The 115,343-nt window shown below is 61.2% G+C and carries 83 protein-coding genes and 2 pseudogenes (1 of these 85 only partly in view); 50 read left to right on the top strand and 35 right to left on the bottom strand.

What is annotated here, in order from left to right:
* Positions 1-852 carry the 5' portion of a diguanylate cyclase gene (locus BLW22_RS12370; protein ID WP_065948789.1) on the bottom strand. 207 nt of this gene lie to the left of the window's left edge, so only the first 852 of its 1,059 coding nucleotides appear in the window; its start codon is at positions 850-852; its stop codon lies beyond the left edge, outside the window.
* An 85-nt stretch (positions 853-937) separates the two neighbouring features.
* Positions 938-1,570 carry a LysE family translocator gene (locus BLW22_RS12365; RefSeq protein WP_074846515.1) on the bottom strand — a complete coding sequence of 211 codons (633 nt, stop codon included), beginning with the start codon at positions 1,568-1,570 and terminating at the stop codon, positions 938-940.
* 124 nt (positions 1,571-1,694) lie between these two features.
* Between BLW22_RS12365 and BLW22_RS12360 the strand changes: the two genes are divergently transcribed.
* From BLW22_RS12360 to BLW22_RS12350, 3 genes are all read left to right on the top strand, one after another.
* Complete coding sequence (locus tag BLW22_RS12360) at positions 1,695-3,107, top strand: aminotransferase-like domain-containing protein (protein ID WP_074846512.1); 1,413 nt, start codon at positions 1,695-1,697, stop codon at positions 3,105-3,107.
* Between the two features lie 234 nt (positions 3,108-3,341).
* Positions 3,342-4,592, top strand: coding sequence for a ribonucleotide-diphosphate reductase subunit beta (locus BLW22_RS12355; RefSeq protein ID WP_046067981.1), 1,251 nt, complete (start codon positions 3,342-3,344; stop codon positions 4,590-4,592).
* Between the two features lie 53 nt (positions 4,593-4,645).
* Positions 4,646-5,137: a DUF1289 domain-containing protein gene (locus BLW22_RS12350; RefSeq protein WP_065948623.1), complete on the top strand. Its 492-nt coding sequence runs from the start codon at positions 4,646-4,648 to the stop codon at positions 5,135-5,137.
* Positions 5,138-5,272: 135 nt separating this feature from the next.
* Here BLW22_RS12350 and mdeB read toward each other — a convergent pair whose 3' ends face one another.
* Complete coding sequence (gene mdeB, locus BLW22_RS12345; protein ID WP_074846507.1) at positions 5,273-7,951, bottom strand: alpha-ketoglutarate dehydrogenase; 2,679 nt, start codon at positions 7,949-7,951, stop codon at positions 5,273-5,275.
* 191 nt (positions 7,952-8,142) lie between these two features.
* Here mdeB and BLW22_RS12340 point away from each other — a divergent pair, with 191 nt between their 5' ends.
* The 3 genes from BLW22_RS12340 to BLW22_RS12330 all read left to right on the top strand — a co-directional run bounded on the left by BLW22_RS12340 (position 8,143) and on the right by BLW22_RS12330 (position 11,609).
* A complete protein-coding gene (locus BLW22_RS12340; protein ID WP_074846504.1) occupies positions 8,143-9,069 on the top strand; it encodes a class I SAM-dependent methyltransferase in 927 nt (308 codons plus the stop codon).
* Between the two features lie 148 nt (positions 9,070-9,217).
* Positions 9,218-9,934 carry a phosphatidylcholine synthase gene (pcsA, locus tag BLW22_RS12335; protein WP_027606368.1) on the top strand — a complete coding sequence of 239 codons (717 nt, stop codon included), beginning with the start codon at positions 9,218-9,220 and terminating at the stop codon, positions 9,932-9,934.
* A gap of 895 nt (positions 9,935-10,829) precedes the next feature.
* A complete protein-coding gene (locus BLW22_RS12330) occupies positions 10,830-11,609 on the top strand; it encodes a TSUP family transporter (RefSeq protein WP_065927824.1) in 780 nt (259 codons plus the stop codon).
* Here BLW22_RS12330 and nudC read toward each other — a convergent pair.
* A complete protein-coding gene (nudC, locus tag BLW22_RS12325) occupies positions 11,577-12,410 on the bottom strand; it encodes an NAD(+) diphosphatase (protein ID WP_065927825.1) in 834 nt (277 codons plus the stop codon). The two genes, BLW22_RS12330 and nudC, sit on opposite strands and share 33 nt — an antisense overlap.
* A 5-nt stretch (positions 12,411-12,415) precedes the next feature.
* On the bottom strand, positions 12,416-13,228 hold the full coding sequence (locus BLW22_RS12320; RefSeq protein ID WP_074846500.1) for a crotonase/enoyl-CoA hydratase family protein: 813 nt from the start codon (positions 13,226-13,228) through the stop codon (positions 12,416-12,418).
* Between the two features lie 185 nt (positions 13,229-13,413).
* Between BLW22_RS12320 and BLW22_RS12315 the strand changes: the two genes are divergently transcribed.
* The 3 genes from BLW22_RS12315 to BLW22_RS12305 all read left to right on the top strand — a co-directional run bounded on the left by BLW22_RS12315 (position 13,414) and on the right by BLW22_RS12305 (position 15,737).
* On the top strand, positions 13,414-13,968 hold the full coding sequence (locus BLW22_RS12315; protein ID WP_074846497.1) for a UPF0149 family protein: 555 nt from the start codon (positions 13,414-13,416) through the stop codon (positions 13,966-13,968).
* 90 nt (positions 13,969-14,058) lie between these two features.
* Positions 14,059-15,315 (top strand): 3-phosphoshikimate 1-carboxyvinyltransferase, encoded by a 1,257-nt coding sequence (gene aroA, locus BLW22_RS12310; RefSeq protein ID WP_074846494.1) that lies wholly within the window; start codon positions 14,059-14,061, stop codon positions 15,313-15,315.
* Positions 15,316-15,347: 32 nt separating this feature from the next.
* Positions 15,348-15,737: a hypothetical protein gene (locus tag BLW22_RS12305; protein WP_074846491.1), complete on the top strand. Its 390-nt coding sequence runs from the start codon at positions 15,348-15,350 to the stop codon at positions 15,735-15,737.
* 1 nt (position 15,738) lies between these two features.
* Here the strand turns inward: BLW22_RS12305 and BLW22_RS12300 are convergent, their stop codons facing one another.
* On the bottom strand, positions 15,739-16,338 hold the full coding sequence (locus BLW22_RS12300) for an NAD(P)H-dependent oxidoreductase (protein WP_074846488.1): 600 nt from the start codon (positions 16,336-16,338) through the stop codon (positions 15,739-15,741).
* A 72-nt stretch (positions 16,339-16,410) separates the two neighbouring features.
* Here BLW22_RS12300 and BLW22_RS12295 point away from each other — a divergent pair, with 72 nt between their 5' ends.
* A complete protein-coding gene (locus tag BLW22_RS12295) occupies positions 16,411-17,004 on the top strand; it encodes a TetR/AcrR family transcriptional regulator (RefSeq protein ID WP_074846485.1) in 594 nt (197 codons plus the stop codon).
* 197 nt (positions 17,005-17,201) lie between these two features.
* On the opposite strand, the gene BLW22_RS12290 is transcribed toward BLW22_RS12295, so the two are convergent.
* Positions 17,202-17,867 carry a GNAT family N-acetyltransferase gene (locus BLW22_RS12290; RefSeq protein ID WP_065927831.1) on the bottom strand — a complete coding sequence of 222 codons (666 nt, stop codon included), beginning with the start codon at positions 17,865-17,867 and terminating at the stop codon, positions 17,202-17,204.
* A 56-nt stretch (positions 17,868-17,923) separates the two neighbouring features.
* Positions 17,924-18,808, bottom strand: a complete 885-nt coding sequence (locus tag BLW22_RS12285; RefSeq protein WP_065927832.1) for a LysR family transcriptional regulator — start codon at positions 18,806-18,808, stop codon at positions 17,924-17,926.
* A 113-nt stretch (positions 18,809-18,921) separates the two neighbouring features.
* Between BLW22_RS12285 and BLW22_RS12280 the strand changes: the two genes are divergently transcribed.
* The 3 genes from BLW22_RS12280 to BLW22_RS12270 all read left to right on the top strand — a co-directional run bounded on the left by BLW22_RS12280 (position 18,922) and on the right by BLW22_RS12270 (position 23,417).
* On the top strand, positions 18,922-20,130 hold the full coding sequence (locus tag BLW22_RS12280; protein ID WP_074846482.1) for an MFS transporter: 1,209 nt from the start codon (positions 18,922-18,924) through the stop codon (positions 20,128-20,130).
* Between the two features lie 81 nt (positions 20,131-20,211).
* Positions 20,212-21,063 carry a CAP domain-containing protein gene (locus tag BLW22_RS12275; protein ID WP_065927834.1) on the top strand — a complete coding sequence of 284 codons (852 nt, stop codon included), beginning with the start codon at positions 20,212-20,214 and terminating at the stop codon, positions 21,061-21,063.
* Between the two features lie 170 nt (positions 21,064-21,233).
* Positions 21,234-23,417, top strand: a complete 2,184-nt coding sequence (locus BLW22_RS12270) for a GAF domain-containing protein (RefSeq protein WP_065948631.1) — start codon at positions 21,234-21,236, stop codon at positions 23,415-23,417.
* A gap of 8 nt (positions 23,418-23,425) precedes the next feature.
* Here BLW22_RS12270 and BLW22_RS12265 read toward each other — a convergent pair.
* From BLW22_RS12265 to BLW22_RS12250, 4 genes and pseudogenes are all read right to left on the bottom strand, one after another.
* Positions 23,426-24,591, bottom strand: a pseudogene (locus tag BLW22_RS12265) (GGDEF domain-containing protein).
* Between the two features lie 51 nt (positions 24,592-24,642).
* The gene (gene glgB / locus BLW22_RS12260) at positions 24,643-26,880 is read right to left on the bottom strand and encodes a 1,4-alpha-glucan branching protein GlgB (protein ID WP_065927837.1); all 2,238 of its coding nucleotides are present in this window, start codon (positions 26,878-26,880) and stop codon (positions 24,643-24,645) included.
* Positions 26,877-30,224: a maltose alpha-D-glucosyltransferase gene (gene treS / locus BLW22_RS12255; RefSeq protein ID WP_065948634.1), complete on the bottom strand. Its 3,348-nt coding sequence runs from the start codon at positions 30,222-30,224 to the stop codon at positions 26,877-26,879. The genes glgB and treS overlap by 4 nt, the downstream gene beginning before the upstream one ends.
* 94 nt (positions 30,225-30,318) lie before the next feature.
* Complete coding sequence (locus BLW22_RS12250) at positions 30,319-32,307, bottom strand: alpha-1,4-glucan--maltose-1-phosphate maltosyltransferase (protein ID WP_065948635.1); 1,989 nt, start codon at positions 32,305-32,307, stop codon at positions 30,319-30,321.
* A 204-nt stretch (positions 32,308-32,511) separates the two neighbouring features.
* Between BLW22_RS12250 and BLW22_RS34985 the strand changes: the two genes are divergently transcribed.
* Together BLW22_RS34985 and BLW22_RS12245 are read left to right on the top strand one after the other, a co-directional pair.
* Complete coding sequence (locus BLW22_RS34985) at positions 32,512-32,679, top strand: hypothetical protein (RefSeq protein WP_162844262.1); 168 nt, start codon at positions 32,512-32,514, stop codon at positions 32,677-32,679.
* A gap of 182 nt (positions 32,680-32,861) precedes the next feature.
* Positions 32,862-33,470 carry a hypothetical protein gene (locus tag BLW22_RS12245; RefSeq protein ID WP_065927840.1) on the top strand — a complete coding sequence of 203 codons (609 nt, stop codon included), beginning with the start codon at positions 32,862-32,864 and terminating at the stop codon, positions 33,468-33,470.
* A 1-nt stretch (position 33,471) separates the two neighbouring features.
* On the opposite strand, the gene BLW22_RS12240 is transcribed toward BLW22_RS12245, so the two are convergent.
* On the bottom strand, positions 33,472-33,969 hold the full coding sequence (locus BLW22_RS12240) for an MgtC/SapB family protein (RefSeq protein WP_065927841.1): 498 nt from the start codon (positions 33,967-33,969) through the stop codon (positions 33,472-33,474).
* Between the two features lie 118 nt (positions 33,970-34,087).
* On the opposite strand from BLW22_RS12240, the gene BLW22_RS12235 reads away from it, so the two are divergent.
* The 3 genes from BLW22_RS12235 to mapR all read left to right on the top strand — a co-directional run bounded on the left by BLW22_RS12235 (position 34,088) and on the right by mapR (position 37,408).
* Positions 34,088-34,327: a DUF3203 family protein gene (locus BLW22_RS12235; protein WP_027606388.1), complete on the top strand. Its 240-nt coding sequence runs from the start codon at positions 34,088-34,090 to the stop codon at positions 34,325-34,327.
* A 184-nt stretch (positions 34,328-34,511) separates the two neighbouring features.
* On the top strand, positions 34,512-35,921 hold the full coding sequence (gene ccoG, locus BLW22_RS12230; RefSeq protein ID WP_065941279.1) for a cytochrome c oxidase accessory protein CcoG: 1,410 nt from the start codon (positions 34,512-34,514) through the stop codon (positions 35,919-35,921).
* Positions 35,922-35,998: 77 nt separating this feature from the next.
* Positions 35,999-37,408 carry a GntR family transcriptional regulator MpaR gene (gene mapR, locus BLW22_RS12225; protein WP_065927972.1) on the top strand — a complete coding sequence of 470 codons (1,410 nt, stop codon included), beginning with the start codon at positions 35,999-36,001 and terminating at the stop codon, positions 37,406-37,408.
* 324 nt (positions 37,409-37,732) lie between these two features.
* Here mapR and BLW22_RS12220 read toward each other — a convergent pair whose 3' ends face one another.
* The 7 genes from BLW22_RS12220 to tpx form a co-directional block, all read right to left on the bottom strand.
* A complete protein-coding gene (locus BLW22_RS12220; RefSeq protein WP_065927843.1) occupies positions 37,733-38,479 on the bottom strand; it encodes an SDR family oxidoreductase in 747 nt (248 codons plus the stop codon).
* Positions 38,480-38,533: 54 nt separating this feature from the next.
* Complete coding sequence (locus BLW22_RS12215) at positions 38,534-40,630, bottom strand: putative bifunctional diguanylate cyclase/phosphodiesterase (protein WP_074846479.1); 2,097 nt, start codon at positions 40,628-40,630, stop codon at positions 38,534-38,536.
* A 181-nt stretch (positions 40,631-40,811) separates the two neighbouring features.
* On the bottom strand, positions 40,812-42,377 hold the full coding sequence (locus BLW22_RS12210; protein ID WP_074846476.1) for an efflux transporter outer membrane subunit: 1,566 nt from the start codon (positions 42,375-42,377) through the stop codon (positions 40,812-40,814).
* Entirely contained in the window at positions 42,374-45,481 is a 3,108-nt protein-coding gene (locus tag BLW22_RS12205; RefSeq protein WP_065927845.1) for an efflux RND transporter permease subunit, read from the bottom strand. Before BLW22_RS12205 ends, BLW22_RS12210 begins: the two co-directional genes overlap by 4 nt.
* Positions 45,478-48,579: an MdtB/MuxB family multidrug efflux RND transporter permease subunit gene (locus BLW22_RS12200; RefSeq protein ID WP_065927846.1), complete on the bottom strand. Its 3,102-nt coding sequence runs from the start codon at positions 48,577-48,579 to the stop codon at positions 45,478-45,480. The genes BLW22_RS12205 and BLW22_RS12200 overlap by 4 nt, the downstream gene beginning before the upstream one ends.
* Positions 48,576-49,874 (bottom strand): MdtA/MuxA family multidrug efflux RND transporter periplasmic adaptor subunit, encoded by a 1,299-nt coding sequence (locus BLW22_RS12195; protein WP_074846473.1) that lies wholly within the window; start codon positions 49,872-49,874, stop codon positions 48,576-48,578. The genes BLW22_RS12200 and BLW22_RS12195 overlap by 4 nt, the downstream gene beginning before the upstream one ends.
* 240 nt (positions 49,875-50,114) lie before the next feature.
* Positions 50,115-50,615: a thiol peroxidase gene (gene tpx, locus BLW22_RS12190; RefSeq protein WP_065927848.1), complete on the bottom strand. Its 501-nt coding sequence runs from the start codon at positions 50,613-50,615 to the stop codon at positions 50,115-50,117.
* 159 nt (positions 50,616-50,774) lie between these two features.
* Here tpx and BLW22_RS12185 point away from each other — a divergent pair, with 159 nt between their 5' ends.
* The 12 genes from BLW22_RS12185 (at position 50,775) to BLW22_RS12130 (ending at position 75,401) form a co-directional block, all read left to right on the top strand.
* Positions 50,775-52,064, top strand: coding sequence for a glycosyltransferase (locus BLW22_RS12185; protein WP_074846470.1), 1,290 nt, complete (start codon positions 50,775-50,777; stop codon positions 52,062-52,064).
* A 72-nt stretch (positions 52,065-52,136) separates the two neighbouring features.
* Positions 52,137-53,042, top strand: a complete 906-nt coding sequence (locus BLW22_RS12180) for an AraC family transcriptional regulator (protein WP_027606399.1) — start codon at positions 52,137-52,139, stop codon at positions 53,040-53,042.
* A 149-nt stretch (positions 53,043-53,191) separates the two neighbouring features.
* Entirely contained in the window at positions 53,192-59,749 is a 6,558-nt protein-coding gene (locus BLW22_RS12175; RefSeq protein ID WP_143045123.1) for a hypothetical protein, read from the top strand.
* Positions 59,750-59,956: 207 nt separating this feature from the next.
* A complete protein-coding gene (locus tag BLW22_RS12170) occupies positions 59,957-66,349 on the top strand; it encodes a hypothetical protein (protein ID WP_074846467.1) in 6,393 nt (2,130 codons plus the stop codon).
* Between the two features lie 274 nt (positions 66,350-66,623).
* Entirely contained in the window at positions 66,624-67,934 is a 1,311-nt protein-coding gene (locus BLW22_RS12165) for an ABC transporter substrate-binding protein (RefSeq protein WP_027606401.1), read from the top strand.
* A gap of 134 nt (positions 67,935-68,068) precedes the next feature.
* Positions 68,069-68,959, top strand: coding sequence for a carbohydrate ABC transporter permease (locus BLW22_RS12160; protein ID WP_051429369.1), 891 nt, complete (start codon positions 68,069-68,071; stop codon positions 68,957-68,959).
* A 10-nt stretch (positions 68,960-68,969) separates the two neighbouring features.
* Positions 68,970-69,800 carry a carbohydrate ABC transporter permease gene (locus BLW22_RS12155; protein WP_027606403.1) on the top strand — a complete coding sequence of 277 codons (831 nt, stop codon included), beginning with the start codon at positions 68,970-68,972 and terminating at the stop codon, positions 69,798-69,800.
* Between the two features lie 37 nt (positions 69,801-69,837).
* Positions 69,838-70,941 (top strand): ABC transporter ATP-binding protein, encoded by a 1,104-nt coding sequence (locus BLW22_RS12150; RefSeq protein ID WP_065927852.1) that lies wholly within the window; start codon positions 69,838-69,840, stop codon positions 70,939-70,941.
* Positions 70,942-70,959: 18 nt separating this feature from the next.
* Positions 70,960-72,441, top strand: a complete 1,482-nt coding sequence (locus tag BLW22_RS12145) for a mannitol dehydrogenase family protein (RefSeq protein ID WP_065948642.1) — start codon at positions 70,960-70,962, stop codon at positions 72,439-72,441.
* 173 nt (positions 72,442-72,614) lie between these two features.
* A complete protein-coding gene (gene xylB / locus BLW22_RS12140) occupies positions 72,615-74,096 on the top strand; it encodes a xylulokinase (protein ID WP_074846464.1) in 1,482 nt (493 codons plus the stop codon).
* A gap of 12 nt (positions 74,097-74,108) precedes the next feature.
* Positions 74,109-75,047, top strand: a complete 939-nt coding sequence (locus BLW22_RS12135) for a carbohydrate kinase family protein (protein ID WP_065927855.1) — start codon at positions 74,109-74,111, stop codon at positions 75,045-75,047.
* An 84-nt stretch (positions 75,048-75,131) separates the two neighbouring features.
* Positions 75,132-75,401: a DUF2790 domain-containing protein gene (locus BLW22_RS12130; protein ID WP_027606408.1), complete on the top strand. Its 270-nt coding sequence runs from the start codon at positions 75,132-75,134 to the stop codon at positions 75,399-75,401.
* Positions 75,402-75,462: 61 nt separating this feature from the next.
* Here BLW22_RS12130 and BLW22_RS12125 read toward each other — a convergent pair whose 3' ends face one another.
* Together BLW22_RS12125 and ilvA are read right to left on the bottom strand one after the other, a co-directional pair.
* Positions 75,463-75,732, bottom strand: coding sequence for a DUF1652 domain-containing protein (locus tag BLW22_RS12125; RefSeq protein WP_027606409.1), 270 nt, complete (start codon positions 75,730-75,732; stop codon positions 75,463-75,465).
* A 232-nt stretch (positions 75,733-75,964) separates the two neighbouring features.
* Positions 75,965-76,987 (bottom strand): threonine ammonia-lyase, biosynthetic, encoded by a 1,023-nt coding sequence (gene ilvA, locus BLW22_RS12120; protein WP_074846461.1) that lies wholly within the window; start codon positions 76,985-76,987, stop codon positions 75,965-75,967.
* A 249-nt stretch (positions 76,988-77,236) separates the two neighbouring features.
* Here ilvA and BLW22_RS12115 point away from each other — a divergent pair, with 249 nt between their 5' ends.
* The gene (locus tag BLW22_RS12115) at positions 77,237-77,437 is read left to right on the top strand and encodes a ParD-like family protein (RefSeq protein ID WP_027606410.1); all 201 of its coding nucleotides are present in this window, start codon (positions 77,237-77,239) and stop codon (positions 77,435-77,437) included.
* The gene (gene map / locus BLW22_RS12110; protein ID WP_065927856.1) at positions 77,437-78,192 is read left to right on the top strand and encodes a type I methionyl aminopeptidase; all 756 of its coding nucleotides are present in this window, start codon (positions 77,437-77,439) and stop codon (positions 78,190-78,192) included. Before BLW22_RS12115 ends, map begins: the two co-directional genes overlap by 1 nt.
* Positions 78,193-78,529: 337 nt before the next feature.
* Here map and BLW22_RS12105 read toward each other — a convergent pair whose 3' ends face one another.
* Positions 78,530-80,116 carry a RimK family protein gene (locus BLW22_RS12105; RefSeq protein ID WP_065927857.1) on the bottom strand — a complete coding sequence of 529 codons (1,587 nt, stop codon included), beginning with the start codon at positions 80,114-80,116 and terminating at the stop codon, positions 78,530-78,532.
* A 94-nt stretch (positions 80,117-80,210) separates the two neighbouring features.
* Here BLW22_RS12105 and BLW22_RS12100 point away from each other — a divergent pair.
* Positions 80,211-80,660 (top strand): annotated as a pseudogene (locus BLW22_RS12100) (GNAT family N-acetyltransferase); the annotation flags it as partial.
* Here BLW22_RS12100 and sfnG read toward each other — a convergent pair.
* A complete protein-coding gene (gene sfnG, locus BLW22_RS12095) occupies positions 80,656-81,741 on the bottom strand; it encodes a dimethylsulfone monooxygenase SfnG (protein WP_074846458.1) in 1,086 nt (361 codons plus the stop codon). The pseudogene BLW22_RS12100 and the gene sfnG overlap by 5 nt on opposite strands.
* 267 nt (positions 81,742-82,008) lie before the next feature.
* Between sfnG and BLW22_RS12090 the strand changes: the two genes are divergently transcribed.
* Positions 82,009-83,247, top strand: a complete 1,239-nt coding sequence (locus tag BLW22_RS12090; RefSeq protein WP_074846456.1) for an acyl-CoA dehydrogenase family protein — start codon at positions 82,009-82,011, stop codon at positions 83,245-83,247.
* A 151-nt stretch (positions 83,248-83,398) separates the two neighbouring features.
* On the opposite strand, the gene BLW22_RS12085 is transcribed toward BLW22_RS12090, so the two are convergent.
* From BLW22_RS12085 to BLW22_RS12070, 4 genes are all read right to left on the bottom strand, one after another.
* A complete protein-coding gene (locus tag BLW22_RS12085) occupies positions 83,399-84,184 on the bottom strand; it encodes a sulfite exporter TauE/SafE family protein (protein WP_027606416.1) in 786 nt (261 codons plus the stop codon).
* 91 nt (positions 84,185-84,275) lie between these two features.
* Entirely contained in the window at positions 84,276-85,046 is a 771-nt protein-coding gene (locus tag BLW22_RS12080; protein WP_065927861.1) for a class I SAM-dependent methyltransferase, read from the bottom strand.
* Positions 85,047-85,104: 58 nt separating this feature from the next.
* Complete coding sequence (locus BLW22_RS12075) at positions 85,105-86,409, bottom strand: ATP-binding protein (protein ID WP_065927862.1); 1,305 nt, start codon at positions 86,407-86,409, stop codon at positions 85,105-85,107.
* A gap of 3 nt (positions 86,410-86,412) precedes the next feature.
* The gene (locus BLW22_RS12070) at positions 86,413-87,114 is read right to left on the bottom strand and encodes a response regulator (RefSeq protein WP_027606419.1); all 702 of its coding nucleotides are present in this window, start codon (positions 87,112-87,114) and stop codon (positions 86,413-86,415) included.
* Between the two features lie 171 nt (positions 87,115-87,285).
* Between BLW22_RS12070 and BLW22_RS12065 the strand changes: the two genes are divergently transcribed.
* From BLW22_RS12065 to BLW22_RS12035, 7 genes are all read left to right on the top strand, one after another.
* Complete coding sequence (locus BLW22_RS12065) at positions 87,286-88,443, top strand: efflux RND transporter periplasmic adaptor subunit (protein ID WP_065948647.1); 1,158 nt, start codon at positions 87,286-87,288, stop codon at positions 88,441-88,443.
* 12 nt (positions 88,444-88,455) lie between these two features.
* Complete coding sequence (locus BLW22_RS12060) at positions 88,456-91,545, top strand: efflux RND transporter permease subunit (RefSeq protein ID WP_074846453.1); 3,090 nt, start codon at positions 88,456-88,458, stop codon at positions 91,543-91,545.
* A 91-nt stretch (positions 91,546-91,636) separates the two neighbouring features.
* Positions 91,637-92,278: a DUF1345 domain-containing protein gene (locus BLW22_RS12055; protein WP_074846450.1), complete on the top strand. Its 642-nt coding sequence runs from the start codon at positions 91,637-91,639 to the stop codon at positions 92,276-92,278.
* Between the two features lie 72 nt (positions 92,279-92,350).
* Positions 92,351-93,190, top strand: coding sequence for an AraC family transcriptional regulator (locus tag BLW22_RS12050; protein WP_065927865.1), 840 nt, complete (start codon positions 92,351-92,353; stop codon positions 93,188-93,190).
* Positions 93,191-93,244: 54 nt separating this feature from the next.
* On the top strand, positions 93,245-93,850 hold the full coding sequence (locus BLW22_RS12045) for a LysE family translocator (RefSeq protein WP_065948649.1): 606 nt from the start codon (positions 93,245-93,247) through the stop codon (positions 93,848-93,850).
* A gap of 118 nt (positions 93,851-93,968) precedes the next feature.
* On the top strand, positions 93,969-94,790 hold the full coding sequence (locus tag BLW22_RS12040) for a hypothetical protein (protein WP_141691322.1): 822 nt from the start codon (positions 93,969-93,971) through the stop codon (positions 94,788-94,790).
* 48 nt (positions 94,791-94,838) lie between these two features.
* The gene (locus tag BLW22_RS12035) at positions 94,839-95,288 is read left to right on the top strand and encodes a hypothetical protein (protein ID WP_074846447.1); all 450 of its coding nucleotides are present in this window, start codon (positions 94,839-94,841) and stop codon (positions 95,286-95,288) included.
* A 62-nt stretch (positions 95,289-95,350) separates the two neighbouring features.
* Here BLW22_RS12035 and BLW22_RS12030 read toward each other — a convergent pair whose 3' ends face one another.
* The 3 genes from BLW22_RS12030 to BLW22_RS12020 form a co-directional block, all read right to left on the bottom strand.
* Positions 95,351-97,561, bottom strand: coding sequence for an autotransporter outer membrane beta-barrel domain-containing protein (locus BLW22_RS12030; protein ID WP_143045169.1), 2,211 nt, complete (start codon positions 97,559-97,561; stop codon positions 95,351-95,353).
* A 263-nt stretch (positions 97,562-97,824) separates the two neighbouring features.
* Positions 97,825-99,810 (bottom strand): hypothetical protein, encoded by a 1,986-nt coding sequence (locus BLW22_RS12025; RefSeq protein WP_074846444.1) that lies wholly within the window; start codon positions 99,808-99,810, stop codon positions 97,825-97,827.
* Between the two features lie 144 nt (positions 99,811-99,954).
* Entirely contained in the window at positions 99,955-101,907 is a 1,953-nt protein-coding gene (locus BLW22_RS12020; protein WP_074846443.1) for a hypothetical protein, read from the bottom strand.
* Between the two features lie 244 nt (positions 101,908-102,151).
* Between BLW22_RS12020 and BLW22_RS12015 the strand changes: the two genes are divergently transcribed.
* From BLW22_RS12015 to BLW22_RS11995, 5 genes are all read left to right on the top strand, one after another.
* Positions 102,152-103,171 (top strand): LacI family DNA-binding transcriptional regulator, encoded by a 1,020-nt coding sequence (locus BLW22_RS12015; RefSeq protein WP_074846441.1) that lies wholly within the window; start codon positions 102,152-102,154, stop codon positions 103,169-103,171.
* 144 nt (positions 103,172-103,315) lie between these two features.
* Positions 103,316-104,098 carry a sugar phosphate isomerase/epimerase family protein gene (locus BLW22_RS12010; RefSeq protein WP_027606430.1) on the top strand — a complete coding sequence of 261 codons (783 nt, stop codon included), beginning with the start codon at positions 103,316-103,318 and terminating at the stop codon, positions 104,096-104,098.
* Positions 104,091-105,032 carry a sugar kinase gene (locus tag BLW22_RS12005; protein ID WP_065927873.1) on the top strand — a complete coding sequence of 314 codons (942 nt, stop codon included), beginning with the start codon at positions 104,091-104,093 and terminating at the stop codon, positions 105,030-105,032. The genes BLW22_RS12010 and BLW22_RS12005 overlap by 8 nt, the downstream gene beginning before the upstream one ends.
* A gap of 45 nt (positions 105,033-105,077) precedes the next feature.
* Positions 105,078-106,376 carry an MFS transporter gene (locus BLW22_RS12000; protein WP_065927874.1) on the top strand — a complete coding sequence of 433 codons (1,299 nt, stop codon included), beginning with the start codon at positions 105,078-105,080 and terminating at the stop codon, positions 106,374-106,376.
* Positions 106,373-107,350 (top strand): NAD(P)-dependent oxidoreductase, encoded by a 978-nt coding sequence (locus BLW22_RS11995; protein ID WP_065948654.1) that lies wholly within the window; start codon positions 106,373-106,375, stop codon positions 107,348-107,350. The genes BLW22_RS12000 and BLW22_RS11995 overlap by 4 nt, the downstream gene beginning before the upstream one ends.
* 70 nt (positions 107,351-107,420) lie before the next feature.
* On the opposite strand, the gene BLW22_RS11990 is transcribed toward BLW22_RS11995, so the two are convergent.
* Positions 107,421-109,046: a methyl-accepting chemotaxis protein gene (locus tag BLW22_RS11990; RefSeq protein ID WP_027606434.1), complete on the bottom strand. Its 1,626-nt coding sequence runs from the start codon at positions 109,044-109,046 to the stop codon at positions 107,421-107,423.
* A gap of 234 nt (positions 109,047-109,280) precedes the next feature.
* On the opposite strand from BLW22_RS11990, the gene BLW22_RS11985 reads away from it, so the two are divergent.
* Both BLW22_RS11985 and BLW22_RS11980 read left to right on the top strand, forming a co-directional pair.
* Positions 109,281-110,708 (top strand): nucleobase:cation symporter-2 family protein, encoded by a 1,428-nt coding sequence (locus tag BLW22_RS11985; RefSeq protein WP_074846438.1) that lies wholly within the window; start codon positions 109,281-109,283, stop codon positions 110,706-110,708.
* Positions 110,709-110,721: 13 nt separating this feature from the next.
* Complete coding sequence (locus tag BLW22_RS11980) at positions 110,722-111,183, top strand: LEA/WHy family protein (RefSeq protein ID WP_065927877.1); 462 nt, start codon at positions 110,722-110,724, stop codon at positions 111,181-111,183.
* 301 nt (positions 111,184-111,484) lie between these two features.
* Here the strand turns inward: BLW22_RS11980 and BLW22_RS11975 are convergent, their stop codons facing one another.
* Positions 111,485-112,411, bottom strand: coding sequence for a carbon-nitrogen hydrolase family protein (locus tag BLW22_RS11975; RefSeq protein WP_065927878.1), 927 nt, complete (start codon positions 112,409-112,411; stop codon positions 111,485-111,487).
* A gap of 90 nt (positions 112,412-112,501) precedes the next feature.
* Between BLW22_RS11975 and BLW22_RS11970 the strand changes: the two genes are divergently transcribed.
* Positions 112,502-113,422, top strand: a complete 921-nt coding sequence (locus tag BLW22_RS11970; RefSeq protein ID WP_065948656.1) for a LysR family transcriptional regulator — start codon at positions 112,502-112,504, stop codon at positions 113,420-113,422.
* Here the strand turns inward: BLW22_RS11970 and BLW22_RS11965 are convergent.
* Positions 113,394-113,648 carry a hypothetical protein gene (locus BLW22_RS11965; RefSeq protein ID WP_065927880.1) on the bottom strand — a complete coding sequence of 85 codons (255 nt, stop codon included), beginning with the start codon at positions 113,646-113,648 and terminating at the stop codon, positions 113,394-113,396. The two genes, BLW22_RS11970 and BLW22_RS11965, sit on opposite strands and share 29 nt — an antisense overlap.
* 165 nt (positions 113,649-113,813) lie before the next feature.
* On the opposite strand from BLW22_RS11965, the gene BLW22_RS11960 reads away from it, so the two are divergent.
* On the top strand, positions 113,814-114,134 hold the full coding sequence (locus BLW22_RS11960) for an ElaB/YgaM/YqjD family protein (protein WP_032887039.1): 321 nt from the start codon (positions 113,814-113,816) through the stop codon (positions 114,132-114,134).
* 155 nt (positions 114,135-114,289) lie between these two features.
* Here BLW22_RS11960 and BLW22_RS11955 read toward each other — a convergent pair whose 3' ends face one another.
* On the bottom strand, positions 114,290-115,324 hold the full coding sequence (locus tag BLW22_RS11955) for an Ldh family oxidoreductase (protein ID WP_074846434.1): 1,035 nt from the start codon (positions 115,322-115,324) through the stop codon (positions 114,290-114,292).
* Positions 115,325-115,343 lie beyond the last annotated feature (19 nt).

Genomic DNA, 115,343 nt, shown 5'->3' with positions numbered 1-115,343 from the left:
ATCCATCACTTCCGTGGCACGGTTGAGCGGCATGCCCGGTAGGATCACGCAGAATTCATCGCCGCCGTAGCGCCCGGCCAGGTCGGTGGCGCGCAGGTTCTGGCGCAGCACTTTACTGAGTTGGCGCAGCACGATGTCGCCGGTGACGTGGCCATAGGTGTCGTTGATAAGCTTGAAATGGTCGATGTCGATCAACGCAATCGCGGCCCCTTGCTGTTCGCGGCGGCAACGTTGGAACTCGATCTCCAGATGGTCTTTCCAGGCGCCATGGTTGAGCAGGCCGGTCAGGCTGTCGGTGCGACTCAGCGCCAGCAATTCGCGTTTGTGCCGGGCCAGGGTCACCGCCTGGCGGTAACAGATCCAACCCAGCGCCAGCGGGTACAGCATCAGAATCGGCAGGCAGGCATAGAGCTGGACCGGGGTGGTCGTGGCGATAAAGGCCGGCGTGAATATCAACAGCGACGTGCCGATGCCCAGCGCCTGCGCCGCCCACCCCGCCAGCATGAAGCGCGGACCGCCGATGGCGACGTTGTTCATGGTCATCATCGACAGGGTCGTCACACCGGGCAGCGGGTTGAAATGCATGGCCGCGACCCAGAAACCGCCGCAAAACGAATCGAACAGCAAATTGCGCCGCTCACTGCGCAGCGTATGGGTAGCACGCAACGAGCGCTGAAAGGCCACGACCGGCCAGACAAATGCATTGATCACCATCCAGGCCCACACCCATGGCGCCGGATCCAGCGGATACATGCCAAACACTACGCACACAAAACCGAGCGTCAGCCCTAAGGTGCGGGATTTATACAAACGGGTAGCGAGCGGAAATCCTTTTCCTCCGACGGCAGGCATGGAGGGCTGTAATCCTGGATGAATGCCTGGAGTCTATCAGGGCGCCAGCAATTCGCCACTACTGCTCATTCCCCATCCAAACCATTCAGTGGGGAAAACCGCGGGCCAGCATCAACGCCACACCCAGCAACAGCACCGCAGTAATCCGCTGCAACAGCACACGGCGCCTGGGGTTTTCCAGCACGTGCTTGATGCGTTGGCCGAAGTAGCAATACAGGCAACCGCTGGCAAATTGCAGCACCAGGAAGGTCGCCCCGAGGATGGCGATATCCACCGCCGAACGTTGCTCCCCTGCCCCGGCGAACTGTGGGAATACAGCGCTGAACATGATGAGGGTCTTGGGGTTGGAGAACCCGGTCAGCAAACCCTTGCCGAACAAGCGGCGTGCGCCCTCTACTCCAGCGGCCTTATCCATGGCGGCACCGCTGCTGGTCCATTGTTTGTAGGCCAGGTAAAGGATGTAGACCACGCCGATTATCTGGATGCTCTGGGTGATGGCGAGATTGCCCTTGATCAGTGCCGAAAAGCCCACGGCAAAGATCAGGATCGAAATCAGGTACGACACACTGGCGCCGAATTGGGCCGGCAGCGAACTGCGCAGGCCGTCCTTTAAGCCCAAGCTCAACAGCAGCAGGGTCATGGGGCCAGGGCTGAAGGTCATGGTGGCGCAAAACAGCAGGAAGTAGAGAAACGAAGAGAGCGTCAATGCGCTGGTCATGGCCTTGGACCCAGGGTGAGAAGGCCTGCAGTGTAGGCAAGCGCCGTTGCACAAGGCAGGTAAAGTCAGGCCTAATCCGGCCAAACTTCACCGGTAAAAGCACCGGCAAACACAAGGACAGTTTATGTTTGTATCCGCCATCGCGTTCGTGGACGGCACACCCAAGGTGCAGCAGATCGTCGAGGCGTTCAGCCAGCGCATCGAGAGCGGCGAATGGGCGCCCGGCAGCAAGTTGCCGTCGGTGCGGGAGTTGACCCAGACCCTGGGCGTCAGCAAGTTCACCCTCAACGAAGCCCTGGACCGCCTGCGCGGGCGCAACCTGCTGACCTCCAGGCAGGGGCGTGGCTACTTCGTGGCGATGGACAGCACGCGTCCGGTCTCGGTGGCGTGGGTCGACCTGCTGCCCCAGGACCTGCTCAGCGTGCTGCGTCGCCCGCTGGTCACCGCCGGCGGCGAGCTGCGCCCCGGCGGCGGCCACCTGCCGGAAGCCTGGCTGGACGCCGAGGGCATCCGCCAGGCCATGCGCAGCGTGGTGCGCACGCCGTCGTTGCGCATCGCCGGGCTGGGCACGCCCGCCGGGCTGCTGCCCTTGCGCCTGGCCCTGCAACAGAAGCTGCACGCCGACGGTTTGTCGGTCCCGGTGGAACAAATCATCACCACCCCCAACACCCTGCAGGGCCTGGACATGCTCATGCGCCTGCTCGCCAGGCCCGGCGACACGGTGCTGCTGGACGCACCGTGCTATTTCAACTTCCACGCCAACCTGGCGCTGCACGGCGTCAAGGTGGTGACCATCCAACGCCGCCCCGACGGTTTCGATTTCACCGCCCTCGAACAACTGCTGGCCGAACACCGTCCGAGCCTGTACCTGACCACCAGCGTGCTGCATAACCCGACCGGCCACTCCTTCAGCCCCAGCCAGGCGTTTCGCCTGTTGCAACTGACCCAGCAGTACCACTGCCATATCGTCGAGGACGATCTTTACGGCGACCTGCACCCCAACCCGCCGCCACGCCTGGCCACCCTCGCCGGGCTGGACCAGGTCACCTACCTGTCGGGTTTCTCGAAGATCCTCAGTGCCAACACCCGCGTCAGCTTCGTGGTGGCCGCGCCGCAACTGGCCGCCAACCTGACCAATATGAAGTTGATGAGCGGCGGCGTGACCTCGGAACTGTTCGAGCAGATCGTCTACCGCATGCTCAGCGAAGGCAGCTACGCCAAGCACCGCAAGCGCATGGTCCAACGCCTGATGGAAGCCGGCGGGCGCGTGGAGCAATGGCTGCGGCGCTGCGGGTGCGAGTTGCCGATGGCCTATGAGGGCGGGATGTTTATCTGGGCACGCCTGCCAGCGGGTGTGAACGGCGAATGGTTGGCCCAGGAAGCGTTGAAACGCAGCCTGGTACTGGCGCCGGGCGCGCTCTTCGGCTACGACCCGGCCCATCGCGATTCGATGCGTTTCAACGTGGCCCACAGTGATGAGCCACGGGTGCAGCAGGTGTTTGAAGCGCTGTTACTCGAGGCTGCGGGCGGGTCCTGAACGACAGCGGCGGTTCTGCCACCCCCTGCGACGTTCGATCCTTTCTTGTTCGTTGACCCATTCTGTTACACACCATATAGTGTGCCAACAAACAGAACAGACCACTACATAGTGTGCAGCATCGGTAATCACCGACCACACTCTGCGCAGTATTTCAATGCCTGGCAGCCTGCAGATCGTATTTTTTTGGACGGGTTCACATGCCGTCAAAACAGAACAGAAGGGAGTATTTCAATGCTGAGTTGGGATGAAGTCGACAACGAGGACACCGGTGCAGCCGTGATCAAAGGCGCCAACGCCGGCCACGCCAGCGAAGCCAACATGGACCGCCTCGACGGTGCCGGTGCCGCTGCCGCCATCGAAGCACGCGCCGTCACCGCCAGTGACTCCGCCGCCATCGTGCGCGCCAAGGCCGCCTTGGACAAACTCGACGTCGCCGAAGGCCTCGCCGAACTCGAAGGCGCCTCCGCCCGCGTCGCCGTTGACGAAAAGCGCATGATCAACTGCCGCGCCGACCTCAACCAACTCGTGCCCTTCAAGTACGACTGGGCCTGGCAGAAGTACCTCGACGGCTGCGCCAACCACTGGATGCCGCAAGAGGTCAACATGACCGCCGACATCGCCCTGTGGAAAAACCCCGAAGGCCTGACCGACGACGAACGCCGCATCGTCATGCGCAACCTCGGCTTCTTCTCCACCGCCGACTCCCTGGTCGCCAATAACTTGGTCCTGGCCGTGTACCGCCTGATCACCAACCCGGAGTGCCGCCAGTACATCCTGCGCCAGGCCTTCGAAGAAGCGATCCACACCCACGCCTACCAGTACTGCATCGAATCGTTGGCCATGGATGAAGGCGAGATCTTCAACATGTACCACGAGATTCCATCGGTGGCTAAGAAGGCAGCCTGGGGCCTGAAATACACCCGCTCGATCTCCGATCCGAAGTTCGAAACCGGCACCGTCGACACCGACAAGGAACTGCTGCGCAACCTGGTCGCCTACTACTGCGTGCTGGAAGGCATCTTCTTCTACTGCGGCTTCACCCAGATTTTGTCCATGGGCCGCCGCAACAAAATGACCGGCGTGGCCGAGCAGTTCCAGTACATCCTGCGCGATGAGTCGATGCACCTGAACTTCGGTATCGACGTGATCAACCAGATCAAGATCGAAAACCCACACCTGTGGGATGCCGAGATGAAGGAAGAAGCGACCCAGATGATCCTGCAGGGGACTCAGCTGGAGATTGAATATGCGCGGGATACCATGCCGCGCGGGGTGCTCGGTATGAACGCCGCGATGATGGAAGACTATTTGAAGTTCATCGCTAACCGTCGCCTGTCGCAGATTGGCTTGAAGGAAGAGTATCCGGGGACGACTAACCCGTTCCCGTGGATGAGTGAAATCATGGATTTGAAGAAAGAGAAAAACTTCTTCGAAACCCGTGTGATCGAGTATCAGACCGGCGGTGCGCTGAGCTGGGATTGATTAAAAAACGGCCCCTTTCTGGGGCCGTGTTGTTTCACTTGTCGATATTTTTTATGCCCAATCAAACCATCAAGACCCCCTGCGTCGGCCTGTGCTCCACCGTTTACGGGGACCTGGTCTGCCGAGGCTGCAAGCGTTATCACCATGAAGTGATCCAGTGGAATGGCTACAACGCCGAGGAAAAGCAGGCGGTATGGCTGCGCCTTGAGCAGTTGCTGGTGCAGGTGATGGCCAGCAAACTGGAAGTGTTCGACCCGCAGCGCCTGCGCCAGCAACTGGAAGACCGCAAGATTCGCTTTATGCCGCACCAGTCGCCGTATTGCTGGGCGTACCAGCTGATTGCCCGGGGCGCGCGGGTGATTTCCAGGCTGGACGCCTATGGGTTGGCGTTGTTGCCGGAGTTTCGCGAACGCAGCCTGGCGGATTTGCGCGATGCCATTGACCGGGAGTTTTTCCTGCTGTCCGAGGCGCATTACGAGCGGTATATCGCCCCGGGGTTTATACGCGAAGTGTTCGGTCAGCCCCTCATCGCCAGCAGCATGTGACCGTCGTAGCAGCTGCCGAGCTGCCAGCGAGGCTGCGTCAGGCGCGCTGCCGATTCAAGCTCGAGTCGCGGCCTACGCAGCCTCGCCGGGGCTCGACAGCTACGGATTTACGCGGTGTTGTATCTACGGGGGGAATCAGCAGGTCCAGGAAGCTGCGCGATCCACCTGCAAGCCATACCGCTCAATCGCCTGGTGGCACACCTGCCGCTCAAGACTGCCCTGCTCCACCAACGCGGTAAGCGCCGCCAGCACGATGTGATGCCGATCCACCTCAAAGAAATCCCGCAGCGCCGCCCGTGTATCACTGCGACCGAACCCGTCGGTGCCGAGCACGGTGTAGCTGGAGTCAAGATAGGACGCAATCATCTGCGGTACTGCGCGTACGTAGTCGGACACGGCAACCACTGGCGCACCTGCCGGCAAGCAGTCATTCAGGTGACTGACGCGCTTGCCGGCCTGCGGATGCAGGCGGTTCCAGCGTTCCACTTCCCGCGCCTCCCGTGCCAGTTCGCTGAAACTGGTGACGCTGTACACCTCGCTCGCCACGTGCCAATCCTCAGCCAGTAACCGCGCGGCGGCCTGGGCTTCACGCAGCAAGGTGCCCGAACCGAGCAGGCGTACCCGGGCGTCGGCGGCGCCTTCCAGGCGATACAGGCCCTTGATGACCGCCGCCTCCACGCCTGCGGGCAGGCTTGGCTGCGGGTAGTTTTCGTTCATCAGGGTCACGTAGTAGAACTCGTCCACATCCTGTTCCAGCATCTGGCGCATGCCGTGGTCGAGGATCACCGCAAATTCCCCGGCAAACGCCGGATCGTAGGCGCGGCAGTTGGGCACGGTGGCGGCGGTGAGGTGGCTGCTGCCGTCCTGGTGCTGCAAGCCCTCACCGCCGAGTGTGGTCCGCCCGGCCGTGGCACCGAGCAGGAAGCCACGGGCGCGCTGGTCGGCGGCGGCCCAGATCAGGTCGCCGACGCGCTGGAAGCCGAACATCGAGTAATAGATGTAGAACGGCAGCATGCGCAGGCCGTGCACCGAGTAACTGGTGGCCGCCGCGACCCAGGAACTGATGGCACTGGCCTCGCTGATGCCTTCTTCAAGAATCTGCCCGTCGGTGGCTTCGCGGTAGCTGAGGATCGAGCCGATGTCTTCCGGCTCATAACGCTGGCCGACACTGGAATAGATGCCGATCTGCTTGAACAGGTTGGCCATGCCGAAAGTGCGCGCCTCATCCGCCACGATGGGCACGATGCGCGGCCCGAGCGCCTTGTCCTTGAGCAGGTTGGTCAGCATGCGCACGAAGGCCATGGTGGTGGACATTTCCTTGCCGTCGGCCGCCGTGGCGAAACCGGCGTAACCGCTCACGGGCGGGACGTTCACCGGTGCCGCGGCCTGGCTACGGCTGGGCACATAACCGCCCAAGGCCGTGCGCCGCTGATGCAGGTAGCGCAACTCGAGGCTGTCATCCGTGGGTTTGAAGAAGCTCAGCGACTCGGCCTGTTCATCGCTCAGCGGCAACTGGAAACGGTTGCGGAAAGCGAGCAGCGCGTCGCGATCGAGCTTTTTCTGCTGGTGAGTGGTCATCTTGCCCTGCCCGGCCTCGCCCATGCCGAAGCCTTTTTTGGTCTGGGCCAGGATCACCGTGGGCTTGCCCTTGACCCGGCGCGCGGCATGATAGGCGGCGTGGATCTTGACCATGTCGTGGCCGCCACGCTTGAGGCGGTCGATCTGCTCATCGCTCATGCCCTTGACCAAGCTGGCCAGCGCCGCGCTCTGGCCGAAGAAGTGTTCGCGGTTGTAGGCCCCGTCCTTGGCAGCGAAGGTCTGGAATTGGCCGTCCACGGTGTTCGACAACGTGTTGACCAGGGAACCGTCGGCGTCCTTGGCGAGCAAGGCGTCCCAGTCCGCCCCCCAGACCAGCTTGATCACGTTCCAGCCCGCCCCCGCGAACAATGCCTCCAGCTCGTCGATAATCCGCCCGTTGCCACGCACCGGGCCGTCGAGGCGTTGCAGGTTGCAGTTGACCACCCAGGTCAGGTTGTCGAGGCCTTCGCGCGCGGCCAGGGTCAGGGCCGACATGCTTTCCGGCTCGTCCATCTCGCCGTCGCCGAAGACACCCCACACGTGACGCTCGGCGGTGTCCTGCAGGCCGCGATGCTGCAGATAGCGCATGAAGCGCGCCTGGAAAATCGAACTGATGGGGCCAATGCCCATGGAACCGGTGGGGAACTGCCAGAAGTCAGGCATCAACCACGGGTGCGGGTAACTGCACAGCCCACTCGCCCCGGCCTTGGCGCCACCGAGTTCCTGGCGATAGTGGGCCAGGTCGTCCTCGCTCAAGCGCCCTTCAAGGAAGGCGCGCGCATAAATGCCGGGGGCCGAATGCGGCTGGTAGAACACCAGGTCGCCGCCAAAGTCGTGATTGCGGGCGCGGAAAAAGTGATTGAAGCCCACCTCGAACAAATCCGCCGCACTGGCGTAACTGGCAATGTGGCCACCGAGCTCGCCATAGGCCTGGTTGGCCCGCACCACCATGGCCAGGGCGTTCCAGCGTACCAGTGAGGCCAGGCGCTCTTCGGTGGCCAGGTCGCCGGGAAACGCCGGTTGCTGCTCGACGCTGATGCTATTGATGTAGGGCGTACCGTGGCGGGGTTTCCAGTCGATGTGCGGAGCGCTGGCATCGCGGGCCAGCAGATCGAGGATCTGGCGTGCGCGCTCAGGGCCGGCATTGGCTACCAGCGACGCCAGCGCGTCGCGCCATTCGTCTAGCTCTGGTTGATCCAGGGCTGTGTGATTCACTGCACTCGCGAAACCGTTCATGGGCACCTCCGGGCTTTTTTTCCAGTTTATGTCGGCGCTTGAGGATTTTTTGCCTGTTATCAGGCGCGGTTTACAGAATTTTGAGCATGAATCACTGCCCATGGGCTTTTTCCCAGCACGTTGTGCTCAAACAACCCGAAACCTCACCAGTGTGTTTAAAATGCCGCCCGCTCAATGACCGACGCTCAACGATGAACCCAGACGCACTCGCTACCCTGCACGCCCACCTGCTCACCGCCCTGGCCAGCCCGCCGGCTGAAACCCGGCGCCTGTTCCATGGCCGTGGCCGCTGCTGGCCGGGCCTGGAGCAATTGACCGTGGACTGGCTGCAAGGCATGGTGCTGGTCGCGCTGTTCAAAGAGCCCGAAGCGCCCCATCTGGAGGGGTTGAAACAGCTGTTGATCGACTTCGACTGGGCCCGATCCGGCGCCCACAGTGTGGCGCTGCAACACCGCTACCTGCCGCAAAGCACCACGGAATGGCTGGTGGGCGCAGCCATCGACGAGCTGACCATCACCGAAGGCGGCCTGCGTTACCTGATCGACCTGGGCAAAAAGCAGAACAGCGGGCTGTTCCTCGACATGCGCTACGGCCGCAACTGGGTGCGCGAACAGGCCAAGGGCCAGCGCGTGCTCAACCTGTTTGCCTACACCTGCGGCTTCTCGGTCGCGGCCATCGAGGGCGGCGCCAGCCACGTGGTGAACCTGGACATGGCCCGTGGCGCCCTGAGCCGCGGCCGCGATAACCACCGCCTGAACGGTCATGACCTGAGCAAGGTCACCTTCCTCGGCCACGACCTGTTCAAATCCTGGGCCAAGGTCACCCACAGCGGCCCCTACGACCTGGTGATCATCGACCCACCGTCCTTCCAGAAAGGCAGCTTCCTGCTGACCAAGGACTACCAGCGCGTACTGCGTCGCCTGCCGGATTTGCTCACGGCCCAGGGCACTGTCCTGGCGTGCATGAACGACCCGGCCTTCGGCGAAGACTTCCTGATCGACGGCGTCACCCGCGAAGCACCGGGCCTGCGCTTTATTGAACGGCTGCAAAACCCGCCGGAATTTCCGGATATCGACGCGCAAAGCGGACTGAAGGCACTGGTGTTTCGCCAAGGCTGATGCCGAAACGTCCTACGCTTGCTACGCTATGTGATGCGCCGGGCGGTGAACCTTATGACCCCCTTCCCGGTCGATACCTGCATTCCCCGGCCAGACTCGACAGCGTCACGTTGTCGGCTGCCCCGTTTCACCTTTTGGAGAACCGCCCGTGATATCGACCCTGCATGTAGCCAGAATCAAAGCCTGGGGCGCCCACGGCTTTACCGCCACCGGTGTGGTATTGGCCTTCCTGGCCACCCTGGCGCTGCTGGAAAACTCACCCAAGGCCTGCTTGCTCTGGCTGGGCCTGGCCCTGGTGGTAGACGGCGTGGATGGTTCCCTGGCGCGACGGGTGAATGTCAGCACGGTATTGCCCAGCTTTGACGGCTCGGTACTGGACCTGGTGATCGATTACCTCACCTATGTGTTTATTCCGGCACTGTTTATCTACCGCTATATCGACCTGCCGGACTTTACCCACCTGTTCACCGTGTCGGTGATCCTGGTGTCATCGCTGTTCTGCTTCTGCAACGTGAACATGAAGAGCAAAGACAACTACTTCGTCGGCTTCCCCGCCGCCTGGAACGTGGTGGCCTTGTGCGTATACATCATCCAGCCGGACGCCTGGGTCACCTTGCTGACCGTGATCGGCCTGGCCCTGCTGACCGTGACGCCGATGAAGTTCCTGCACCCGTTCCGGGTCAAGCGCTTCATGCCGATCAATATCGCAGTGACCACCATCTGGTTGCTCTGCAGCTTTTTGATGGTGGTGGATTATCCCAACACCAACCCGTGGACGTTTGGGTTGTGGTCGGTGATGTCGGCGTATTTCCTCGGGATTTGTGTGTGGCGCACGGCGCTGGAGTGGATGGGGACTCACAAATAGGCAACTGACAGACCGTGGGCAAAATGTGGGAGGGGGCTTGCTCCCGATGGCGGCCTGACAGCCGACCAGGATGTTGGCGTGGAATGAGTACATATCCGTTGCTGCGGTAACGGCCACTTATGGTTACGCCCTTACGGCGTGTCACTTTTGGAAAAGCGCCAAAAGTAACCAAAAACGCTTCGCCCCACCACTCGGTACCTCGCCTAGGCTCGGTATGCCCGAACGAAGGCTTGAATCCGTGGGCCGCCGTCATGGGCCATCCTTGGCCCAGGACGGCTAACCCGGCGTCCTGCCGGGTTACCCACGGATTCAAGCCTGCGTTCGGCCAGCGTGGTTAACGGGGCGCCTGAGATCAAGATCAAAAGCCAGAGCCAGAGCAGATCAAAAGATTGCTGACTTCGTCAGCGGTTAAGGAAGTAGAAGCCACACCGCGTACGCGTCAAAGATCAGGTCGGCTTTAAGGCCGCCTCGCTTTGTTTTTGATCTGGGATCGCCCCGTCAAACACGCTGGCCGAACGCAGGCTTTGGAGCGTGGGTAACCCGGCAGGACGCCGGGTTAGCCGCGCTGGGCCAAGGATGGCCCATCGCGGCGGCCCACGCTCCAAAGCCGGAGTGAGGGCACACCGAGCCTAGGCGAGGTGCCGAGTGTTGGGGCGAGGACCTTTTGCTTACTTTTGGGTCCCTCCAAAAGTGAGTCGCTGTAAAAGCGAAACCATAAGTGGCCGTTACCGCAGCAACGGATATGTACTCGGTCAAAACCAACGACATGGTCGGCCCGAAGGCCGCCACGGAAACAAGCCCCCTCCCACATTTGGTTCTGCGTACATCAGGCAGGTAAGATGGCAGCCCTTCGCACAGCGTTTTGCTGCGCACTGCCAACCATAAGCCCTGCCCAATGCCCTTCGAACTCAGCGTAGACCTCACCACCCTCGCCATTCTCGCCGTCGTGGCCTTTATCGCCGGCTTTATCGACGCCATCGCCGGTGGCGGCGGCCTGCTTACCACCCCGGCGCTGCTCACCGCCGGGATGCCGCCCCACCTGGTACTGGGTACCAACAAGCTCAGCTCCACCTTCGGTTCGGCCACGGCCAGCTTCACCTTCTACCGTCGCAAGCTGTTCCACCCGCGTCAGTGGGTGCATGCGATCATCGGCACGTTGATCGGTGCGCTGGCCGGTGCGGTGGTTGCCCACTACCTGCCCGCCGAAACCCTGAACAAAATGCTGCCGGTGATCGTATTCGCTTGCGGCGTGTATTTGCTGTTTGGTGGCACGCCCAAGGCGCCACTGGACGCCGACGCGCCGATCAAGAAGAAATGGCAAGGCACCCAGGGTTTCGGCCTGGGCTTCTACGACGGCGTGGCCGGCCCCGGTACCGGTGCATTCTGGACCGTGAGCACCATGCTGTTGCACCCCATCGACCTGGTGAAGGCCAGCGGCGTGGCGCGCAGCATGAACTTCGTCAGCAACGCGGCGGCGCTGTCGGTGTTTATCTTCAACGGCTCGGTGGATTGGATTGTCGGCCTGGCGATGGGCGTGTCGGTGATGTGTGGCGCGTTCTTTGGCGCGCGCAGCGCGATCAGCGGCGGCGCCAAATTCATTCGCCCGGTGTTTATCACCGTGGTTCTCGGCCTGACCGTGCGCCTAGCCTGGCAGCACTGGTTCAGCGTGGCCTAGGCGACGGGCCAGGTAGAGGTCGATCAGGTAACGCGCAATCGAGCGTGACGCCGGCAACGGCGGCAGGTCGTGGATGCTGAACCACTGCGCGTCCTCGATCTCGTCGGCCTGGGGCACGATGTCGCCACCGGCGTACTCGGCATGGAAGCCCAGCATCATCGAATGGGGGAACGGCCAGCACTGGCTGCCCATGTACTGGATGTTCCTGACCTCCACCTGCACTTCTTCACGCACCTCGCGGATCAGGCAGTCTTCGGCCGACTCCCCCGGCTCGGCAAAGCCCGCCAAGGTGCTGTAGACCCCGGTGACAAACCGCGGCGAGCGCGCCAGCAGGATCTCGTCGCCACGGGTCACCAGCACGATCATGCTCGGCGAAATCCGCGGGTAGCTGCGCAGGTCGCAGGCCTGGCAATACATCGCCCGTTCCCGTGGCACCTGGACCATGGCCTGGCCGCAACTGCCGCAGAACCGATGCTCCCGCGCCCAGGTGCCGATCTGCGCGGCGTAGCCCAGCACTTTGTAGAGGGTGTGATCACCTTGCAGCATGAAGCCGCGCAGGCCCTGCCAGCTGCAACCAGGCACTTCGCCCGCCGAGTCGAGTTCCAGCAGATACACCGGCTCACCGTCGAGGTGGCCGATGCCATGTTCGGCAAACACCGAAAGCTCCTGGCGCTTGAGCCATTCCCGAGGGAACAGCGGGCCGTTGGCGTCATGCAAAAAGCCGTCGCGGCTGCGGGCGACGGCCCAGCCGCCGGGGGCGTCGTTGTCCAGCAGCGTTGTGGTAATCCAGCCTGGGGTCATGTCAGTCAATCCACGAATTCGGGTTTCTGCTTGCTCATATGGGCCGCGATGGCCACGCGCAGGTCGTTGGATTGCAACATAGCCGAGTTCCAGGTGGCAACGTATTCCAGACCGTCATTGACCGTATGGTCACGCATGTAGCTGATCATGGCTTTGGTGCCAGTGACCGCAATCGGCGATTTGGCCGCGATTTCATGGGCGATCTCGAACACGCCGGCCAACAGGCTTTCCTGGTCGGCATACACGCGATTGACCAGGCCGATGCTGCGCGCCTCCTCGGCACCGAACGGGCGGCCGGTGTAGGCCAGCTCACGCAGCATGCCGTCGCCGATGATGCGTGGCAGGCGTTGCAGGGTGCCGACGTCGGCGGCCATGCCGATGTCGATTTCCTTGATCGAGAATTGCGCGTTTTCAGCCGCGTAGCGCATGTCGCAGGCGCTGATCAGATCGATGGCGCCACCGATGCAGTAACCCTGGATCGCCGCCAGTACCGGTTTGCGGCAGTTGTCGACGGCGCTGAACGAGGCTTGCAGTTCGAGGATCTTGCGCCGCAGCAGGCGTGCATTGCGGCCCACATCCTTGCCGAAGTCATTGGCCACCGAGGCCAGCATCATCAGGTCGATGCCGGAGGAAAAATGCTTGCCGGCACCGCTGAGCACCACGGCGCGTACGGCGTCGGTGTCTTCGATCCATTGGAAGATGTCGATGATCTCGGTCCAGAACGCGGCGTTCATCGCGTTGATCTTTTCCGGGCGGTTGATCTGCACATGGGCTACGTTGCCGCTGAGTTCGACGACGAAAGCTTGATATTCGGACATGGCAGTGATCCCTGGCTGGCGAGTGATAAGGCCTGAACTATAACAAGGGTACGTGACGGCGCATCGGCCAAAAGCGGGACTGGCAACGGCGATGGAAAAGACGCTGGATAAAAGCCCCGGCACACGCCATCCTTCGCGCTTTGAGCCGCCCCATCAGCGGCGTTCGACGTTTAAAGGATATGCCCATGCACGCCCAACCCCTCGCCCCCGCCGATTTCGAATTCATCGAAGAAACCCTGTTGAAATACGGCGACGACCATTCGGTGCTGAACCTGGCCGAACTCGACGGCTACTTCACCGCGCTGGTGTCCAGCCCGGCACAGGTGGACATCGCCGAGTGGTTCCCGGCGATCTGGGGCGGGCAGAACCCGGAGTGGGAAAACGCCGAAGAGGCCCAGCAGTTCCTTGACCTGTGCGTGCGTCATATCAACACCCTGGCCGGACAACTGGCGACTGACGCCGAGGGCTTCAAGGCGCGCTTCGATGAAACCGAACACCAGGACCAAGTCGTGACCCTCGCCGAAGAATGGTGCTTTGGTTATATCCGTGGCGCCGCTATCGGCAATTGGCCTGAGTTGCCCGCGGAGCAGGCAGCGAACCTGGATAAAATCTCCTGGTGCGCCGAGCAGGACAACTTCGAGTTGCCCGCCGACCTGGATGTGGAGCTGCATCAGCAACGGGTCAGCGCTATCGAACCGGCGGCACGGGCACTGCACGATTACTGGTTGAGCAAGCGCTAGACCTCGACAAGCACCGCATCTTTGGCCGATTATTCGGGTCCGCCCGTCGGCCACTCCGTACCACCTTGCCTTGATCAGGAGCCTTGCACCTTGAGTTCGCAGAAAACCGTGACCGTTACACCGCCCAACTTCCCCCTGAATGGCAAGGTCGCGCCCCCCGGCTCCAAATCCATTACCAACCGCGCCCTGCTGCTGGCGGCGCTGGCCAAGGGCACCAGCCGCCTGAGCGGCGCCTTGAAGAGCGACGACACCCGGCATATGTCGGTGGCCCTGCGCCAGATGGGCGTGACCATCGACGAGCCGGACGACACCACCTTCGTGGTCACCGGCACCGGCAAGCTGCAATTGCCGGCGCAGCCGTTGTTCCTCGGCAATGCCGGCACCGCGATGCGCTTCCTGACGGCCGCCGTGGCTACCGTGCAAGGCACGGTGGTACTGGACGGCGACGCGTATATGCAGAAACGTCCGATCGGCCCGCTGCTGGCCACCCTCGGCCGGAACGGTATCCAGGTCGACAGCCCGACCGGTTGCCCGCCGGTGACGGTGCACGGCGTGGGCACGGTCCAGGCCAAGCGCTTCGAGATCGACGGCGGCTTGTCCAGCCAGTATGTATCGGCCCTGTTGATGCTGGCCGCGTGCGGCGAAGCGCCGATTGAAGTGGCACTGACCGGCAAGAACATCGGTGCCCGTGGCTACGTGGACCTGACCCTGGACTGCATGCGGGCCTTCGGCGCCCAGGTCGATGTGATCGACGACACCACCTGGCGCGTGGCCCCCACCGGCTACACCGCCCATGATTACCTGATCGAACCCGACGCTTCCGCCGCCACCTACTTGTGGGCTGCCGAAGTGTTGACCGGTGGCCGCATCGACATCGGCGTGGCCGCCCAGGCCTTCACCCAACCAGACGCCAAGGCCCAGGCCGTGATCGCGCAGTTCCCGAATATGCAGGCCATCGTGGTCGGTTCGCAGATGCAGGACGCGATCCCGACCCTGGCGGTCCTGGCTGCCTTCAACAACACCCCGGTGCGTTTCACTGAGCTGGCCAACCTGCGGGTCAAGGAATGCGATCGCGTACAGGCCCTGCATGACGGCCTCAATGCGATCCGTCCGGGCCTCGCCAGCATTGAAGGCGATGACCTGCTGGTCGCGGCCGACCCGGCGCTGGCCGGCACGTCGTGCAACGCCCTGATCGACACCCATGCCGACCACCGCATCGCCATGTGCTTTGCACTCGCGGGGTTGAAAATCGCGGGAATCCGCATTCAGGACCCGGACTGCGTGGCCAAGACCTATCCTGGGTACTGGAAGGCCCTGGGCAGCCTTGGGGTCGCGTTGAGCGACTGACTCAACGGCGTCGGAATGGGGAGGTAAGGATCATGACCATTCGCCAACCCTGCCCACCCGGTGCCTGTGTCTGCGAGCGTGAACAACTGCTGGAAGCCCCCGGCGCGGACCTGCGTATCCTCAGCCTGACGCGGCAGGAAGAGAAACGCCTGGTCGAGCGCCTGGAAAACCTGCAAAGCCTGCAAGACCTGGAGCGCATGCAACAGCGGATGCACGAGCTATTGGGCATCCGCGTGCATATCGCGCCGGGGCACAACGAGGTCAAGAGCATGCGCGGCATCCAGATCGTCATCGACGAGCTGCCAGGCATGTGCCGCAAGACCCGGCAAGCGATCCCGGCGGCGATTCGCCGGGGCCTGGAGAAAAATCCGGAAATTGCCTACCGCCTGCTGGACGCCCACGACCTGTTTCGCGAAGGTTGAATCAACCGGCGACCGTCTCGGCCTCGAACAGTTTCTGCCCTACCGCCCTGGCTGTTTGCAGATGCGCGGTCGCCGCGCCATCTTCCGACTCCAGCAACAACGCCGACGTCACCACTTTCGCTCCACAGTAATCAAAAATCCCGTAGTCGATCTGCGTGTGCATCGCCTTGGCGTAGCCGTGTCGGTCAAACGCGCTTTCATCGGCCGCCCCCAGGGCCAACAGGTGCACGTGCAAGTGCCGCAGTTTTTTCACCACGGGCATGTCCGGGCCGTAATCGATCGCCCAGCCGTTGACGAACACGCGGTCGACCCAGCCCTTGAGCAGGCCCGGCAGCGACCACCAGTAGATCGGGAACGCCAGCACCAGGGCATCGGCGCGGTCGATGCGTGCCTGTTCCGCCAGCACGTCGGCCGGGGGCGTGGCGCGGGTGTGGTGTACGAGGTGGTCGGCGGCGGTGTAGCGCGGGTCGAAGCCTTCGGCGGCGAGGTCGGCGATTTCGAAGGTGTGGCCCTCAGCAGTCAGCCCGGCAGCCACCTGCGCGGCCACGGCGTGGGTGAGGGATTGTGGGTCGTGATGGGCAACGACGATGAGTGCGTGCATGACTTTGACTCCCTTTGGGTTTAATCTACTTTTGGTAAGTTAACACCAACAAGTTACTTTTGGTATATAAGCATGTCAAGCCCTGAATCCCCTGCCCCACGTCGTCGCCTGTCCCGTGAAGATCGCCTGCGTCAATTACTGGAGGTGGCCTGGCAACTGGTGCGCGAGGAAGGCACCGAAGCCATGACCCTGGGCCGCCTGGCGGAACTGGCCGGCGTCACCAAACCGGTGGTCTACGACCACTTCGTCACCCGTGCCGGGCTGCTCGCCGCGCTGTATGAAGACTTTGACGCGCGTCAGACCCAGGTGTTTGCCGAAGCCCTCGACGCCAGCAGCGCGACCTTGGAAGAACGTGCCTGGGTGATCGCCTCGTGCTATGTCGATTGCGTGTTATTGCAGGGCCGGGAAATTCCGGGGGTGATTGCCGCACTGAGCAGCTCGCCGGAGCTGGAAGCGCTCAAGCGTAAGTATGAGGCGATTTTTCTCGACAAATGCCGCGCCGCGCTGGCGCCCTTTGGCCAGGTTTCACAGCCAGGATTACGGGCGATGCTGGGGGCGGCGGAAGCGTTGTCCGATGCTGCGGCGAGCGGCGAGATCAGCCGGGAAGAAGCGCAACAGGAACTACTGGCAACCATCCTGGCGATGGTCAATCGCGCACAGCGTTGAAGACTGAAGAAGCTTCTGTGGTGAGCGGGCTTGTTGTGGTGAGCGGGCTTGCCCCGCGCTGGGCTGCGAAGCAGCCCCAATAAGAGCACTGCAGTGTGCCAGGCAGCTCAGGGGCTGTTTCTGGGGCCGCTTCGCAGCCCAGCGCGGGGCAAGCCCGCTCACTACAGAAGCACTACAAAAAAGCCAAGCAGGCCAGGCTAACGCCCTGCCACAAACAGCTGGACCTTGCGTGCCAGTTGATCGAGGTGCCGGTCCCGCTGTTTCTCGGCATCCACCATCGCCCGCTTGCCGTGTTTTTGCAGCAGGTAGGTATGGATCTGGCGTACCTCCAGCGAACTGTAGATTGCCGCCACATCCAACACGCCCATCAAGCCATCGGTGCCGTAGGCCCGGGTATTCATCAACACCTGGGTGCCCCGCGCACCCCGCACTTGAAAACCCATGGCCTCGAAGGCCGCTACCTTCTCCACGGCACATGCCAACTCGGCATGGGGATAGCGCGCCACCACGTCCGCCATCATCCCGCGCGCCACACCCTGACGCCGGAAACCGGCCTGTACCGCCATAAAGGCGATGCCACAGGCTTCAGGATCATCTTTCACCGGCAGGTACAGGCAAAAGCCAATCACCTGCTCCTCGAGCATCGCCACGATCAACTCAACGGCAATCCCCTTCGACCCGCCCAATGCCTCCAGGTACAGGTGCACCTCAAAGCCGATGGCATATTGGTAGATGTTGTAGAGCAGGTTGCTCGGCGGCAGTGCGACGCTGCTGATGTCGGTGAGGTTGTCCACCACCATCTGCAGGATCTGGGCATTGATGGGCTCGGGGCACGGTGTGGTGTAGCGGGTAAGGCTGAACATGCAGATTCCTGGGGTTTCGCGTCAAGGCAGCGGCGATTGTACCTGTTGCAGGCCGTTCAGTGTCCGCACACCTCACGCACGCACCCGCGCAACCAGCGGTGGGCCAGGTCGGCATCCAGCCGCGGATGCCAGAGCATCGCCACGGTGAACGGTGCCAGCGTCAACGGCAACGCAAAGCTGTACAGGCCTTCGCGCTGATGGGCGGTGTAGCGTTCGGGCACGCAGGCAATCAGGTCGGTGTCGCGGGCCAGGGCGATGGCCGTGGCGAACCCGGCGACGATGGTGCCGATCTGCCGCGTCAAGCCCAGGGCTTCAAGCCCATCGTCGATCTGGCCGCGCTCCTGCCCGCGCCGCGAGACGTAGACGTGGCGCCCCTGGGCAAACCGCTCGGCACTGATGTCGCCCTGGCTCAGGGGATGGCCGCTGCGCACCACGCCAATCAAACGGTCGCGAAACAGCGCCTGGGTCAGCACTTCGGGGCTGGCGTCAGGGTCGACCACGCCGGTTTCCAGGTCGACGCTGCCTTGGCGCAGTAACGTGCTGTCCTTGTCGGTCTTGCTGACGAAACGCAGGCGTACACCGGGCGCCTCCCGTGCGATGCGCGCCAGCAACACGGGACCGAAGTTTTCGACGAACTCTTCACTGGTGCGCAAGGTGAACGTGCGCTCCACCTGGGCCAGGTCCAGGGCGTGTGCCGGGCGCAGCACCGCATGGGCGTCCTGCACCAGGCGGCTGACCTGCTCACGCAATGCCTGCGCCCGCGGCGTCGGCACCAGCCCGCGCCCGGCGCGGACCAACAGCGGATCGCCGGTAGTCTCGCGCAAGCGCGCCAGCGCCCGGCTCATGGCCGAGGGGCTCAACTGCAAGCGTTTGGCCGCTCGGGCGACACTGCCTTCGGCCAGCAAGACATCCAGGGTAATCAGCAGATTAAAGTCGGGCATGGGCGCTCCTTAGCAGGCGTTTGACGCAGGTATTAACTGCAAACCCTGCGTCTTCCGCCATGTTAGGCCAGGCCGTAGATTTGTGACAGTTGCGTCCACCCAAGGAATCTTCCATGAATACGTCTTCACGCGGCGGCCTTGCCAGCCTGTCGCTGTCCATGTTGCTCGCCGCCCTCGGCACCAGCATCGCCAATGTCGGCCTGCCCAGCCTGGTACAGGCATTCGATGCGTCGTTTCATGCCGTGCAGTGGGTGGTGCTGGCCTACCTGATGGCGATCACGGCGGTGATTGTCATGGCCGGCCGAATGGGCGATCGCCTGGGCCGTCGCCGGCTGTTGCTCGCCGGGCTGCTGTTGTTTGCGCTGGGCAGTGGGCTGTGTGCGGGCGCGCCCTCGCTGGGCTGGCTGATTGCCGCACGCCTCCTGCAGGGCTTGGGCGCGGCGAGCATGATGGCCATGGCGCTGGGGATGGTCGGCGACACGGTGCCCAAGGAACGCATCGGCCGGGTGATGGGCCTGCTGGGCACGATGTCAGCCGTCGGTACCGCCATGGGCCCCGCCGCTGGCGGGTTATTGCTCAGTGTATGGGGGTGGCGCGCGCTGTTTCTGGTGGGCATGCCCTTGGGATTACTCACGGCCAGCCTCGCGTGGCGCTACTTGCCGGTTGATCGACGCCAAGCAGGCTCACCTTCCAGCGTCTGGTCACCGTTGAAGGAAGCACCCTTGCGCACGAGTCTCGCGATGAGTGCGTTAGTAGCGGCGGTGATCATGGCAACCTTTGTGGTCGGCCCTTTCTACCTGTCCAAGGGGCTGGGGCTGGACCCGCAATGGATGGGCCTGGCCATGGCCGTCGGGCCCTGTGTCGCGGCGCTCAGCGGTGTACCGGCGGGGCGCCTCACCGACCGCCAGGGCTGGCGCCTTATGACTTTCGCCGGGTTGGGCATCCTGTTTTGCGGCGCATTACTGTTGTCGTTGGCCTCGGGATTGATCGCCTACCTTGGGGGGCTGGTGATTCTGACGACGGGCTATAGTCTGTTCCAGGCCGCCAACAACACTGCGGTGATGTGCGATGTAGACGGTGCGCGCCGAGGTACGGTCGCAGGCTTGCTCAACCTGTCACGCAATATCGGGCTGATCTTCGGTACCTCGGCCCTGGGGGCGGTGTTCGCCTGGGCGACCCCGGATGTCACCCGCGCCAACGCGCAATCCGTGACCAGCGGCCTGCATGCGACTTTCACCGTCGCCGTGGGCTTGATCCTGCTGGCCACCGCGATGGCAACGGGCCGCATCCGCGCCGTGAATGCCCCACAGAATACCCGTTGAGGCAAAAAAACAAAAAAGGCGTTGCGCCAGACGGGGTTACATCGCGCATCATGGGCACTTTCAAGCTCAAGGGTAACGTCCATGCGCGTTCTGTCATTGATGATGGGTCTTACGACGCTGGCCGCCAGTACGGTGTTCTGCGCCAGCGCGATGGCGAATGAAGAAAGTCAGTTGGTGCAACAGATCAACGAGTACCGCAGCCAGGTGCAGCGCTGCGGCGACCAGGGTTCCCAGGAACTGCCACCGTTGGCCAACGATACACGGCTGGTGCTGCCGGCCAATAACGTCGGCGACCTGCAGCAGGCCCTGGCCCGTGCCGCGTACCCGATGGTCAATGTGCAGGCGATCAGCCTGTCCGGGCCCAAGGACGCCCAGGCAGCCATGAAAGCCGTGCGCGAGAGTTTCTGCCGGGTGGTGCTGGACCCGCAATTCGTCGACATCGGCGTGAGCAACAGCGGCCAGGACTGGCGCATCGTGCTGGCCCGCCCGTTGCTGTCCAGCGGCCTGGGCGATTGGCAAACCGAAGGCCGCAAGCTGCTCGACCTGATCAATGCCGCCCGCACGCAACCGCGCCAGTGCGGTACCCAGGCGTTTACCGCGACCACGCCATTGTCGTGGAACGAGGCGCTGGCCGGGGCCGCCAACAGCCACACGCGCAACATGGCCAACGGCAATTTCTTCGACCACCTGGACCACGACGGCCGCACGCCTGGCGACCGCGCGGAACTGGCCGGGTATATCGCGAAGAACATCGGCGAAAACATCGCCGCCGGCCTGGACACCCCGCGCAAGGTGGTCGACGGCTGGCTCGCCAGCCCAGGTCATTGCGCCAACCTGATGAACCCGCAGTTTCGCGAATTGGGCTCGGCCTATGCCATGGACCCGAAGAGTGACGCGGGCATCTACTGGACCGCTTTATTCGGCACGCAGTAAGGGTTGGGCAATCGCCCGCCCCCCGGCCTTCGCTCTTTCAAACGAATACAGCATCAAAATGCCATCTAGCGGATAATCGTGCTGAACTGGCAGCGACCAGACAGGTCTGTAGCTTTACGCCACATCCTTGCGGGCGCGTTGAAGATTCCGGAATACAAGGTGTTCTCCCAATGATGAATTGGCTGCAAAGCAGCAGCGACATGGCTGAGCAAGTACGTCAGCATGATTGGGCCAATACGCCCCTAGGACCGCTGGAACAGTGGCCGGACGTGTTAAAGACCACCGTGGCGCTGTGCTTCGCCTCCAGCTTTCCCCAGGCGATTGTCTGGGGCCCGCAGCTGATCACGCTCTACAACGATGCGTTTATCCCGATCCTGGGCAGCAAGCCCTACGCGTTGGGGCGCCCGTTCAACGAAGTGTGGGCCGAGGTGTGGGATGACGTCAGCCCCATCGCCAACGCCGCCTTCGAGGGCCACGCCACCTATATCGAAAACTTTCCCCTGGTGATTGAACGCGGCCCGAGGCGGGAGCAGGCGTACTTCACCTTCTGCTACAGCCCGATCCGCGATCCCCAAGGCAAGGTGGTCGGCATGCTCGACACCGTCACCGAGACCACCGCCACGGTGTTCCTGGCACGCCGCCTGGCGGTGCTGGACGCCATCGGCAACGCGGTGGTCAACGCCGTCGATGCCGAAGCCATCATGACCAGCACCACCCGCTTGCTGGCCGAGCACCTGCAGGTGAGCAATTGCGCCTACGCCGACATGGACGCCGATGAAGACGGCTTTACCATTCGTGACAATTGGACCGCGCCCGGCTCGCCCAGCATCATCGGCCGCTACAGCCTGGCGGCGTTCGGCGAGATGGCCGTCAAATGCCTGCGCGCCGGCGAGCCCCTGGTGATCCACGACAATCTGCGCGAGTTGCCACCCGCAGAGTCCGCCACCTTCCAGGCCCTTGGGGTGACGGCGACGATCTGCATGCCGCTGATCAAGAACGGTCGCCTGACCGCCCTGATGGCCGTCCATGACAAAAACCCACGCGCCTGGTCACCCTACGACCTGGCCCTGTTGCGGGAAGTCACCGAGCGCTCCTGGGCGCATATCGAACGCGTGCGTGCCGATGCCGATGTGCGCAAGGGCCTGGCGGCCTATGCCGAACTGAACACCACTCTCGAACAGCGCGTCGAAGAACGCACCCTGGCGCTGGCCAAGGCCGAAGCCGCGCTGCGCCAGTCGCAGAAACTCGAAGCCATCGGCCAACTCACCGGCGGCGTGGCCCATGACTTCAACAACCTGCTGACCATCATTCGCTCATCGGTGGACTTCCTGCGTCAGCCAGACCTGCCGGAACAGCGTCGCCAGCGCTATATGGGCGCAGTGGCGGATACCGTAGAGCGGGCGAGCAAGTTGACCAGCCAATTGCTCGCCTTTGCCCGCCGCCAACCGCTGAACCCGGAAGTCTTCGACGTGGGCCAGCGCGTACAGAACATCGGCGAGATGCTGGAGAGCGTCACAGGCGCGCGTATTCATGTACGTGTCGAGATGCCTTCGCAGCCGTGTTTTGCGCGGATTGATGCCAGCCAGTTTGAAACCGCACTGATCAACATCGCCCTCAATGCACGGGACGCAATGGAGGGCCAGGGCACCCTGACCCTGAAGGTCCTCGGGGCACAGCCGTTGCCCCACATTCGCGGCGACGCCGGGTCGGGTAAGGCGTATGTCGCCATTTCGCTCGCCGATACCGGCCCCGGCATTCCCGAAGACACCGTCGAACGCATTTTCGAGCCGTTCTTCACCACCAAGGCGGTGGGTAAAGGCACCGGCCTGGGCCTGTCGCAAGTCTTCGGCTTCGCCAAGCAGTCGGAGGGCAATATCGATGTGACCAGCACGCCTGGCCAAGGCAGCGTATTCACCTTGTATCTGCCCCAGGTCGAAGCCGAAGCAGCGCCGCCCCCCTGCGAGGAAACGCTGGCGTCGTCCCACGACACATCACAGTGCCGGGTGCTGATTGTGGAGGACAATCTGGAGATCGGGCGGTTTGCCAGCCAGATTCTTCAAGACCTGGGCTACCAGGCCAGCTGGGTGACCGATGCCGAACAGGCCCTGACCCTTGCGGGGCACGATGGGAGGGCCTTCGATGTGATCTTCTCCGACGTGGTCATGCCCGGTATCACCGGCGTCGCCATGGCCAAGCTGCTGCGCCAGCGTCGAGCGGACCTGCCGGTGATACTGACCTCGGGCTACAGCGAAGAGCTGGCCGATAATGGCTATGACGGCTTCGAGTTCCTGCCCAAGCCTTACTCTGCCGAGCAGGTTTCGCGGGTATTGATCAAGGCCATGCACAAGGATTGAGCAGCGCCCTACTCCGCCACGGCCACTTGGTTGCGGCCCAATGCCTTGGCCCGGTACAGCGCTTTGTCGGCGCTGTTCATCAGGCCGTGCAGGTCCTCGTCCACGGCATGGGTAAACGCCACCCCAAGGCTGGCTGACAGCCCTTGACCGGCTCGGCGGCCAAACCGGCTATAGCCTTGATCAGATCCTCGGCAATATTGCGCGCGGTGTCCAACGACGTATTGGGCAACAACACGGCAAACTCTTCGCCGCCCAAGCGACCATACACATCGGCCTTGCGGAACGACGCACTGATCACCCCGCCAATCTGGCGCAAGACCTGATCGCCGGCCTGGTGCCCATAGGTGTCGTTGATTTGCTTGAAGTGGTCCATGTCCATCATCAGCACGCACAGCGGCTGCTGGTTATGACGGCATTGCGCATACAGCAATTGCGCATGTTCGAAAAACGCCCGGCGGTTCATCAGGCCGGTCAGTTCATCGGTCTGTGCAGCACGGGTCGAGATGTTATGGGCCCGTTCCATTTGCCGGGTCAGGCGAAAGGCTTTCTCCAGTGCATCGGACAACTTGCGCGTGGCACTGGCCACAAACGTGGAAAACACCAGGACCGCGATGCCGATACCCACTTGCATCGATGTCGGCTGGAACAACAGCCACAGGGTGCACGGCAGCAACACCAGACCGATGGACACCAGGGTCATATAGCGATAGGCCGAATAACACGACACGGCACTGACCGACATCCCCACGGTGAACAGCATCACCAGCGCCTGGGACAACCGATCATCGGGGGGCATCAGCGCGAGTGCCCCAGCCCCCCAAATGCTCGCGGACAGTACCAGCGTGACCCAGTAGCGGCGCTCCCAGCGATCCGGGGTGCGTTCGCTGTTGGGGCAGCGGAACCAGTCCAGGAACATCTTGACCCGCAGCAGCGACGACGCGCCCAGCACCACCAGCCACACCACCATGAACGTGTGATCGAAGCGCTCCCAGCACAGCCAGCAGAGCATGGCGGCTGCCATGTAGCTGCCGAAAATGGCTGCAAATGACTGGCGAAACAACTGGTGCAAACGGTCGGTTCGCACCTGTGCCTCTATAAAGCAATCCTGATCCCGCCCATGCCCAAGGCCATTCATGAAATTCGCCTGATTCGACTGCCATGACAAAGGCGCCATTGTGGCACCCTGCCACCAGCGTGGACAACTGAATCCAGCAGGGTAGAGCCTTTAACTCCCGTCAGGCCGCAAAATCAGCACCCCCAACGGCGGCAGGTTCAACGACAGTGACACCGGTTGCCCATGGCGTGGCTCATCCTCGGTGAACACGCCACCGCCATTGCCGTAATTGGAACCCGCGTAGGTATCGGCGTCACTGTTGATCACCTCGCTCCAACGCCCACCGAACGGTACGCCCACCTTGTAGGCCTCACGGGGCACCGGGGTGAAATTGGCCACCACCAGCACCGGCTTGCCGTCCTTGCTCCAGCGTAGCCAGGCGTAGACGCTGTTGATCGCGTCGTCGCCGATCAGCCACTGGAACCCCTGAGGCGCATCATCCTGCTCGTGCAGGGCCGGCTCTTCGCGATACAGGCGGTTCAAGTCACCCACCAGCTTTTGCACGCCTTTGTGCTCGGCGTACTGCAGCAAGTACCAGTCCAGTTGCTGGTCGTGGTTCCACTCCCGCCACTGGCCGAATTCGCAGCCCATGAACAGCAGCTTCTTGCCCGGATGCATCCACATGAACGCCAGGTAGGCGCGCAGGTTGGCAAACTTCTGCCAACGGTCGCCCGGCATCTTGTCGATCAGCGAGTGCTTGCCGTGCACCACTTCATCGTGGGAAATCGGCAGGATGAAGCGCTCGGACCACGCATACACCAGGCCGAAGCTCAGCTCGTTATGGTGATGGGCGCGATAGACCGGATCCTGCTGGATGTAATGCAAAGAATCGTGCATCCAGCCCATGTTCCACTTGTAGTTGAAGCCCAGGCCGCCCTGTTGGGTGGGCTGGCTGACGCCGGGCCAGGCGGTGGACTCTTCGGCGATCACCAGGGCGCCGGGCGCTTCCAGTGCCACCACGTCGTTCAAGTGGCGCAGGAAGTCGATGGCTTCCAGGTTCTCGCGCCCGCCATGGCGGTTGGGCACCCATTCGCCGGCCTTGCGCGAATAGTCGCGGTACAACATTGACGCCACAGCGTCCACGCGCAGCCCGTCAATGTGGAAGTGTTTGAGCCAATGCAGTGCCGAGGCCAGCATGAAGCCGTGGACCTCAGTGCGGCCCAGGTTGTAGATCAGCGTGTCCCAGTCCTGGTGGAAGCCTTCCAGCGGGTTGGCGTATTCATACAACGCAGTGCCGTCGAATTGCGCCAGGCCGTGGGTGTCGGTGGGGAAATGCGCCGGCACCCAGTCGAGGATCACGCCGATATCGGCCTGATGGAGCGCGTTGATGAAATAGGCGAAGTCCTCCGGCGAGCCAAAACGCGCCGTCGGTGCGAACTGTGAAAGCGCCTGGTAACCCCACGAACCGCCGAACGGGTGTTCCATGATCGGCATCAATTCGACGTGGGTGAAGCCCAGTTGCTGCACATACGGCACCAACCGCTCGGCCAGCTCGCGCCAGGTGTATTGGCGCGCTACTTCGCCGGCCTCGTCCAGCTCGCACTGCCAGGAGCCCACATGCAACTCGTAGATCGACAGCGGCGCCGTGGCCTTCTGTCGCTCGACCCGCGCTTGCATCCACTCATGGTCCTGCCAGTCCACCTGCAACGGCGCGGCGACTTTCGAGGCGGTATCGGGTGGCAACTGGGTCGCCAGCGCCATCGGGTCGGCCTTGAGCGGCAGAATCCCGTGGGCGCCGAGGATTTCGTACTTGTAGGCGGCGCCAGGTTGCAGGCGGGGAATGAAGATCTCCCACACGCCCGACGGATGCCGCAGGCGCATCGGGTGGCGGCGGCCGTCCCAGATATTGAAGTCCCCCACCACCGAGACCCGCCGCGCATTCGGCGCCCACACGGCAAAACGCACGCCGTCTACGCCATCGACGCTGGTCACCTGGGCCCCCAGGCAACTGCTGAGGTCACGGTGGTTGCCTTCGGCGAACAGGTACAGGTCCATCTCCCCCAGCAACAGTTGCTGGAAGCTGTAAGGGTCTTCGGTGATCTGCTCGCCACCGGCCCACTGGATTTTCAGCAAGTACGCCTGGCGGGTGTTGAACTGCCCGACGAACAGGCCCGGCACCTGGGTCGCATCCAGGCTGCCGATCTGTTCACCGCCATCGCGGCTCAGCACCTGGACACTCAAGGCCTCCGGCAGGAACGCGCGGATAAATTGGCCGCCCTGCTCGTCATCGTGTGGCCCGAGAATGGAAAACGGGTCGTGGTGCTCGGCGCGCACCAGCGCTTCGACGTCCTTGGACGCCGGCATGGCTGTCAACTTCGGTTGCAGCGGTTCTTTATTCGTAAAGCTCATGACGTCTCCCCACCGCGTGCAGTGTTCGATTTAGATGTAATCCCGCTCAACAACCCGTGCAAGCCCCGCAGGGGCACCGGCAACCAGGTCGGGCGGTTTTCCGCTTCGTACGCTACCTCATACGCGGCCTTCTCCAGGCTGAACAACGTCAGCGCGGCGTCCTGGCCCTTGGCATCCTGCCAGTCATGCGCCAGTGTAGACGCAGCGGCCTGATAAGCCTGGATAAATGCCTGGCGGGCCTCTTTCAGGTAGCGATCGGTCACGCGCCTGCGCGCCTGGTCCGCTGCGGGCGAGTGATCCACCCCTTGTACGTTCAAGGCCATGGCCGCCGCGTAGTCAAAGGAGCGCAACACGCCGCTCACATCTTTATACGGGCTGTGCTTGCCGCGCCGTTCATGCAGCGGCCGCGCCGGTTCGCCTTCAAAGTCGATCAGGTAGGCATCGCCCTTCACCACCAGCACCTGGCCCAGGTGCAAGTCACCATGAACCCGAATGCGCAGCCCGCCCAAGGTGGCTTTCGCCAGCGCCTGGACATGCGCGCCGATGGCTTTTTTCTGCGCCAGCAATTCACTGACCAGCGCCTGATCGGCAGGGTTCAATTGGCTTTGATGCAGCTTGAGCAATTGCAATGCACGGTCGATCTGCGCCCCAACGTCCTTGGCCCAGGCTTGGGTATCCTTGGCGCTGGTCGGTTCGGGCTTGAAGTCCTTATTGGTCGTGTTGGCACCCAGTACCCCGTGCATTTCACCCAGGCGCTGGCCGAGCAGCCCGGCGAAGTCCGCCAGCTCGCCCAATGCGTTGTAATGCTGTTCCTGTTCGGAGATGGCCTCGGCCAGTTCATCGCGGATGGCACGTTCCAGGTTGTTCTGGGTCCAGCTCCATGCGTCACCCTGGTTGCTCAAGTAGCCCTGGGCGATCATCAGCAGGTTGTCCTCGCCTGCGCCATCATGGCGAATCACCGAACCCATCAGCGGCGAGATATTCGGGTAACCCGCCTGCGTCAGGTACGCGCTCATTTCCAGCTCCGGGTGCACCCCGGCGCTGACTTTGCGGATCAGCTTGAGCACCAGGCTCTCGCCCACCACCACCGAGCTGTTGGACTGCTCGGCAGACAAGTAACGTACCGGCGACTCGTCCGTCAGTTGCAGCGTGTCCAAGTGTGGCGTGGCTTCAAAACGCAGGTCGCCGTCGCTGCCGTTTAACACGGTACCGGCCTGCAGGCCTTGGATCACCGCGCGGATAAAGTGCTCCAGGCTGAAGGCGTCCGTCACCAGGCCGACCTGACGCACCCGCCGTACCCGGGCCAGGGCCAACTGTTGCGGCAAGGCGCTGGTGAACTGGTCTTCGCCAAGAAAACCGAACGGCAGCTGATAACGGCTGACCTGGCCACCGGCGGTCACCTCAAGCTCGCTGAGCAAGACCGGGTGCTGGGGGTCGCCAAAGCGCACACCGTAGGCGATGCGCACGCTGTCGATGGCGGTGTCCTTGCCGGCAAACCAACGGCGCTTGGGCAGCCAGGCGGGCAGCGAGGTCTGTTCGAGGGCGGTGCGACACGGTTCGTCGAGCAGCTCTTCCATGCGTTTTTTCAATACCAGGGTGGTGAAGTCCGGCATGCTTTGCGCCGGCTCCACGTGCCAGCTGGGCATCTGGTTTTCCGCCGCCAGCACGAACCAATAGAAGCCATACGGCGCCAGGGTCAGCAGGAAATTCAGTTGGCCGATGGGCGGGAACGCATTGCCGCCGAGCATCTCCACCGGAACCATGCCAGCAAAGGCCGACAGGTCCAGCTCGGCCGCCTGGGCGCTGCGCGAGACGTTGGCCACACACAGGATGATTTCGTTGCGCCCGTCTTCGCCGGTGAATTCGCGGGTATACGCCAGGATGCGGCGATTGCTTGGCGAGAGCATTTTCAGGCTGCCGCGCCCAAACGCCTTGGACTGCTTGCGCACCGCCAGCATGCGGCGGGTCCAGTTCAACAGTGAGTGCGGGTCCTGGGCCTGGGTTTCGACGTTGACCGACAGATAGCCGTATTGCGGATCCATGATCGGTGGCAGCACCAGGCTGGCCGGGTCGGCGCGGGAGAAACCGCCGTTGCGGTCAATGGACCATTGCATCGGCGTGCGCACGCCATCGCGGTCGCCGAGGTAGATATTGTCGCCCATGCCGATTTCGTCGCCGTAATACAGGGTCGGCGTGCCGGGCATCGACAGCAGCAGGCTGTTGAGCAACTCCACACGGCGGCGGTCGCGCTCCATCAAGGGCGCCAGGCGCCGGCGAATGCCCAGGTTGATGCGTGCGCGGCGGTCAGCAGCGTAGTAGTTCCACAGGTAGTCGCGCTCTTTATCGGTGACCATTTCCAGGGTCAGTTCATCGTGGTTGCGCAGAAAGATCGCCCATTGGCAGTTGGCGGGGATCTCCGGGGTCTGGCGCAGGATATCGGTGATCGGGAAGCGATCCTCCTGGGCCAGCGCCATGTACATGCGCGGCATCAGCGGGAAGTGGAACGCCATGTGGCATTCATCACCGTCATCGCCCTTGCGGTCGCCGAAATACAGCTGCGTGTCTTCCGGCCACTGGTTGGCCTCGGCGAGCAGCATGCGGTCGGGGTAATGGGCGTCGATCTCGGCGCGGATCTGCTTGAGGACGTCGTGGGTTTCCGGCAGGTTTTCGTTGTTGGTGCCATCGCGCTCGATCAGGTAAGGGATGGCGTCCAGGCGCAGGCCGTCGATGCCCATGTCCAGCCAGTAGCGCATCACCGACAGCACGGCTTTCATCACCTGCGGGTTGTCGAAATTGAGGTCCGGCTGGTGGGAATAAAAACGGTGCCAGAAGTACTGGCCGGCGACCGGGTCCCAGGTCCAGTTGGACTTTTCGGTGTCGAGGAAAATGATGCGGGTGCCGTCGTATTTCTGGTCGTCATCGGACCACACGTAGAAGTCCCGCGCCGCCGAGCCCGGCTTGGCCTTGCGCGCCCTCTGGAACCACGGGTGCTGATCGGAGGTATGGTTGATCACCAGTTCAGTGATGACCCGCAACCCGCGTTTGTGGGCTTCGGCGATAAAGCGCCGGGCATCGGCCATGGTTCCGTAGTCGCTGTGCACGCCCCGGTATTCGGCAATGTCATAGCCGTCATCGCGGCGTGGCGAGGGGTAGAACGGCAGCAGCCAGATGGTGTTGACACCCAGGTCGGCGATGTAGTCGAGCTTGGCGATCAGGCCGGGAAAATCACCGATGCCGTCGTTGTTGGAGTCGAAATAGGATTTGACGTGAACCTGGTAGATCACCGCGTCCTTGTACCAGAGCGGGTCTTTGATGAAGGTGGCAGCCTTGGGTTTCTTCGCCATTGGAAACTCCTGAAATACTCGAAAAATCGTGCAGACTGAACCGGGTCAATGTGGGAGGGGCTTGCCCCCTCCCACATGTTGCTCTTCACCAGGCTCAGGAGGTGCTGATGCGCCAGATCCCGAACGGCATCTGCGGCTCCAGCCGCGTCCACTGGGTCTTGCCATACCAGGTCCAGCGGTGGCCGTTCATCAGGTCTTCGCCCTGGGTCTGCGCATCGTCCGGCAGGCCCAATTCCCACAACGGCAACTCAAAGTGGGCCTCCTGGGCATTGAACGGATCGAGGTTGACGGCTACGAGGATGAAGTTGCTGCCGTCCTCGCTGCGCTTGCCGAAGTACAGGATATTGTCGTTCCAGGCGTTGTAGAGCTTCAGGCCCAGGTGGGTCTGCAAGGCCGGGTTTTGGCGGCGGATGCGGTTGAGCTGGGCGATCTCGGCGATGATATTGCCGGGTGCGGTGAAGTCCCGAGGGCGAATCTCGTATTTCTCCGAGTCCAGGTATTCCTCTTTGCCCGGCACCGGTGCCGCTTCACATAGCTCAAAGCCCGAATACATGCCCCACAGGCCCGAGCCCATGGTGGCCAGCGCGGCGCGGATCAAAAAGCCCGGGCGCCCGGATTCATGCAGGAACCCTGGGTTGATATCCGGTGTATTGACGAAAAAATTCGGCCGGTAGCATTCGCGCCACGGCGACTCGTTCAATTGCGCCAGGTATTCGGCCAGTTCGGCCTTGGTGTTGCGCCAGGTGAAGTAGGTGTAGCTCTGGGAGTAACCGACCTTGCCCAGGCGCGCCATCATCGCCGGGGTGGTGAAGGCTTCGGCGAGGAAGATCACCTCGGGATGCTTTGCCCGTACATCGGCGATCAGCCACTGCCAAAAGGGCAGCGGCTTGGTGTGGGGGTTGTCGACGCGAAAGGTCTTCACGCCCTCTTCCACCCAGCCCACCACGATGTCGCGCAGTTCAGTCCACAGGCCTGGGATCGCATCCGCGGCATAGAAGTCGACGTTGACGATGTCCTGGTACTTCTTTGGCGGGTTCTCGGCATATTTGATCGTGCCGTCCGGGCGCCAGTTGAACCAGCCCGGGTGCTCTTTGAGCCACGGGTGGTCCTGGGAGCACTGGATGGCGAAATCCAGGGCGATCTCCAGGCCATGCTCGGCGGCGGCCTTGACCAGGCGACGGAAGTCTTCGCGGCTGCCCAACTGCGGGTGGATGGCCTCGTGGCCGCCGTCCTCGCTGCCGATGGCATAGGGGCTGCCCGGATCATCGGGGCCTGCGGTCAGGGAATTGTTCTTGCCTTTGCGGTGGCTGCGCCCGATCGGGTGGATCGGCGGGAAGTACAGCACGTCGAACCCCATGTCATGGATCATCGACAGGCGCGAGTGCACGTCGTTGAACGTACCGTGGCGGGCCGGATCGTCGGTGATCGAACGGGGAAACAGCTCGTACCAACTGGCAAATTGCGCCGCCTCGCGCTCCACATCAATCGGGTAGACGGTGCTGATGCTCAAGTAGGCGCGGTGGTCGGCCTGGGTCATCAGGTGTGCACTGTCTTCGTGCAAAAACAGCGCGACCTGCTCGGTTTCCAGCAAACCGGAGAGTTCGTGGTGCAACAGCATCAGGCGGTCACGCAGTTCGTTGTCGCTGCGTTCGGCGGCCTGCAGCACCAGGCTGCGGCCTTCCTGCAACTCCAGGCTGACCGGCACCCCGGCTTCATGTTTTTTGCGCAGTTCATAGCAGAAGCTGGCGTAGGTATCGATCCAGGCCTCGATGCAGTATTCGTGAGGGCCCTGGACGGTGACGGTAAACGCCCCTTCCCAGCCATTGTTGCCCACGTCGTTCATGACCACGCTGTGCCAGCTTTCGTCATGCAGCGGGCGCCAACGGATCAATACGGCCAGCTTGTCGTGGCCATCGGCGAATACCTTGCTGGTGACGTTGACCCGCTGGCCCACCACGGCCTTGACGGCAAATTCGCCGCCGTCGATCACGGGTGAAGTGCTTTCGATCGCGATCCTGGGCAGCAACAGCGCCTGGGACAGCGGCAATATGGAGTCTTCTGGAGCCAGTGTTTCAGCAGTCATCGAGCATCTTCCCCTTACGCCCTGTGGACGCTCTTTGCTTGATCCGAATTCCGATACGGCAGCGCTCTCCCTGAGCAGGGCCGCTATAGGTCCGAGCCTGGGCCAAGGTTAAAAGTTCAGCTGGATGTTCCGCCATTGGGCGGGGAATCAATTGGCCCCGGTGGATGTCCACCACTGGAGCAAAGCACAAAGGAGGCCACACCGATGAATATCCCTATCCCGGCTGAAACCCCGGACCCGAATATCGACAACCCGACCTTGCCCCCCACGGAGCCGGAGCCGATTCCCGAGAAGGAACCGCCGGAAACCCAACCGCCAGCGGTGGAAGAACCACCAACGACAATGCCACCGGTGATTGTAAGAACCAGCTGACGGCGACGGGAGGCTCGCTCGAAAACAAGATATCGCCCTTCGAGCGGACCTCATGAAAAACCGAAATTTCCTTCGCTATTAAGAAAATATTGCTTAAGCCCAGCTTTATATACTGACCTCGCGAAATGCTCCCCCCACCCTTTGGGATAAGGCGTTTCAGTCCATTCTTCGTGAGGTTATATATGTCGACCATCCCTCCTCAGCTGACCCCGAACTACGTACCGTCCACCCCCGTCACTCCGGCGCACACCGATGCAACGCCTCTGGCTGAGCTGAACTCGCTGTTATCCCAGCACAACATCCACTGCATTCTGCACGCCCCGAACTCCTTTCATTCCCGCACACAGCTTGACAAAGTCCGCAGACTGTTAACTGAAGACAACATCCGGTTGATGTTGCACGGTGAGAATGCTGAAGCGAACGCCAAAACCCTCGAAGCGCTCGGTAAACAGTTAAATCCGGACATGATCAGCACCAACCTGGAATCCGCCAGGCGTGATGCGGAAGAAACCCTGATCAAGGAGCTCAGGTTGAAAGGGCTTGAAAACTTGATGAAAGCATATTCTGGCAGTGACACCGCAGATCTGCTGAACGCTTATCATAAGTCGAAAGACGATGTGGAGACCCTTGGCAAGAACCATTCAGCAATGGGACGTATGGCTGGGTTCTTGACTGGGTTTGGTAGTCTGTTGAACATGCACAGGCTCGACTCTTTACGCACAGAACGAGTGCCCGCCGAACGCCAACACGGTCCTGAAACCTACAGCGTCAACATGAAGGTCCCTTATTAAGTCAGGTCTCCTTGTCCAACAGCTTGACGATCCTTGGCATCACGCTGAACACCGCCAGGGCCAGCAAGGTACTCAACACCGCCGTCGACTCGCGGCCCATTCCCGCCGCCACCCCAATGGCGGCGGTCATCCATAACCCGGCAGCGGTGGTCAGGCCTTTGACGTGCTGGCCCTCTTCATCTTCCTTGCCCTTGAGGATAGTCCCTGCGCCGAGGAAACCAATCCCCGCGATCACCCCCTGGACCACACGACTCATGGCATCCGCCTGGTTGCCAGACATCTGCGGTACCAGCACAAACAATGCGGCGCCCATTGCCACCAGCATATGGGTGCGCACACCGGCAGCCTTGCCCTTGTGCTCGCGCTCAAACCCGAGGATGCCGCCCAACAGCGCTGCGATCAGCAGGCGAACAGTGATTTGAGTGAGCTGTTTCGCGTCGCCAAGGTCGGCGAATTCGGCCTGCAGGGTTTGCCACACTTCGTGCCACCAGGCGTCCATGGATGCTGTCCTTTATTTATGGATAAAGGATGGACAGCGGCGACCGCCAGTCAGTTGCCTTGAACCCACACACCTTGCTGCCCCCTAACCTTCATACCCCATGAAAAAGGAGACCGGCATGCCCCTGCGTATCGAAAACCAACTGTGCTACTTCATGCTCGATGACAATGGCCAGGAACAGAGCGTGCCGGCGACCCGCGTCCATATCGTTACCGACACCGACAAATCCATGTCGTACGTGGAACTGGCCGCCGAGCGGATCTATATCACCGAAGCCGAGGCCGACGCCCTGACGGTGGCAGGTGCCCATGATGGGCGCCAACATGTAAAGGCTGAAGAACCTGGTTCGCTGATTTAATTGATCTGTATCAGCACGCGCCAGATCTAGCTGCACCTCCAGCGCCATGGGGTGCAGCACATTGACGCAGGCCCATGGCCAAAGCCCATCTGATCCGCTTTTTATCGCCATACCTGAGCCTGTTATGCAAACAGACCGGCGCGCATAGTTCATCGGCCTGATGGAGGCTGATGAGCGAACGACCATGAGCGAACGAATCCCAACCGTGGAAACCTTTGAGCCGATCCACCCAAAGAAGGTGAAGGCCAAATCCAGCGACAACCTGATCCATACCCGCAGTTTCACCGGCCTGTTCCGCACCTTGCGCGTGGCTGGCGCGGGCTTTCTGTTCCTGGCGTTCTTCGGCACGGTGTGGCTGAACTGGGGTGGGCGGCAAGCCGTGCTGTGGGATTTGGCCGAGAGTAAATTCCATATTTTCGGCGCCACCTTCTGGCCCCAGGACTTCATCCTGTTATCGGCTTTGCTGATCATCTGTGCCTTCGGCCTGTTTGCGATTACGGTGTTCGCCGGTCGCGTGTGGTGTGGCTACACCTGCCCGCAAAGCTCGTTTACCTGGCTGTTCATGTGGTGCGAAAAGGTCACCGAGGGCGAGCGCAACCAGCGTATCAAGCTGCAAGCGGCGCCCTGGAGCCTGAACAAACTCGCGCGACGCTCGGCCAAACACACGTTGTGGCTGGGCATCAGCGTGCTCACCGGGCTGACCTTTGTCGGCTACTTCACGCCAATCCGCCCCCTGGCCGCCGAACTGCTGACCTGGCAAATGGGGGGCGTGAGTCTCTTCTGGGTGCTGTTTTTTACCGCCGCCACCTACATCAACGCCGGCTGGCTGCGTGAAGCGGTGTGCATGCATATGTGTCCGTATGCGCGGTTCCAGAGCGTGATGTTCGATAAAGACACCCTGACCATTTCCTACGATAGCGCCCGTGGCGAGCATCGCGGCCCGCGTAAACGCGAGGTCACGCCGGCCGCTGTCGGCCTGGGTGACTGTATTGACTGCCAGCTGTGCGTGCAGGTCTGCCCCACCGGCATCGACATCCGCGACGGCCTGCAAATGGAGTGCATCGGCTGCGCGGCGTGCATCGACGCCTGCGATTCGATCATGGACAAGATGGGCTATGCGCGGGGCTTGGTGAGCTACACCTCCGAGCATCAACTCCAAGGCGGCAAGACCCACCTGCTCAGGCCGCGCCTGATCGGCTACAGTGCGGTGCTGCTGGTGATGATTGCGGCGTTGGTGGTGGCATTGGTGGAGCGGCCAATGGTGTCGCTGGACGTGACCAAGGACCGTGGCATGTTCCGCGAGAACGCCCAGGGCCAGATCGAAAACATCTACAGCCTCAAGGTCATCAACAAGACACAGCAGCGCCAGGAATACCGGGTGGAGCTGCTGGATGCAGAGGGTTTCCAACTGCAAGGCAAGACCGAGATCAGCCTGGCACCGGGGGAAATCGTCGATGTGCCGGTTTCGGTGGCATTGCTGGCCGACAAGCCGGCGAGCAGTTCGCAGACAGTGCGCTTCAAGGTTTCGGATGTGGACGAGCCGTGGATCTACAGCGCCGCCGACAGTCGCTTTGTGGCACCGCTCAACCGCTGAGACCTCGCTATCGAAAATGATGCAGATCAAATGTGGGAGGGGGCTGGACTCATATTACCTATTTGTTTAAGGCCAACATGAAACGCTACGAAAAATTCGCCGATGACATCGCAGAACTGATCCGCTCCGGCGTGCTCGGCCCCGGCCAGCGTGTGCCGTCGGTACGCTATGCCAGCCAGACCTATGGCGTCAGCCCGTCCACGGTGTTCCAGGCCTACTACCTGTTGGAGCGTCGCGGGCTGATCCGGGCACGGCCGCGCTCCGGCTATTTCGTCAACACCCATGCACCCAGCCCGTTCTCCGAACCGGTGGTGAGCGAGCAGGTGCATGAGTCCACCGAAGTCGATGTCAGCGAACTGGTGTTCTCGGTACTCGATTCGATCAAAGACCCCAACACCGTGCCCTTCGGCTCGGCCTTCCCCAGCCCCATGCTGTTCCCGCTGCCGCGCCTGGCCCGCTCCCTGGCCAGCGCCAGCCGCGAGATGGACCCGCGTCTGGTGGTCACCGACATGTCGCCGGGCAACCCGCAACTGCGTCGGCAGATTGCCCTGCGCTATATGGTCGGCGGCCTGATGCTGCCCATGGAGGAGCTGCTGATCACCAACGGCGCCCTGGAAGCGTTGAACCTGTGCCTGCAAGCGGTCACCGAACCGGGCGACCTGGTGGCCATCGAGGCCCCGGCGTTCTACGCCTGCCTGCAAGTGCTGGAACGCCTGAAGCTCAAGGCGGTGGAAATCCCCGTGCACCCGCGCGACGGCATCGACCTCAACGCCCTGGCGCAAACCCTGGAGCGCTACCCGATCAAGGCCTGCTGGACCATGACCAGTTTCCAGAATCCCATGGGCGCCACATTGCCGGAAGCAAAGAAGCAGGCGCTGGTGGAACTGCTGCGTAGCCACCAAGTGCCGTTGATCGAGGACGACGTGTACGCCGAGCTGTACTACGGGCAGCAGGCACCCAAGCCGGCCAAGGCCTTCGACAACGAAGGCCTGGTGATGCACTGCGGCTCCTTCGCCAAGAGTCTGGCGCCGGGCTATCGCGTCGGCTGGGTGGCGGCCGGGCGCTATGCGCAGAAGGTCGAGCGCTTGAAGCTGATGACCTCGCTGTGCCCTTCGATGCCGGCGCAAGCGGCGATTGCCGACTACCTGCAACACGGCGGCTATGACCGCCACTTACGTAAACTGCGCTATGCCCTGGAAGAACAGCAAAGCGCCATGCTGGCGGCTATCGCCCGCTACTTCCCGGCGCAGACACGGGTGAGCCAGCCGGCCGGCGGGTATTTCCTGTGGCTGGAATTGCCGGAGCAGACCGATTCGTTGAAGTTGTTCCAGATGGCGCTGGCGCAAGGCATCAGCATTGCGCCGGGGCCGATCTTTTCTGCGACCCAGCGCTTTCGCAACTGTATTCGCCTGAACTACGGCAGCCCGTGGACCGAGGTCTCGGAGAAGGCGATGGAGACGTTGGGGCGGATTGTGCGGTCGTTTTGAGGGATGGCGTTGCGCTTTCTGACGCCATCGGGGGCAAGCCCCCGATGGCCATGGGTATCTACACAACTTCCAGTGAATACGGAATCTATGGCAATTAGGCTTCTGTGGTGAGCGGGCTTGTCGAATCGTCGCACCGCCCGCGCTGGGCTGCGAAGCGGCCCCAATAAGGTCAACGCAGAGTGCCAGAATCAATCGAGGTGAAGGTTTTGGGGCTGCTTCGCAGCCCAGCGCGGGGCAAGCCCGCTCACCACAGAGTTATGTGTCAGCCTTTAAGAGTTGTGTAGATACCTATGCCCCGATGGCGCCGGTACAGGCACTGCATCACTAGCGACCGCCACCCAAATCCAGAAAAGTCCCCGTGGCATACGAAGCCTTGTCCGACAGCAGCCAGATAATCGCTTCCGCCACTTCATCCGGCCGCCCGCCACGGGCCATGGGAATACCGGACTCGAGCTTGCTGACCCGGTCCGGGTCGCCGCTCAGGGCGTGGAAGTCGGTGAAGATGTAGCCGGGGCGCACCGCGTTGACGCGGATGCCCTCGCCCGCCACTTCTTTCGACAGGCCGAGGGTGAAGGTGTCGAGTGCGCCCTTGGATGCGGCGTAGTCGACGTACTCACCCGGCGAACCCAGGCGTGCAGCCACCGACGACACATTGACGATACTGCCGCCCTGCCCGCCATGCTTGGGCGACATCCGCAGCACCGCGTGCTTGGCACACAGGATCGGACCGAGCACATTGGTCTTGAGAATGTTCAGGATGCGGAACTCGGACATCTCATCCACCCGCGACTTGTGCCCCACGGTGCCGGCATTGTTCACCAGCGCGGTGACCCGGCCCAGTTCGGCGTCCACGCGATGGAACAGCGCAATCACTTCATCTTCGATACTGACATCCGCGCGCACCGCAATCGCCTGGGCACCGAGGCCGCGAACCTGCTCGAGCACGCTGTGGGCGGCTTTTTCATCGGAGTGGTAGTTGATGCAGATGCGATAGCCCTCGCGGGCAGCCAGCAATGCCGTCTCGGCGCCGATACCACGGCTCCCCCCGGTGATGATGAGGACTTTGTCCATGCGTGCGGTCTCCTGATCCAACCTGGTGTTTAGGGTTGGATCCGATACTAACCGTCACGCACGGCTTTTGTCAGGCGCCGCTGCATCTTCGCCGCGCTGGATATGGGCCATGAAACCGTCCGCCGGCAACGGGTGGCCGAGCAGGTAGCCTTGCAGGGAGTTACACCCCAACCGCGTGAGAAAACTCTGCTGCACATCGGTTTCCACGCCTTCGGCGACGATTCGCAGCCCCAGCGCCTGGCCCAAGGCAACAATGGCAGACACGATGGCGGCGTCGTCGCTGTCATGCTCCAGGTCACGCACAAAACCACGGTCGATCTTCAACTCGTTGGCCGGCAGGCGCTTGAGGTACATCAGGCTGGAGTAGCCCGTGCCGAAATCGTCGATGGACAGGTCCACGCCCATGTCCGACAGCTGCTGCAACACCGTCATGCTCGCATCGGCGTCGCTCATCGCGGTGGTCTCGGTGATTTCCAGGGTCAGGCTGTTGGCCGGCAACCGGTGCCGCGCCAGGGCGCCGGCGACGCTGTTGACCAGCCCGGCGTGGCAAAACTGCAACGCCGACAAGTTCACCGCGATGCGCCAGTGCTCATAACCCTGGGCGTACCACAGGCTCATTTGGCGACAGGCTTCATTGAGCACCCATTCGCCGATGGGGATGATCAGGCCGGTTTTTTCCGCCAGTTCGATAAAGGTCGCCGGCAACAACAAGCCTTGTTGCGGATGCTCCCAGCGCACCAGCGCTTCGGCGCCCACCGGGATCCCACTGATCGCATCAAACTTGGGCTGGTAATACAGCCGGAACTGCTCGTGCTCAAGAGCATTGCGCAGGTCTTGCAGCAGCTGCAATTGCTTGCGCGCATTGGTGTTCATCGACACATCAAAGAAGCTGTAGCCGTTCTTGCCCATGCCCTTGGCATGGTACATGGCGGCGTCGGCGTTCATCAGCAGTTCCTGGGGGGAGTTGCCATTGCCCGGGAACATGGCGATGCCGACGCTGGCGGAAATCTTCAGCTCATGCTCGGCCACCTGGAACGCGCGGTTGATCAGCACCACCTGGCGTTCGGCAAGGCCGAGGGCATCGTCGGGCTGGGTCAACTGCACCAGCAATACAAACTCATCGCCGCCGATGCGCGCCAGGGTGTCGTGACTGCGCAGGTCTTCGCGCAGGCGCAGGCCGACTTCGCGCAACAACTGGTCGCCCATGTGATGGCCAAAAGCATCGTTGACCGGCTTGAAGCCATCCAGGTCGATGAACATCAGGGCAAAGCAACCGCCCTGCTCCTTTACCGCCTCGATGGCCTGTTGAATACGATCGGCCAGCAAGGTGCGATTGGGCAGGCCGGTGAGCATATCGTGCAGGGCCAGGTGGGTCAGTTCCTGGTTGGCTTGGGTCAACGAGTCGGCGAGCACCGCAGTACGGGCTTCCAGGCGCGCGTCGAGCAACGACGTCAGCAACGCGATGGCCAGTACCGCCAGGGTCGTCACCAACACCAGGTTATCCAGGCCCTTGCCGCTCAAGCCATCCAGCACGGCGGCGCAGTAACTTTCATCGGCAAAGCCTGCGGCCGCCATGCCGGTGTAATGCATGCCGACGATTGCAAAGCCCATCACCACCGCCGCACCACCACGGGCCAGGCGTACGTAAGGCGTGTTGCGGCGCAGGTTGAACGCAATCAACAGTGCGGCTCCGGACGCCACCACCGCGATCAGCAACGACAGGCCAAATAGCGTGGGGTCATAGTCGATGCCCGGCGTCATGCGCATCGCGGCCATGCCGGTGTAGTGCATGCTGGCAATACCGCTGCCCATGACCAGCGCGCCAAACGCCAGTTGCCAGGCAGGCAAACGCGCTTGGCTGACCAGCCATAATGCAAAGCCGCAGGACAATACCGCGATCAACAACGACAGCGCGGTGATACCGATGTCGAAGCCCAAGGCAAACGGCAGGCGCAACGCCAGCATGCCGATAAAGTGCATGGACCAGACGCCTACCCCCATCGCCATGGCCCCGCCGGCTATCCATAAATACACAGCGCGCCCCTTGGCGGTCGCGATGCGGCCGGTGAGGTCCAGGGCGGTGTAGGAAGCGAGGATCGCGACAAACAGCGAGATCGCGACCAGCGAGGGGGAATAGCTACCGATAAGCATGGGACTTCTCGTGGGCAACGGACCCGAAACGCCCGTACCAAGTGGCAAAGCGGGCGATTGTAGCGAGAATAATTCTTGAACAGTTGATTAATTATCAGAGGGCCATTAGTGGCAGTTTGACGCCAATCTACTGATTGAAATTACCCACACACTGCGTTCCCACACACGTGAGAACGATCGATCAATCCTTCTCGGCAATCGGCGTCTGCCCATCCCAACCACCACCCAGCGCGGCGATCAGTTGCACGCTGGCCACCAGGCGGCTCTGCAACAGGGTCAACACGGTGCGCTCGTTACTCAGCGCCGTGGCCTGGACCGTCACCACATCCAGATAGGCAATCAGCCCGGCCTTGTACTGGTTCTGGGTCAAGCGCAGCGATTCTCGGGCGGCCTCGAGGGCTTCGTTGCTGACCACCGCCTCGTCTTCCAGCACCTTAAGCTGGACCATGTAGTTTTCCACTTCACGGAAGCCGTCGAGCACGGTCTGGCGGTACTTGGCCACGGTTTCGTCGTAGGACGCCACGGTGCGGTCGACTTCCGCCGAGCGTTGGCCGCCGTCGAACAGGGTCATGGCCAGTTTCGGCCCTACCGACCAGAAGCGGTTCGGCAGGCTGATCCAGTCGGCATAGGTGCTGCTGGAATAGCCGCCGGCCAGGCTCAGCGTCAGGTCCGGGTAATAGGCTGCCTTGGCCACGCCAATATTGGCGTTGGCGGCGATCACCGAGCGTTCGGCCGAGGCGATGTCCGGGCGCCGTTCAAGCAATTGCGACGGCAGGCTGACCGGAATCTGCGGCAGGGCCGGGATGTCCTTGCTCACCGCCAGGCTAAAGCTGGCCGGTGCCTCGCCGATCAACACGGCGATGGCGTTTTCCAGTTGGGCACGTTGCCAGATCAGGTCGATCAGGCTGGCCTGGGTGGTCTTGAGCTGGGTTTGCGCCTGGGCCACCGCGTCCTTGCCGGAAACCCCGGCGCGGTATTGGTTTTCGGTCATTTGCAGGGAGCGCTGGTAGGTGTCCAGCGTGGCTTGCAGCAGGCGGGTCTGCTCGTCCATGACCCGCAGTTGCAGGTAGCTTTGCACCAGTTCCGACTGTTGGCTCAGGCGCATCGCGGCCAGATCCGCCGAGCTGGCTTCGGCACTGGCCTCGTTGGCCTCCAGGCCACGGCGCAACTTGCCCCAGATATCGGCTTCCCAGCTCACGCCGAGCTGCGCATTGAGGGTGTCACGGATCCCGCTGCTGGAACTGCTGAGGCTGGCGCTGCTGCTGCCGGTGCCCTGGCTGGCGCGGGTTTTGCCCGCGCTCAGGTCGACGCTGGGGTAAAACGCCCCGCGTGAACTGCGCACCAGGGCCTGGGCCTGGCGAAAACGCGCTTCGGCCTGGGCCACGGTCTGGTTGGAATTATTCAGGCGCAGCACCAGGTCGTTGAGTTGGCGGTCGCCATACAGCTCCCACCAGGCGCCACGGGCCAGGGAATCACTCGGCGCGGCCTGGCGCCAGCCCTGGGCTTCCTTGAACTGCGCGGGTTCAGTGACTTCCGGGCGTTTGTAATCCGGGCCGACGGCACAGGCGCTGAGCAACAACGCCAACCCTACTGTAGGAGCGAGCTTGCTCGCGAAGGTCGTTAACGATAACGCGCCGAGCCTGAATGAACGCGGTGCCTGCCGTTTTTTCGCGAGCAAGCTCGCTCCTACAGGGATGAGTGCCGTGTCGGAAGCCCGCAGTGCATTGGCGTTGGTTGAATCGGTCATAGCGCAGTGTCCAGGGCAGCATCGGTACGCACGCCGCGCCAGGCATTGAAACGGTGGCGCGCGCGGTCGAGATAGAGGTAAACCACCGGGGTGGTGTAGAGGGTCAGGACCTGGCTGAAAATCAGGCCGCCAATGATGGTCAGGCCCAGGGGATGGCGCATTTCCGCGCCATCGCCGGTGCCCAGCAGCAATGGCAAGGCGCCGAGGATGGCCGCCAGGGTGGTCATCAGGATCGGCCGCAGACGCAACAGGCAGGCGCTGCGAATCGATTCCAGCGGGCCTAGCCCATCGTTGCGTTCCAGCTGCAACGCCAGGTCGATCATCAGGATCGCGTTCTTCTTCACCACCCCGATCAACAGGAACAGGCCGAGCAGGGAAATCAGGCTGAACTCCCCTCCCGTCAGGTAGATGGCAAGCATCGCGCCGACGCCGGCCGACGGCAGGGTCGAGAGGATCGTCAGCGGATGAATGTAGCTCTCATACAGAATGCCCAGCACCAGGTACACCGCCACCAGCGCGCCGAGGATCATGAACGGCTGGCCCTTCTGCGTGGCCGCAAAGGCATCGGCAGTGCCGGCCATCTTGGCGATCACATCTTCCGGCAGGCCGACCTTGGCAATCGCCCGCTCGATGGCCGCCGTGCCCTGCTCCACCGTGACCCCGGGGGCCATGTCGAAGGCGATGTTTTCCGAGGCGAACTGGCCTTCGTGGCTGACGCGGTCGTCCGCCAGGCTGTTCTCGTAATGGGCAATGGTCGACAACGGCACCCGCGCGCCGCTGGAGGTGATCACCTGCATCTGGTTGAGGGTGATCGGGTCCTGGGCGTATTTGGGGTTGACCTCCATCACCACCTGGTACTGGTTGAGGCTGTCGTAGATGGTGGAAATCTGCCGCTGGCTGTAGGCGTTGTTGAGCACCGCGGTGACCATGTCCATGTCGATGCCCAGGCGCTTGGCCTGGTCACGGTCGACAATCAGCGTGACCTGGGCCGCGCCGCGCCCTTCACGGGCGTCAATGGCGGTCAGTTCCGGCAGCTCACGCAGCGCCGCAACCACTTTCGGGTACCACAGGCGCAGCGCGGCCAGGTCGCCGCTTTGCAGGATGTAGGAATACTGCGCGCTGGTCTGGTCACGGCTGCCGCCGAATTGCAGGTCCTGGTCGGCCATCAGGAACAGGCGCCCGCCCGGCACCAGCGGTACATCCTTGCGCAGGCGCTCGATCACCGCCTGGGCGGACACCTTGCGTTCGCTGATGGGCTTGAGGCGGACCAGCATCACCGCGTTGTTGGTACCGTTGTTGCCGCCGATAAAGCCGGCCACGCTGAGCACCGCTGGGTCGTTGAGCACCGCCTTGCGGAAGATTTCCATCTTCGGCTGCATGACGCTGAACGACAGGCCGTCGTCCCCGCGCACAAAGCCGATCAATTGGCCGGTGTCCTGTTGCGGCATAAAGGTCTTCGGGACCACCACGTACAGCGCCACGTTCACGCCAATGGTCAGCAGCAGGCTGAGCAAGGTCAGGCGGCGATGGCGCAGCACCCAGTCCAGGCTGGTGGCGTAGCCGGCCACCATGCGGTCGTTGATCTTCTGGCTCCAGCGCTGCAGGCCGGTCATCTGCCCTTTCACGTGGGGCTTGAGCCAACGGGCGCAGAGCATCGGCGTCAACGTCAGCGACACGATCAGCGAAACGATGATCGCCGCCGACAAGGTGATGGAAAACTCGCGGAACAAGTTGGTGACGATCCCGCCCATGAACAGGATCGAGAGGAACACCGCCACCAGCGATACGTTCATCGACAGCAAGGTAAACCCGACTTCCTCGGCACCCAGGTAGGCGGCCTTCATCGGTGGCACGCCCGCGTCGATATGCCGGGAAATGTTCTCCAGCACCACAATGGCATCGTCCACCACCAGGCCGGTGGCCAGGATCAGCGCCATCAGCGAGAAGTTGTTCAGTGAGAACCCGTACAGGTACATGATCGCGAACGTGCCCACCAGCGACACCGGCACCGCCAGGGTTGGAATCAGCGAGGCGCGGAAGTTGCCGAGGAACAGGTACACCACCAGGATCACCAGCCCCACCGCAATCAGCAGGGTCATCTCGGCTTCATGCAGGGTCGCGGTGATCACCGGCGAGCGGTCCATGGCCAGGCTGAGCTTGACGCTGGACGGCAGCACCGCCTGCAACGCCGGCAGTTGCGCCTTGATCTGCCTGACGGTCTCGATGATGTTGGCGCCGGACTGGCGGTTGATCACCAGCAGCACCGCCGAATCATTGTTGAAGAAGCCACTGTTGTAGCGGTCCTCCACGCCGTCGCTGATCTTCGCCACATCCTTGAGGCGCAGGGCGGCGCCGTCCTGGTAGCGAATCAGCAGCGGCTCGTAATCCTTGGCCTTTTCCAGCTGGTCGTTGGCCTGGATCTGCCAGTTGCGCTCGCCGTCTTCCAGGGAGCCCTTGGGCCGACGCTGGTTGGCATTGGCGATGGTGTTGCGCACGTCGTCCAGGGCCACGCCGTACTGGTCGAGGGCCTTGGGTTCCAGCTCGATACGCACCGCCGGCAGGGAGCTGCCGCCGATCTGCACTTCGCCCACCCCCGGCACCTGGGACAGGCTTTGGGAGAGGATGGTCGAGGCCAGGTCGTACAGCTGGCCCTTCTGCAACACGTCCGAGGTCAGCGACAGCACCATGATCGGCGCCTGGGACGGGTTGATCTTCTTGTAGGTGGGCATGCTGCGCATGCCGCTGGGCAGCAGGTTGCGCGAAGCGTTGATCGCCGCCTGCACTTCCCGCGCGGCGCCGTTGATATCACGGTCGGAGTCGAACGCCAGGATCACCCGGGTGGAGCCCTGGCTCGACGAACTGCTCATGGTGGTGATGCCGGCAATCGCGCCGAAGGAACGCTCCAGCGGCGTGGCCACCGTGGAGGCCATCACCTCGGGGCTGGCGCCGGGCAGGCTGGCCGAGACCACGATCACCGGGAAATCGATCTGTGGCAGCGGCGACACCGGCAGCAGGTTGAAGCTGACCCCGCCCAGCAACATGATCGCCAGGCTCAGCAGCAGGGTCGCTACCGGCCGGCGAATGAAAGGTCCGGACAGGTTCATGACTCAACCGGCTCCAGGCTTTGCGGCTCTTTGCGCCAGCGGCGGCCGAGGCGATCGAAATACAGGTAGATCACCGGCGTGGTGAACAGCGTCAACACCTGGCTCACCAGCAGGCCGCCGACCATCACCAGGCCCAGGGGCTGGCGCAGTTCGGCACCGGAGCCGGTAGCGAGCATCAACGGCACTGCACCGAACAGGGCGGCCAGGGTAGTCATCAGGATCGGCCGGAAGCGCAGCAGCGCCGCCTGGTAGATCGCGGTCTGCGGGTCCAGGCCCTGGTTGCGTTCGGCGTCGAGGGCGAAGTCGATCATCATGATCGCGTTCTTCTTGACGATACCGATCAGCAAAATGATGCCGATGATCGCGATCATGCCCAGGTCATTGCCGCTGAGCAGCAAGGCCAGCAAGGCCCCCACTGCCGCCGACGGCAAGGTCGAGAGAATGGTGATCGGGTGGATATAGCTCTCGTAGAGCACGCCCAGCACGATGTACATGGTGACCACCGCTGCCAGGATCAGCAGCAAGGTGCTCGACAGCGACGCTTCGAATGCCTGGGCAGCGCCCTGGAACTGGGTCTGCACGCCCACCGGCATGCCGATGTCCTTCTGCGCCTGGTTGATCAGCTCCACGCCTTTGCCCAGGGCAACGCCGGGGGCCAGGTTGAACGACATCATGACCGCCGGGAACTGGCCGATGTGCGCAATCGCCAACTGCGCCTGGCGCTGTTCCACATGGGCGAGGCTGGACAGGCGCACCTGGCCGCCGTCGGTGGTCTTCACATGGATCTGGTTCAGCGCCGCCGGGCCCAGGGTTTCCCCCGACTGGGCCTGCAAGACCACGCGGTACTGGCTGGCCTGGGTGTAGATGGTGGAAATCTGCCGCTGGCCGAACGCGTCATACAGAGCATCGGTGATGGTCGACACACTGACGCCCAGGCGCGAGGCCGCATCGCGGTCGATCACCAGGTACACCTGCAGCCCCTTGTCCTGCAGGTCGCTGGCGACGTCTGTGAGCTCCGGCATCTGGCTCAGTGCGTGCACCAGCTTGCCGCTCCACAGGGCCAGCAGGTCGGCGTCCGGCGAGGACATGCTGAACTGGTACTGGGTGCGGCTGACACGGTCTTCGATGGTCAGGTCCTGCACCGGCTGCATGAACAGGCGGATTCCCACCAGCTTGTCGATTTGCGGTTGCAGGCGCGTGATCACCTGGGCCGCGCTCAAGTCGCGCTGGCCGTGGGGCTTGAGGTTGATCAGCAAGCGGCCGCTGTTGAGGGTGGCGTTATCGCCATCCACGCCGATATAGGACGACAGGCTTTCCACCGCCGGGTCGGTGAGAATGATCTGCGCCAGTTCCTGCTGGCGCTGGCTCATGGCGGCGAATGAAATCGACTGCGGCGCTTCGGAAATACCCTGGATCACCCCGGTGTCCTGCACCGGGAAAAAGCCCTTGGGCACCACCAGGTACAGCACCACGGTCAGGCCCAGGGTCGCGATGGCCACCAGCAGGGTCAGCGGCTGGTGCCTGAGCACCCATTGCAACTTGCGCCCGTAGGCTTCGATCAGCCAGTCGATCCAGGCGCCGCTGGCCTTGTAGAAACGGCTCTGCTCTTCTTCCTTGGGCTCGCGCTTGAGCAAACGCGCGCACATCATCGGCGTGAGCGTGAGGGACACCACCAGGGAAATAAGGATCGCCACCGCCAGGGTGATGGCAAATTCGCGGAACAGCCGTCCCACCACATCAGCCATGAACAGCAGCGGGATCAATACGGCGATCAGTGACAGGGTCAGGGAGATCAGGGTGAAGCCGATCTGCCTGGCGCCCTTGAGCGCGGCGGCCAGCGGCGTCTCGCCTTCCTCGATATAGCGGGAAATGTTCTCCAGCATCACGATGGCATCGTCCACCACGAAACCGGTGGCAATGGTCAGGGCCATCAGCGTCAGGTTATTGATGGAGAACCCGGCCAGGTACATCACCCCGAAGGTGCCCACCAGCGACAGCGGCACGGCAATCGACGGGATGATCGTGGCGCTGACCCGCCGCAGGAACAGGAACGTCACCATCACCACCAGGGCAATGGCGATCAGCAATTCGTGCTGCACATCGGTGACCGAGGCGCGGATGGTCTGGGTGCGATCGGTCAGCACCGTCACGTCGAGGCCGGCCGGCAGGTTGTCGGTGATGCTCGGCAGCAGCGCCTTGATGCGGTCGACCACCTCGATCACGTTGGCGCCCGGTTGGCGCTGGATATTGAGGAGTACGGCCTGGTTTTCATTGGCCCAGGCGGCAAGGCGTTCGTTTTCGGCGCCGTCGACGATCTGCGCCACATCCTTGAGGCGCAGAGGCGCGCCATTGTTGTAGGCCAGGATCAGCTCGGCGTATTGCTGGGGCGACACCAACTGGTCGTTGGCATCGAGCATCGACACCCGCGTGGGGCCGTCGAAGTTGCCTTTGGGCTGGTTGACGTTGGACGCGGCGATCAGGGTGCGCACATCGGAGAGGTTCAAGCCGTTGGCCGCCAGGGCTTCGGGGTTGACCTTGATGCGCACGGCCTGGCGCTGGCCACCGGCGATGCTGACCATGCCGACGCCGCTGATCTGCGCGATCTTCTGCGCCATGCGTGTGTCGACCAGGTCATTGAGCTTGGGCAGCAGCATGGTCTTGGAGGTAATGGCCAGGGTCAGCACCGGGGTATCCGCCGGGTTGACCTTGTTGTACACCGGCGGTGCCGGCAAATCCTTGGGCAGCAGGTTGGTGGCGGCGTTGATCGCAGCCTGCACCTGTTGCTCGGCGACATCCATATTGATGTCGAGGTTGAAACGCAGGGTCAGCACCGAGGCGCCGCCGGAACTGGTGGACGCCATCTGGGTCAGGCCGGGCATCTGCCCGAACTGGCGCTCAAGGGGCGCGGTGACCGCGCTGGTCATCACATCGGGGCTGGCACCGGGGTACAGGGTCATCACCCGGATGGTCGGGTAATCCACCTGAGGCAGCGCCGAGACCGGCAACAAGCGGTAGGAAATAATGCCGGCCAAAACAATCGCCAGCATGCTCAGCGTGGTGGCGACCGGACGAAGGATAAACAGTCGCGACAGGTTCATGAACCGACCTTTTGCGCCTTGCCGGCGGTGGTGCCGGTCTCCCCTTTAGCCGCCGGCTTGCCTTGCAGGTGTTCGGTGGGCGTCGTCGGCACTTCGCTGCTGTCGTTGACCACTTCGATCTCGCTGCCGTCCTTGAGGCGGTCGGTGCCTTCCAGCACCACACGGTCGCCGGCGACCAGGCCTTCCTTGATCACAGTGTTGTCGCCATCGGTGTCACCCACCACCAGCGACTGGACCTTGACCTTCTTGTCGCCATCGAGCTTGTAGACAAAGGTGCCGGTGTTGCCGAACTGAATCGCGGCGGACGGCGCCAGCACCACGTTGTGCAAGGTATCGGCGAGCAAATGCACGTTGACGAACTGGTTGGGGAACAGCGCCTGGTCCTTGTTATCGAAACGCGCCTTGAATTTCAGGGTGCCGGTGGTGACGTCGATCTGGTTGTCCAGGCTTTGCAGCACACCAGTGGCCTGCCGCTTGACGTCGCCACGGTCCCAGGCTTCCACGGGCAGCTTGTTGCCGGCGTGATAACGGGCGAGCACGGTTTCCAGGGTGTTTTCCGGCAGGGTGAAGGCCACGCTGATCGGTTGGGTCTGGGTGATCACCGCGAGGAAGGTGGTGTCGTTGGCCGCCACCAGGTTGCCCACATCGACCTGGCGCAAGCCGACGCGACCACTGATAGGCGCGCGGATCTTGGTGAACTCGAGGTTGAGCTTGGCGTCGTCCACCGCGCCCTGGTTGGTCTTGACCGTGCCCTGGTATTGCAGGACCAGCGCTTCGGCGGTGTCCAGGGTCTGCTTGGCGATACTGTCCTGGGTGTACAGGTCGCGATAACGCTGCACGTCGACCTGGGCGTTTTTCAACTGGGCCTGGTTCTGCATCAGCGTGCCCTGGGCCTGGAGCAAGGCATTCTGGTAGCTGCGCGGGTCGATCTCGGCCAGCAGGTCGCCGGCCTTGACCATCTGCCCTTCTTCAAAGGCGATCTTGACCAGCTCGCCACCCACCCTGCTGCGCACATTGATGGTATTGAGCGCGGTGACCGTGCCCAAGGCCTTGTAGTACACCGGGAACTCCCCCAGCACCGCTGGCGCTACACGCACCGGCACCGGGCCGGTGGACCCGCCGAACCCCGGGCGCGCCATGCCGGTTTTACCGGTATGCCCGGCCGGTGCGTCTTTGTGGGCGGCGCCGCCTGGCCAGAATTTCCAGCACAGGCCGGCGATAACCAGCAGCACGAGCAGGCCGAACAGCCAGCGGCGGGAGTTGCGGGGGGAGGATTGCATGGAGTGATCAACCATTGGGCGCGAGAGCTTCTTCTTCGGGAGGCTGAAAGATAAGCACTGGAGCGCGTTAAGAAAAGCGCCTTTACCGGCTATTTACCTTGGGCTTACAACTTTTAACTTCTGCGGCTTAGTCTGTGGGCTATTTCGCTAAACGTCTGAGCCACAAATAAAAACGGCCTGGACTAGGCCAGGCCGCAATCATGTCTTACGGGTGTTACTGCAAAACGACAGTAACGCGCCAACGCGCCGCAACAGTTACTTCAAAACAGCCAGGGCCGCTTCGTAGTTCGGCTCCTGGCCGATTTCCGAAACCAGTTCGCTGTGCAGCACGGTGTTATTTTCGTCCAGCACCACGACCGCACGGGCGGTCAGGCCCTTGAGCGGGCCATCGGTAATCGCTACGCCGTAATCGACGGCAAAACCAGGGTCACGGAAGTCCGACAGGTTCTTCACGTTTTCCAGGCCTTCGGCGCCGCAGAAACGCGCCTGGGCGAATGGCAGGTCGGTGGAGATGCACAGTACGACGGCGTTGTTCAGCTCGTTGGCCTGGGCGTTGAACTTGCGTACCGACGTGGCGCAGGTCGGGGTGTCGACGCTTGGGAAGATATTCAGCACTTTGCGCTTGCCGGCAAAGGTAGCCAGGGTTGCATCCGACAGATCGCCGGCGGTCAGGGTGAAGTCTGCTGCTTCAGAGCCGACTTTCGGCAATTCGCCTTCAACCTGGACAGGGTTACCGCGAAGAGTGACTTGAGCCATGAACAGAATCCTTATGCTGGGTTTTGGTTAAACGAATTCGAGAGGCGGAAGTTAACCACAAAGTACCGTGGCTACCTACCGCCAGACACAAATTGTCATGCCACGCGGTTGTGGTTTAATTGCGCGCTTTGCGCCTGCCCTCCAAGGAAACCGTTTCTAATGAATCAGCCCGCCACCAAAGTCCTGGTCATTGGTTATGTCTGGCCGGAGCCCCGTTCCTCGGCCGCGGGCGGGCATATGATGCAGATCCTTGAAACTTTTCTTACACAAGGTTGGGATATTACCTTCAGCAGCCCGGCAGCACTGGGCGAGCACAAGGCCGACCTGCTGGCGCTGGGCATCGCCGAATGCGCGATCGAGCTCAATAGCAGCAGCTTTGACGACTTTGTCCGCGAGTTGGCTCCGGATATCGTGCTGTTCGACCGGTTCATGATGGAAGAACAGTTTGGCTGGCGCGTGGAGAAGTGTTGCCCCGACGCCCTGCGCGTGCTGGAAACCTCCGACCTGCAAAGCCTGCGCGACGCCCGTCAGCGGCGCCTCAAGGCGCACCTCAAGGCCCACCCGGGCAGCGACGACTTCAGCGCGCTGTTCGCCCCGGCCCTGGAGCAGGCGTTCCAACTGATGGCCGACACCGACCTGGCCAAGCGCGAAATCGCCGCGATTTATCGCTGCGACATCAGCCTGATGATCTCCGACGTGGAAATCCGCCTGCTCACCGAACAATTCAAGCTACCCGCCGCCCTGCTCCACTGGTGCCCGCTGATGATGACGCCGCCAACCGAGGCCTTCGTACCGTTCGAAGAGCGTGCGCACTTCCTCAGCATCGGTAACTTCCGCCATGCGCCGAACTGGGACGCCGTACTGTGGATGAAGAACAGCGTCTGGCCAATAATTCGCCAGCAATTGCCGGGCGCCCAGCTGCATATCTACGGCGCCTACACCCCGCCCAAGGCCACCGCCCTGCACAACCCGGCGCAGGGCTTTCATGTGATGAACTGGGCCGAAGATGCCCTGCAAGTGATGAGCGCCGCGCGCATCTGCCTCGCGCCCCTGCGCTTTGGCGCGGGTATCAAGGGCAAGCTGGCCGATGCGATGCTGTGCGGCACGCCCAACATCACTACCCCCATCGGCGCGGAGGCCATGGGCGATGAGCGGCCATGGCCCGGCGCCATCGAGCAATGCGCCGAAGCCCTGGCGGCGGCGGCCGTGGCGCTTTATCAGGATCGCGAACGCTGGACCCAGGCCCAGCAGGATGGGCGCCAACTGATTGCCGGCCGTTATGACCGCACTGTCCACGGGCCTGCACTGGTGGAGTGCCTGCAACACTGCCGCAGCCACCTCGCCGCCCATCGCCGCAGCAACTTCACCGGCAGCATGCTGCGCCACCATGCGCATAAAAGTACGCAGTACATGTCCCAGTGGATCGAGGCGAAAAACCGTAGCCTGTAAACCGCGGCGCTGGCGAGGTCGTGCGCGAGGGGGCATTATCCCAAGCAGCAACCACAATAAAGCGACGGCAGCATGACCCGAGCAACGCGAATCACCGACCCTTCCTACGAGCTGATGGACGATCACAACGGCCTGTCCATCATCTATCGCCAGCATGGTTTCCCCTGCCCGCTGGTGCGCTGGCATTTCCACAAGGAATACGAGCTTCACCTGATCGTCGCCAGTTCCGGCAAGGTGTTTATTGGCGACTATATCGGCAACTTCTATCCGGAGAGCCTGTTCCTCACGGGGCCCAACCTGCCCCACAACTGGATCAGCCAGGTGGAGGAAGACGAAGTGGTGCCCAAGCGCGACATGCTGGTGAACTTCACCGATGAGCTGTTCGAGCAGGGCAGCCATATTTTTGCCGAGCTCAAGACCTTGACGCCCATGCTGGAACGCGCGCAGTCCGGCATTGAGTTTCGCTGCAAGAAAACCATCGCCCAGGCCATGACCCTGATGCAGCGTATCGAAGACGCCCGGGGCATGGCGCGCCTGGGGCACTTCTTTATCCTGCTGGAAGTGTTGAGTAGCTGTGAGGACTACCAGTTGCTGTCCGGCGTGACCACGCCGCAACTGGCGGATGAACATAGTATCGACCGCACCAACCGCGCGGTGGACTACATTTTCGCCCACTACGCGCGCGAGTTGCCCCTGGAGGAAGTGGCGGAACACCTGGGGATGAAGCCGACGTACTTTTCCCGGGTGTTCAAGCAGGCGACCGGGCGCACGTTTATCGAGTTTGTAAATCGGCTGCGCATCAGCAAGTCCTGCGAGCTTCTGGCCGATGGCGACAAGGCCGTGACGGATGTGTGTTTCGAGTCGGGTTTCAACAATATTTCCAACTTCAACCGGCGCTTTCAGCAGCTCAAGGGGATGACCCCCTCTCACTACCGCCGTTTGGCAGTTCAGCGTCTGACGGAACAAAACCTGGCCTGACCCAGCACCTAAACAGGTGCTTACAAAGCGTGTCGGCAATTCCCACCCCAAACAGGAACGTGGAACAAGCCCCAGGCCACTTAGCGAAGTGCCTCTCTCGTTTAACCAGCAAGAGGGGAACTCAATCTACGCAGGCATAGGGTAGTTCCATGATCAATGTTCGGCCGTCGCACACGCCAGGTTTCTTCATTCCAAAGGAACTGAATCTGCCCACAAAACCTGCCGGGTCAGTGACACCCCAAGTCATCGAGCTGTTTCTTAAACGCTTGAACGATGCTCAACCCATGCGGGCGAGCGCCCAAGCGAGTGATATACCCTTGCCAGACCGCACGCGCATCGAGCAGTTGCTCAGGTTTGCGGTCACCAAAGAACAGCCCAGCCTGGACGAACAAATCAGCCAGTTGATCAAGAACACACGTGAACCGCTGGCGGACGTAGCGCTGCACAATGAGGTGGGACAGCGACTCAACCAGCCCAGCGCAATCAATCCGCAAAAAACCTATGCCCAGCTTATTCAGGAGATACTGGATGGCGCCTCGCCCAGTGCACCAAACACTTACCCTGCCCCGCCGCGCCTGAGCCGAAAGCGCCGTGATACTTCATCAACCTCCGCCCCACGCATTGCACCCGTTCGCCAGTTCGCCGAAGCCTTGGTTGAAAACGGTGACCGACAATTGGCCATAGGCGTCGCCAATAGCTTGATGCGCCAACGGCTTGCCGTCGAGAAAGGTCACTCCGGCGATGCCGAGGACAAGGTGACCATCCCGGCCGACTCCACCTTCGGCCACGCCTGGGCAGAACTGGCTGAAGCGCTGCACTCGGAACCGTTCAAATCGTTTGCCGAGGCCAGGAAGCTCGATCTCTCCCAACTGACCATGACTCCCGAAGGCCGCCTGATCGAAACAGGCAAGGAGCCGCCTGCCGACTTCTCCCTGGGTAACGACGCCCGCTGGGCAGCCGCGTCAGGGGCGGTATTGGCCGCAGTCAAAAGGATCGCCGGGAACACCTCGCTGGCCGTTGATTTCCATGGGCGCAATCAAGCTTCGGCCTTCAACGTCGCCGCTTTCTACGGCCTGCAACTGGGTCAAATCGAAAGCGACCACACCTTGCTTGCCATCGGACAACTGCTGAGCGAGGGCAACTTCCACGCGTTCAACACTACCGATCCGAACTACGCCACGGTTTACGCGCCGGTCAAACAGCGACAGCGAGAAGCCAGCCAACGAATCATGGATTTACCGCCGGATCAATTGAAACTGCGCCTCGAGCAGTTCACACCCTCAAGCGTGGAGCAAAAGGTCCAGGAAGCCGATCGGGCCCTGGCACAACAGTGCAGCCAGGCCATGCTGAAACTCACACCTCAATTGCGAATCGAAGGCGACGATTTCCCGCCGGTGCTCAAAGAGGTTCCGGAGTATTCGACCTTCTACCAGGTGCGCAAAAACCTCCTGGATGCGCTGACCGGCAGTGCCTTTACCACCTTTGCACAAGAAAAAAACGTTGAGGCCGGCAGCGTGCGTATCCACCCCGTCACCGGTGAGCTGACAGGCAAGGTGAATGGCAGGGACACCCTCTTTGTCCCGAACGATCTTTCGGGCTGGGGTGGCGTCTGGGCAGAAATAGCCGATGCAATCCGGCAGATGGCGGCCGGAGCGGAACGCCCCGTTCGATACCCCTCCCCACCCTCTGCATCACTGTATGAGGTCATGTGGTTTTACAAGGAAGAGATACCTCGTCAACAAAACGGCCTACCCGCCCTGGTCTCGCTTCTCGATCGAAGTATCGAGATGACCGGTAACAACGGTTTCAAGGCATTCACAGACCCCCACGCGGACAGCACCTGGTATACGGCTGTACGTGAGCGCCAATACGCCATCACCCAACAGCTTGCCGACACGCCCACTACCGGCTCTGAACTTGAAACCCTGGCGGCCGCTGTGGAGTCGGGTCTCAGCGCGACGGTGGAGAGCGCACCGTCCCCGCAAGACGCCCTGGCCAGCGCCGAAAGCGCACTGGCCACCGCCACGTATCGCGCAATGCACGGGCTGAAAAACAATCCCGCCCAAGCCTCGACGAGGATGATCGGACCGATCCCGGCTGACAGCCTGCTCGGCCAATGGCGCAGCTACCTGGACAAAGCCATCAAGGCGCGTGGTTTCACCGAGTGGGCCGAGAAACACAAGGTTGATTTGACCTCTCTGCGCTTTGACCCCGATGGCGAGGCGCTGATCGGCAAAATCGACGGCGTTGACCGGCGCTTTGGCGCCGCCGACTTTGCGAAAAACCACCCCGAGCATTTCGACGTGCTGGCGCCGGTGCTCAGCGCCGCCAGGGTATTTGCGACGCCTGGAAGGCCGTTCACACTGTCTCAAGCCAGCAGCAACACCGTGCCGCTGGACTGGGTAGGCCGCTTTTATGGCATCACTACGCAGCCCGGCAGCCAGGCATTCGACACCAGCATGACGCAGCTGGACAGTATGAAGATGTTCCCAAGGAGTCCCGACCACCCGGAACAAATGGTGAATTGGCTGAACCAGCAAAAAACCGCATTGGGTGACAGCAACGATCGGTATGCACTGATCAATCAGCTCAAGCAGGGCAACCTTTCTAACGACGACACCACGCGCTTCATTGTCGACCCGGCTTCGTCCCATCGGCCTAAAGGCGAGACGACCGTGCAGAAATTCCTCGCGGATCAGGGCTGGTTTGGAGCCACGTCGGCAGCGCAGGTCGATAACCTGTTACTGGCACTGCAGACACCTACGCCGCAAGCTCCGACATTGGGCAACAACTGGGGTTTTCTGGCCACGGACCTCCCGCTGAGCACGGCCCAACGCGAAGCCGTGAGTAGGTTCGTGAAACAATCCATCGTCCCCCATCCCAACCTCTTCAGCTACCTGAGTGCGCAAACCCCTCAGCTCAGCAGCAGCCCTGCACGCGCGCTGGAACAACTGCTGTCCAGCGACAGCGCCCTGGAACTGGCCACGAATCTGCAAACCGAGATGAAGGGTGCAGTCACTTCAACCAGTCTCAAGCAGTGGCTACTGACCGCGTGGGTACTGGAGCTTGATCCCGCGGCCGGCACGCAGCGCAATCGTGTGGCGGGTTATGACTTCATGCAGGCGCAAAACTGGGGCAGGCCTGCGCATGAAATACGCCAAGGCTTTGCACTCCACCTTGATCAGCCCGGCACCGGCGACGTGCCGTCTCAGAAGGCAATGATTGCGGCGCATTTGCTGATGTCAGGTGCCGCACCGCAGTTTCTGGTTAACGATCTGCCCCCGTCTCTTGTTCAGGGCACACCCCAATGGGCGATGTTTCATACGGCTGTAAACCGGATCGAACAAATAGCGCCCGGCGCCACGCGGCACATGAACTTCAAGCAAGTGATGGATTACCACAAGGTCAAGCCTCTCTCCTCCCATGAACAGCTGCAATTGCTCAGAGCGCAAATGAACCCTCTGATTGATTGGGGGATCATCAATGACATCATCGGCAGGAATTCAAATGACGAGTACACGCCAGAGCTGTTGCAAGCGTGTATCAAGGCACTGGGTGAACAAACCACTGCTGTGGCGCAGGCCAAACGCTATATCAAGGATAACCCTGAGCCCACACGACGAGCCCTGGCACTTGAGAACCTCGAGCAAAAATTTGGTAAGGGAATCCCCTATGAACAACGCAGCCTCTGGAGAGAGAGCGATCAGTTATACGGCACCCTGGCGAGCGTGGTCGAAGCCTATGAAGCCGGACAATTGGGGGATACGTACAAGCCAACAAACCTGATCGATAGTTTGACAAGTGGCTCGACCACTCCTGCCTGGGAAGCCAGGGATGCGCGTATCCCTATCCAGGCAATGCATGATCAGGCGAACCAATTGCCCGACGTCAATACACAGTACGACGCAGCGATCGAAAGCGATTTCGTCCCTCGGCGCGCGCACTCGATCGTGATTATCAAGGACCTGCTGTCCAGGCTCCCGGCCGAAGTCCGCAACCATCTGGCCAACGGCAGGATTGAGTACTACAGCGTTCGCGAATCAGACACCAGCATATGGCAAAACCTCAGCGCCAAAACCGGTAAAAAAGGCAGCCATGGCCTACTGATTCGTGCGACCGGACACAACGGGAACATCACCGATGTAGCCGTCTTCCCCGATGCGGGCACGGTAAAAACAATGTCGAAACTGCCGAACCCCATGCCCATAGGCGGTACGAACAAGCATTTCGGCAAGATTTATGACGGCGCCGATGAAGGCCCCCATGAATTGCCATTGGACTTCGCCGCCTTCGATTCGGCGGCGGCGCCACGAGACGGAATGATCTCCAAGGTCATCGTCGACCGCGTCACACCGAGCACGCTGGTGAATGGGGAGCTGGTAAATGACGGTCGGGCCACATTCGGCGACACCCGCTCAAACGCGGCGCCCGCGTTCTTCAATGAGCAACTCGAGAAAATCGCCACCATCTGCGTCGATTCACACTTCCTGCGCAAAGACGAGTACAAGGCGATCAATCATGGTCATAACCCTCTGGAAACAGAAGGCCCCACGTTTCTTGAACGGCTCAATTCCCTGGCGCGCATGATCCCTGGCGTCAGCAGCGTCGAAGACCTTTACGAAGGCAACTACGCCGAGGCCGGCCGGGACCTCTTATTTGATGCGCTGAGCATTGTCGTCCCTGGTGCATTAGGAAAGGTTTGGTCAGTCGCCGCGGAGGCCTTCGAACGTGCAGCCGTCAAGTTTGGAGAAACTGCCGTTGAATCTGCAGCCGAAAGAGCCGTCGCCTCAATGGCGGTTACAGACGTGACTGCCGCCAATACTGCGAAGTCGTCCGGCGCAGTCAGCCGTATGCAGGGCAGCCCTCTGGTGGAACAGACGGACGGTGAATGGAACATGGCGACCGACAGGGCCGACGGTGCGCTTATTCAATCCGGCAGTGCGCAGCAGATCAGGCTCACCGCGGTGCGGCAAGATGGAGAATGGTACGCCTACGACGCCAAGACCATGACAGCTTACGGGCCAGCCCTGGAAGGGTTCGTCTCTGATACGTCTTCAGTCGTGAGACAAGAGACCTTTTCGGACGGTACTCAAGCACTGGTCACGGAAAAACCACTGGCGGCCGACGCCTATACCCTGCCCCGTAGCCATGGCTTTGATCTGGTCAATGAGGGCAAGGTTTACCGTTACGACACCCGCACCCCTGGCGTGCTGAGCGATCTGGAGTCAGCCGATCACTTTAAGCCCCTGGAGGGTTTTGAAGCGACCTGTCCAGCCCCTCCGGTTGCACTGGGCCGGGTCAGGCGCGGGGCCAGTGATACGTGCTTTTCCAAGGAAATAGAGATCGTCGCCGAAACATCGCGCCGGGATCTTCAAGCCCTTGAACACCAGCGCCTGTTCCCCTCGACGCCAGGTTTTTTGAGAAGGGACCAAGTTGTCATTTTCGAGCGACGTCGATACAAGGTGGTCGATGGCGATATGGGCCCCCAACTGGTCCCGATGCCTCAGAACAAACCCATCGTCTACAAATCGCAGATCAGCGGCAGCCTGAAACACGATCCCAATTTTGGTTTTTCCGGCGCACACGCCAGTGATTCGTTTGCGAAGGAAACCCGGGTGGTCAAGCTCAACAAAATCAGCGATGACTGCAATGACAAGCGTGAACTTCGAGGCGTGATTGTGGAGAGGGGCGCAAGTAAAACCAAATACCTGGTGATAGAGGCTGATACCGCAGAGTTTTATTACACCAAGCTGAATGACACCTCCACCGGCGAACTGACGTTCAATAAATGCACGCCCCAGGACTTTCCGCTGGTAGAAGGTTACCGAAGCGCGTTCGGTATTCGTCAAACTGTCAATGAGGCGCCCTTTGATGCCAACTTCATTGCGTTGCCCAAACTGGATTCAGCCTTTAAAGAGCTGGAGCGTTCCGGTTTCCTGAAAGAAGACATCGATCAACTAAAAGCATCGTGTAAAGGCCTTACTCACGAACAACAGCGCGAAGTGATCTATCAGTTGCAGCGGACCAGGGCGATAGGCAAACCGGATATAGCGTTGCGGCCGAACCAAGTTGCCAGGGTCAACCCACCCCGCGATTTCGCCGGTTGGACACAAGGACGAAAAAACGAGTTCTATGCAGTCCAGGCAAAAAACAGCGTGGATCGCGCCATGAAGGCAACCGGGCTGGGGCCCGGCAATATCATCCGCTCAACAGCGGACAAGGCACGCGCAGAGGCGGCAAACATGACCAATGAATGGTTACGCAGAACCGTGCCGGAACATGCCTTGAATCGCCCGAGCCTGATCTTGAAAGCCGGCGCTGGCAACTGTGGAGAAATGGCCTTGCTGTCCAAGGACATCATTGAAAAAAGCGGTGGCAGCGCTTACGAATGGAAAGCTTCAGATGCGCATGCGTTCACCGTCGTCGGAGGTCCCTCCACGCTCCCCCAAGGCACAGTAGACTTCTCGGAACCTGCTTGGGCGGATGCCTGGATTGTCGATGCATGGGCAGATATCGTCTGCCCAGCCAGCCAGTACACACAGAAATTGAGCGAAGTCATGAAGCGCTGGAGTCGTGAAAACCTGAAGATTTTGGAGGGAGGCAAATCCATTGACCCGCTGGACCCAACATGGTTGGAGAAGCTTATCGTAAAACCGAAGACCCCCTATTCTCATGGGTATATCGGCGGGTTGGCCGCGCAGGGATAGGACCCCCTCGTACGCCTGGCGTTTGGCAGCGCAGCGTTTCACGCAACAAAACCTGCGCTGACCAATCCAGGCAAAGACTTACAATCACTCAACGTTCTCACAGCCCTGCACAGGAACGCCCATCAGTCCCTTGGCCACGTATTGAAGTACCTCTCTGTATCTGTCGAGAGGCCATTCTTATAAATACGCCGGTAAAGGGGCAGTCCCATGATCAGCTTTAATCCGCCACACACTGTCAGCACCACGATTTCAAGCGAGATGAATCGGTCCACGCCCCCCATAGGCTCAGTAAGCTCTAAAGTCATCGAGTTTTTTCATAAACGCCTCCAGGATATTCAAACGTTCCCCGCGTCCGCGCAATCGAGTGATGGACTGGCGTCAGCCCGCAAACGTATCGAGCAATTGCTCAGATTCGCCGTGACAAAGGAATACCCCAGCGTAGCCGAGCGCATCAGCCAGTTGATTAAAAGCAGTCATGAGCCACTGACGGACACAGCGCTGCGCAATCAGGTGGAGCAACACCTGAACCAGCCAAGCGCCCTCGACGCGCAAAAAACCTACGCTCAACTTCTTCAGGAAATACTCGACAGTTCGGCCTCCCACACTTCGAACACTCGCCCTGCCCCGTTGCGCTTACGCCGAGATCTGCAAGCCCCTGAACCGGCCTCCGCTACGCGCAATGCGGCGGTTCGCCAATTCACCGATGCCTTGATCGACAGCGGTGACCGGCAGTTGGCCATAGGTGTGGCCAATAGCTTGATGCGCCAACGGCTTGCCGTCGAGAAAGGTCACTCCAGCGATGCCGAGGACAAGGTGATCATCCCGGCCGACTCAACCTTCGGCCAAGCCTGGGCCGAACTTGCCGAGGCGCTGCACTCGGAACCCTTTAAATCGTTTGCCGAGGCCAGGAAGATCGATGTTCGCGGATTGATGATCGACTCCAGTGGACAACTGACCGAAATGCGCGACAACGTGCCGGTCAACCTCTACCTGCATCGGGACGCGGACTGGGCAGCGGCGTCGACCCAAGTGATGAGCGCAGCCAGAAAAGTCTTTGCGGGGAAACAAGGCGTTGTCATGTTTCGCGATAGGGAACACGCATCGGCTTACAACATAGCCTCGTTTTACGGCCTGCAACTGGGCGGCATACGCAGCGACGACACGCTGTTCAGCATCGGACAATTGCTGCGCGAGGGTACCTTCCACGCCTTCAGCAGCACCGATCCGCACTACGCGACCGTTTACGCCCCGGTCAAACAGCGACAAAACGAAGCCAGTCAGCGGCTTATGAATTTACCGCCGGATCAGTTGACGCAACGCCTTGATAGGTTCACATCTTCAACTACGGCACGAAAGGTCCAGGACGCCGATCGAACCCTGGCGCAGCAGTGCAGCCAGGCCGTGATGAGGCTCGCCCCTCAAGCCCGAGTCGAAGGCGAAGCATTCCCGCCGGTGCTCAAAGAGATTCCGGAGTATTCGACCTTCAACCAGGTGCGCAAAAACCTTCTGGATGCGCTGACCGGCAGTGCCTTTACAACCTTTGCACAAGAGCACAACGTTGAGCCCGGCAGCGTTCGTATCCACCCCGTCACCGGTGAGCTGACAGGCAAGGTAAATGGAAAGGATACCCCCTTTGTCCCGAACGATCTTTCGGGCTGGGGTGTTGTCTGGGCAGAAATTGCAGATGCAGTCCGGCAGATGGCGGCTGGAGTGGAGCTACCTGTTCGATACCCCTCCCCACCCTCTGCATCGCTGTATGAGGTCATGAGGTTTTACAACGAAGAGATCCCTCGCCAACAAAACGGCCAACAAGCCGACTGGCGTCAACGCGCGCTGATATCGCTGCTTGATCGAAGTACCGAGATGACCCGTAACAATGGCTTCAAGGCACTCATTGACCCCAGCACGGGCGACAACTTCTCTAAAGGTGTACGTGAGCGCCAATACACCATCAGGCAACAGCGTGCCGACGCGCCCGCGCCCCTCTCTAAACTTGAAACCCTGGCGGCGGCTGTCGAGCCCAGCTCCAGCGCGACAGTGGGCGGCGCACGGTCCCCGCAAGACGCCCTGGCCAGCGCCGAAAGCGCACTGGCCGTCGCTACGCATCGCGCAATGCGCGAGGTGAAAAACAACCCGACCCAAGCCTCGATGAAGATGATCGGACCGATCCCGGCCGCCAGCCTGTTCGGCCAATGGCGCAGCTACCTGGACAAAGCCATCAAGGCGCGCGGTTTCATCGAGTGGGCGGAGAAACACAAGGTTGATTTGACCTCCTTGCGCTTTGACCCCAATCGCGAGGCGCTGATCGGCAAAGTCAACGGCGTTGACCAGCGCTTCAGCGCCGCCGATTTTGCGAAAAACTACCCCGAGCATTTCGACGTGCTGGCGCCGGTGCTCAACGCCGCCAGGGTATTTGCGACGCCTGGAAGGCCGATCACGCTGTCTGACGCCAGCACCACTAACGCACCGCTGGAATGGGTAGGCCGTTTTTATGGCATCACTACGCACCCCCGCAGCCAGGCATTCGAACGCAGCATGACGCAGCTGGAAAGCATGAAGAAGTTCCCAAGGAACCCGGACCACCCGGAACAAATGGTGAATTGGCTGAACCAGCAAAAAACCGCATTGGGGGATAGCAATGATCGCTATGCACTGATCAGTCAGCTCAAGCACGGCAATATCGACAACGACGACACCACCCGTTTCATTGTCGATCCGGGCTCATCCCACCGCCCTAAAGGCGTGACGACCGTGCAGAAATTCCTCACGGATCAGGGCTGGTACGAGGCGAAGTCGGCAGCGCGGGTCGACAACCTGTTACAGGCTCTGCAGACTCCCCTGCCGCAAGCGCCGACACTGGGTAATAACTGTGGGTTTCTGGCCTCGGCCCTCCCGCTGAGCAAGGCCCAACGCGAGGCCGTGAGTACCTTCGTAAAACAATCCATCAGCCCCCATCCCAACCTCCTGAGCCACCTGAGTGCCCAAGTGCCCAAGCTCAGCAGCAGCCCTGCACAAGCACTGGACCAACTGCTGTCCAGTGACAGCGCCCTGGAACTGGCCACGAATCTGCAAACCGAGATGAAAGGTGCAGTCACTTCGACCAGTCTCAAGCAGTGGCTGCTGACCGCTTTGGTACTGGAGCTTGATCCCGAGGCCGGCACCTCACGCAATAGCCTCGCAGGCTTTGATCTGATGCATAAGGATAATTGGGGGTTGGGCACGGACAAGATTCGTGAGCTGTTCAACAACCACTTGACCACAAATCGAAAAATCCCGGCAAACCTTGCGCCAGTAGCCGCGCACCTGTTGATGACGGGCGCTGCGCCCCATCTGCTGGTTAACGATGTGCCATCGACCGTGACGCTGGGCTCGACCGATTGGGTCAGCTTTATGACCGCCGTCAATCGGATCGAACTGAATGCTTCCGGTGCCGCCTCGGGTATGACCTTCGGGCAAGTCATGAACCTTCACCGGATCAGCCCCATTTCCGAACGTGAATCCCAACTGCACTCTGTCGCCCGGATGAACCCGGTGTTGGATTGGGCCATCGTGAATGGCCATATCGTGAGAAATGACAAGGACGAATACACCCTTGAACAGCTCGCCAGCAGCCAGGAGAAGCTCAAAAAACAAAATGATGACATCTCCAGTGCCAGGCACTACTTGAGTAATTTCAACCCACCAAGCAGAAGGGAAATGGCCCTGTCAGAGCTGAGGGAAAAATGGGGTACCGATACCCACTATGAGCGTCCGTACCTCACTGAAATGGTTGGCCCGTTTGGAATGTTTTCCAATACTCGGGCAAGTATTGTCGACGTCTATGAAGCTGGCCGCCTGGGTGAAAGTTGGCGCTGGGAGTCAACGAGGGGGCCCGACTTCGATGCACTTCGCGCGCGCGCCTCCGAGTTGCCTGACATCAACGCGAAATTCAATCAGGCATTTGAAGAAGACTTCGCCCTACGCAGGACCCACACCATTTCCCTGTTCAAAAACATGTTCAGCCAGCTACCGCTGGCGGACCGAGACATCGTCAACAATGGCTCTGCGACAATCCTGCAAGTGAAAGGCACCGGTAGTGGCATCCTGATGCAGTTCACCCATAAGGACCAGTCCAGAACGTTCGCGATCTATCCAGCCTATGGAAAAATAGTGCCGGTCCCCAATATCGAACAGAGAGCACCTTACGGCCAAACCACCGAAGAAACCGTCGACACAGCCGCGTTTAAAACCAACGCCCAGCCAAAACCGGATATCAAATCCAAGGTCCTCATAACACGCCTTGATCAAAACAGCCTCGTCGACCCGGATCACTTTGCACACGGCAGGCGGCCCTTATATGCGGAGAACGACAAAACTGACCTTTCCAGCTATGACGGAACAAGAATACAGCACCTCGCCGAGGTGCTGGTTGACAGTGTGTACTTGAACAAGGCGGCTGCACTCGCTACGCAACGTGGGCTGAACAACGCTGTTGAAAACGGTTTGGAGCTCAGTGACTACTTCCAAAAAGGTTTGCGCTTCTTACCGGGAGGCTCGAGCCTCGTGGACGTCTACCACGGTGAATATGCGGAGGCGGTAAAAGACCTGGGCGTTGATATCGCGATCTACGTATTTACCGAGGGCGTCGGCAAACTCTGCAATGTGGCCAAATCCGGCGCGGCCTGGGCGGCGGCCAAGGCCTCGGCGAAATTCGTCGAAAGGTTTGGGATCGAGGAAACAGAAAGCATTGTGCTCCAAGACCTGACTACCACCGGCGCCGAGAAGGCGTTCAGCTCAGTGAGCCGAATGCAGGGCGGCCAATATACAAAGCCAATTGGAGAGGCGTTTGTCCCGACTGCGGACATGGTTGATGGCACGGTGAGAAACGGCGATACCTCTGCACTTGTCAAATTCACGGCCATTTTCCAGGACGGCGAGTGGTATGCCTATAACCCCAAGACAATGGCGGCTGATGGGCCTGCGCTAAAAGGGTTCGTGCCCGAAAGTAACCAACGCAACGTCAATGGCCTGTTTGACTTTTTTTCCGATGCCAAACCCGATCCGGATATACCCGCTAGGTTCGAGATCAACCTCATGAACGCGCAGCTAAGAGATGAGCAAGCCTTTAAAGCCGGCTACAACAGCTTGAAACCGGAAACTATACCGGGCTACCGCAGCGACATGGGCAAAGACCGAATCAGACAACTGATTGCAGACACCCCGCTAAGCGCCGAACAAGTGGGAAGCCTGGTTCGGCAACGGGAAAGACTCATCATTGCCGATTCCCGCATCAACATTGAGACGTTCAATCGAGAAGTAGAGGGTGCGGGCGGAACCAGTCGTGGAATGTCCCAAGGCTATTATCTTGCCCTGACACAACCAGGCTCAGACGGTGAATGTGCTGCCCTGTCCAATACGATGGCGCTCGCGCTCTCGGAGGGCACCGAAAACACGTTGATCGATAACGTGCATATGGCCATGGCCAACCCGAAGTCCGCTGGCGGTTCAAAATTCATCTCAGAGCTGTCAGCGTTGCAAGCTAACGTAGACAGACAAAGCACCTTTCAAACCGGGACCTCAGGCGTCCTCACGCCCTACAAGGATATTGGCACAACACTGGGTAACGCCGAGACTTCGAAGACCTTGCTGATCGGCGCGAAAGATCATGGCATGCTCGCGGGGGTTAGGGTCGACCCCGCCGACGCCAGCAAAAAAAGCTGGTTTTATTACGATCCCAACTATGGTTTGGCGACATTCAATTCAGAAACATCAATGAAAGCCGGGCTGGAAAAAACACTGAACAGTGGCAAAGTCGGCAAAGGACTCAACCATTTTGGCAACGCATTCACGGGACCAAAATATAACGTCGGTGTCTTTGATATCAATGCGATGGCACAGCGCAGATTTGATATTGCCCGGGTTAGAGACCTGACCCGGCCAATCAGCCTTGACACAACGCAAGCCGTCACCGACGCCCTGTATGGCCGAATCAGGCTGGGAGGCCCGATGGAAACGGTCAGGCCACTTGATGGCGAAATCCAGACATTTGTCGATACTTATGATGGAAAGCCCCGGCTCAATATTATCGGACACGCCCCTGAGCCAGAAAACCCAGGCGATCCGATAAAAATCGTCGGTGACAATGACGCACGCTATTCGGCCGCAGAGGTTAATCAAAAGCTGCTGGATCGAGGCGTAGACATTCGTGACTACGCCAATGTCCGGACATTGACCTGCTTCTCCGCAAGTGGCGGCACTCGTTCGTTCGCTAACGAGTTGAATAAGCTAACGGGCGTCCCCGTAAAGGGATTTGAAGGTCCGGTAACGACCGAATGGATGGCGGGTACAGATCTGAATGAGCAATATCAACTGCTATTAAAGCGCGCCAGGACAAAGTACCCGAAATTCAAGCAAGAAGACATCGAGTGGATCGCGGAAAATGACCTGAATAAAATCTATCATAATAAATTCAGAGTCTTTACCGTTAGAAAGGACGTGGGCACTCTTGTCGAGGCCAATATGGGAACAACGAAAAAACCGGTATATGTCACGCTTCCAGTCGATTATCGACCTGTACGTTTCGGCCCCGCCAAAGCACCCAAGGAATCCGTCACGCTTTGACCGCTGAACCATTAGCATGATGAAAGAAGCGAGGGAAGCCAATGCAACGGTGCCCCCTCGCTGCTGCCGCGTGAATACGCGACACACCACGCTTGATGGTTTCAGCTGTTTACCTAACGAGTGCAAAAAAGTATCAGTCCAAGTGCTCCCAAGGATTTGTCACAACCCCGTTTGAAGGCTGTAATCAACGCACACTCTTCCTGACTCCCCGTAGGAAGACACAACAACAATAACTGTCCTTCCGTAGCCCCTGGGCGCGGAAATGGAGTGCGCGATGAAGTTCACAGCAAAAGCTCTGCTTGCCTGTACCTGTATGACCCTCAGCGCCGTCAGCCTTGGCGCGCAAACCCTGACCATTGCCACCGTCAACAACAGCGACATGATCCGCATGCAGAAGCTCTCGAAAACCTTCGAGGCCGAGCATCCGGAGATCAAGCTGAACTGGGTGGTGCTGGAAGAAAACGTGCTGCGCCAACGCCTGACCACTGACATCGCCACCCAGGGCGGGCAGTTCGATGTGTTGACCATCGGCATGTACGAAGCCGCACTCTGGGGCGCCAAGGGTTGGCTCGAACCGATGAAGGACCTGCCGGCGTCCTACGACCTCGACGACGTATTCCCTTCCGTGCGTGACGGTTTGTCGGTCAAGGGTTCGCTGTACGCCCTGCCGTTCTATGCGGAAAGCTCAATCACCTACTACCGCACCGACCTGTTCAAGGACGCCGGGCTGAGCATGCCCGAGCACCCGACCTGGAGCCAGATCGGAGAATTCGCGGCCAAACTCACCGACAAGAGCAAAGAGCAATACGGCCTGTGCCTGCGCGGCAAAGCCGGTTGGGGCGAGAACATGGCGCTGATCACCACCCTGGCCAACGGCTACGGTGCGCGCTGGTTCGATGAGAAGTGGCAGCCTGAATTCAACGGCCCCGAATGGAAGGACGCGCTGAACTTCTACGTCGACAACATGAAGAAATCCGGCCCGCCGGGTGCTTCCAGCAACGGTTTCAACGAAAACCTGGCGCTGTTCAACAGCGGCAAGTGCGCGATCTGGGTCGATGCCAGCGTCGCCGGCTCGTTCGTCACCGACAAGACCCAAAGCAAAGTGGCCGACCATGTGGGCTTCACCTTTGCCCCCCACGAAAAAACCGACAAGGGCACGTCGTGGCTGTACTCCTGGAGCCTGGCGATCCCGACCAGCTCCAAGGCCAAGGATGCCGCCAAGGTGTTCACCAGTTGGGCCACCTCCAAGGAATACGGTGCCTTGGTCGCCAAGACCGACGGCGTTGCCAACGTGCCGCCAGGTACCCGCAAGTCGACCTACAGCGACGAGTACATGAAGGCCGCGCCGTTCGCCAAGGTGACCCTGGAATCGCTGAAAGTCGCCGACCCGACCAAACCGACCCTCAAGCCGGTGCCGTATATCGGTATCCAGCTGGTGACCATTCCTGAGTTCCAGGCGATTGGGACCCAGGTCGGCAAGTTCTTCTCCGGCGCGCTGACCGGCCAGCAAACGGTCGATGCTGCACTGACCGCCGCGCAGACCACCACCGAGCGTGAAATGAAGCGGGCGGGTTACCCCAAGTAACCCCCGATCCTGTAGGAGCGAGCTTGCTCGCGAAAAAGGTACATCCGACGCCGCAAGGCGCCTGAAATACCTTCGCGAGCAAGCTCGCTCCTACAGGGGTTTTACGCACCTGTACCTGACTGGCCTTGACTATCATGAATACATCCGCCAAAAACCGCCTGGCCAACCCCGGCTGGTTCCTCGTCACGCCCTCGGTCGCCCTGCTGCTGCTGTGGATGATCGTGCCGCTGGGCATGACCCTGTACTTTTCGCTGATTCGCTACAACCTGCTCTACCCCGGCGAGAACCAATTCGTGGGGCTGGAGAACTTCACCTACTTCATCACTGACTCGGGTTTCCTGCCCGGCGCCACCAATACGTTGTTGCTGGTGGGCAGCGTGCTGCTGATCAGCGTGGTGTTCGGCGTGTTGATCAGTGCGCTGCTGGAGGCCAGTGAGTTCCTCGGGCGTGGCATCGTCCGGGTGCTGTTGATTTCGCCGTTCTTCATCATGCCCACCGTCGGTGCGCTGATCTGGAAGAACCTGATTTTCCACCCGGTGTCGGGGATTCTCGCGGCCGTGTGGAAGTTCTTCGGCGCCGAGCCCGTGGACTGGCTGGCGCACTATCCGTTGCTGTCGATCATCATCATTGTGTCGTGGCAATGGCTGCCGTTCGCGATCCTGCTGCTGATGACCGCCATGCAGTCCCTCGACCAGGAACAAAAGGAAGCCGCGCGCCTGGACGGTGCCGGTGCCATCGCGATTTTCTGGCACCTGACCCTGCCCCACCTGGCCCGCCCGATTGCCGTGGTGGTGATGATCGAAACGATCTTCCTGCTCTCGGTATTCGCCGAAATCTTCACCACCACCAACGGTGGCCCCGGCTACGCCTCGACCAACCTCGCCTACCTGATCTACAACCAGGCATTGGTGCAGTTCGACGTGGGCATGGCCTCGGCCGGCGGCTTGATCGCCGTGGTCATCGCCAATATCGCGGCGATCATCCTGGTGCGGATGATCGGCAAAAACCTGACTGACAAGCCTTGAGGGCCGCGCCATGACGCTTCAACAATCCCGCCGCCTGCAAAGCCTGTTGCTCGGCACCCTGGCCTGGGCCATCGCGATCCTGATTTTCTTCCCGATCTTCTGGATGGTGCTGACCAGCTTCAAGACCGAAATCGACGCGTTCGCCACGCCGCCGCAGTTCATCTTCACGCCGACCCTGGAGAACTACCTGCACATCAACGAGCGCAGCAACTACTTCAGCTATGCCTGGAATTCGGTGCTGATTTCATTCAGCGCCACCGCCCTGTGCCTGCTGATTTCGGTGCCGGCCGCCTACTCCATGGCGTTCTACGAAACCAAACGCACCAAGAGCACGCTGCTGTGGATGCTCTCCACCAAGATGCTGCCACCGGTGGGCGTGCTGATGCCGATCTACCTGCTGGCCAAGAGCTTTGGCCTGCTGGATACGCGCATCGCGCTGATCATCATCTACACCCTGATCAACCTGCCGATCGTGGTCTGGATGGTTTACACCTACTTCAAGGACATCCCCAAGGACATCCTCGAAGCCGCGCGCCTGGACGGCGCCACGCTGTGGCAGGAAATGGTCCGGGTGCTGCTGCCGATCGCCAAGGGCGGCCTGGCCTCCACGGTGCTGCTGTCGCTGATCCTGTGCTGGAACGAAGCCTTCTGGTCGTTGAACCTGACCTCGTCCAACGCAGCGCCGTTGACCGCACTGATCGCCTCCTACTCCAGCCCCGAAGGCTTGTTCTGGGCCAAATTGTCTGCCGTCTCGACCCTGGCCTGCGCGCCGATCCTGATCTTTGGCTGGATCAGCCAGAAACAGCTGGTGCGCGGTTTGTCCTTCGGCGCCGTGAAATAACGGTTTCCTATAAAAATTCAAAAAGGAGGCCCATCCCATGGCCAACCTGAAAATCAAGAATCTGCAAAAAGGCTTCGAAGGTTTCTCGATCATCAAGGGCATCGACCTGGAAGTGAACGACAAGGAATTCGTGGTCTTCGTCGGCCCCTCGGGCTGCGGTAAATCCACCCTGCTGCGCCTGATCGCCGGCCTCGAAGAAGTGAGCGAAGGCACCATCGAACTGGATGGCCGCGACATCACCGAAGTCACCCCGGCCAAGCGCGACCTGGCGATGGTGTTCCAGACCTATGCCCTGTACCCGCACATGAGCGTGCGCAAGAACATGTCATTTGCCCTGGACCTGGCCGGCGTCGACAAGCAGCTGGTGGAGAGCAAGGTCAACGAAGCGGCGCGCATCCTCGAACTGGGCCCGCTGCTGGAGCGCAAGCCCAAGCAACTCTCCGGTGGCCAGCGCCAGCGTGTGGCGATCGGCCGGGCGATTGTGCGCAACCCGAAGATCTTCCTGTTCGACGAGCCGTTGTCCAACCTCGACGCCGCCCTGCGCGTGCAGATGCGCCTGGAACTGGCGCGCCTGCACAAAGAGCTGCAAGCGACCATGATCTACGTGACCCATGACCAGGTTGAAGCCATGACGCTGGCCGACAAGGTGGTCGTGTTGAACAGCGGGCGTATCGAGCAGGTCGGCTCGCCGCTGGAGCTGTACCACCAGCCGGCCAACCTGTTTGTGGCGGGTTTTCTCGGCACGCCGAAAATGGGCTTCCTCAAGGGCAAGGTCACCCGCGTCGACGGCCAGGGCTGTGAGGTGCAGCTGGACGCCGGCACTCTGATCAGCCTGCCGCTGAGCGGCGCCAGCCTGAGCGTGGGCAGCGCGGTGACCCTGGGCATTCGTCCGGAGCACCTGGAAATCGCGTCGCCTGGGCAAACCACCCTGACGGTGACGGCCGACGTCGGCGAGCGCCTGGGCAGCGACACCTTCTGCCACGTCATCACCTCGAATGGCGAGCCGCTGACCATGCGGATTCGCGGCGACATGGCCAGCCAATACGGCGAAACGCTGCACCTGCACCTGGACCCGGCGCACTGCCATCTGTTCGACACCGACGGCGTGGCTGTGGCCCGTCCACTGCGCGCCGCCGCCTGATTTCGCGAGTATTGATCGATGAAACTGAATAAGCAGAACCTCACCCAGCTGGCGCCCGAAGTGAAATTGCCAGCCTATACGCTTGCCGACACACGCCAGGGCATCGCCCATATCGGCGTCGGCGGCTTCCATCGCGCGCACCAGGCGTATTACACCGATGCGCTGATGAATACCGGCGAGGGCCTGGACTGGAGCATCTGCGGCGTTGGCCTGCGCAGCGAGGACCGCAAGGCCCGCGATGACCTGGCCGGCCAGGACTACCTGTTCACCCTGTACGAACTGGGCGACACCGACGACACCGAAGTGCGCGTGATCGGCTCGATCAGCGACATGCTGCTGGCCGAAGACAGCGCCCAGGCATTGATCGATAAACTGGCCAGCCCCGAGATTCGCATCGTCTCGCTGACCATCACCGAAGGCGGCTACTGCATCGACGACAGCAACGGCGAGTTTATGGCCCACTTGCCGCAGATCCAGCACGACCTGGCTCATCCGTCGTCGCCAAAAACCGTGTTCGGCTTTATCTGCGCGGCATTGACCCAGCGCCGCGCGGCCGGCATCCCGGCGTTTACCGTGATGTCCTGCGATAACCTGCCCCACAATGGCGCTGTCACGCGCAAGGCACTGCTGGCGTTCGCCGCCCTGCACAATGCCGAGCTGCATGACTGGATCAAGGCCCATGTGAGCTTCCCGAACGCCATGGTCGACCGCATCACGCCGATGACCAGCACCGCCCACCGCCTGCAACTGCACGATGAACACGGCATCGACGATGCCTGGCCAGTTGTTTGCGAACCCTTTGTGCAGTGGGTACTGGAAGACAAATTCGTCAACGGCCGCCCGGCGTGGGAAAAGGTTGGCGTGCAGTTCACCGACGATGTGACACCCTATGAAGAGATGAAGATCGGCTTGCTCAACGGCAGCCACCTGGCCCTGACCTACCTGGGTTTTCTCAAGGGCTATCGGTTTGTGCACGAGACCATGAACGACCCGCTGTTCGTGGCCTACATGCGCGCCTACATGGACCTCGACGTCACGCCAAACCTCGCGCCGGTACCGGGCATCGACCTGACCGACTACAAGCAGACCCTGGTGGACCGCTTCTCCAACCAGGCGATTGCCGACCAGTTGGAACGGGTGTGTTCGGATGGCTCGTCGAAGTTTCCCAAGTTCACCGTGCCGACCATCAACCGCCTGATTGCCGACGGCCGTGAGACCGAGCGTGCAGCACTGGTCGTCGCGGCCTGGGCCTTGTATTTGAAGGGTGTGGATGAGAATGGCGTGAGCTACACAATCCCCGATCCGCGCGCCGAGTTCTGCCAGGGGCTGGTGAGTGACGATGCACTGATCAGCCAGCGGTTGCTGGCAGTGGAAGAGATTTTCGGTACGGCTATTCCCAACTCGCCTGAGTTTGTGGCAGCGTTCGAGCGGTGCTATGGGAGCCTGCGTGATAACGGCGTCACCACTACCCTGAAGCACCTCCTGAAGAAACCGGTTTAAATGTGGGAGGGGGCTTGCTGTGGTGAGTGGGCTTGCCCCGCGCCAGGCTGCGAAGCAGCCCACAAATCTGTGGTGAACCCGTCGGGGGACAAGCCCCACTCACCACAGCAAGCCCCCTCCCACACTGGACCGGGTTGCCAATCCAAAAAAATAACACCGCTGAGCACACCCTCATGACCCAGCAAAACCTGTTCCTCGGCATCGACTGCGGCACCCAAGGCACCAAGGCCATCGTCCTCGACGCGTCCAGCGGCAAGGTACTGGGCCTGGGCGCCGCCGCGCACACCCTGATCAGCGGCGCCAATGGCCGTCGCGAGCAGCACACCCAGGAATGGCTGGACGCCTTTACCGAAGCCACCCACCGCGCCTTGCAACAGGCCGGCGTGGACGGCCAGGACATCCTCGGCATCGGCGTGTCCGGCCAGCAGCACGGCCTGGTGTTGCTGGATGACAGCGGCCAGGTGCTGCGCCCGGCCAAGCTGTGGTGCGACACCGAAACCGCGCTGGAGAACGAGCGCCTGCTGGCCTACCTGGGCGGCGAAGGCGGCTCGCTGGAACGCCTGGGCGTGGCGATTGCGCCGGGCTACACCGTGTCGAAACTGCTGTGGACCCGCGAGCAGCACCCGGATGTGTTCGCGCGCATCGCCCATGTGCTGCTGCCCCACGACTACCTCAACTACTGGCTCACCGGCCGCGCGGTCGCGGAATACGGCGATGCCTCGGGCACCGGTTACTTCAACGTGCGCACCCGCGCCTGGGATATGGCGCTGCTCAAGCACATCGACCCCAGCGGCCGTCTCGAAGCTGCGCTGCCGACATTGATCGAAGCCGATCAAAGCGTAGGCACGATCCTGCCGGCCATCGCCGAACGCCTGGGCATCAACCCCAATGCCAGGGTGTCCAGCGGCGGCGGCGACAACATGATGGGTGCCATCGGCACGGGCAATATCGTCCCCGGCGTGATCACCATGAGCCTGGGCTCGTCCGGCACCGTGTATGCCTTCGCCGACCAGCCCAACGTCAGCCCGCAGGCGTCGGTCGCAACCTTCTGCTCGTCCAGCGGCGGCTGGCTGCCGTTGATCTGCACCATGAACCTGACCAACGCTACCGGGGTGATTCGCGAGTTGTTCGAGCTGGACCTCAACGCCTTCAACGCACTGGTCGAGCAAGCCCCGATTGGCGCCGATGGCGTCAGCATGCTGCCGTTCCTCAATGGCGAACGCGTACCCGCCCTGCCCCACGCCACCGGCAGCCTGCATGGGCTGACCATGACCAACCTGACCCGTGCCAACCTGTGCCGCGCGGTGGTCGAAGGCACCACCTTCGGCCTGCGCTACGGCCTCGATCTGCTACGCCACACCGGCCTGCAAAGCCAGAGCATCCGCCTGATCGGCGGCGGCTCGAAAAGCCCGGTGTGGCGGCAGATGGTCGCCGATATCATGAACACCGAAGTGATCTGCACCGAACAAAGCGAAGCCGCCGCCCTGGGCGCGGCGATCCAGGCGGCGTGGAGCCAGTCCGGAGAGTCCCTGGCCAGCCTGTGCGACAAATGCGTGAGCGTCGACCCGGCCAGCCGTACCCTGCCGGTGGCGGCCAATGTCGGCGCCTATCAACTGGCTTACGAACGCTATCAACAGCACGTGGCAACCCTTTAAGAGCGAACGACTATGTATCTGGTGTGTGGTGAAGCGCTGTTTGATTTTTTCAGCGAGGAAGATGCCAGCGGGCAGGCCTCCAAGGTCACTTACAAGGCGATTGCCGGTGGTTCACCGTTCAACGTCGCGGTGGGTTTGCGCCGCCTGGGCATTGAGGCCGGGTTGTTCGGCGGCCTGTCCAGCGACTTCCTCGGACGGCGCCTGTTGCAGGTGCTCAAGGATGAAGGCGTCAGCGAGCGGTTCCTGGTGGAGTTCGCCGCGCCGACCACCTTGTCGATGGTCGCCGTGGGCGCCGATGGCTCACCGCAGTACAACTTCCGTGGTGAAGGCTGCGCCGACCGACTGCTGGAAGTCGCGCATTTGCCGGTCCTCGGCGATGAGGTGCGCGGGCTGCATATCGGTTCGTTCTCCCTGGTGGTGCAACCGATCGGCGACACCCTGCTGAGCCTGGTCAAGCGCGAAAGCGGCAAGCGCCTGATCAGCCTCGACCCCAACGTGCGCCTTAATCCGCAGCCGGATATCCAACTGTGGCGCGACCGCGTCGCCGAGTTGGCCAAGCATGCCGACCTGATCAAGGTCAGCGACGAAGACCTGCACCTGCTCTACCCCGGCCAGTCGCCGGAAAGCGTGCTGCAGGGCTGGCTGCAACACCGTTGCCAGCTGGTGTTCCTCACCCGTGGCGGCGATGGCGCCAGTGTGTTCAGCCGTCAGCATGGCACCTGGTCGCAACCGGCACAGCGCGTGGTGATGGCGGATACCGTGGGTGCCGGGGATACCTTCCAGGCCGCGTTGATTGCCTGGCTGACCGAGCACCAGCTGGACTCGGTGCAAGGCCTGCAACAACTGACCCGCGTGCAGATCGACGCCATGCTCGGTTTTGCCATCCGCGCTGCGGCACTGACGTGCGGCAAGACCGGGCCGGACCTGCCGTATCGCCAGCAGCTTGGATGAAGGTTTTGTCAGCCAGGGCAAAATTAATCGATGGTTAATCCCGCAAGTCGAGAGTGAAATTCCACTCACTTGCGGAGCACCACCATGAAACTGCACACCTTAATGCTCGGCGGCGCCCTGGCGCTGGCGGCAGTGTCGGGCCTGGCCCAGGCTGACGATCAAACCCAGGCGGTCAACCCCGTGCCTTATCATTACGGCATGCCGATGAACATTGCCAAGGTCCTGGCCATGAACGAAACCCCAACCGGCGACTGTAAAGTCATTGATGCGGATATCAAGTTCCTGGACAAGGCGGGCAAAGTGGAAGACGTGAGCTACCGGAAGATGTCCGAAGCCTGCGATTTCCAGAATTGATGGGCAAACATACACAGCATTGGGCCTGGCATTTACCAGGCCCACCGTTCATAACCAACGATCAGTAGTAACCGCGCCCTCCAGCCCGCTGCTGGACAGGTGCATGGCTGTGCTTGAGGTCTTCACGCAACCCGGTAATGAGGTTGCAAATAGCTCGACTGCTGTCGAGTTTGTCAGCATTGATACCTTTGACCTCCAAATCCACCCGGTCACGGTCGCGGTCGTCATAGACCTTGATCGTCAGCGAAGCATCTTCGGCTTTGGTGCATTCGCACCGTTTAGGCAGGAAACTTCCTTCAATAATGCTGCGAAGTTCTAATTCCGAAAGCATGGCCAACCTCTCCTTTTTTGAGACTGCCAATCGATTGTTATAGGTCTGCAGGCCCGTGCCTGCCACGTCTCGCCAGCCCTGGAAGACGCTTACCTTTACCAGCCTACTCGGCAAATTCCGTTTTTGTTGTAACTTTTCTTCATAAGCAATGTAGGAATTTATATAGCTTAGGTCACCCCAGTTAAATCATCGTCGAACCGCTTCGATTAATCGTTTAACCCCACGCTTCGAATTAAACTGCAGCTTGTGCCGCCACTCTTTCAGCAACATATCGCAAACTATCAAAGTTGATATTTGCGCCTGAATTAACTGCGACCAAGGTCTGCCCACTCACCCCACGACTGGCCACGTACTTGCGAACCCCCGCCACCGCCAACGCACCGGAAGGCTCGGTGATGGAACGCGTATCGTCATAGATCAACTTCATTGCGCTGCACAGTTCGTCATTGCTGACGGTGATCACCTCGTCGACCCAATCGCGGCAGATCTCAAAGCCATAGGCGCCGATCTGCGCGACTGCGGTGCCATCGGCGAACCCGTCGACACTTGGCAACACCACCCGTTCCCCGGCCTGCAGTGCGGCGAGCAGGCAACTGGAGCCTTCGGGCTCGACCCCGATGATGCGCACTTCGGGCCGCAGGTATTTGACGTAGGCCGCAATGCCGGCGATCAGGCCGCCGCCGCCCACGGGCACGAAGATCGCGTCCAACGGGCCTTGTTGCTGGCGCAGGATTTCCATGGCCACCGTGCCCTGGCCGGCGATCACCTCCGGGTCATCGAAGGGCGAGACGAAGGTGCAGCCGGACATCTCGGCCAGTTGCAGCGCATGGGCCAGGGCAAACGGGAAGCTCTCGCCGTGCAGCACCGCTTCGGCGCCCCGGGAGCGCACGCCCAGCACCTTCAATTCCGGCGTACTGCACGGCATCACGATCCGCGCCTGGAGCCCCAGCGTCTTCGCCGCCAGTGCCACGCCTTGCGCATGGTTACCCGCCGACGCCGTCACCACACCGCGCGCTTTCTGCGCGCCGGTAAGCTGCACCAGCTTGTTGTAGGCGCCGCGAATCTTGAAGGAAAAGGTCGGTTGCAGGTCTTCACGCTTGAGCAGCACCTGGTTGCCGAGCATTGCCGAGAGTGCCGGTGCGGCTTGCAGGGGCGTCCGCACCGCGAGGTCATAGACCGGCGCGGCGAGGATCTTTTTCACATAGTGTTCAAGCAATGCCGTATCAGCGGTAGACGGGGCGGGGCACGTGCTCATGGGGTGTCTCCTGGTTTTTAAAGGCCCTGGAGACGGAACAAACAAAACCCGCCTCTAAGGCGGGTTGGGGTGCAGCCGTGTGCTATCCCGCCAAATGAGGAATGGCGGTAATAATGCTTGGCTGGCTGCGGAAGGCTGGGTAGGTCATGCCTGGAAATTAACCGGCCATCCGGATCAAGTCAACATCATGTTTACTGACGACATACGAAACATATACGATTCGTATATCCAACCACTACAGTGAACCTCATGGGCATCGTCAAGATCAGCGACCAACTGCACGAACAACTGCGCCTGGCCAGTGCGGCCATGGACCGTTCCATCAACGCCCAGGCCGAGTTCTGGATCAAGGTCGGCCTGCTCGCCGAACTCAATCCCAGCCTGCCCTACCACGAGCTGATCAACAAACTGTTGCTGGACAAGCCCGACCTGATCCGGGGGCGCAGCTGATGATCAAGACCGCCGCCCAACTGGCTGTGATGCGCGAGTCCGGACGCCTGCTGGCCCAAGTGTTCGACATGCTCGACGGGTTTGTCGCCGCCGGCCGTTCCACCCTGGAACTGGACAGCGCCGTCGAAGCCTTTATCCGCAACGAATTGAAAGCCCGCCCTGCCAGCCTCGGGCAATACGACTACCCCTTCTCCATCAACACCTCGATCAACGAAGTGGTGTGCCATGGCATGCCCAGCGCCAAGGAAATCCTCAAGGAGGGCGACATCGTCAACATCGACATCACCCTGGAAAAAGGCGGCTTTATCGCCGACTCCAGCAAGATGTACATGATCGGCACCGTCGCGCCCAAGGCGCGGCGCCTGGTGGATATGACATTCGAGGCCATGTGGGCCGGGATCCGCCAGGTCAAGCCCGGCGCACGCCTGGGGGATATCGGCCATGCGATCCAGAGCCATGCACAGGCCAATGGCTACAGCGTGGTGCGTGAATATTGCGGCCATGGCATCGGCAAGCAGATGCATGAAGAGCCGCAGATCCTGCACTTCGGCCGCCCTGGCACCGGGCTGGAACTGCGTGAAGGCATGGTGTTCACCATCGAACCGATGCTCAACCAGGGCGGCGCCAAGGTGCGCAGCCTGAAAGACGGCTGGACGGTGGTGACCAAGGACAACAGCCTGTCGGCGCAGTGGGAACATACGGTGGCAGTGACGGCGGATGGCTTTGAAGTCCTTACCCTGCAAACCCGCCCTTGATTCACCCACCGCCGTAGATACCGCCTTATGCAACACCGCGCAAATCCGTAGCAGCTGTCGAGCCCCGGCGAGGCTGCGTCGGCCGCGACTCGGTCCTGAATCGGCAGCGCGACCGACGCAGCCTCGCTTGCGCTCGGCAGTTGCTACGGGGGTGAGGCCGTGAGGTGATTGGCGTTCGTAGCAGCTGTCGAGCCCCGGCGAGGCTGCGTTGGCCGCGACTCGGTCCTGAATCGGCAGCGCGCCTGACGCAGCCTCGCTTGCGCTCGGCAGCTGCTACGGATGTGCGCGGTTAGCTACGCGGCGCGACTTTAAACACCTGTGGCATGCACTCAGCCACTCACCAGACCTGGCCCTGGCGTTTCAACTCCAGGCGCCGCACAAACTCTTCCAGCACCAGGCTGTACAGGTCGTCCTGCAAGTAGGCGTCTTCGATGCCGGCATCCAGGTTGGGGTTGTCGTTGACCTCAATCACCACCACCTTGTCGCCGGACTGCTTGAGGTCCACACCGTAGAGGCCGTCGCCGATCAGGTTGGCGGTCTTCACCGCCAGTTCCACCACCGCCCTGGGCGCTTCATGGACAGCCAGGGTGCGGCATTCGCCGTTGATGGCCTGGCCGATGGCCTTGTGGTTATAGATCTGCCAATGGCCCTTGGACATGAAGTATTGGCAGGCGAAGATCGGCTTGCGGTTGAGTACGCCGATGCGCCAGTCGTACTCGGTGTAAAAGAATTCCTGGGCCAGCAGCAGCACCGAATGCTCGAACAACTCGGCAGTGGCCTTGAGCAAGGCTTCCTGGCTTTCGACCTTGATCACGCCACGGGAGAAACACCCGTCGGGAATCTTCAACACCAGCGGAAACCCGAGGCGCTCGCCGACCCGCTCGAAGTCCTGCGGTCGTTCCTTGTAGAGAATCTCGGTGGCAGGCATACCTAACTGATGGCTGTTGAGCAGGTCGGTAAGGTAGACCTTGTTGGTACAACGCAGGATCGATGCCGGGTCGTCCATCACCACCAGGCCTTCGCTTTCGGCTTTTTTGGCAAAGCGGTAGGTATGGTTGTCGACACTGGTGGTCTCGCGGATCAGCAAGGCGTCGTATTCGGCCAGGCGCGCGTAGTCCTTGCGCTCGATCAGCTCCACATCGATGCCCAGTCCCTTGCCCACGCGGATGAAATTCTCCAAGGCACGGGCGTTGGACGGTGGCAACTGCTCCTGTGGATCGTGCAGGATCGCCAGGTCGTAACGGGCCAGTCGCCGCGAACGAGGTTGGCGCCAGATCTTGCGGCTGAAGTTATCGAGGGCGTGGGCGAATTGATCTTCCTGGTCGTCTCGTAACTTGTGCAATACGCCGGACTTGACCCCTACGATATGCCAACCGTTATGTTTTCTGAACTCAACTAACAAGATCGGACATGGGAATGTTTCAAACAACTGACGGGCCAATTCCTGCAACGGTTCTATATTGGTCCTGCCGAAGTAAAGTGTCAGGGTAAACCCTTCGGTATTACTGTAGAGGTGATGACTCAAGGCTTTATCAAGGGTTTTATCCAAGTCATCCAGCGCCAGGCCGTACAGCGACTTTTTAGTCAGCTCACTGATGGTGCGCACCGAAGGAATCACCTTGTGTCCGCGCGCTTCGGCCAGCAACGAGCAGTAGTAGCCGTGCCCCAGGTACTTGTAGCTGCGGCACAGGTTGATCACTTGCACCCGCTTGCCTGACTCGTTCTGCCGGGTTTGCTCCAGGTACTCCTGGGCGGTGACGATGTCTTCGCTGGGAAAGTAGGAGGCCCAATCTTCCTTGCGTTCAACAATGATCACCACTTGACTGTTACTTCGAGGCGGCGCAGAAAAAAAGCCCTTCGATGTTATTGTCGCCGCGACGATTTGCTCGGATACTTCACGCCAATGACCTTGTACCGCCGACATAATATTTGATCCGCTTTAGAGAACTCGACCTTTTCTATTAAGCACGATCTTTTAGGGAAGTCCCGTTTCGTTACGCAACTTTTACGGCGGTTATATGGCTCTTTTCTCTCGCATTGCATTACCCGGCGATATACCGGCATTAGTCGCATTGGAGCACCCGTGTTTCACCACCGACCGGCTCTCATCGCGCAGTTTTCACTGGATGATCAGCCGCGCCCACGGCCAGTTGCTGGTGGCGGAACAGGACGGGCAGTTGCTCGGTTATGCGCTGGTGCTGTTTCGTCGTGGCAGCGTGTTCGCGCGCCTGTATTCCATCGCCATTGCCGAGCACGCACGCAGCCTCGGGCTGGGCAAGCAGTTGCTCAGCCATGTCGAGGCCTGCGCGGTGACGCACGGTTGCACCCACCTGCGCCTGGAGGTACGCACCGACAACCCCCGCGCCCTGGCGCTGTATGAACGCAACGGCTACCGGCGTTTCGCCCAGGTCAACGACTACTACGCAGACCACACCCCGGCCCTGCGCCTGGAGAAAACCTTGGTCAGGCCACCTGCTTGATCCCGGCCTTGGCTTCCAGCTCGCGCACCAGCGGCAACACGCGCTTGCCGAAGTACTCCACTTCTTCCTGGAAGTGCAGGAAGCCCGCCAGCACCAGGTCCACGCCCACCGCCTTGAGCGCGACGATGCGCTCGGCAATCTGCTGCGGGGTGCCGATCAGGTTGGTCTTGAAGCCATCGTTGTACTGCACCAGGTCTTCAAAGCTGGACTTGGCCCAGTTGCCCTCGCCTTCGGGGGATGCCTTGCCGGCCTGCCTGGCCGCGTCGCCAAAGGCGTTCACGGCCTCCGGGTCGGCCTTGTCGATGATCTCTGCGAGCACGGCGCGGGCTTCTTCCTCGGTGTCGCGGGCGATGATGAACGCATTCACGCCGACCTTGACCGAATGGTTGTTCGCGGCAGCCTTGGCGCGAATGTCATCGACCTGGGCCTTGATGCCTTCCGGGGTGTTGCCGTTGGTGAAGTACCAGTCCGACACGCGCGCCGCCATGTCTCGCGCGGCTCGCGAACTGCCGCCCTGGAACACTTCCGGCTGGCCCAGGGGCTTGGGCTTGAGGGTGTAGTTGTTGAAACGGTAGAAGTCGCCCTTGAAAGTAAAGTCGTCCTGGGTCCAGATGCCTTTGAGGGCGCGGATGAATTCTTCGGAACGGCGATAGCGCTCGTCGTGCTCCAGCCAGTGTTCGCCGATGGCCTGGAACTCGCCCTTGAACCAGCCACTGACGATGTTCACCGCAATGCGGCCATTGGTGAGCTGGTCGATGGTCGCCAGTTGCTTGGCCGCCAGCGCCGGTTGCCACGGGCCGGGCAGGATCGCGGCGATAACCTTGAGCTTGGTGGTCGCGGCCAGCAAGGCATGGCTGAACGCCACGGACTCATGCTGGTTTTCCGCGCCGTAGCCGGCGGTGAAGCGGATCTGGGTCAGGCCGTATTCGAAGCCGGCTTTCTCGGCCAATTGCGCCAGTTTGCGGTTGTAGTCGATGCCCCAGTGGGTGCGTTGTTCGATCTTGCTGACCACCAGCCCACCGCTGACGTTGGGCACCCAATAGGCAAATTTCACGGCTTGCTGACTCATCGAACGGTACCTCGCATAAAGGAATGTACCGAGGTGTGGAGCAGCAAGCGTGCCAGGCGGAGGCAAACGCCCGCGCCACAAGGGGTGCGGCATGTATTCAGGGCTGGGAGGCGTTGAATGCCGATGTCAGGGATTGCGACGGTTTGTCGATTTGCTGTTGCCAGGGCAACAGTAGACAGCATGCATCCCCCGTAAACATTGGCCCTGGCACCCGGCACGGACTGTGCAATCACTCCCTGCACCGATCACTGCCCCGGAGCCCTGCTCATGACCGAACACCACGTTATCAACCCGTTGTCTGTCGGCGTCGACTACCCCACGCTGGCGGCGCGCTTTCGCCCGATTTTCCAGCGCATCGCCGCTGGCGCAGTGGAGCGCGAACAAACCCGCGCCCTGCCCCACGAGCCGATCCAGTGGCTCAAGGAAGCCGGCTTCGGCGCGGTGCGGGTGCCGGTGGAATATGGCGGTGGCGGTGCTTCGCTGCCGCAGTTGTTCGAACTGCTGATCGAACTGGCCGAGGCCGACTCCAACGTGCCCCAGGCCCTGCGCGGGCATTTCGCCTTTGCCGAAGACCGCCTGAATGCGCCGCCCAGTGCCGGCCGCGACCTGTGGTTCAAACGCTTTGTCGACGGCGACATCGTCGGCTGCGCCTGGACCGAAATCGGCACCGTGGCCATTGGCGACGTTGTCACCAAGGTCAGCCCGGACGGCGAGCAGTGGAAACTCAACGGTGAAAAGTTCTACAGCACCGGCAGTATTTTCTCCGACTGGATCGACGTGTACGCCCAGCGCAGCGACACCGGCGGCGATGTGATCGCCGCCACCCGCGCGCGCCAGCCCGGCGTGGAACACAGCGATGACTGGGACGGCTTTGGCCAGCGCACCACCGGCAGCGGCACCTCGCGCTTTACCGATGCGGTGGTGGAGGCGGAAAACGTCATCGATTTCGCGACCCGCTTCAAATACCAGACCGCGTTCTACCAACTTGTCCTGCTGGCCAGCCTCGCCGGTATCGGCCGTGCCGCATTGCGCGATGTGGCCCACCAGGTGCGCAGCCGCAAGCGCATCTACAGCCATGGCAATGCCCAGCACGTCAGCCAGGATGCCCAGATCCAGCAGGTGGTGGGCGAAGTCGCCGCCCTGGTCTACGCCGCCGAAGCCAGCGCGCTGAGGGCTGCGGTACCGGCACAGCGGGCGTACCTGGCGCGTTTCGGTGGGGATGAGGGGGTCGAGCGCGAAGCCAACGTGGCCGCCGAAATCGAGTCAGCCACGGCGCAGGTGGTGGTGTCGGAACTGATCCAGCGCGCCACCAGTGAGTTGTTCAACGCACTGGGGGCCTCGGATGTGCGCCAGGGCAAGTCCCTCGACCGCCATTGGCGCAATGCGCGGACCGTGTCGTCGCACAACCCGGTGATCTACAAGGCGCGGATCGTGGGGGACTGGGTGATCAATGGCACCGAGCCGCCGTTTGTGTGGCAGATCGGCAATGGCCCGGCGAAAGCCTGAATCAAGGTTGGTCACAGTCAAAATGTGGGAGGGGGCTTGCTCCCGATGGCGGTTTGTCAGTCGCCTCATCAGTTGACTGATCCACCGCTATCGGGAGCAAGCCCCCTCCCACATTTGGCCCCTGCCTGTGTAGTTGAATCCCGTGTGCGCCTCAAAAGGCCAATTTGTAGCCGATGGTCATCAACATGATCGCCAGGCACGGGCGCAATACGCCGTCCGGGACCTTGCCGGTCATGTGGCTGCCGAAATAAATGCCCGGCAGCGACCCCATCAGCAGGAAGCCCAGCAGGTGCCAGTCCATATTGCCCATGCCGGCATGGCCCAGGCCCGCCACCAGGGTCAGGGGCACGGCGTGGGCGATCTCGGTGCCGACCAGCCGGCGCGTGGCCAGGAACGGATAGAGGATAAACAGCGCGACCGTACCGAGGGCGCCGGCGCCGATGGAGGTGAGCGCAACCATGGTCCCCAGCACCGCACCGGTCACCACGGTCAGGGCATTCAGGTTGCGCGGGTTCATATGGTAGTGATCGCCGGCGTGGCGCTGGGCGAACGCCAGCAGGCGTTGCTTGAACAGGATCGCCAGGGCGGTCAGCAGCAGCACCACGCCGAGGGCCTGCTTGATCACCGCGTTCATGGCGCTGGGGTCGGTGTGCAGGCTGGCGAGGAACCACAGGGTCAGCAACACCGCAGGCACGCTGCCCAGGGTCAGCCAGCCGGTGATGGTCCAGTCGATGTTCTTGTTCTTGCTGTGGACCAGCACGCCACCGGATTTGGTGATGGCCGCGTACAGCAGGTCAGTGCCCACGGCCGTGGCCGGGTTGATGCCGAACCACAACAGGATCGGGGTCATCAAGGAGCCCCCGCCGACACCGGTCATGCCGACGATAAAACCAACGATCAGGCCCGCAATTACAAAACCAAAGTTACCCACTTCCATCAACGCTACCCGCGGCCTTATAAATTTCTGGCCGCAGGATAGCGATTTTTCTTATAACGACTTATATCAATATGATCTGACTTTATGCCTTTTATGGCAGTCGACGACAGACATACGCCTGGGTCTGATAAGGAAACGCCACCGTGTCGCGGCCCTTCAGGGCTGGATGGCTGGCGATCAAGCCACGCAACTGCTCGGTCACGAGGGCTTTTTCAGCCTCGGGCAACGCAGCAATAAAGCTCACGGAGAGGAAGCGATCCATGATCACTTCCTGTGGGCTGCCGACGTGGCTATAGGGGAAACAGGTCATTTCGGGGACTGAAAAGTACTTGCCGTCGAAGGCTTCACGCCAGCGTCCGGAGTGAAAACGCGGGGTGTCACCCTCGTAGGGCGTGATGATCGCAGTGATCGCCGCCACCCAGTCCACCGACTCATCGCGCACATTCCACACCAGCCCGAGGCGCCCTTCGGGCTTGAGCACGCGGTGGATTTCCGCCAGCGCGGCCTGGGTGGAGAACCAGTGAAAGGCTTGCGCGCAGACCACCGCGTCGGCGCTGGCGGTTTCCAGGGGGATGGCTTCGGCGGTGCCGTTGACCAGGCGCACATCCGGCAACAGCCGGGTCAACTGCGCACCCATGGCCTGCACCGGTTCGACGGCGATCAACGTCGGCGCCAGGGTGCTGAGCAGGCGCGTGAACTTGCCGGTGCCGGCGCCCAGGTCGATCACCCGTGAGTGCCCATCGACGCCGAGCACATCCGTGAGCCAACCGGTGAGCTGCCTGGGATAATTCGGCCGGCCTTGGGCGTAAGTGACGGCCTGGGTAGAGAAACCTTGTTGAGCAGACGTGTGGACACCAGTCATTGCCAATCTCTCCTCGGGTAAAGCGGGGGCACAGTGTGCGCCTTCCCCGGGAGATTTTCTAATCGGCAGCCGTGGGCAACCACACCCGGAACCGTGCGCCGCCCAACGGCGAGGCCAGTGCGGTCAGGGTGCCACCTTGGGCCTCGAGGGCTCGCCGGCTGATGGCCAGGCCCAGGCCAAAGCCACCGGTGGAGCGGTCGCGGCTGCGGTCGAGGCGGTAAAAGGGCTCGAAGATACGCTCGCGCTGGTCCAGCGGAATGCCGATGCCATCGTCATCCACCCAGATTTCACAGCCTTTGGCGCAGACCTTGACGCCCACCTGAATGCGCTTGTCGCAGTAACGCGTGGCATTGCGCAACAGGTTCTGCAAGGCACGGGCGGTGAGGCGCGGGTCGAGGCTGAAGCGTTCCACAGCGCAGTCGAGTGCCACATCGATGACGATCTCGGGGTTTTCCAGCTCGTCATCGACGCTGCCCAACACGCTGTCGATAAATTCATCGAGCACCACCTCCACACGCTCGGGCAATTGCGTCGGGTTTTGCAGGCGACTGTAGGACAGCAACTCCAGCACCAATTCATCCAGCTCGCGAATATGCGCAACCAGGCCATGCAGGCGCTCGCGACTGGCCTCCGGCAAGTCCTCCGACAGCGCCAGGGCCAGGCCGAAATCCAGGCGTGTAAGGGGTGTGCGCAGTTCGTGGGAGACCGCGTTGAGCAGGTCGCGTTGCTGGTTGAGCAGGTGTTCGATGTCGTCGGCCATGGTGTCGAACACCGACGCCAGGCTGCCGATATTGGAGCTGGGCGGAATGTGCGTGCGCTCGGCCAGGTTGCCCTTGCCCAGTTGCGTGGCGGTACTTTTCAGGCGTTCGAGATCGCGCCAGTGCGGACGCAGCCAGAACAGCAGGCAGGCCAGCAACGCCGCACCGATCAGCACGTTCATCGACCAGTACAACAGGTTCATGTCCAGCGGGTCTGGCGGAATGGTCAGCTTGACCACGAACTGCTCGTTGAGCGGCGAGCTGATGTCCTCCATCCAGCCAAACTCCCCCAGGTGAATCACGGGGTTGCCCTGCTCCAGCAGTTTGGCTTCCTGCGTGGTGTAGCTCGCGTCCTGGCGCAACAGCAATTGCACTTTGAGGGGCGCGAAGTCACTGCCCAGTTGCTCGGTCACCTGGGACCAGCGCTCCACCGGCGCGCGCAGGTACTGCTTGACGATCAGCTTCTGCATGCCCCGTGACTGCTCGACGTTGTAGTCCAGGTAGCGGTGTTCGAACAGTTGGATCACCAGCTTGGGAATCAGGAAGATCGCCGCGCTGTAGGTGACGATGGTGATCAGGTAAAGACGTAGCAGCACACGAAACATCGATCAGCATTCCCACTCGGAACGGCTGAACAGGTAGCCCTTGCCCCACACGGTCTTGATCTTGCGCGCTTCACCGGCGTGGTCGTCGAACTTGCGGCGCAGCTTGGAAATGGCCACGTCCACCGAACGGTCGGTGCCGTTGAACTCGATACCGCGCAGCCGTTGCAGGATCTGGTCGCGGCTGAGCACTTCGCCGGCATGCCGGGCCAGCACCACCAGCAGGTTGTATTCGCCGCTGGACAACTCCACCGCCTGTTCGCGCCAGGTCACCGTGCGTTCCGACAGGTCGATGCACAGGTTGCCCATCAGGATCTGGTCATTGGCCACCTGGGGCTCGGACAAACTGCTGCGCCGCAGCAAGGTGCGCACCCGCGCCAGCAGCACACGCGGCTCGCAGGGTTTGGTCACGTAGTCGTCGGCGCCCATTTCCAGGCCCAGCACCTGGTCGTGGCTGTCGTCGCGGGCGGTGAGCATCAGGATCGGCAGGCCCGCCGAGTCGGCGCGCAGCAGGCGGCACACTTGCAGACCGTCGAGGCCGGGCAGCATCAGGTCGAGGATCACCAGGTCCGGCGGGTCGAGGCGCGCGCGCTCACGGACGTGGTCGCCACGGCTGAGCACACTGACGTGGTAGCCGTTGCGTTCCAGGTAGCTGGCAATCAGCTCGGAGAGTGCGGCGTCGTCTTCCACCAGGAGGATGTTGGGCATGGTGTTTCCAAATAATGCGGTTTGTTGGTGTGTTGCAGGATTGTGCAAGGATATACGCCCTCGGCGCCCCGCGCGCCGCACCTTACATTTCTTCACAGACGACCTACATAGCTTCACAGCACCACAGCGCCGGTGCCCTTAGGATGCGCCAGTCAATATTGGGATAAGAGCATGTCGAAGAATCTGTTTGCGCCATTTTGCCTGTTGGCCCTGATGCTGGCCCTGAGTGCCTGTGACCAATCGGCCGACGAAGCGCCGCAAATGCCCCTGGCCAAAGTGCGCATCGAAACCCTTGAGGCCAAGCCCCTCTCCATCACCAGCGAATTGAGCGGACGCATCGCCGCGCCACGCATTGCCGAAGTGCGCGCACGGGTGGCCGGGGTGGTGATGCAACGGGTCTTCAAGGAAGGCCATGACGTCAAACAGGGCGACGTGTTGTTTCGCATCGATCCGGCACCGTTCAAGGCTGACCTGGACAGCGCCCAGGCCAACCTGAGCAAGGCCGAGGCCAATGCGTTCCAGGCGCGCCTGCAGGAGCAGCGCTACAGCCAACTGGTGGAAGGCAATGCCATCAGCGGCCAGGACTACGACAACGCCCGCGCCAACCTGCGCCAGACCAACGCCGAAGTCGCCGCCAACAAGGCCGCCGTCGAGCGCGCCAGGTTGAACCTGGGCTATGCCACCGTGACCGCGCCGATTTCCGGACGCATCGGCCGCGCCCTGGTGACCGAAGGGGCACTGGTAGGCCAGAACGAAGCCACGCCCCTGGCGATCATCCAGCAACTGGACCCGATCCACGCCGACCTCACCCAGTCCACCCGCGAGCTCAACGACCTGCGCCGCGCCTTCCGCGCCGGCAGCTTGAAGCAGGTCGGCCAGGACCAGGCCAAGGCCACGTTGATCCAGGACGACGGCAGCCTCTACCCGCTGCCGGGCAAGTTGCTGTTCGCCGAGATCAGCGTCGACCCGGGCACCGGGCAGATCATCCTGCGCAGCGAGTTCCCCAACCCGGACCTCGACCTGTTGCCCGGCAGCTTCGTGCGGGTACGCCTGGAGCAAGCCGTCGACAAACAAGGCATCAGCGTGCCGCAACGCGCCATCACCCGCGACAGCGCCGGCATCCCCATGGTGCTGCTGCTCGACGCCGAGCAGACCGTCAGCCAGCAGCCGGTGGAACTGGGTGCGGTGATCGACGACCGCTGGGTGGTCAGCCATGGCCTCAAGCCCGGCGACCGTATCGTCGTCGAAGGCCTGCAGCACGCGCGCCCCGGTGAAAAAGTCGAGGTCGATGACAGCCCCACACCCGTTGCCCAGGCTTCCGGCCAATAAGGATCTTTGACAATGCCGCAGTTCTTTATTGACCGCCCGATCTTCGCCTGGGTGGTCGCCCTGTTTATCCTGCTGGCCGGCTTGCTGGCCATCCCGCAGTTGCCGGTGGCCCAGTACCCCAACGTCGCGCCGCCGAAGGTGGAAATCTACGCGGTGTACCCGGGCGCCTCGGCCCAGACCCTGGATGAAAGCGTGGTCAGCCTGATCGAGCAGGAGCTCAACGGTGCCGATCACCTGCTGTATTTCGAATCCCAGAGCAGCCTCGGCTCGGCAACGATTACCGCCACGTTCAAGCCCGGCACCCACCCGGAAATGGCCCAGGTCGATGTGCAAAACCGTCTCAAGGCGGTGGAGCCGCGCCTGCCCCAGGCCGTGACCCAGCAAGGTTTGCAGGTGGAGAAAGTCTCCGCCGGCTTCCTGCTGCTGGTCACCCTCACCTCCAGCGACGGCAAGCTCGACGACGTGGCGCTCAGCGATTACCTGGCGCGCAACGTGATGAACGAGCTCAAGCGCCTGGACGGGGTGGGCAAGGCCCAGTTGTACGGTGCCGAACGCGCCATGCGCATCTGGATCGACCCGCAGAAACTGATCGGCTTCAACCTCACGCCGGCCGACGTGAATGCGGCGATCAGCACACAGAACGCCCAGGTTTCGGCCGGCAGTATCGGTGACTTGCCGGGTACCAGGACCCAGGAAATCACCGCCGCGATCCTGGTCAAGGGCCAGCTGTCCACGCCGGCGGAATTCGCCGATATCGTGCTCAAGGCCAACCCGGACGGCTCCACCGTGCGCATCGGCGATGTGGCGCGGGTAGAAGTGGGCAGCCAGGAATACCAGTTCTCCACGCGCCTGAACGGCAAGCCGTCCACCGCCGTCAGCGTGCAACTGGCGCCGGGGGCCAATGCGCTGAACACCGCGACCCTGGTACGGGCGAAGATGGACGAGCTGTCGCGCTACTTCCCGGCCAATGTGGAGTACAAGATCCCGTACGACACCTCGCCGTTCGTCAAGGTCTCGATCACCAAGGTGGTCTACACCCTGCTCGAAGCCATGGCCCTGGTGTTCGCGGTGATGTTCCTGTTCCTGCAGAACGTGCGCTACACCCTGATCCCGACGCTGGTGGTGCCGATCGCGCTGATGGGCACCTTCGCCACCATGCTGTTGCTGGGCTTCTCGATCAACGTGCTGACCATGTTCGGCATGGTGTTGGCCATCGGCATCCTGGTGGATGACGCCATCGTGGTGGTGGAGAACGTCGAACGGATCATGGTCACCGAGGGGCTGTCGCCCAAGGACGCGACGAAGAAAGCCATGGGCCAGATCACCGGCGCCATCGTCGGCATTACCCTGGTGCTGGTCGCGGTATTCCTGCCGATGGCGTTCATGGCCGGCTCGGTGGGGGTGATCTACCAGCAGTTCTCGTTGTCGATGGCCACCTCGATCCTGTTCTCGGCCTTCCTCGCCTTGACCTTGACCCCAGCCCTGTGCGCCACGCTGCTCAAGCCGATTGCCAAGGGCGAGCACCATGCCAAGGGCGGGTTCTTCGGCTGGTTCAACAAGCGCTTCGAGCAACTCAGCGAGCGTTACGAAGGCTGGGTCGCCTATGCCCTCAAGCGCAGCGGCCGTTACCTGCTGATCTACCTGGTGCTGTTGGTGGGCCTGGGGCTGATGTTCAGCCGCCTGCCCTCCTCGTTCCTGCCGGTGGAAGACCAGGGCTACACCATCACCGACATCCAGCTGCCGCCCGGCGCGAGCAAGAACCGCACGCTGCAGGTGGCCGAACAGATCGAAGCGCATAACGCCGGCGAGCCTGGGGTGGGCGACACCACCATGATCATGGGCTTCAGCTTCTCCGGTTCCGGGCAAAACGCGGCGTTGGCGTTTACCACGCTCAAGGATTGGTCGCAACGCGGCAGCGATGACTCCGCCGCCTCGATTGCCGACCGCGCCAACATGGCCTTCAGCGAGCTCAAGGACGCGATCGCCTATGCGGTCCTGCCGCCTCCCGTGGATGGCCTGGGCACCTCCAGCGGTTTCGAGTTCCGCCTGCAGGACCGCGGCGGTGTAGGCCACGCAGCCTTGATGGCGGCACGTACCGAACTGCTCGACGCCGCCGGAAAAAGCCCGATCCTGGCCAACGTGCGCGAAAGCGCCCTGGCCGAGGCGCCGCAAGTGCAGTTGGAAGTCGACCGCAAACAGGCCAACGCGCTGGGCGTCTCGTTTGCGGATGTGGGCAATGTGCTGTCTTCGGCCATCGGTTCGGCCTATATCAACGACTTCCCCAACCAGGGCCGCATGCAGCGCGTGGTGGTGCAGGCTGAAGGTGACCAGCGCAGCCAGGTGGCGGATTTGATGAAGATCCACGTTCGCAACAAGGATGGAAAGATGGTACCGCTGTCGGCGTTTGTCGAAGCCAAATGGACCCAGGGCCCGGCGCAACTGACGCGGTATAACGGCTACCCTGCCATCGCCATTTCCGGCGAGGCCGCACCCGGCCACAGCACCGGCGAGGCGATGGAGGAAATCCAGCGCCTGGTCAGCCAATTGCCGGCAGGCCTGGGCCAGGAGTGGACTGGGTTGTCGCTGCAGGAACGTTTGTCCGGCTCACAGGCGCCGATACTGTTGGGGCTGTCGCTGCTGATCGTGTTCCTGTGCCTGGCGGCGCTGTATGAAAGCTGGTCGATCCCGACGTCGGTGTTGCTGGTGGTGCCGTTGGGCGTGCTCGGCGCGGTGCTGGCGGTGACCTTGCGGGGCATGCCCAACGATGTGTTTTTCAAGGTCGGCCTGATCACCATCATCGGCTTGTCGGCGAAGAACGCGATCCTGATCATCGAGTTCGCCAAGGACCTGTATGACCAGGGCGAAGACCTCATCGACGCCACCCTGAAAGCCGCACGACTCCGGTTGCGCCCGATCATCATGACGTCGCTGGCGTTTATCCTCGGCGTGGTGCCCTTGGCGATTGCCACCGGTGCCAGTTCGGCGAGCCAGCAGGCGATTGGTACCGGGGTAATCGGCGGGATGATCACCGCGACCCTGGCGGTGGTATTTGTGCCGGTGTTCTTTGTGGTGGTCATGAAGCTGGTGCGCAAAAAGCGCTAAGGCTTTTTGGGGGACACTGTAACGGTGGCGGGCCCGCTTGCCACAACAAAAATGCGCTAAGGTGCTCACAGGTAACCATCTGTGAGCTGCCATGCCTTTTCTAGCCCGTACCCACCCTCGCCTCTCCGCCGCCGCTGTGCTCGGCCTTGCCGTCGGCATCCTGGCGCCGGCCGCCACCCTCGCCAGCAAAATCCTCATCGGCTGGAACGCCGGGGTCTGGACCTACCTGGTACTGATGCTGTGGTTGACCAGCCGTGCCAGGGCCGACGATGTGAAGCGCATCGCCGAAATCGAGGACGAAAACGCCGGGCTGGTGCTGTTCACGGTGTGCATCGCCGCCATCGCGAGCCTCGCCACCATCACCTTCGAACTGGTGGGCAGCAAAGACCTGGCCACTTCCGAGCGCCTGCTGCACTACGGGTTTACCGGGCTGACGGTGATCGGTTCATGGCTGTTGATCGGGGTGATTTTCAGCGTGCATTACGCCCGCCTGTATTACACCTGGAACGGCAAGGAACCGGCGTTGCGTTTTGCCGAAGGACTGTTGACGCCGAACTACTGGGACTTCCTGTATTTCTCCTTCACCATCGGCGTGGCGGTGCAAACCTCTGACGTCGGCGTCGCCACCCGCGGCATGCGCAAGGTAGTGCTGGGGCAATCGCTGATCGGTTTTCTGTTCAATACGGCGATCCTGGGGTTCTCGATCAACATCGCCGCCGGGCTGTTCGGCTAGGCTGCACAAACCTTCTAGACGCCCTGGTGCCGTTGGGCGCTAATACCCTTACACATTCCGTCCCGGTGTTTTATGGCTGCGCATAATTGGATCGATCTGTCCCAGGACGCCGACACCGGCATCGAGACCCTGCGCGCGCATTTCGAGGGTCACGCCTATGACCCCCACTGGCATGACAGCTATCTGGTCGGCGTCACCGAACAAGGCGTGCAGCAGTTCAACTGTCGCCGCGCCCGCCACAACAGCGTGCCCGGCCAGGTGTTCCTGGTGGAGCCCGGTGAATTGCATGACGGCGACGCGCCCACGCCGGACGGCTTTACCTACCACATGCTGTACCTCGACCCGCAGTGGCTGGCGCGAGAAGTGAGTGCGGTGTTCGAAGAGGCGCCGCCCCATAGTCAATTGAGCTTCGCCACCACCTTGACCAGCGACCCGCGCCTGGCTCTGGTCACCAGCCAGGCCTTCCAGACGCTGCACAGCGGTGAACTGCGCATCGTGCGCCAGCGCGCCATGGACCAATTGCTCGAACACCTCACCGGCCAACTGTATTGGCGCAGCCGTTACCGTGAAGACCCACGCCTGCCGCAGGTGGCTCACAAGGCCCGGGAGTACCTGCACGCCCACCTGCATCACGATGTCGGCATGGACGAACTGGCCCTGGCCTGTGGCGTCGACCGCTTCCGCCTGAGCCGCGCGTTCAAGAGCGCCTTTGGGTTGCCGCCCCACGCTTACCTGGTGCAATTGCGCCTGGCCCGCGCCCGGCACGCGTTGGCCAGGGGCGAGCAACCGGCCGACGTAGCGATGGCCCTGGGTTTTGCCGATCAAAGTCACCTGGGCCGCTGGTTCGTGCGCGCCTATGGACTGACACCGGCGGCCTACCGCAAGCGCTGCTCAAACCTTCCAGACAGGTAAGCCACAGGCTTGTGAAGATGGACAGCCCTGATCTGTTCATTGGAGTCCGTCTGTATGCCATCCACCTTCCTGCCCTTCCTGTTATTCGCCTTCGTTGCCTCCATCACCCCCGGGCCCACCAATATCCTCGTACTCAGCAACAGCGCGCGTCATGGGCTGCGGGCAGCCGTACCGATCATCCTCGGGGCGTGCGCCGGTGCGGCGGGGATCGTGCTGGCGGTCGGTTCAGGCATCGGCGAATCACTGGTCCATCTGCCGCAAGTGCAAACCGCCATGCAATGGATCGGTATCGCCTGGCTGAGTTACCTCGCCTGGCAGATATTCAGCGCGCCGGCCCAGGCCATTGACACCGATGCCCCACAGAAACGCCTGGGCCTGCTCGGTGCGGCCAGCCTGCAACTGGTCAATCCGAAGACGTGGATGATGGCGTTGGCGGTGGTCAGTGTGTTTGCCGGGCAGGGAGAGGGGCGTGAGGCGCGGGTGTTGGCCTTGTCCCTGGTGTTTTTTGCGGTTTCCCTGCCATGTCTTGGGATGTGGGCGTTGCTGGGCGCAGGCTCCGCCCGCTTAGTGGGGTCGGCCAAGGCCATGCAACGCTTCAATCGATGCATGGCGATCCTATTGCTGGCGTCTGCCTGGCTGGGGATGTGGCACCCGGCGTAGACAACCGACGAATGGCACGGGGAACCTGTTAGTTCTGACAGTTGTGCGTTCGGCGCAGATGGCGCTGAATTGAGTCGCACACCACAGCAACCCATTTAAAGGGCGCGGGGGTTGATTCATGTCAGAACAACCGATGATCAATAATCTGGTTCTAAATGGCACCTTCGCCAGGCACGGGACCTCCTGGACCGCCACGGCCACCGCTCCAGGCCGGGTGGATTTTTCACGTCAACACTGCATCATCACTGCCACGGGACGCGCGGAACAGGAGGTGCCTGCTTCCGGCGGCACCTCCTACACCTTCAGTGCCTATACGTTGATTACCTATGAGGGTGCCGGTTCTGCCCGGCTGACATTTCGACCGTCGGATACAAGTGAATCCATCGGGCTGACGGGGAACCACGGCTGGACCCACCGATCGATCACGTTCAACACCCCCGCAGGCACGACCGGTATCACCGTACAACTGATCGGTGACGCCGGGGAAGTGTGGTTCGATAACGTCAGGCTGGTGGAAGATGAAGGCACCGTCATCCCCATCGAACTGATCCGCAATGGTGATTTCGCCGAAAACGGCAAGGATTGGAGTATCACGGAAATTCCTCCTGGATCTGTCTCGATCCATGACAACAGGTGCCAGGCAAACCTGGGTGGATTCATTGAGCAGGTGATTACCGTCACACCAGGACAAACCTACGATTTTTCCATTGAGGCAATGACCCCCTCAGGCGGTCATGGATTCGCAATATTCGAGCTCACACCGGACAACGTGCAGCAAATAGAACTTCGCGGCGGCGGCGGCTGGGACACTTACACTCACTCGTTGACCATTCCGGAAGGAATACCGGAGTTCACGCTACGGATTCTGGGCGAGACCTTCCTCGTGGTCGACAACCTGTCCCTGAAATTATCCACCGCCTCAGCAAACACACCCAATTAGCGCGCTCATCACACACACAGGTACAACCCATCGCAGGAGAACTCAATCATGACCACTGCAACCGCACGAAAAGCTAAATCCGAAGAAACGACTAAGCAATATTTTCAAGGCAAAATTGGAAGTGAGGATTTCAAGGCAGACTTTATTGAGCATGAATGGAAAAACAACTTTTGGCTGACTGAAGGCGCCATGAAAATTCCACCGGGTGAAACATCGAGACAAAGGGTGATTTTCAAATACCACAACGAAGACTTGCCGTCCGGTCGTTATTCAATTCCAGACACCCAATCCCCCTCTCGATACTCGGTGATTCTCATGACCGTCAACGACACGCCTGTCCCGGCTTATCAGGCACACCGGGGTACCATCGAGTTTTTTCACGACCCTAACGGCAATACGGTCGAGGGCGCACTCAACGTTTACCTCAAGGATATCCACGACAACGAAATAAATATGCAAATCCTGTTCAACACAAAAAATACGTCAGATGAGTCCTGACAAAACGCCCCGGATCCGGGGCGTTTTGTTAAACCTGTTTAAAGCGTACCGCCACTGTCGGATTACCAGTTATAGCGCACGCCGACATTCGCCCCCCACGGTTGATCAACATGTTTGCCCTGGCCGTAGTCGAAGTCGGCATGCACCTGCAGGTTCTGGGACAACGAGACCGAGAACCCCGCCCCCACTTCGATGCGGGAACCTGAGAGGTTATTGTCGAAAGTCTGGTTGTTGACCATGACTTTGTTGTTCTTGACAAATTCATGGGCCACGCCGGCGCGCAAGTACGGCTGAAGCACGCTGCCATCGTCCAGTACGAAGTCACGCCCCACCGTTACGCCCAACTTGCCCAGTACCGAGTCGGTGTGATCGTTCTTGGCTTTCAGGCCGTTGTCCAGGCGATAACTCTTGCCTTGTACCGTCACCACGGAGGCCTGGGCGAACGGTTCGACAAAGAAGTCATCGTCGAGTTTGATATGACGACCGACCTCCACGGACGCACCCAGCGCATTGGTGCTGTAGTTACCTTTGGTTTGCTTGCCGTCACTCAAACCGACCTTGGCATTGTTGTTCAGGCGGTTGGCCTTGACCACCCCATCCAGGTAATACCCGCTCTCTTCATCCAGCCAGGTGGCATACAGGCCCGCGTAGTAACTCTGCACCGTACCCGAGGTACCCCGGCTGAGATCCAGGTCGGAAGTACTGTGACCGGCCATCACCCCCAGCAACCATTGCCCGTCGCCTACCGGTGTATCGGCACCCAGAGAGAAACCGCGCTGGTTTTGATCGTAGGCTCCGCCGTCCCCACCGCTGATTTCGTACTTATTGCCGTAGGCACGCAGCCAACCGCCGGCTTCGACACCGCTATAGCGAAGGTCTCCCATGCGGCTGCGCAGGGAGGTCATTTCGCCATACCACACGGTCGGCGCCGTATTGAACAACGCCAGTACCGAGCGGGTACCTGGGCTGACGATACGATTGTTCGGGTCGAGGAACCAATCGTTGCCTTCCTGCTTGAGTCCATAAGACCAGGCCCCAACGTCCACCGCCCCGCCCAGCAACTCGAACTGCGCGTCACCGCCACCGGTATGGACGATATGCACCGCGCCAGGATTGCCGGGCTCTGCACCGCTACTGGCGAGCAACAGGCCATGATGACCGGTGGCCTCACCGCTGATATTCAAAAAGTCAGTCAGGCCCCGGGCAAAATCAGTGCCCATCGCAAAGGTGCCCTGGCCCGACAGGCGCTCCAGGTCCAACCGATAAAAAGCGTCATCGTCGCCGAACTTGACCACGCCGTCGGCCAGTCTCAGATCACCGACCTGACTATGGCCGGTCATGATCCACAGGGACTCATCACCTACTTCCAAGGATGAAACATTCTCCATGCGGCCGATCAATGAGGCCCGATCATTAAGCTTGAGATGAGCCTGGCTGCCGGACTCGACAATGACATCACCTTGAAGCCGGCTGTTCTCGACCCTCATGTTCGCCGTGGAGTTGCCTTTTACTTCCAGCAAATGGCCATTGCCGCCGGTAAGGGTCGAGCCATTGCGTACCACAATATCCGCCATGGCGCCCTGGCCCCTGGCCCCCTGTACCAGCAGCGCAGCACCGGTGACGCCGGTCACGTGGGTTTGGTCCAGAAGCAGCGTATTGGCCCCCGGCGCATATCGGTCATAAGACATTTCCACGCCGTTGCGCCCACCAGTGATGTTGCTTTGATAGGCACGCGCCGTGGCGCTCTGCAGGCTCAACCCGAAACTGTCCGCGCCGGTACCGACTACCTGGCTATTTACGGTTTCCAGCAGGCTACCGCCGGTAACGGCGGCACCACCGGTTGCGCCCACGATGACACTGCCGTTTGCGGTTGCCGTGGACGCCTGGGTTGAGGTGGTAAATTTACCGACCACCATCCCATGGTAGTCAGCACTGGAAATCACACTGTCGTTGATCTGTGCTGTGCTGCTGAGCAAAGTGATGCCGGTCTGGAACGCGCCGGAAGCGGTGACGCGACTGGCGCCTACATTCACATTCGAGCCGCCCTGGGCGACGACAGTGCCCATGATCAAGCTGTTCTGGCTGACATTCAGGCTCGAAGCATTGGCATAAACGTCCAGTGTCCGTCCGTCTATTACGTTGAGCGTGGCATTTTGCAGCTCAAACGTATCGATATAGGCGTCATGGTCAATGGTTTCAGTGCCATTCTCGATGAGCCTGGCATGGGCCCCAGGTGCCAGAAACAATAACGTTACAACAGACGGCACCTGCATCATTGCAACTAACGGTTTTAACTTGAAAAACGAATTGATATTCACAACACACCACTCATTCAACAGACATTCCGCGACGGAACGGTTCGGCCTATTTCCAGAGGGTTGGAGCCAGGCCACTCAAGGCCGCAAAACTACAGATTGGAATTACCTGCATATGTAGGACTAATCCCAATCTATCTGTATGAATGAATGCTTGCCCCATGAGCGTGTGCACTGGGATATTGGAACCGAGGGGTGCGCAAACACCCCCCGTAGACTTTTTAGGCCACGCCATCCTCTTGGGTGGTAGGGGGTTGATTTTCGCAGAACACGCCATTCAAGTCCGTGAACCGAGTGCGGGTCCACGCTCTCACGGAGGGTTGCTCTCCCTCTCCGGGGATGGGAACGAAGTAGTGAAAGTCCGCCGAGTTCCGGACCGCTGGCCGTATGACAGCATAGGGGACAGTTATAGTGAATCCGTTGGCCACCATGTCTGGCGTCAATGGCGGCGAGTGGATCGTCGTGGTCTCGCCCAGCTGGCTATCGCCGGTGATATCGCTGAACACCCGCACCTCACAGCGGATCACCATAAACTCCCTGAAGTAAGTCATATTTCCGGGAACCCTGACAGTGCCCGCAAACGTCGTGCGATTGAGATCGGTACACGACCAGAATGTGGTCGCCTTGGAAAAGGTTGCCGGCTCCAGTACGACCTTATTGGCATTGACAACCACCGGCTGTGGCGCAGAGCGCTGGATGTTGTCGTTGGTCGCCCACTCCAGCGTGTAGAAGACGTTGACTATACCGTTACCGACAGCACGAATTATCGACCAGGGTACGCTCATTGAAACCGTATCCCCCGGTCCTTCGGTCGTGATCGGCACAACGTCGAACGCATATTCAAAACTGCCCCAATACCCCCTCAGCACCGTGCCTGGCGCCGGAATAGGCGTGTCCCACAGTACGATTTCAACCGTAGCTTCCTTCTCGAAGTCATCTTCAGTCAGCTGGTTTTCCAGGTCTGGATCAGAGCCGTAGACCAGCACGGGATTGAGCAGCGGATTCTCCGGGTCGGTTCCAGGCGTGGGACCTGGCGCGGAAAAATCAATTTTGATGTCATGGGTAGGCGCATCGAATGGACTGCCGTTACGGTCGATAAAATAATCAATTGAGGTATCCAGTTCACCTGTGTTCGTACCGTAATGGGCCAGAAGCGCGGTCCTGCTGACGGGAAGCATTAACGGAAAGGGCAGATAAAAATTAACCGCGAAACGCTGTGGCGGCTGGCTACCGAGCGTCAGTTCGATTACATCGATCGTCGGCAGATTGTTGGCATATTCGCGAATAGCGACGTAAACCCCGGTCGGCTCATAAAGGTCCTCCAAGTCAAGCAGGCCATCATCAGGCAGAAGCGCCAAAGGTACATACGCTTCCAAGGGCTCTGGTTCAGCGGTCAGATTCAACTTAACGCGCGCAGGGGCTGAGTCTTTGCTGATGTTGCCGGCGAGATCGATCAATTGGTAAAACAGGTAGTTGAGTCCCGCGCGGTTGCCGGTAATCAACGCCCACGGCACGGTAAAACTCAACGCAGCGGTTATGGGATAGGTGTCAATCGGCTCAGACAATTGTGAAGAAAAGTCGGGAGAAAAATACACGGCGATGCTAACGCCCAACTCGGCACCACCCGGAGCATCCGGAAAGGTGCACACCAGACCGTCCGGGTTGTCTTCAATATGTTGCTCAGTGATTTCATCTGTCAAATAGCCCGGAAAACTGGGCGCAGGCGGATAGTTGGGGCGTAGAGGCTCGGTTCGGTCGACCTCCAAGGGCGCCCCCACCCTCAGCGGCGTGGGGGATGCGCCTTCATAAAGGATGTAGCCGATCTCATGCTGCCCTTCCGTCAGCCGGGAGACAGGGATGTCCCGGATAAAGGGTTCGTCAATAGGCTGGCGATCAGGGAATGTGGGGGTTTGGAATTGCACGCTATACATCGCCGCCCCCCAATTCGTGGAGCCTTTGCCGCGCATATGTATATCGAGTCGGGTGGTTGCCGGATCAAGATCTTCTTCCTCCGCCAACTCTGAAATATCAAACGTTACAGGAAGCGGTTTTCTCGCATCGATCTCCAAAATCAACCCGTTTTCATTCAGAGAGTCAAAGGTAGGCAGAGGCAGCGCCAAGCCCCCTGCTCTACGCCGGGACAAGAGTTCTTTATTAACCTCGCGCGATTGAATGGCAGCCTTCTGCTTTTTACTTAACGTTGTCATCTGTATTCTCCTTTTGCACTTGAAGTCACTCTTACAGCCGGATAAACCATTGCCTCACATGACACTCATCAAGTCGCACAGCTGCTTCATCGCCACCACCAAACGCCGCAATTCATATCAGCCATCACTTTAAAGTGCCCTACACTACTTGCCCGCCGAATCCTCTCCGTCCGGACCGCAGTAACTCCCTCCCGAGTACTTCTGGTCAATCTTCGCGTAGCGTTCCCTTGAGGAGCCTATGATTCTTTTCTTGCGCCACAAGGTATACGTGACGCCCACCGAACTCCCCGGACTGTTGGGGTGCGGTGACCTGATCGGTTTGATTTTTTCTTCATAGTTGGATTGCTTGAACGTATATCCCTCTTGGGCCTGCTGCTCCGTCAAGCGGTGCGTCAGGGTGTCCGCAGTCAATGTTATGGCCTTGCCACCGCCTCCGAACTCTTCATAGCCCTGCCATGTCACCACAAGATCATCGTCTTTCCTGAAGGCGCCCTCAGGAAGAATCCGAATGGGAATGTGATCCCACATCGCCGGGCTGGAGCCACAGTTAATAAACATGTTGTCATTGGCGCTGGGGTACTCGACACGCTGAAAGACCAGGGGAGGCACTACATCGACATTGACTTCAGTAAAGTTGGAAAGCTGTTCATTAACGCCATTAAACGTCGTGTAGTACACCTGCATCTTTTCCTCATTGCCGGCACCGACAATAACTTCCCACGGAATATCACTGAACTCCACGCGCACGCCCTCGGCATCACCCTTATCGGTATCGACGACATAGTGCGCAATCGGGTTATCCATGCTGGGAAAGTCCCCCCAATACAATTCCAATACTTCGCCGTTGCGCGGCTGGTGATACAACGGGACACTGGCATACACGCGCTTGCCCTCATCACGAATATCAATGTGGTTTTCAGCCATGGAGCCTTCACCCCATACCGTCACCCTGGGCAGGTTAAGGTTGAGCAGTGCGGGGGCATCGAGATGGTCCTGCCCGGCGACTCTGAAGTCCCAGCGGATCAATGCCGGCGGGCTGGGCGGGGTGGGCGTGTCGCTACCGGACCGGGTAATGGTGTAAGTGGCCACGCCTTCTGCGAGTCCCAGGCCATCCTCTATCAACCTGGGCCACGGGATGACGACATCGAAAGGCAACTCGGGGACGGACTGGCGGGTAAGCACGGTTTTCCCCCATCGGACTGTGACCCGGTCACCGGCTTGCCAATTGTCGTATTGCACCTTGGCGACTACGCCGATCCGAGCGTCATGCCGATTGATCAGGCCGCTCGCCATCGCAGGAATGACAAGGGGCTGCAAATCAGACGGAACCGCCGACAACTGGACTTCCACAGGCGACTGCTCAGACCTGGGGCCGCGGTTGCTGGAGCGGTCCTGAAGCCGGATATGAACGTACTGAGTACCGTTGGGGTACAGGCGAAACAAATCCCCAGGCACAGGGAGGACAAGGGGCGTGTCTTCGAAGGGAAACTCTACATAGCCACTCGGCGCAGCGTCCGGTGGCGGGTTTTGGTCCGTAATCCAGTAATAGATCCTGTCCCAGGATCGACGACCGTTGTAGGGCGGCACTACCAGGTCAACGGTTGGATGCGTGGCCAGATAGCCTTCATCAATCAACCCCACCGGAAAAGCCGGGGACGGCGGGGTAACGTTATTGTTGGGTGGGCTCCGATCAAGCACCAGGGTCCGGAACTCCGACGTAGTCGGCAGACCGGTTTCATCAGTGATCCGATAAGCCAAGCGGACTGTGCCGTCGTTCTCCAGATAGTCTCGCGGCACACTGATCGGAAAAGGGAATGCCTTGGTAATCGGGCCATCCCACCGCTCCCGGAACGGCGGGACACCCTCCCCGCCACTGCGCGACCAAACGATTTCGACAATATTGAACTCACCGGCTTGCGCAGCATCCTCCCACAGTTCCGGGATCACCACTTCCAGGTCGCTGTCGAGATATTGGTGAGGGATATACCCCTCCACGATCGGTGGGACAACATCGTCCAGAATGGGCACCCGAATATCGGCCAAGCGCAAAATGCCGTTATACAGCCGCCTACTTTCGGGGGTTTTATCAGCACTCATCGGAGCCTCCCGTCATACCCATGTCGCACACCGCCACGGCGCGTCTGGTATTCATTAAACGCTCAATGCCTGGCGTCGAATACTGTCAGAACTAACAGGTGGGTATCGCCACTTGTCGGATATCAAGCGATGCCGAGGGCATGAGACGCTTGACGAAATGAGCGAGTTGATGTCTTCTGAAACCGGTTTCAGCCTGCCAAGCCACGGCTGAAACCGACTCATCCAATAAGAAAGGCCTGCGACCGTGACTCCTTTTTCCGCCGCCCAGCGCACCCGCGTCACCATGCTCGACGTCGCCCAACACGCCGGCGTCTCCAAGGCCAGTGTGTCGCGCTTTATCGGCGACGACCGCGCCCTGCTCTCCGATGCCATCGCCCTGCGCATCGAACACGCCATCGAACAGCTCGGCTACCGCCCCAACCAGATGGCCCGCGGGCTGAAACGTGGCCGCACGCGCCTGATCGGCATGCTGGTGGCCGATATCCGCAACCCCTACTCCATTGCCGTGATGCACGGCGTCGAAACCGCCTGCCGCCGGCATGGCTACAGCCTGGTGGTGTGCAACACCGACCGCGATGACGAGCAGGAGCGCCAGCATTTGGCGGCGCTGCGCTCGTACAACATCGAAGGGCTGATCGTGAACACCCTCGGCCATCACCTCGACCAATTGCTGGAACTGCAGCGGGAAATGCCCCTGGTGCTGGTAGACCGCAAGGTCGAGCCGCTGCACAGCGACTTGGTGGGGCTGGATAACCCGGCGGCGGTGCGCATGGCGGTGGAACACCTGGAACAGCAGGGTTACCGCGATGTATTGCTGGTGAGCGAAGCCTGCGATGGCACCAGTTCACGGCAGGAGCGCCTGGACAGCTTCAAGAGCGAAATCGCCCGGCGCCCGGCGCTGACCGGCGCGGTGCTGGCGCTCGATGACGGGCTGGAACAACGCCTGCAAGCCTTTCTCGCCAAACCCGGGCCCAAGGCGGTGTTCTGTGCCAACGGCGTCGCCACACTGGCCCTCGCCCGTGCGCTCAAGGCGCTGGACTGCAAGCTGTTCGACGACGTAGGGCTGATCGCCCTGGATGACCTGGACTGGTACCCGCTGGTGGGCAACGGCATCACCGCCCTCGCCCAACCCACCGAAGCGATTGGCGCCAGTGCGTTCGACTGCCTGCTCAAGCGCTTGCGCGGTGACACCGAACCGACCCGAACCCTGGACTTTTTGCCCCAGTTGATCATCCGAGGCTCAACCCAGCGCCCCTGCACGTAGCAGCTGCCGAGCCTTGGCGAGGCTGCGTCGGCGGCGTACCTGACACACCGCAAACGCAGCCTCGCCAAGGCTCGGCAGCTGCTACGGCAGAGTCGATTAGATATTTAACGCAAAAAATGAAACCGGTTTCAGAGGTAAACAACAATGCACAAATACCCCGTCTCCATCAGCCTTTCCAGCTACGGCGCCGACCTGGTCCGCCAGCAAGGCCAATTGAGTTTTGTCGAATTGCTGGCCGCCGCCGGTGCCCGGCGCATCGAGTGGCGCGAAGAACTGCTGACCAGCGAGCAACCTGCACAACTGGCCCAGGCTGCCGCCGAGCAAGGCCTGGAGTGTGTGTTCTCATCGCCTCTGGAATTGTGGATCGCCGGCCGCGCCCAGCCGAATGCCGACCTCAACGCAACCCTGGACCGCGCCCAGGCCTTTGGTGCGCGCTGGCTGAAAGTCTCCCTCGGCTACTTCACCGACACCAACGACCTGGAAAGCCTGCACGCCCTGCTCGCCCGCCATCCGGTCAAGCTCTTGGTGGAAAACGACCAGACCCTGCACGGCGGGCGCATTGAGCCGATGCAGCGCTTCTTCACCGAGGTCGAACGCCTGGGCCTGCCGGTGAAGATGACCTTCGATATCGGCAACTGGCAGTGGCAGGACCAGTCCGCCCTGACCGCCGCGCGCCTGCTCGGCCGGCACGTCGACTATCTGCACTGCAAGGCCGTGGCCCGTCGCGCGGACGGCAAGCTGGTGGCGCTGCCGCCCGGCGCCACCGACCTGCATCTGTGGGAACAACTGCTCACGCACATGACTCAAGGCATTACACGGGCGGTGGAATTCCCGTTGCAGGGCGATGACCTGGTCGACGTCACCGCGCAACAGGTCGCAGCCCTCGCCCTCCTTGGCCAACCCCGTGGGGAGAATGCCCATGTCTGAGATCGATATCCTCTCGTTTGGCGAAACCATGGCGATGTTTGTCGCCGAGCAGACCGGCGACCTGGCCCAGGTGGCACAGTTTCACAAACGCATTGCCGGCGCCGACAGCAATGTCGCCATCGGCCTGTCGCGCCTGGGCTTCAACGTCGCCTGGCTGAGCCGGGTGGGCAATGATTCCCTCGGGCGTTTTGTGGTCGACACGCTGAAAAAAGAAGGCCTGGATTGCCGGCACGTGGCGGTCGACCCGGCGCACCCCACCGGCTTTCAACTCAAGTCCCGCGAAGAAGCCGGCGATGACCCGCAGGTGGAGTATTTCCGCAAGGGCTCGGCCGCCAGCCATTTGTCCACTGCGGCCATCAGCCCGGCGCTGTTGCAGGCCCGCCATCTGCATGCCACCGGCATTCCGCCGGCCTTGTCCGAGGCCACCCGCGAGCTGTCCCGCGAGTTGATGACACAGATGCGCAAAGCCGGTGGCAGCGTGTCGTTCGACCCAAACCTGCGTCCGTCGCTGTGGACCAGCCAGGAACAGATGATCCGCGAAATCAACGCCCTCGCCGGTCTCGCCGACTGGGTCCTGCCGGGCCTGGGCGAAGGCCGTCTGCTCACCGGTTTCGACGACCCGGCGGATATCGCCGCCTTCTACCTCGACCAAGGCGCCGAAGCCGTGGCGATCAAGCTCGGCCCGGACGGCGCCTACTTCCGCACCCAGCTGGACCAGGGCTTTGTCGCCGCCGTGCGCGTGGACAAGGTGGTGGACACCGTCGGCGCCGGCGATGGGTTTGCGGTGGGCATGATCAGCGCCCTGCTGGAAAACCTCAGCTTCCCCGAGGCGGTACAACGGGGTAACTGGATCGGCAGCCGCGCCGTGCAAAGCCGCGGCGATATGGAAGGCTTGCCCACCCGCTCCGAATTACCCACCCGATCCGTCGCTTGACCCACACCCTGTTGCCACAACTACAACAAGCTCAGGAGCAACCTTATGGACACCGTGAAACTCGCCACCCGCCGTTGGTGGTACATCATGCCCATCGTCTTTATCACCTATAGCCTGGCGTATCTGGACCGCGCCAACTACGGCTTTGCCGCCGCCTCCGGGATGGCCGAGGACCTGATGATCACCCCCGGTATGTCGTCATTGCTGGGTGCACTGTTTTTCCTTGGCTACTTCTTCTTCCAGGTGCCGGGTGCGATCTATGCGCAGAAGCGCAGCGTCAAGAAGCTGATTTTCGTCAGCCTGATCCTCTGGGGCGGGTTGGCCACCCTGACCGGCGTGGTGTCCAACGCCTACATGCTGATCGTCATTCGCTTCATGCTCGGCGTGGTCGAGGCCGCCGTGATGCCGGCCATGCTGGTGTACCTGTGTCACTGGTTCACCCGTGCCGAGCGCTCGCGGGCCAACACCTTCCTGATCCTCGGCAATCCGGTGACCATGCTGTGGATGTCGGTGGTGTCCGGCTACCTGGTGCAGCATTTCAGCTGGCGCTGGATGTTTATCATCGAAGGCCTGCCGGCGGTGCTGTGGGCGTTTATCTGGTGGAAACTGGCGGATGAAAAACCCGCAGATGCCAAGTGGCTGAGCGAACAGCACAAAAAAGACCTGGAAAGCGCGCTGGCCGCCGAACAGGTCGGTATCAAGGCGGTGAAGAATTACGCCGAAGCGTTCCGTTCGCCCAAGGTGATCATCCTGGCGCTGCAGTTTTTCTGCTGGAGCATCGGCGTGTACGGCTTCGTCTTGTGGCTGCCGTCGATCCTCAAGAAAGGCCTGCAGATGGACATGGTCGAAGCCGGCTGGCTCTCGGCCCTGCCCTATCTCGCTGCCGTGATCGCCATGCTGGCGGTGTCGTGGGGCTCGGACAAACTGCAAAAGCGCAAACGCTTCGTATGGCCGCCACTGCTGGTTGCCTCCATCGCGTTCTACGCCTCCTACGCCTTGGGCGCCGAACATTTCTGGTGGTCCTACACCCTGCTGGTCATTGCCGGAGCCTGCATGTATGCGCCGTACGGACCGTTTTTTGCCATCGTCCCGGAAATCCTCCCCGCCAACGTCGCCGGTGGCGCCATGGCGCTGATCAACAGCATGGGCGCCCTCGGCTCGTTCGGCGGCTCCTACCTGGTGGGCTACCTCAATAGCAGCACCGGCTCGCCCGGCGCCTCGTACCTGCTGATGAGCGGCGCGCTGATGCTGTCGGTGGTGCTGACGATTTTCCTCAAGCCCGGCGCCAGTGACCGTGAACGCGCGCCCATCTCGACCCTCGAATTGAAGGTGAAAACCCCATGAAAAAGTCTGTGGTTCTGTACAAGAAGCTCTCCGCACCGTTAATGGCGCGCCTGCATGAACAGTGCGACGTCACCCTGATAGACGCACTGGACGAGACTGGCCTGGCCAAGCTGCGCGATGCACTGCCCAACGCCCACGGCCTGCTCGGTGCCAGCCTGCGCCTGGATGCCGGGTTGCTGGATCTCGCACCGCAACTGGAGGCCGTGGCCAGCGTGTCCGTGGGGGTCGACAACTACGATATCGACTACCTGACCCGGCGCGGCATCCTGCTCAGCAACACCCCGGACGTGCTCACCGAAACCACCGCCGATACCGGCTTCGCGCTGATCCTGGCCACCGCCCGGCGTGTGGTGGAGCTGGCCGACATGGTGCGCGCCGGCCAGTGGAACAAGAATATCGGCCCCTCACACTTCGGCAGCGACGTGCATGGCAAGACCCTGGGCATCATCGGCATGGGCCGCATCGGCGAAGCCTTGGCCCAGCGCGGGCATTTCGGTTTTGGCATGCCAGTGATCTACCACAGCCATTCGCCCAAGCCGGCGGTGGAACAGCGCTTTGGCGCGCAGTACCGCAGCCTTAACGATTTGCTGCAACAGGCCGATTTTGTCTGCCTGACCCTGCCGCTCACGGCTGAAACCGAAAAGCTGATCGGCGCCGAACAATTTGCGCGGATGGGCCCGGAGACGATCTTTATCAATATCTCGCGGGGCAAGGTGGTGGACGAGGCCGCGCTGGTGGAGGCCTTGCAGCAACGTACGATTCGGGCGGCGGGGTTGGATGTGTTCGAAAAGGAACCGCTTGATCACGGCTCACCGTTGCTGCGTCTGAACAACGTGGTGGCGACGCCACATATCGGCTCGGCGACCCATGAGACGCGGGAGGCGATGGCCACGTGTGCGGTGGACAATCTGTTGCAGGCGTTGGCGGGTGAAAAACCGAAGAACCTGGTCAACCCAGGGGCTTGGAAACAATAAACACATGTGGGAGGGGCGGTGCGACGATTCGACTTGCCCCCTCCCACATTTTTGCCAGTATTCCAAATACTTAGATAACGAACCTCGCCACCATCCCATTCAAATCCACCGCCAGGCGCGACAGCTCGTGGCTGGCGGCACTGGTCTGGTTGGCCCCCGCCGCCGACTGGGTGGCCAGGTCGCGGATGTTGACCAGGTTGCGGTCCACTTCGCGGGAGACCTGGGCCTGTTCTTCCGACGCGCTGGCGATCACCAGGTTGCGTTCGTTGATCAGGCTGATGGACTGGGTGATCTGCTCCAGGGCCACGCCGGCGGCGCGGGCCATTTCCAGGGTGTCCTGGGTGCGCTGGTTGCTCTGTTGCATCGACTGCACCGCTTCACCGGTACCGTTCTGGATGCCGGCGACCATCTTCTCGATTTCCTGGGTCGACTGCGCCGTGCGATGGGCCAGCGCCCGCACCTCATCCGCTACCACCGCAAAGCCGCGGCCGGCTTCACCGGCGCGGGCCGCTTCGATGGCGGCGTTGAGCGCCAGCAGGTTGGTCTGTTCGGCAATCGCGCGGATCACGTCCAGCACCTTGCCGATGTCACGGCCCTGGGTGGCCAGGCCTTCGATCATCGCGGCAGTGTTTTGGACGTCCTGGGTCATGGTCTGGATCGCGCCGACGGTTTCCATCACCCGGTCGCGACCTGACCGCGCGGCCTGGTTGGACTGGTTGGAGGCCTCGGAGGTGGACACCGCATTGCGCGCCACTTCCTCCACCGCCGCGGTCATCTCGTTGACCGCCGTGGCGGCCTGATCGATTTCATTGTTCTGTTGCTGCAGGCCCCGGGACGCTTCCTCGGTCACGGCGCTCAACTCTGTCGCCGCCGAGGCCAACTGCGTGGCCGAGCCGGCGATATGCTGGATGGTCTGGCGCAGGTTGGTTTGCATGGTCGACAGGGCGTTGATCAGGCGCGCGGGTTCATCGTTGCCATTATCTTCAACGACGCTGGTCAGGTTGCCACCGGCGATGGTTTCAGCCACCTGAACGGCTTTGCGCAACGGCGTGACAATGCTGCGGGTCAGCAGCCAGGCCAGCAGCACCGTGAGCAGTGCAGCGCTGACCGAGACCACGATAATCCCGGTGATGGCACTGGTGTAACTGTGCCCTGCCGCGTCGCTGGCTTGCTTGGCGTTGGCGGCATTGATCGCAATCAGCTTGTTCAACTGCTCGCCCATCTGATCGGTGCCTTCCTTGATCCGGGTATTGATCAGGGTGCGCATCTGCTCGACGTCGCCTTGCTTGGACAGCGCCAGCATGTCCGCCTGAGCCTTGAAGTAGTTATCCAGGGTGCTGACAAACGTCTTGTACAACGCCGCTTCCTCCGTACCGGCGGGTAATGCCGCGTAGCCGGCCTGGGCCGTCTTGACCTTGTCGACCAGCACGCCGATGCGGGTTTCGGCTTCCTGCAGGCCGGCCGGCTCGCGGTTGACCAGCACCCGAAATGACAGGATACGCATGCGCAGGACGTTCTCCGTCATCTGGGCCAGGTACGTCACGCTGGGCAGCTGGTTGCTGCTCATGTCCACCGAGGCCTGGCGGATCAACGTCATGCGGTTGGCCGCAAACCCGCCCAACACCACCACTAACAGGGCGATGAAGGCGAAACCGAGGGAAGCGCGAGGGGCGATATTCAGGTGACGGAGCGACATAAGGGCGATCTCGAAATATAGAGTGGCGGCGCGCGTCCATGCCACGAAACGATCAGCCAGCGTCAACGCACTGCCTGACACCGCCATCACTGTTGTTTTTGATAGATGGGCCTATAAGCAGTATCGGCAGGAATCGGGGTTTTATGCAGGGTCTTTATAAATATTTTTTTACACTTCTGACGCTGGGCCGTTTCTGGCATCCTGCGCCTCCATTTTCTGACCCGAGCCCTCATTTTGTCTGACGCTCAAGCCCCCCGCCCCCGCTATAAATCCGACCTGATCTACGGCCTGGAGGATCGCCCGCATTTCAGTGCGGCGATATTTGCCGCGTTGCAGCATGTGCTGGCCAGTTTTGTCGGCATCATCACCCCGACGCTGATCGTCGGTGGTGTGCTCGGTCTGGAAAGCGAAGTGCCCTATCTGGTGAGCATGGCGCTGTTTGTGTCGGGGCTCGGCACCTTCGTCCAGGCGCGCACGTTCGGCCCCATTGGGTCGGGGCTACTGTGCCTGCAAGGCACCAGTTTCTCGTTTATCAGCGTGATTCTCAGCGCGGGGTTCATGGTCAAGGCCCGGGGCGGCGGCACCGATGAGATCCTCTCGACGATCTTTGGCATCTGCTTTTTCGCGGCGTTTATCGAAGTGGTGCTCAGCCAGTTCATCGGCAAGCTGCGCAAGCTGATCACCCCGGTGGTGACCGGCACCATCATCACCTTGATGGGGCTGTCGCTGATCAAGGTGGCCGTCACCGACATGGCTGGCGGTTTTGGCGCCAGCGACCTGGGCGCCGCGAGCAATATGGGCCTGGCAGCACTGGTGCTAGTGACCATCGTGGTGCTCAACCGCTTCAACAACCCGTTCCTGCGCCTGGGCTCCATCGTGATCGGCCTGACCTTGGGCTTTGTGGTGGCGTGGTGGATGGGCCGTGTCGACCTGGCCGCCCTGCCCCACGTGCCACTGATCAGCGTGCCGGTGCCCTTCAAGTACGGTTTCTCGTTCGACTGGGTGGCGTTTATCCCGGTGGCGGTGATCTTCCTGATTTCGCCGTTGGAAGCAGCCGGTGACCTGACGGCCAACTCGATGATTTCCCAACAGCCGGTCAAGGGCCCGCTGTACATCCAGCGCATCAAGTCGGGCCTGTTGGCCGACGGCCTCAACTCGGCGATGGCGGCGACCTTCAACAGCCTGCCAATGGTGACGTTCGCCCAGAACAACGGCGTGATCCAGTTGACCGGCGTGGCCAGCCGCTACGTGGCGTACTTCATCGCGGGTTTGCTGGTGCTGCTGGGGCTGTTCCCGATGATCGGCGCGGTGCTGCAACTGATGCCCAAGCCGGTGCTGGGCGGCGCGACCCTGATCATGTTCGGCACCGTGGCGGTGGCCGGCATCAAGATCCTCGCCGAAGCCGGGCTGCACCGCCGCAATGTGCTCATCGTGGCGATCTCCCTGGGCATGGGCCTGGGCGTGGCCGCCGTGCCGGAAGTGTTGCGCGACCTGCCCAAGGCGCTGCACAACATCTTCGAGTCGCCGATCACTGTGGGCGCGTTCTGTGCAATCCTGCTGAACATTTTCCTGCCGGAAGCGTTCATAGAGCTGCAGGAAGATGAATTTGATCCGGAGTCCTCTACCCTCAAAGTGATGCAGGACCCGGACGTCACGAAATAGGAGCACCCTTTGCATGCGCAAGCTCATGGTTCTATCGCTGCTACTGCTGAGCTTGAGCGCCTGTGCGCTGTTCCCCAACCGCGACCCGGTGAATATCAATGTGGTGGGCATCGAGCCGCTGCAAAGCCAGGACCTGGAAGTGCGCTTCGCCGTGAAACTGCGGGTGCAGAACCCCAATGAAACGGCGATCGACTACAACGGCGTGGCCCTCGACCTGGAGGTCAATGGTCGGCCGCTGGCGTCGGGGGTGAGTGACCAGCGCGGCAGCATCCCGCGTTTTTCCGAAACCGTGCTGATGGTGCCGGTCAGCGTTTCGGCGTTTTCCGTGCTGCGCCAGACCTTAGGCCTGAGCCAGACCCAGAGCTTGAACAACCTGCCCTACGTGCTGCGGGGCAAACTGGCGGGCGGGCTGTTCGGCACGATGCGCTTTGTAGACCGTGGCACGCTGGACTTGCCGAATACCGCGACTTGGTAGTAATGACACCATGCAACCGACACTCTTTACCGAACGCCTGATCCTGTCTGGGAAATGACCCGCGAGGAATGGCTGGAAACCCAATCGCCCAAAGGCTGAGAGAGCCAAAGGTGGAAGGGGCTTGCCAGAATGCCGTTCAGTTGGCTTTTTGTAGGAGCGAGCTTGCTCGCGAAGCACTCAGGGCCACCGCGTTTATCGAGAATGAACGCGTTGCCTGAGCGTTTTTCGCGAGCAAGCTCGCTCCTACAGGGATTAACTGAACGGCGTTAGGGCTTGCCCCCTCCCACATTTCGACCGTGTTTCAGTCCGTGATATAGCGCACGCCTGGCTTGGCCCGCTCATCCACCACCAGCTCGAACACATCCGGGCGGGCGTAATGCCCCACCACGTCATAGTCGTACCGCGCTCGCACCAGGTCATCGGTGTCGATCTGCGCCGTCAGCAGCCCGACCTCCCCCACCAGTGGCCCGGCCAGGATGTCGCCCATCGGGCCGACAATCACGCTGCCGCCGGCGATCAACGGGCGCTCTGCAGGCCAGTTGGCGACCTCGATGCCCAGTGCCTGGGGCGAGGCCTGCACCTGGCACGCACTGACCACAAAGCAGCGCCCTTCATGCGCCACATGGCGCATGCTCACCTGCCACATCTCGCGCTCATCCACCGTCGGCGCGCACCACACCTCGACGCCCTTGGCGTACATCGCGGTGCGCAGCAGCGGCATCATGTTTTCCCAGCACACCGCACCGCCGATACGCCCTGCCGCCGCGTCGATCACCGGCAAGGTCGAGCCGTCGCCCTTGCCCCAGATCAGCCGTTCGGTGCCGGTGGGCATCAGTTTGCGGTGCTTGGCCACCAGGCCGCCCGTGGGTTCGACATACAGCACGGTGCAATACAAACTGCTGCCACTGCGCTCGATCACACCCAGCACCAGGCTGGCGCCGGTACGTGCCGACAGGCCGGCCAGAGCCTCGGTCTCGGCGCCTGGCACATCGATAGCGTTGGCAAAGTAGCGGGCAAAGGCTTCGCGGCCTTCGGGCAGGCGATAGCCCAATTGGGTGCCAAACCCTTCACCCTTGGGATAGCCGCCGAGCAGCGCTTCGGGCATCACCACCAATTGCGCGCCGCTGCGCAGGATCTCGTCTTCATAGGCGAGGATTTGCGCCAGGGTCTCGGCCTTGCCGCCAGGCAGGGAACCGATTTGCAGGGCCGCCACAGTAGAAACGGGCATCACGATCACTCCAGATAAGGGGGTTGCCCATTCTCTCGCCAGGCTCGATCATGAATAAAGCCCACCTCAGTGCTGAATGATATGAGCCAGATGAATATCGCCCAGGTCGACCTGAACCTGCTGAAAACCTTCGAAGCCCTGCACGATGAGTCCAGCGCCAGCCGCGCGGCATTGCGCCTGGGTGTCACGCAGTCGGCCATCAGTGCAGGCCTGCGACGTCTGCGCGACGTCTATGGCGACCAATTGTTTGTGCGCACCGGCCGTGGCCTGGCGCCGACGCTGCGGGCCAACCAATTGAAACCGGTGATCAGTGAGGCGCTGGAGCGCTGTCGGCAAAGCCTGGCGATGGTCAATCCGGACAACCCGAACTATCAAGGCCGCTCGGTGGTGGTGGGCCTGTCCGACGACTTCGAAATTGCTTATGGCCGCCGGTTGATGGACACCATCGCACAGCGCTTGCCGAAGCTGCGGGTGATCTTTCGCCAGACCCACAGTCAGATCGTCGCCGGCGCCCTGCTCGACCGCACCCTGGACCTGGCAATTACCGCGGGCGGCTTTGCGCAAAGCCGATTGAGTCGGCAGGTACTGGGAGAGGGGGATTATCGCTGCGTCGTGGACCCACGCAGCCTGGCGCCAGGCCAGGAAAGCCTCAGCCTGGATGAATTTGTCACCCGCGAGCATGTGTTGGTGTCGTCAGGCGGGTTCATCGGCATCACCGACGAAGGGCTGGCAGCGCAGGGCCTGAGCCGCCAGGTGTGCGCCTCGACCAGTCATTTTGCCGCACTGCCGTTTCTGCTCAAGGGCAGCCAGGCGGTAGCGACCATTCCCGGGCATGCGGCGCAGGCCATCGCCGAGATGACCGGTCTGCGGGTCCTGCCCTGCCCGTTGGCACTGCCGCGATACCCGGTGGAACTGGGTTGGCGCACCCAGGCCCAGCTTGATCCGATGTTGCTTAAAGTACGCGAAGCGATTGCCGCCGGCTTTACTTCGCCGCCGCCATCAGTTTGTTGACTTCACTGCGTACCATGTTGGAAAACTCCGGTGGCGACATGCCGTCCAGTTCGGCGCGGACCCATTCGGACCACCTGCCCTTGCGCTTGGCGCGCTCACCGAACAACCGCGCGGCTTCGCCCTTGGCCTTGCCCAGGTTGGTCTGCCACAGGTCATAGAGGCGGGACTTTTCATCTTCCAGCTCGGCGCGTTCGGCGAGGGTCTTGTTGGCGAGATTGAAGCTCATGTTGAAATTCCTGCTGCACAAATAGACGACATCTTACACTGTAGGTCGATTTTTCCGGATTCGGATTTCGTTCGCCAGTGCCGACCCGGCAAAAAAACTGCAACTTTTGCCGCCGCCCGGCACTCCATTGTTCACTGTCACATTCACTTGCAAGGAGTCACACCCATGGCCCGCAAAACTGCCGCCCAAGCTGTTGAAGATCAAATCAAGGATCAAGCATTCAGTGAACTGACGGCCCTGATCGAAGAATCGGACAAGCTGCTCAAAAGCAGCGCTGCCCTGGTGGGCGAAGAAGGCGAAACCCTGCGCGAACAGGTCGCCATCAAACTCAAGCAGGCACTGGATTCGGTATCCAACGTGCGCGAGCGTAGCAAGCCAGTAGTCGATGCCACCGAGACCTACATCGGTGGCCATCCATGGCAGACCGTCGCGATCTCCGCAGGCTTCGGCCTGGTGGTTGGCCTGTTGTTGGGTCGCCGTAACTGACATCGTCCGTATAGCGCTATGCGTGCGGAGCAGCTGCCGAGCGCAAGCGAGGCTGCGTCAGGCGCACTGCCGATTCAAGCTCGGGGCGAGGCCGACGCAGCCTCGCTTGCGCTCGGCAGCTGCTACGGAATTGCGCGGAGCGGGATAGACAGCCTCTACGTAGCCCAGTCCCGCAGCTGGTTCAGCGCTTCCAGATCCACCATCACGCCCTCCTCCAACGACTTCGCCCGCGTGCGATGACGTCGATCCCCCGGCAACCGCCGCAGCCCCGCCGCATGCATCTGCCGCACCAATTCCTGGCTGCGCTCGGCAAAGTTCTGCCCGGCGGTTTTGCTTGGGTCGATCAGGATCAGCAATTGCCCGGTCCAGGGTGTCCGCGCTCCCGGATGGTCGGCCCAGTTGAACTCAAAGGAGAAGTTACCGCCGGTCAAGGCCGCTGCCAGCAACTCGACCATCATCGACAACGCCGAGCCCTTGTGCCCGCCAAAGGGCAACAACGCGCCACCTTCCAACACAGCCTTGGGGTCGGTGGTGGGCTGGCCGAGGCTGTCGACCCCCATGCCCGGCGGCAAGCGCTCACCCTTGCGCGCGGCAATCTGCACATCGCCATGGGCAATGGCGCTGGTGGCCAGGTCGAAGACGATAGGTGCGCCGTCGGCACGCGGTGCGGCGAACGCGATGGGGTTGGTACCGAACAACGGCCGGTCGGCCCCATGGGGCACCACGCAAGTCATGCTGTTGACCACGCTCAGCGCCACCAGGCCTTCTTCGGCGAACGGTTCGACATCGGGCCACAGGGCGGCGAAGTGATGGGAGTTGTGGATCGCCAGCAGCGCAATGCCGGCACTGCGCGCCTTGGCCACCAGCAGCGAACGGGCGGCCTGCAACGCTGGCTGGGCAAACCCGTTGCCGGCGTCGACCCGCACAAAGCCGGACGCCACGTCCGTGACGACCGGCACGGCCTTGCCGTCGACCCAGCCGCTGGCCAGGGTGCTGAGGTAACCGGGAATACGGAAGATCCCGTGGCTATGGGCACCGTCGCGTTCGGCGCCGGCGCAGTTATGCGCCAGGATCGCGGCGACGTTCGGCGAAGTGCCGTGCTTCACGAATACCGCGTGCAACAAACCCACGAGGTCGTTGAAACCGATGAGCGCTGTAGCGTTGTCAACTATCGGGGACTGGGCAGACATCTGTAGCTCCGATTTTATA

The organism is Pseudomonas marginalis (assembly GCF_900105325.1).
GTDB classification, from domain to species: Bacteria; Pseudomonadota; Gammaproteobacteria; order Pseudomonadales; family Pseudomonadaceae; genus Aquipseudomonas; species Aquipseudomonas marginalis.
The sequence above is the reverse complement of the archived record's forward strand: the minus strand, read 5'-3'. Positions and strand labels throughout refer to the sequence as shown.

Coding starts and splice junctions, on each gene's coding strand:
- BLW22_RS12365 (WP_074846515.1), bottom strand. CDS start 1,570: ATGACCAGCGCATTGACGCTCTCTTCGTTTCTCTACTTCCTGCTGTTT.
- BLW22_RS12360 (WP_074846512.1), top strand. CDS start 1,695: ATGTTTGTATCCGCCATCGCGTTCGTGGACGGCACACCCAAGGTGCAG.
- BLW22_RS12355 (WP_046067981.1), top strand. CDS start 3,342: ATGCTGAGTTGGGATGAAGTCGACAACGAGGACACCGGTGCAGCCGTG.
- BLW22_RS12350 (WP_065948623.1), top strand. CDS start 4,646: ATGCCCAATCAAACCATCAAGACCCCCTGCGTCGGCCTGTGCTCCACC.
- mdeB (WP_074846507.1), bottom strand. CDS start 7,951: ATGAACGGTTTCGCGAGTGCAGTGAATCACACAGCCCTGGATCAACCA.
- BLW22_RS12340 (WP_074846504.1), top strand. CDS start 8,143: ATGAACCCAGACGCACTCGCTACCCTGCACGCCCACCTGCTCACCGCC.
- BLW22_RS12330 (WP_065927824.1), top strand. CDS start 10,830: ATGCCCTTCGAACTCAGCGTAGACCTCACCACCCTCGCCATTCTCGCC.
- nudC (WP_065927825.1), bottom strand. CDS start 12,410: ATGACCCCAGGCTGGATTACCACAACGCTGCTGGACAACGACGCCCCC.
- BLW22_RS12320 (WP_074846500.1), bottom strand. CDS start 13,228: ATGTCCGAATATCAAGCTTTCGTCGTCGAACTCAGCGGCAACGTAGCC.
- BLW22_RS12315 (WP_074846497.1), top strand. CDS start 13,414: ATGCACGCCCAACCCCTCGCCCCCGCCGATTTCGAATTCATCGAAGAA.
- BLW22_RS12305 (WP_074846491.1), top strand. CDS start 15,348: ATGACCATTCGCCAACCCTGCCCACCCGGTGCCTGTGTCTGCGAGCGT.
- BLW22_RS12300 (WP_074846488.1), bottom strand. CDS start 16,338: ATGCACGCACTCATCGTCGTTGCCCATCACGACCCACAATCCCTCACC.
- BLW22_RS12295 (WP_074846485.1), top strand. CDS start 16,411: ATGTCAAGCCCTGAATCCCCTGCCCCACGTCGTCGCCTGTCCCGTGAA.
- BLW22_RS12290 (WP_065927831.1), bottom strand. CDS start 17,867: ATGTTCAGCCTTACCCGCTACACCACACCGTGCCCCGAGCCCATCAAT.
- BLW22_RS12285 (WP_065927832.1), bottom strand. CDS start 18,808: ATGCCCGACTTTAATCTGCTGATTACCCTGGATGTCTTGCTGGCCGAA.
- BLW22_RS12280 (WP_074846482.1), top strand. CDS start 18,922: ATGAATACGTCTTCACGCGGCGGCCTTGCCAGCCTGTCGCTGTCCATG.
- BLW22_RS12275 (WP_065927834.1), top strand. CDS start 20,212: ATGCGCGTTCTGTCATTGATGATGGGTCTTACGACGCTGGCCGCCAGT.
- BLW22_RS12270 (WP_065948631.1), top strand. CDS start 21,234: ATGATGAATTGGCTGCAAAGCAGCAGCGACATGGCTGAGCAAGTACGT.
- glgB (WP_065927837.1), bottom strand. CDS start 26,880: ATGAGCTTTACGAATAAAGAACCGCTGCAACCGAAGTTGACAGCCATG.
- treS (WP_065948634.1), bottom strand. CDS start 30,224: ATGGCGAAGAAACCCAAGGCTGCCACCTTCATCAAAGACCCGCTCTGG.
- BLW22_RS12250 (WP_065948635.1), bottom strand. CDS start 32,307: ATGACTGCTGAAACACTGGCTCCAGAAGACTCCATATTGCCGCTGTCC.
- BLW22_RS34985 (WP_162844262.1), top strand. CDS start 32,512: ATGAATATCCCTATCCCGGCTGAAACCCCGGACCCGAATATCGACAAC.
- BLW22_RS12245 (WP_065927840.1), top strand. CDS start 32,862: ATGTCGACCATCCCTCCTCAGCTGACCCCGAACTACGTACCGTCCACC.
- BLW22_RS12240 (WP_065927841.1), bottom strand. CDS start 33,969: ATGGACGCCTGGTGGCACGAAGTGTGGCAAACCCTGCAGGCCGAATTC.
- BLW22_RS12235 (WP_027606388.1), top strand. CDS start 34,088: ATGCCCCTGCGTATCGAAAACCAACTGTGCTACTTCATGCTCGATGAC.
- ccoG (WP_065941279.1), top strand. CDS start 34,512: ATGAGCGAACGAATCCCAACCGTGGAAACCTTTGAGCCGATCCACCCA.
- mapR (WP_065927972.1), top strand. CDS start 35,999: ATGAAACGCTACGAAAAATTCGCCGATGACATCGCAGAACTGATCCGC.
- BLW22_RS12220 (WP_065927843.1), bottom strand. CDS start 38,479: ATGGACAAAGTCCTCATCATCACCGGGGGGAGCCGTGGTATCGGCGCC.
- BLW22_RS12215 (WP_074846479.1), bottom strand. CDS start 40,630: ATGCTTATCGGTAGCTATTCCCCCTCGCTGGTCGCGATCTCGCTGTTT.
- BLW22_RS12210 (WP_074846476.1), bottom strand. CDS start 42,377: ATGACCGATTCAACCAACGCCAATGCACTGCGGGCTTCCGACACGGCA.
- BLW22_RS12205 (WP_065927845.1), bottom strand. CDS start 45,481: ATGAACCTGTCCGGACCTTTCATTCGCCGGCCGGTAGCGACCCTGCTG.
- BLW22_RS12200 (WP_065927846.1), bottom strand. CDS start 48,579: ATGAACCTGTCGCGACTGTTTATCCTTCGTCCGGTCGCCACCACGCTG.
- BLW22_RS12195 (WP_074846473.1), bottom strand. CDS start 49,874: ATGGTTGATCACTCCATGCAATCCTCCCCCCGCAACTCCCGCCGCTGG.
- tpx (WP_065927848.1), bottom strand. CDS start 50,615: ATGGCTCAAGTCACTCTTCGCGGTAACCCTGTCCAGGTTGAAGGCGAA.
- BLW22_RS12185 (WP_074846470.1), top strand. CDS start 50,775: ATGAATCAGCCCGCCACCAAAGTCCTGGTCATTGGTTATGTCTGGCCG.
- BLW22_RS12180 (WP_027606399.1), top strand. CDS start 52,137: ATGACCCGAGCAACGCGAATCACCGACCCTTCCTACGAGCTGATGGAC.
- BLW22_RS12175 (WP_143045123.1), top strand. CDS start 53,192: ATGATCAATGTTCGGCCGTCGCACACGCCAGGTTTCTTCATTCCAAAG.
- BLW22_RS12170 (WP_074846467.1), top strand. CDS start 59,957: ATGATCAGCTTTAATCCGCCACACACTGTCAGCACCACGATTTCAAGC.
- BLW22_RS12165 (WP_027606401.1), top strand. CDS start 66,624: ATGAAGTTCACAGCAAAAGCTCTGCTTGCCTGTACCTGTATGACCCTC.
- BLW22_RS12160 (WP_051429369.1), top strand. CDS start 68,069: ATGAATACATCCGCCAAAAACCGCCTGGCCAACCCCGGCTGGTTCCTC.
- BLW22_RS12155 (WP_027606403.1), top strand. CDS start 68,970: ATGACGCTTCAACAATCCCGCCGCCTGCAAAGCCTGTTGCTCGGCACC.
- BLW22_RS12150 (WP_065927852.1), top strand. CDS start 69,838: ATGGCCAACCTGAAAATCAAGAATCTGCAAAAAGGCTTCGAAGGTTTC.
- BLW22_RS12145 (WP_065948642.1), top strand. CDS start 70,960: ATGAAACTGAATAAGCAGAACCTCACCCAGCTGGCGCCCGAAGTGAAA.
- xylB (WP_074846464.1), top strand. CDS start 72,615: ATGACCCAGCAAAACCTGTTCCTCGGCATCGACTGCGGCACCCAAGGC.
- BLW22_RS12135 (WP_065927855.1), top strand. CDS start 74,109: ATGTATCTGGTGTGTGGTGAAGCGCTGTTTGATTTTTTCAGCGAGGAA.
- BLW22_RS12130 (WP_027606408.1), top strand. CDS start 75,132: ATGAAACTGCACACCTTAATGCTCGGCGGCGCCCTGGCGCTGGCGGCA.
- BLW22_RS12125 (WP_027606409.1), bottom strand. CDS start 75,732: ATGCTTTCGGAATTAGAACTTCGCAGCATTATTGAAGGAAGTTTCCTG.
- ilvA (WP_074846461.1), bottom strand. CDS start 76,987: ATGAGCACGTGCCCCGCCCCGTCTACCGCTGATACGGCATTGCTTGAA.
- BLW22_RS12115 (WP_027606410.1), top strand. CDS start 77,237: ATGGGCATCGTCAAGATCAGCGACCAACTGCACGAACAACTGCGCCTG.
- map (WP_065927856.1), top strand. CDS start 77,437: ATGATCAAGACCGCCGCCCAACTGGCTGTGATGCGCGAGTCCGGACGC.
- BLW22_RS12105 (WP_065927857.1), bottom strand. CDS start 80,116: ATGTCGGCGGTACAAGGTCATTGGCGTGAAGTATCCGAGCAAATCGTC.
- sfnG (WP_074846458.1), bottom strand. CDS start 81,741: ATGAGTCAGCAAGCCGTGAAATTTGCCTATTGGGTGCCCAACGTCAGC.
- BLW22_RS12090 (WP_074846456.1), top strand. CDS start 82,009: ATGACCGAACACCACGTTATCAACCCGTTGTCTGTCGGCGTCGACTAC.
- BLW22_RS12085 (WP_027606416.1), bottom strand. CDS start 84,184: ATGGAAGTGGGTAACTTTGGTTTTGTAATTGCGGGCCTGATCGTTGGT.
- BLW22_RS12080 (WP_065927861.1), bottom strand. CDS start 85,046: ATGACTGGTGTCCACACGTCTGCTCAACAAGGTTTCTCTACCCAGGCC.
- BLW22_RS12075 (WP_065927862.1), bottom strand. CDS start 86,409: ATGTTTCGTGTGCTGCTACGTCTTTACCTGATCACCATCGTCACCTAC.
- BLW22_RS12070 (WP_027606419.1), bottom strand. CDS start 87,114: ATGCCCAACATCCTCCTGGTGGAAGACGACGCCGCACTCTCCGAGCTG.
- BLW22_RS12065 (WP_065948647.1), top strand. CDS start 87,286: ATGTCGAAGAATCTGTTTGCGCCATTTTGCCTGTTGGCCCTGATGCTG.
- BLW22_RS12060 (WP_074846453.1), top strand. CDS start 88,456: ATGCCGCAGTTCTTTATTGACCGCCCGATCTTCGCCTGGGTGGTCGCC.
- BLW22_RS12055 (WP_074846450.1), top strand. CDS start 91,637: ATGCCTTTTCTAGCCCGTACCCACCCTCGCCTCTCCGCCGCCGCTGTG.
- BLW22_RS12050 (WP_065927865.1), top strand. CDS start 92,351: ATGGCTGCGCATAATTGGATCGATCTGTCCCAGGACGCCGACACCGGC.
- BLW22_RS12045 (WP_065948649.1), top strand. CDS start 93,245: ATGCCATCCACCTTCCTGCCCTTCCTGTTATTCGCCTTCGTTGCCTCC.
- BLW22_RS12040 (WP_141691322.1), top strand. CDS start 93,969: ATGTCAGAACAACCGATGATCAATAATCTGGTTCTAAATGGCACCTTC.
- BLW22_RS12035 (WP_074846447.1), top strand. CDS start 94,839: ATGACCACTGCAACCGCACGAAAAGCTAAATCCGAAGAAACGACTAAG.
- BLW22_RS12030 (WP_143045169.1), bottom strand. CDS start 97,561: ATGCAGGTGCCGTCTGTTGTAACGTTATTGTTTCTGGCACCTGGGGCC.
- BLW22_RS12025 (WP_074846444.1), bottom strand. CDS start 99,810: ATGACAACGTTAAGTAAAAAGCAGAAGGCTGCCATTCAATCGCGCGAG.
- BLW22_RS12020 (WP_074846443.1), bottom strand. CDS start 101,907: ATGAGTGCTGATAAAACCCCCGAAAGTAGGCGGCTGTATAACGGCATT.
- BLW22_RS12010 (WP_027606430.1), top strand. CDS start 103,316: ATGCACAAATACCCCGTCTCCATCAGCCTTTCCAGCTACGGCGCCGAC.
- BLW22_RS12005 (WP_065927873.1), top strand. CDS start 104,091: ATGTCTGAGATCGATATCCTCTCGTTTGGCGAAACCATGGCGATGTTT.
- BLW22_RS12000 (WP_065927874.1), top strand. CDS start 105,078: ATGGACACCGTGAAACTCGCCACCCGCCGTTGGTGGTACATCATGCCC.
- BLW22_RS11995 (WP_065948654.1), top strand. CDS start 106,373: ATGAAAAAGTCTGTGGTTCTGTACAAGAAGCTCTCCGCACCGTTAATG.
- BLW22_RS11990 (WP_027606434.1), bottom strand. CDS start 109,046: ATGTCGCTCCGTCACCTGAATATCGCCCCTCGCGCTTCCCTCGGTTTC.
- BLW22_RS11980 (WP_065927877.1), top strand. CDS start 110,722: ATGCGCAAGCTCATGGTTCTATCGCTGCTACTGCTGAGCTTGAGCGCC.
- BLW22_RS11975 (WP_065927878.1), bottom strand. CDS start 112,411: ATGCCCGTTTCTACTGTGGCGGCCCTGCAAATCGGTTCCCTGCCTGGC.
- BLW22_RS11970 (WP_065948656.1), top strand. CDS start 112,502: ATGAATATCGCCCAGGTCGACCTGAACCTGCTGAAAACCTTCGAAGCC.
- BLW22_RS11965 (WP_065927880.1), bottom strand. CDS start 113,648: ATGAGCTTCAATCTCGCCAACAAGACCCTCGCCGAACGCGCCGAGCTG.
- BLW22_RS11960 (WP_032887039.1), top strand. CDS start 113,814: ATGGCCCGCAAAACTGCCGCCCAAGCTGTTGAAGATCAAATCAAGGAT.
- BLW22_RS11955 (WP_074846434.1), bottom strand. CDS start 115,324: ATGTCTGCCCAGTCCCCGATAGTTGACAACGCTACAGCGCTCATCGGT.